The sequence below is a fragment of the Cellulosimicrobium sp. Marseille-Q8652 genome (assembly GCF_965112045.1).
In genome coordinates this window covers 1377443-1490730 of the sequence record NZ_CBCOPS010000002.1, presented here as the reverse complement: position 1 = coordinate 1490730, position 113288 = coordinate 1377443, and the positions used below count along the sequence as shown (strand labels likewise).

General features: G+C 74.9%; 106 protein-coding genes, 7 tRNA genes, 10 pseudogenes and 2 riboswitches (2 of these 125 running past the window's edge). Of the genes and pseudogenes, 92 read left to right on the top strand and 31 right to left on the bottom strand.

The features are described 5' to 3' along the window. Positions 1-1690, top strand: the 3' portion of a protein-coding gene (hrpB, locus tag ACWPWV_RS16655) for an ATP-dependent helicase HrpB (protein WP_454044031.1). Its footprint begins 857 nt before the window's first position; 1690 of the gene's 2547 nt are visible here — the last part of the coding sequence; its start codon lies beyond the left edge, outside the window; the stop codon is at positions 1688-1690. Between the two features lie 33 nt (positions 1691-1723). Here hrpB and ACWPWV_RS16650 read toward each other — a convergent pair whose 3' ends face one another. The 7 genes from ACWPWV_RS16650 to ACWPWV_RS16620 form a co-directional block, all read right to left on the bottom strand. Then, complete coding sequence (locus tag ACWPWV_RS16650) at positions 1724-2671, bottom strand: hypothetical protein (protein WP_454044030.1); 948 nt, start codon at positions 2669-2671, stop codon at positions 1724-1726. Positions 2672-2801: 130 nt separating this feature from the next. Next, positions 2802-2873 (bottom strand) — tRNA-Val (locus tag ACWPWV_RS16645). A gap of 41 nt (positions 2874-2914) precedes the next feature. Beyond that, positions 2915-2985: transfer RNA gene (locus ACWPWV_RS16640), tRNA-Cys, on the bottom strand. Positions 2986-3039: 54 nt separating this feature from the next. Then, positions 3040-3112: transfer RNA gene (locus ACWPWV_RS16635), tRNA-Gly, on the bottom strand. Positions 3113-3338: 226 nt separating this feature from the next. Next, positions 3339-3413, bottom strand: a tRNA-Val gene (locus tag ACWPWV_RS16630). A gap of 35 nt (positions 3414-3448) precedes the next feature. Then, a tRNA-Cys gene (locus tag ACWPWV_RS16625) sits at positions 3449-3519 on the bottom strand. Between the two features lie 48 nt (positions 3520-3567). Then, positions 3568-3640 (bottom strand) — tRNA-Gly (locus tag ACWPWV_RS16620). Positions 3641-3814: 174 nt separating this feature from the next. Here ACWPWV_RS16620 and ACWPWV_RS16615 point away from each other — a divergent pair. The 3 genes from ACWPWV_RS16615 (at position 3815) to ACWPWV_RS16605 (ending at position 5973) form a co-directional block, all read left to right on the top strand. Next, the gene (locus ACWPWV_RS16615; RefSeq protein WP_454044029.1) at positions 3815-4927 is read left to right on the top strand and encodes a chorismate-binding protein; all 1113 of its coding nucleotides are present in this window, start codon (positions 3815-3817) and stop codon (positions 4925-4927) included. Then, positions 4924-5844, top strand: coding sequence for an aminotransferase class IV (locus ACWPWV_RS16610; RefSeq protein ID WP_454044028.1), 921 nt, complete (start codon positions 4924-4926; stop codon positions 5842-5844). The genes ACWPWV_RS16615 and ACWPWV_RS16610 overlap by 4 nt, the downstream gene beginning before the upstream one ends. A gap of 57 nt (positions 5845-5901) precedes the next feature. Further along, positions 5902-5973: transfer RNA gene (locus ACWPWV_RS16605), tRNA-Val, on the top strand. A gap of 134 nt (positions 5974-6107) precedes the next feature. On the opposite strand, the gene ACWPWV_RS16600 is transcribed toward ACWPWV_RS16605, so the two are convergent. The 7 genes from ACWPWV_RS16600 to ACWPWV_RS16570 are packed head-to-tail and all read right to left on the bottom strand — an operon-like array spanning position 6108 to position 12720. Then, on the bottom strand, positions 6108-6971 hold the full coding sequence (locus ACWPWV_RS16600) for a DUF1684 domain-containing protein (protein ID WP_454044027.1): 864 nt from the start codon (positions 6969-6971) through the stop codon (positions 6108-6110). Next, positions 6968-8317 (bottom strand): acyl-CoA thioesterase/bile acid-CoA:amino acid N-acyltransferase family protein, encoded by a 1350-nt coding sequence (locus ACWPWV_RS16595; RefSeq protein ID WP_454044026.1) that lies wholly within the window; start codon positions 8315-8317, stop codon positions 6968-6970. The genes ACWPWV_RS16600 and ACWPWV_RS16595 overlap by 4 nt, the downstream gene beginning before the upstream one ends. After that, the gene (locus tag ACWPWV_RS16590) at positions 8314-9276 is read right to left on the bottom strand and encodes an Ldh family oxidoreductase (RefSeq protein WP_454044025.1); all 963 of its coding nucleotides are present in this window, start codon (positions 9274-9276) and stop codon (positions 8314-8316) included. Before ACWPWV_RS16590 ends, ACWPWV_RS16595 begins: the two co-directional genes overlap by 4 nt. Positions 9277-9297: 21 nt before the next feature. After that, positions 9298-9957 carry a GntR family transcriptional regulator gene (locus ACWPWV_RS16585; protein WP_454044024.1) on the bottom strand — a complete coding sequence of 220 codons (660 nt, stop codon included), beginning with the start codon at positions 9955-9957 and terminating at the stop codon, positions 9298-9300. 50 nt (positions 9958-10007) lie between these two features. Further along, a complete protein-coding gene (locus ACWPWV_RS16580; RefSeq protein WP_454044023.1) occupies positions 10008-10907 on the bottom strand; it encodes an ABC transporter permease in 900 nt (299 codons plus the stop codon). After that, on the bottom strand, positions 10904-11683 hold the full coding sequence (locus ACWPWV_RS16575; RefSeq protein ID WP_454044022.1) for an ABC transporter ATP-binding protein: 780 nt from the start codon (positions 11681-11683) through the stop codon (positions 10904-10906). Before ACWPWV_RS16575 ends, ACWPWV_RS16580 begins: the two co-directional genes overlap by 4 nt. Next, positions 11680-12720 (bottom strand): ABC transporter substrate-binding protein, encoded by a 1041-nt coding sequence (locus ACWPWV_RS16570; RefSeq protein WP_454044021.1) that lies wholly within the window; start codon positions 12718-12720, stop codon positions 11680-11682. The genes ACWPWV_RS16575 and ACWPWV_RS16570 overlap by 4 nt, the downstream gene beginning before the upstream one ends. Positions 12721-12942: 222 nt before the next feature. Here ACWPWV_RS16570 and ACWPWV_RS16565 point away from each other — a divergent pair, with 222 nt between their 5' ends. The 10 genes from ACWPWV_RS16565 to ACWPWV_RS16520 all read left to right on the top strand — a co-directional run bounded on the left by ACWPWV_RS16565 (position 12943) and on the right by ACWPWV_RS16520 (position 23146). Further along, on the top strand, positions 12943-14598 hold the full coding sequence (locus ACWPWV_RS16565) for a CYTH and CHAD domain-containing protein (protein WP_454044020.1): 1656 nt from the start codon (positions 12943-12945) through the stop codon (positions 14596-14598). Positions 14599-14724: 126 nt separating this feature from the next. Beyond that, positions 14725-14967 carry a hypothetical protein gene (locus ACWPWV_RS16560; protein ID WP_454044019.1) on the top strand — a complete coding sequence of 81 codons (243 nt, stop codon included), beginning with the start codon at positions 14725-14727 and terminating at the stop codon, positions 14965-14967. Positions 14968-15145: 178 nt separating this feature from the next. Beyond that, on the top strand, positions 15146-17173 hold the full coding sequence (gene thrS / locus ACWPWV_RS16555) for a threonine--tRNA ligase (protein WP_454044018.1): 2028 nt from the start codon (positions 15146-15148) through the stop codon (positions 17171-17173). A gap of 37 nt (positions 17174-17210) precedes the next feature. Then, complete coding sequence (locus ACWPWV_RS16550) at positions 17211-17813, top strand: HIT family protein (RefSeq protein WP_454044017.1); 603 nt, start codon at positions 17211-17213, stop codon at positions 17811-17813. After that, the gene (gene pgsA, locus ACWPWV_RS16545) at positions 17813-18496 is read left to right on the top strand and encodes a phosphatidylinositol phosphate synthase (RefSeq protein ID WP_454044016.1); all 684 of its coding nucleotides are present in this window, start codon (positions 17813-17815) and stop codon (positions 18494-18496) included. Before ACWPWV_RS16550 ends, pgsA begins: the two co-directional genes overlap by 1 nt. Before the next feature lie 2 nt (positions 18497-18498). Further along, positions 18499-19494, top strand: coding sequence for a phosphatidylinositol mannoside acyltransferase (locus ACWPWV_RS16540; RefSeq protein ID WP_454044015.1), 996 nt, complete (start codon positions 18499-18501; stop codon positions 19492-19494). A gap of 2 nt (positions 19495-19496) precedes the next feature. Beyond that, positions 19497-20708 carry a glycosyltransferase family 4 protein gene (locus tag ACWPWV_RS16535; RefSeq protein WP_454044571.1) on the top strand — a complete coding sequence of 404 codons (1212 nt, stop codon included), beginning with the start codon at positions 19497-19499 and terminating at the stop codon, positions 20706-20708. Then, complete coding sequence (locus tag ACWPWV_RS16530; protein ID WP_454044014.1) at positions 20705-21355, top strand: hypothetical protein; 651 nt, start codon at positions 20705-20707, stop codon at positions 21353-21355. Before ACWPWV_RS16535 ends, ACWPWV_RS16530 begins: the two co-directional genes overlap by 4 nt. A 221-nt stretch (positions 21356-21576) precedes the next feature. After that, entirely contained in the window at positions 21577-22518 is a 942-nt protein-coding gene (gene pdxS / locus ACWPWV_RS16525; protein WP_454044570.1) for a pyridoxal 5'-phosphate synthase lyase subunit PdxS, read from the top strand. Positions 22519-22579: 61 nt separating this feature from the next. Then, positions 22580-23146 carry an NUDIX hydrolase gene (locus ACWPWV_RS16520; RefSeq protein ID WP_454044013.1) on the top strand — a complete coding sequence of 189 codons (567 nt, stop codon included), beginning with the start codon at positions 22580-22582 and terminating at the stop codon, positions 23144-23146. A gap of 29 nt (positions 23147-23175) precedes the next feature. Here the strand turns inward: ACWPWV_RS16520 and ACWPWV_RS16515 are convergent, their stop codons facing one another. Further along, positions 23176-23850, bottom strand: a complete 675-nt coding sequence (locus ACWPWV_RS16515; RefSeq protein ID WP_454044012.1) for a hypothetical protein — start codon at positions 23848-23850, stop codon at positions 23176-23178. 37 nt (positions 23851-23887) lie between these two features. Here ACWPWV_RS16515 and pdxT point away from each other — a divergent pair. The 11 genes and pseudogenes from pdxT to ACWPWV_RS16460 all read left to right on the top strand — a co-directional run bounded on the left by pdxT (position 23888) and on the right by ACWPWV_RS16460 (position 36033). After that, a pseudogene (gene pdxT, locus ACWPWV_RS16510) lies at positions 23888-24510 on the top strand (pyridoxal 5'-phosphate synthase glutaminase subunit PdxT). A 6-nt stretch (positions 24511-24516) separates the two neighbouring features. After that, positions 24517-25274 (top strand): annotated as a pseudogene (locus ACWPWV_RS16505) (YebC/PmpR family DNA-binding transcriptional regulator); the annotation flags it as partial. Positions 25275-25509: 235 nt separating this feature from the next. After that, a complete protein-coding gene (ruvC, locus tag ACWPWV_RS16500) occupies positions 25510-26073 on the top strand; it encodes a crossover junction endodeoxyribonuclease RuvC (protein ID WP_454044011.1) in 564 nt (187 codons plus the stop codon). A 192-nt stretch (positions 26074-26265) separates the two neighbouring features. Further along, a complete protein-coding gene (ruvA, locus tag ACWPWV_RS16495) occupies positions 26266-26898 on the top strand; it encodes a Holliday junction branch migration protein RuvA (protein ID WP_454044010.1) in 633 nt (210 codons plus the stop codon). 2 nt (positions 26899-26900) lie between these two features. Continuing rightward, positions 26901-27974 carry a Holliday junction branch migration DNA helicase RuvB gene (ruvB, locus tag ACWPWV_RS16490; RefSeq protein WP_454044009.1) on the top strand — a complete coding sequence of 358 codons (1074 nt, stop codon included), beginning with the start codon at positions 26901-26903 and terminating at the stop codon, positions 27972-27974. Between the two features lie 192 nt (positions 27975-28166). Beyond that, the gene (gene yajC, locus ACWPWV_RS16485; protein WP_454044008.1) at positions 28167-28631 is read left to right on the top strand and encodes a preprotein translocase subunit YajC; all 465 of its coding nucleotides are present in this window, start codon (positions 28167-28169) and stop codon (positions 28629-28631) included. Between the two features lie 81 nt (positions 28632-28712). Then, complete coding sequence (secD, locus tag ACWPWV_RS16480) at positions 28713-30695, top strand: protein translocase subunit SecD (protein ID WP_454044007.1); 1983 nt, start codon at positions 28713-28715, stop codon at positions 30693-30695. Beyond that, positions 30695-31819 (top strand): protein translocase subunit SecF, encoded by a 1125-nt coding sequence (secF, locus tag ACWPWV_RS16475; protein WP_454044006.1) that lies wholly within the window; start codon positions 30695-30697, stop codon positions 31817-31819. The genes secD and secF overlap by 1 nt, the downstream gene beginning before the upstream one ends. Further along, positions 31816-32421 (top strand): adenine phosphoribosyltransferase, encoded by a 606-nt coding sequence (locus ACWPWV_RS16470; protein WP_454044005.1) that lies wholly within the window; start codon positions 31816-31818, stop codon positions 32419-32421. Before secF ends, ACWPWV_RS16470 begins: the two co-directional genes overlap by 4 nt. A 77-nt stretch (positions 32422-32498) precedes the next feature. Further along, a complete protein-coding gene (locus ACWPWV_RS16465; RefSeq protein WP_454044004.1) occupies positions 32499-34841 on the top strand; it encodes a RelA/SpoT family protein in 2343 nt (780 codons plus the stop codon). An 85-nt stretch (positions 34842-34926) separates the two neighbouring features. Further along, the gene (locus tag ACWPWV_RS16460) at positions 34927-36033 is read left to right on the top strand and encodes an ATP-dependent DNA ligase (RefSeq protein WP_454044003.1); all 1107 of its coding nucleotides are present in this window, start codon (positions 34927-34929) and stop codon (positions 36031-36033) included. A gap of 31 nt (positions 36034-36064) precedes the next feature. On the opposite strand, the gene ligD is transcribed toward ACWPWV_RS16460, so the two are convergent. From ligD to ACWPWV_RS16440, 4 genes are all read right to left on the bottom strand, one after another. Beyond that, positions 36065-37138 carry a non-homologous end-joining DNA ligase gene (gene ligD, locus ACWPWV_RS16455; RefSeq protein WP_454044002.1) on the bottom strand — a complete coding sequence of 358 codons (1074 nt, stop codon included), beginning with the start codon at positions 37136-37138 and terminating at the stop codon, positions 36065-36067. Positions 37139-37148: 10 nt separating this feature from the next. Continuing rightward, positions 37149-37814, bottom strand: coding sequence for a hypothetical protein (locus ACWPWV_RS16450; protein ID WP_454044001.1), 666 nt, complete (start codon positions 37812-37814; stop codon positions 37149-37151). A 95-nt stretch (positions 37815-37909) separates the two neighbouring features. Continuing rightward, the gene (locus ACWPWV_RS16445) at positions 37910-39121 is read right to left on the bottom strand and encodes a DUF349 domain-containing protein (RefSeq protein ID WP_454044000.1); all 1212 of its coding nucleotides are present in this window, start codon (positions 39119-39121) and stop codon (positions 37910-37912) included. Positions 39122-39989: 868 nt separating this feature from the next. Then, on the bottom strand, positions 39990-40757 hold the full coding sequence (locus tag ACWPWV_RS16440; protein ID WP_454043999.1) for a peptidylprolyl isomerase: 768 nt from the start codon (positions 40755-40757) through the stop codon (positions 39990-39992). 190 nt (positions 40758-40947) lie between these two features. Between ACWPWV_RS16440 and ACWPWV_RS16435 the strand changes: the two genes are divergently transcribed. Beyond that, positions 40948-41805 (top strand): MBL fold metallo-hydrolase, encoded by an 858-nt coding sequence (locus ACWPWV_RS16435; protein WP_454043998.1) that lies wholly within the window; start codon positions 40948-40950, stop codon positions 41803-41805. A gap of 97 nt (positions 41806-41902) precedes the next feature. After that, positions 41903-43303: a histidine--tRNA ligase gene (gene hisS, locus ACWPWV_RS16430; RefSeq protein ID WP_454043997.1), complete on the top strand. Its 1401-nt coding sequence runs from the start codon at positions 41903-41905 to the stop codon at positions 43301-43303. Between the two features lie 68 nt (positions 43304-43371). On the opposite strand, the gene ACWPWV_RS16425 is transcribed toward hisS, so the two are convergent. The 3 genes from ACWPWV_RS16425 to ACWPWV_RS16415 form a co-directional block, all read right to left on the bottom strand. Further along, positions 43372-44157, bottom strand: a complete 786-nt coding sequence (locus tag ACWPWV_RS16425; RefSeq protein WP_454043996.1) for an energy-coupling factor transporter transmembrane component T family protein — start codon at positions 44155-44157, stop codon at positions 43372-43374. Further along, complete coding sequence (locus ACWPWV_RS16420; RefSeq protein ID WP_454044569.1) at positions 44154-45869, bottom strand: ABC transporter ATP-binding protein; 1716 nt, start codon at positions 45867-45869, stop codon at positions 44154-44156. Before ACWPWV_RS16420 ends, ACWPWV_RS16425 begins: the two co-directional genes overlap by 4 nt. A gap of 82 nt (positions 45870-45951) precedes the next feature. Then, on the bottom strand, positions 45952-46596 hold the full coding sequence (locus ACWPWV_RS16415) for an ECF transporter S component (protein WP_454043995.1): 645 nt from the start codon (positions 46594-46596) through the stop codon (positions 45952-45954). A 110-nt stretch (positions 46597-46706) separates the two neighbouring features. Further along, positions 46707-46826, bottom strand: a riboswitch (TPP riboswitch). Positions 46827-46958: 132 nt separating this feature from the next. Here ACWPWV_RS16415 and ACWPWV_RS16410 point away from each other — a divergent pair. Further along, on the top strand, positions 46959-48629 hold the full coding sequence (locus tag ACWPWV_RS16410) for an Rv2578c family radical SAM protein (protein WP_454043994.1): 1671 nt from the start codon (positions 46959-46961) through the stop codon (positions 48627-48629). Positions 48630-48636: 7 nt separating this feature from the next. On the opposite strand, the gene ACWPWV_RS16405 is transcribed toward ACWPWV_RS16410, so the two are convergent. Both ACWPWV_RS16405 and ACWPWV_RS16400 read right to left on the bottom strand, forming a co-directional pair. Then, positions 48637-48942, bottom strand: a complete 306-nt coding sequence (locus ACWPWV_RS16405; protein WP_454043993.1) for a hypothetical protein — start codon at positions 48940-48942, stop codon at positions 48637-48639. A gap of 33 nt (positions 48943-48975) precedes the next feature. Next, the gene (locus ACWPWV_RS16400) at positions 48976-49443 is read right to left on the bottom strand and encodes a PPOX class F420-dependent oxidoreductase (RefSeq protein WP_454043992.1); all 468 of its coding nucleotides are present in this window, start codon (positions 49441-49443) and stop codon (positions 48976-48978) included. A 109-nt stretch (positions 49444-49552) separates the two neighbouring features. Between ACWPWV_RS16400 and aspS the strand changes: the two genes are divergently transcribed. The 4 genes from aspS to ACWPWV_RS16380 all read left to right on the top strand — a co-directional run bounded on the left by aspS (position 49553) and on the right by ACWPWV_RS16380 (position 53081). Then, positions 49553-51364 (top strand): aspartate--tRNA ligase, encoded by a 1812-nt coding sequence (gene aspS, locus ACWPWV_RS16395; RefSeq protein ID WP_454043991.1) that lies wholly within the window; start codon positions 49553-49555, stop codon positions 51362-51364. 110 nt (positions 51365-51474) lie between these two features. Continuing rightward, entirely contained in the window at positions 51475-52179 is a 705-nt protein-coding gene (locus tag ACWPWV_RS16390) for a GNAT family N-acetyltransferase (protein WP_454043990.1), read from the top strand. A gap of 222 nt (positions 52180-52401) precedes the next feature. After that, positions 52402-52677, top strand: a complete 276-nt coding sequence (locus ACWPWV_RS16385; RefSeq protein ID WP_454043989.1) for a hypothetical protein — start codon at positions 52402-52404, stop codon at positions 52675-52677. Then, entirely contained in the window at positions 52674-53081 is a 408-nt protein-coding gene (locus ACWPWV_RS16380) for a hypothetical protein (RefSeq protein WP_454043988.1), read from the top strand. Before ACWPWV_RS16385 ends, ACWPWV_RS16380 begins: the two co-directional genes overlap by 4 nt. Here the strand turns inward: ACWPWV_RS16380 and ACWPWV_RS16375 are convergent. Continuing rightward, positions 53057-53887 (bottom strand): response regulator, encoded by an 831-nt coding sequence (locus tag ACWPWV_RS16375; protein ID WP_454043987.1) that lies wholly within the window; start codon positions 53885-53887, stop codon positions 53057-53059. The genes ACWPWV_RS16380 and ACWPWV_RS16375 overlap by 25 nt on opposite strands. A 53-nt stretch (positions 53888-53940) precedes the next feature. Next, positions 53941-56199, bottom strand: a complete 2259-nt coding sequence (locus ACWPWV_RS16370; RefSeq protein ID WP_454043986.1) for an MMPL family transporter — start codon at positions 56197-56199, stop codon at positions 53941-53943. A gap of 108 nt (positions 56200-56307) precedes the next feature. Between ACWPWV_RS16370 and ACWPWV_RS16365 the strand changes: the two genes are divergently transcribed. The 8 genes from ACWPWV_RS16365 to ACWPWV_RS16330 all read left to right on the top strand — a co-directional run bounded on the left by ACWPWV_RS16365 (position 56308) and on the right by ACWPWV_RS16330 (position 64833). Further along, positions 56308-57732, top strand: coding sequence for a replication-associated recombination protein A (locus tag ACWPWV_RS16365; protein WP_454043985.1), 1425 nt, complete (start codon positions 56308-56310; stop codon positions 57730-57732). Between the two features lie 168 nt (positions 57733-57900). Next, positions 57901-58527, top strand: coding sequence for a 30S ribosomal protein S4 (rpsD, locus tag ACWPWV_RS16360; protein WP_454043984.1), 627 nt, complete (start codon positions 57901-57903; stop codon positions 58525-58527). A gap of 264 nt (positions 58528-58791) precedes the next feature. Then, entirely contained in the window at positions 58792-59187 is a 396-nt protein-coding gene (locus ACWPWV_RS16355; protein ID WP_454043983.1) for a DUF948 domain-containing protein, read from the top strand. Next, entirely contained in the window at positions 59187-59528 is a 342-nt protein-coding gene (locus ACWPWV_RS16350) for a hypothetical protein (RefSeq protein ID WP_454043982.1), read from the top strand. Before ACWPWV_RS16355 ends, ACWPWV_RS16350 begins: the two co-directional genes overlap by 1 nt. Positions 59529-59592: 64 nt before the next feature. Beyond that, on the top strand, positions 59593-62280 hold the full coding sequence (gene alaS / locus ACWPWV_RS16345) for an alanine--tRNA ligase (RefSeq protein ID WP_454043981.1): 2688 nt from the start codon (positions 59593-59595) through the stop codon (positions 62278-62280). Positions 62281-62282: 2 nt separating this feature from the next. Further along, a complete protein-coding gene (gene ruvX, locus ACWPWV_RS16340) occupies positions 62283-62810 on the top strand; it encodes a Holliday junction resolvase RuvX (protein ID WP_454044568.1) in 528 nt (175 codons plus the stop codon). Then, the gene (mltG, locus tag ACWPWV_RS16335) at positions 62807-63961 is read left to right on the top strand and encodes an endolytic transglycosylase MltG (protein ID WP_454043980.1); all 1155 of its coding nucleotides are present in this window, start codon (positions 62807-62809) and stop codon (positions 63959-63961) included. Before ruvX ends, mltG begins: the two co-directional genes overlap by 4 nt. Continuing rightward, a complete protein-coding gene (locus tag ACWPWV_RS16330; protein WP_454043979.1) occupies positions 63958-64833 on the top strand; it encodes a shikimate dehydrogenase in 876 nt (291 codons plus the stop codon). The genes mltG and ACWPWV_RS16330 overlap by 4 nt, the downstream gene beginning before the upstream one ends. Positions 64834-64878: 45 nt before the next feature. On the opposite strand, the gene ACWPWV_RS16325 is transcribed toward ACWPWV_RS16330, so the two are convergent. Then, positions 64879-65583 carry a prepilin peptidase gene (locus tag ACWPWV_RS16325; RefSeq protein ID WP_454043978.1) on the bottom strand — a complete coding sequence of 235 codons (705 nt, stop codon included), beginning with the start codon at positions 65581-65583 and terminating at the stop codon, positions 64879-64881. Between the two features lie 124 nt (positions 65584-65707). Between ACWPWV_RS16325 and aroC the strand changes: the two genes are divergently transcribed. From aroC to aroB, 3 genes are read left to right on the top strand one after another with little or no spacing between them, the layout of a single operon-like run. After that, positions 65708-66925: a chorismate synthase gene (aroC, locus tag ACWPWV_RS16320; protein ID WP_454043977.1), complete on the top strand. Its 1218-nt coding sequence runs from the start codon at positions 65708-65710 to the stop codon at positions 66923-66925. Beyond that, on the top strand, positions 66925-67527 hold the full coding sequence (locus ACWPWV_RS16315; protein ID WP_454043976.1) for a shikimate kinase: 603 nt from the start codon (positions 66925-66927) through the stop codon (positions 67525-67527). The genes aroC and ACWPWV_RS16315 overlap by 1 nt, the downstream gene beginning before the upstream one ends. After that, positions 67524-68690, top strand: a complete 1167-nt coding sequence (aroB, locus tag ACWPWV_RS16310; RefSeq protein WP_454043975.1) for a 3-dehydroquinate synthase — start codon at positions 67524-67526, stop codon at positions 68688-68690. The genes ACWPWV_RS16315 and aroB overlap by 4 nt, the downstream gene beginning before the upstream one ends. 6 nt (positions 68691-68696) lie before the next feature. Here the strand turns inward: aroB and ACWPWV_RS16305 are convergent. Beyond that, positions 68697-69490 (bottom strand): annotated as a pseudogene (locus tag ACWPWV_RS16305) (glycerophosphodiester phosphodiesterase family protein). 89 nt (positions 69491-69579) lie between these two features. Here ACWPWV_RS16305 and ACWPWV_RS16300 point away from each other — a divergent pair. The 27 genes and pseudogenes from ACWPWV_RS16300 to ACWPWV_RS16170 form a co-directional block, all read left to right on the top strand. Beyond that, on the top strand, positions 69580-70038 hold the full coding sequence (locus ACWPWV_RS16300) for a type II 3-dehydroquinate dehydratase (protein WP_454043974.1): 459 nt from the start codon (positions 69580-69582) through the stop codon (positions 70036-70038). Positions 70039-70204: 166 nt separating this feature from the next. After that, complete coding sequence (locus ACWPWV_RS16295; RefSeq protein WP_454043973.1) at positions 70205-70705, top strand: hypothetical protein; 501 nt, start codon at positions 70205-70207, stop codon at positions 70703-70705. Continuing rightward, positions 70702-71160 carry a hypothetical protein gene (locus ACWPWV_RS16290; RefSeq protein WP_454043972.1) on the top strand — a complete coding sequence of 153 codons (459 nt, stop codon included), beginning with the start codon at positions 70702-70704 and terminating at the stop codon, positions 71158-71160. The genes ACWPWV_RS16295 and ACWPWV_RS16290 overlap by 4 nt, the downstream gene beginning before the upstream one ends. A 149-nt stretch (positions 71161-71309) precedes the next feature. After that, positions 71310-71873, top strand: coding sequence for an elongation factor P (gene efp / locus ACWPWV_RS16285; RefSeq protein ID WP_454043971.1), 564 nt, complete (start codon positions 71310-71312; stop codon positions 71871-71873). Between the two features lie 17 nt (positions 71874-71890). Continuing rightward, positions 71891-72310 carry a transcription antitermination factor NusB gene (nusB, locus tag ACWPWV_RS16280; protein ID WP_454043970.1) on the top strand — a complete coding sequence of 140 codons (420 nt, stop codon included), beginning with the start codon at positions 71891-71893 and terminating at the stop codon, positions 72308-72310. A 121-nt stretch (positions 72311-72431) separates the two neighbouring features. Continuing rightward, the gene (gene pyrR, locus ACWPWV_RS16275) at positions 72432-73079 is read left to right on the top strand and encodes a bifunctional pyr operon transcriptional regulator/uracil phosphoribosyltransferase PyrR (protein ID WP_454043969.1); all 648 of its coding nucleotides are present in this window, start codon (positions 72432-72434) and stop codon (positions 73077-73079) included. Then, positions 73076-74179: an aspartate carbamoyltransferase catalytic subunit gene (locus ACWPWV_RS16270; RefSeq protein ID WP_454043968.1), complete on the top strand. Its 1104-nt coding sequence runs from the start codon at positions 73076-73078 to the stop codon at positions 74177-74179. The genes pyrR and ACWPWV_RS16270 overlap by 4 nt, the downstream gene beginning before the upstream one ends. Further along, positions 74176-75522 carry a dihydroorotase gene (locus ACWPWV_RS16265; RefSeq protein ID WP_454043967.1) on the top strand — a complete coding sequence of 449 codons (1347 nt, stop codon included), beginning with the start codon at positions 74176-74178 and terminating at the stop codon, positions 75520-75522. Before ACWPWV_RS16270 ends, ACWPWV_RS16265 begins: the two co-directional genes overlap by 4 nt. Next, positions 75519-76172 carry a PH-like domain-containing protein gene (locus ACWPWV_RS16260; RefSeq protein ID WP_454043966.1) on the top strand — a complete coding sequence of 218 codons (654 nt, stop codon included), beginning with the start codon at positions 75519-75521 and terminating at the stop codon, positions 76170-76172. Before ACWPWV_RS16265 ends, ACWPWV_RS16260 begins: the two co-directional genes overlap by 4 nt. Then, complete coding sequence (gene carA / locus ACWPWV_RS16255; RefSeq protein WP_454043965.1) at positions 76169-77413, top strand: glutamine-hydrolyzing carbamoyl-phosphate synthase small subunit; 1245 nt, start codon at positions 76169-76171, stop codon at positions 77411-77413. Before ACWPWV_RS16260 ends, carA begins: the two co-directional genes overlap by 4 nt. 2 nt (positions 77414-77415) lie before the next feature. Then, the gene (carB, locus tag ACWPWV_RS16250) at positions 77416-80802 is read left to right on the top strand and encodes a carbamoyl-phosphate synthase large subunit (protein WP_454043964.1); all 3387 of its coding nucleotides are present in this window, start codon (positions 77416-77418) and stop codon (positions 80800-80802) included. Further along, on the top strand, positions 80799-81668 hold the full coding sequence (gene pyrF, locus ACWPWV_RS16245) for an orotidine-5'-phosphate decarboxylase (RefSeq protein ID WP_454043963.1): 870 nt from the start codon (positions 80799-80801) through the stop codon (positions 81666-81668). Before carB ends, pyrF begins: the two co-directional genes overlap by 4 nt. Before the next feature lie 99 nt (positions 81669-81767). Continuing rightward, the gene (locus ACWPWV_RS16240) at positions 81768-82658 is read left to right on the top strand and encodes a tyrosine-protein phosphatase (RefSeq protein WP_454043962.1); all 891 of its coding nucleotides are present in this window, start codon (positions 81768-81770) and stop codon (positions 82656-82658) included. 166 nt (positions 82659-82824) lie between these two features. Beyond that, positions 82825-83136: an integration host factor, actinobacterial type gene (gene mihF / locus ACWPWV_RS16235; protein WP_454043961.1), complete on the top strand. Its 312-nt coding sequence runs from the start codon at positions 82825-82827 to the stop codon at positions 83134-83136. Beyond that, positions 83129-83794, top strand: a complete 666-nt coding sequence (gmk, locus tag ACWPWV_RS16230) for a guanylate kinase (protein WP_454043960.1) — start codon at positions 83129-83131, stop codon at positions 83792-83794. Before mihF ends, gmk begins: the two co-directional genes overlap by 8 nt. A 162-nt stretch (positions 83795-83956) precedes the next feature. Then, positions 83957-84238 (top strand): DNA-directed RNA polymerase subunit omega, encoded by a 282-nt coding sequence (gene rpoZ / locus ACWPWV_RS16225; protein ID WP_251150943.1) that lies wholly within the window; start codon positions 83957-83959, stop codon positions 84236-84238. A 60-nt stretch (positions 84239-84298) separates the two neighbouring features. After that, positions 84299-85603: a bifunctional phosphopantothenoylcysteine decarboxylase/phosphopantothenate--cysteine ligase CoaBC gene (gene coaBC, locus ACWPWV_RS16220; protein WP_454043959.1), complete on the top strand. Its 1305-nt coding sequence runs from the start codon at positions 84299-84301 to the stop codon at positions 85601-85603. A 54-nt stretch (positions 85604-85657) separates the two neighbouring features. Then, on the top strand, positions 85658-86857 hold the full coding sequence (gene metK / locus ACWPWV_RS16215; RefSeq protein WP_454043958.1) for a methionine adenosyltransferase: 1200 nt from the start codon (positions 85658-85660) through the stop codon (positions 86855-86857). Between the two features lie 75 nt (positions 86858-86932). Beyond that, positions 86933-89326 (top strand): primosomal protein N' family DNA-binding protein, encoded by a 2394-nt coding sequence (locus ACWPWV_RS16210; protein ID WP_454043957.1) that lies wholly within the window; start codon positions 86933-86935, stop codon positions 89324-89326. Continuing rightward, complete coding sequence (locus ACWPWV_RS16205; protein ID WP_454043956.1) at positions 89323-89979, top strand: HAD family hydrolase; 657 nt, start codon at positions 89323-89325, stop codon at positions 89977-89979. Before ACWPWV_RS16210 ends, ACWPWV_RS16205 begins: the two co-directional genes overlap by 4 nt. Then, on the top strand, positions 89976-90362 hold the full coding sequence (locus ACWPWV_RS16200) for a hypothetical protein (protein ID WP_454043955.1): 387 nt from the start codon (positions 89976-89978) through the stop codon (positions 90360-90362). Before ACWPWV_RS16205 ends, ACWPWV_RS16200 begins: the two co-directional genes overlap by 4 nt. 72 nt (positions 90363-90434) lie before the next feature. Next, positions 90435-91391 (top strand): methionyl-tRNA formyltransferase, encoded by a 957-nt coding sequence (gene fmt / locus ACWPWV_RS16195; protein ID WP_454043954.1) that lies wholly within the window; start codon positions 90435-90437, stop codon positions 91389-91391. Then, complete coding sequence (locus ACWPWV_RS16190; protein WP_454043953.1) at positions 91388-93136, top strand: transcription antitermination factor NusB; 1749 nt, start codon at positions 91388-91390, stop codon at positions 93134-93136. The genes fmt and ACWPWV_RS16190 overlap by 4 nt, the downstream gene beginning before the upstream one ends. A gap of 94 nt (positions 93137-93230) precedes the next feature. After that, positions 93231-93458 carry a helix-turn-helix domain-containing protein gene (locus tag ACWPWV_RS16185; RefSeq protein WP_454043952.1) on the top strand — a complete coding sequence of 76 codons (228 nt, stop codon included), beginning with the start codon at positions 93231-93233 and terminating at the stop codon, positions 93456-93458. Beyond that, a pseudogene (locus ACWPWV_RS16180) lies at positions 93455-93787 on the top strand (HipA N-terminal domain-containing protein); the annotation flags it as partial. The gene ACWPWV_RS16185 and the pseudogene ACWPWV_RS16180, both read left to right, overlap by 4 nt. Before the next feature lie 298 nt (positions 93788-94085). Next, a pseudogene (locus ACWPWV_RS16175) lies at positions 94086-94262 on the top strand (HipA domain-containing protein); the annotation flags it as partial. Positions 94263-94354: 92 nt separating this feature from the next. Then, positions 94355-94741 (top strand): annotated as a pseudogene (locus ACWPWV_RS16170) (HipA domain-containing protein); the annotation flags it as partial. A gap of 103 nt (positions 94742-94844) precedes the next feature. Here the strand turns inward: ACWPWV_RS16170 and ACWPWV_RS16165 are convergent. Next, entirely contained in the window at positions 94845-95198 is a 354-nt protein-coding gene (locus ACWPWV_RS16165; RefSeq protein WP_454043951.1) for an N-acetyltransferase family protein, read from the bottom strand. 155 nt (positions 95199-95353) lie between these two features. Between ACWPWV_RS16165 and rpe the strand changes: the two are divergent. The 12 genes and pseudogenes from rpe (at position 95354) to ACWPWV_RS16105 (ending at position 102117) form a co-directional block, all read left to right on the top strand. Continuing rightward, a pseudogene (gene rpe, locus ACWPWV_RS16160) lies at positions 95354-96018 on the top strand (ribulose-phosphate 3-epimerase). Positions 96019-96311: 293 nt separating this feature from the next. Continuing rightward, a riboswitch (FMN riboswitch) is annotated at positions 96312-96436 on the top strand. A 182-nt stretch (positions 96437-96618) separates the two neighbouring features. Continuing rightward, positions 96619-96909 carry a hypothetical protein gene (locus ACWPWV_RS16155; RefSeq protein ID WP_454043950.1) on the top strand — a complete coding sequence of 97 codons (291 nt, stop codon included), beginning with the start codon at positions 96619-96621 and terminating at the stop codon, positions 96907-96909. Next, the gene (locus tag ACWPWV_RS16150) at positions 96855-97148 is read left to right on the top strand and encodes a hypothetical protein (protein ID WP_454044567.1); all 294 of its coding nucleotides are present in this window, start codon (positions 96855-96857) and stop codon (positions 97146-97148) included. Before ACWPWV_RS16155 ends, ACWPWV_RS16150 begins: the two co-directional genes overlap by 55 nt. After that, a pseudogene (locus tag ACWPWV_RS16145) lies at positions 97103-97497 on the top strand (RibD family protein); the annotation flags it as partial. The gene ACWPWV_RS16150 and the pseudogene ACWPWV_RS16145, both read left to right, overlap by 46 nt. Before the next feature lie 234 nt (positions 97498-97731). Continuing rightward, entirely contained in the window at positions 97732-98343 is a 612-nt protein-coding gene (locus ACWPWV_RS16140) for a riboflavin synthase (RefSeq protein ID WP_454044566.1), read from the top strand. Next, positions 98252-98578: pseudogene (locus tag ACWPWV_RS16135) on the top strand (3,4-dihydroxy-2-butanone-4-phosphate synthase); the annotation flags it as partial. The gene ACWPWV_RS16140 and the pseudogene ACWPWV_RS16135, both read left to right, overlap by 92 nt. Before the next feature lie 70 nt (positions 98579-98648). After that, a complete protein-coding gene (locus tag ACWPWV_RS16130; RefSeq protein WP_454043949.1) occupies positions 98649-98948 on the top strand; it encodes a 3,4-dihydroxy-2-butanone-4-phosphate synthase in 300 nt (99 codons plus the stop codon). Beyond that, the gene (gene ribA, locus ACWPWV_RS16125) at positions 98945-99787 is read left to right on the top strand and encodes a GTP cyclohydrolase II RibA (RefSeq protein WP_454043948.1); all 843 of its coding nucleotides are present in this window, start codon (positions 98945-98947) and stop codon (positions 99785-99787) included. The genes ACWPWV_RS16130 and ribA overlap by 4 nt, the downstream gene beginning before the upstream one ends. Then, positions 99784-100250 (top strand): annotated as a pseudogene (ribH, locus tag ACWPWV_RS16120) (6,7-dimethyl-8-ribityllumazine synthase). The gene ribA and the pseudogene ribH overlap by 4 nt, the downstream one beginning before the upstream one ends. Positions 100251-100335: 85 nt before the next feature. Then, the gene (locus ACWPWV_RS16115) at positions 100336-100599 is read left to right on the top strand and encodes a phosphoribosyl-ATP diphosphatase (RefSeq protein WP_454043947.1); all 264 of its coding nucleotides are present in this window, start codon (positions 100336-100338) and stop codon (positions 100597-100599) included. A 109-nt stretch (positions 100600-100708) separates the two neighbouring features. Further along, a complete protein-coding gene (hisG, locus tag ACWPWV_RS16110; RefSeq protein ID WP_454043946.1) occupies positions 100709-101563 on the top strand; it encodes an ATP phosphoribosyltransferase in 855 nt (284 codons plus the stop codon). Positions 101564-101622: 59 nt separating this feature from the next. Beyond that, complete coding sequence (locus tag ACWPWV_RS16105) at positions 101623-102117, top strand: PH domain-containing protein (protein WP_454043945.1); 495 nt, start codon at positions 101623-101625, stop codon at positions 102115-102117. Positions 102118-102125: 8 nt separating this feature from the next. Here ACWPWV_RS16105 and ACWPWV_RS16100 read toward each other — a convergent pair whose 3' ends face one another. Next, entirely contained in the window at positions 102126-102728 is a 603-nt protein-coding gene (locus ACWPWV_RS16100; RefSeq protein WP_454043944.1) for a TetR/AcrR family transcriptional regulator, read from the bottom strand. A gap of 49 nt (positions 102729-102777) precedes the next feature. Here ACWPWV_RS16100 and ACWPWV_RS16095 point away from each other — a divergent pair, with 49 nt between their 5' ends. Further along, a complete protein-coding gene (locus ACWPWV_RS16095; RefSeq protein ID WP_454043943.1) occupies positions 102778-103323 on the top strand; it encodes a GNAT family N-acetyltransferase in 546 nt (181 codons plus the stop codon). A gap of 85 nt (positions 103324-103408) precedes the next feature. Here ACWPWV_RS16095 and ACWPWV_RS16090 read toward each other — a convergent pair whose 3' ends face one another. Further along, complete coding sequence (locus tag ACWPWV_RS16090; RefSeq protein ID WP_454043942.1) at positions 103409-105334, bottom strand: DEAD/DEAH box helicase; 1926 nt, start codon at positions 105332-105334, stop codon at positions 103409-103411. A gap of 413 nt (positions 105335-105747) precedes the next feature. Here ACWPWV_RS16090 and ACWPWV_RS16085 point away from each other — a divergent pair, with 413 nt between their 5' ends. The 9 genes from ACWPWV_RS16085 to ACWPWV_RS16045 form a co-directional block, all read left to right on the top strand. Continuing rightward, positions 105748-106365 carry a CDP-alcohol phosphatidyltransferase family protein gene (locus ACWPWV_RS16085; RefSeq protein WP_454043941.1) on the top strand — a complete coding sequence of 206 codons (618 nt, stop codon included), beginning with the start codon at positions 105748-105750 and terminating at the stop codon, positions 106363-106365. Beyond that, positions 106362-107315, top strand: coding sequence for a DUF881 domain-containing protein (locus tag ACWPWV_RS16080; protein ID WP_454043940.1), 954 nt, complete (start codon positions 106362-106364; stop codon positions 107313-107315). The genes ACWPWV_RS16085 and ACWPWV_RS16080 overlap by 4 nt, the downstream gene beginning before the upstream one ends. Continuing rightward, positions 107312-107644 carry a small basic family protein gene (locus ACWPWV_RS16075; RefSeq protein ID WP_251150960.1) on the top strand — a complete coding sequence of 111 codons (333 nt, stop codon included), beginning with the start codon at positions 107312-107314 and terminating at the stop codon, positions 107642-107644. Before ACWPWV_RS16080 ends, ACWPWV_RS16075 begins: the two co-directional genes overlap by 4 nt. A gap of 2 nt (positions 107645-107646) precedes the next feature. Then, positions 107647-109140, top strand: a complete 1494-nt coding sequence (locus tag ACWPWV_RS16070) for a DUF881 domain-containing protein (protein WP_454043939.1) — start codon at positions 107647-107649, stop codon at positions 109138-109140. A 188-nt stretch (positions 109141-109328) separates the two neighbouring features. Next, a complete protein-coding gene (locus ACWPWV_RS16065; protein ID WP_454043938.1) occupies positions 109329-109811 on the top strand; it encodes an FHA domain-containing protein in 483 nt (160 codons plus the stop codon). Further along, entirely contained in the window at positions 109808-110566 is a 759-nt protein-coding gene (gene ftsR / locus ACWPWV_RS16060; RefSeq protein WP_454043937.1) for a transcriptional regulator FtsR, read from the top strand. Before ACWPWV_RS16065 ends, ftsR begins: the two co-directional genes overlap by 4 nt. A 78-nt stretch (positions 110567-110644) precedes the next feature. After that, positions 110645-111118 (top strand): bifunctional nuclease family protein, encoded by a 474-nt coding sequence (locus ACWPWV_RS16055; protein WP_454044565.1) that lies wholly within the window; start codon positions 110645-110647, stop codon positions 111116-111118. A gap of 191 nt (positions 111119-111309) precedes the next feature. Then, entirely contained in the window at positions 111310-111900 is a 591-nt protein-coding gene (locus ACWPWV_RS16050; protein ID WP_454043936.1) for a MerR family transcriptional regulator, read from the top strand. Positions 111901-112058: 158 nt separating this feature from the next. Further along, positions 112059-113288 carry the start of a pyruvate carboxylase gene (locus ACWPWV_RS16045; RefSeq protein WP_454043935.1) on the top strand. The gene runs 2169 nt beyond the window's last position, so only the first 1230 of its 3399 coding nucleotides appear in the window; it begins with the start codon at positions 112059-112061; the stop codon falls past the right edge of the window.

The following is a 113288-nucleotide window of genomic DNA, read 5'->3' as shown; positions in this document are numbered from 1 at the left end:
GGTCGTCGTCTCCACCGCGGTCGCCGAGTCCTCGATCACCGTGCCCGGCGTGCGGGTGGTCGTCGACGCCGGGCTGGCGCGCGAGCCGCGCACCGACGTGCGTCGTGGCCTGCCCGGTCTGGTGACGGTCGCCGTGAGCCGTGCGGGCGCGGAACAGCGTGCGGGCCGCGCGGGTCGTGAGGCCCCGGGGGCGGTGTACCGGTGCTGGTCGGAGGGCGACCACGCGCGTCTGGCGCGGCACCCCGAGCCGGAGATCCGGACCGCGGACCTGACCGGGTTCGCGCTCGAGCTCGCGTGCTGGGGCAGCCCCGACGGCACCGGGCTGGCTCTCCTGGACCCGCCTCCCGCGGCCGCCTTCGCCGCGGCGCGCGAGGTGCTGCACGGGCTGGGCGCGGTGGGGCCGGACGGGGCGACCCCGCTCGGGCGCCGGATCGCCTCGGTCCCCGCCGACCCCCGCCGCGCGCGGGCGCTGCTCGACGCCGTGCCGGAGGTCGGCGCGCGTCGCGCGGCCGAGGTGGTCGCGCTGCTCTCGGAGGACGTCCGGGCGCCGGGTGCCGACCTGCCCGCCGCGCTGCGCGGTCTGCGTCGCGGTGGACCGGGGTCGGGCCCCTGGGCGGCGCAGCGGGACCGGCTCGAGCGCGTCGCGAGGGACGCCACCGGTGCCGCCACGGGCCACGCGGGTCACGGACGGGCCGACGGCCCCGGCGGCCCGCGCACGACCGACGACGCCGCCGTCGGGTACGTCGTGGCTCTCGCGCACCCGGACCGGGTCGCGCGCCTGCGCTCCGGCGGGGAGTCGTACCTCCTGGTGTCGGGCGCGGGGGCACGGCTGCCCGCGGGCTCACCGCTGCAGGGCACGCCCTGGCTCGCCGTCGCGGACGTGGACCGTGCGGCAGGTCGCGCGGACGCCGTCGTGCGGTCCGCGGCTCCCGTGGACGAGGCGACGGCGCGCGCCGCCGCCGCTGCCGAGCACCGGACGGCGGAGGTCGTGGAGTGGACCTCGGGACGCGTGCGCGCCGTCCGGGTGACGTCGCTGGGCGCCATCGAGCTCTCGCGCGACCCGTGGCGCGACCCGCCCGCCCGTGCGGTCGTCACGGCGGTGCGCGACGGGCTGCGGCGCGACGGCCTCGACTCCCTCCCGTGGAGCGGGGCGGCGGTGCGGCTGCGCGACAGGCTCCGCTTCCTGCACCGCGCCCTGGGGGAGCCGTGGCCCGACGTCGCGGACGACGCGCTCCTGGACCGTCTCGACGACTGGCTGGGCCCCGACCTGCCCGCGCTCGGCCGGGGCCGGGGCGTCGACCTCGCCCCGGCGCTGCGCCGGCTGCTGCCGTGGCCCGCGGCGTCGCGCCTCGACGAGCTCGCGCCCGAGCGGCTCGTCGTCCCGAGCGGCTCGTCCGTGGCCGTGGGCTACGCCGACGAGCAGCCGGTGCTCGCGGTGCGGCTCCAGGAGACCTTCGGCTGGACGCGCACCCCGCGCGTCGCGGGCGGTCGTGTCCCCGTGCTCCTGCACCTGCTCTCCCCGGCGGGTCGTCCGGCCGCGGTCACCGCGGACCTGGAGTCGTTCTGGGCCCAGGGCTACCCGCAGGTGCGCGCCGAGCTGCGCGGCCGCTACCCCAAGCACGCGTGGCCCGAGGACCCCACGACGGCGGCACCGCTGCGCGGCACGCCACGGCCACGGCGCCGGGACTGACCTCGTCGTCGGTCGTCGTGCCGGAGGACCCCGTCAGGCGAACCGGGCGGACACCGCGACCGACTCACCGACGTCGAGCCGGACGTCCGCGAGCCGGACGCCCGGCGGCAGCTCGGCCGCGAGGTCGACGGTCCGGCCCTGCGCGCGCTCGACGTGGGTGCGCGCCGCGAGCAGCGCGCCCGCGACCACCGGGTTGCGGCTCGTCAGGCTCAGCTCCCGCACGGTGAGGACCATCGCGGCGTCGACCTCGACGACGGCCCGCGCGTGGACGCTCGCCGACAGGATCCCCTTGCGGACCCGCGCGAACCCGGAGCCGCGGGCGGAGCGCGGTCCGGTCGACTCGACCTCGACCTCGAACGAGGAGAGGCTGAGGCCGCCCAGCGTGCGGAGCGACTCCTCGAGCAGGCGCCGCGCCGCCTCGACGAGCGCGTCCTGCGGTGCGGCGACGCGCACGTGCCCGCGGAGCGGCGCGTCGTCGCCCGGCTCCACCGGCTCGACGCCGAGCGACCCGTCCGCGCCCGCGACCCACCGGAACCGCACGTCCTGCGCCTCGAGCACGAGGTCGACGGGCACCCCCTCGACCGTGACGGGGTGCGCGTCGACGCGCAGGCGGCGCAGGACGCCGTCCTCGCGCGTGGCCGCGTCGGTGGACGCCGGGACCGCGGGGTCGGTGGGTGCTGGTGCGTCGGTGCGTGCGGCGCCGCCGTCCGTCGAGCGCGTCGGCCGGACGACCATGCCGCTGAGGTCGACGTCGAGGGTCGGGACGTCCGGGCCGTCCACGGTCGCGTCCACCCGCAGCCGGTCGAGGTGCTCCACCGCACCCTCCGCGAGGTCGCCCGCGACCATCTCGACGACCGCGGACCGCACGCGGGCGCCCAGCTCCGCGCCGGTCACCGGCCGGGGGGACCGGCCCAGCGGCAGCACGTCGACCCGGGGGCGGTCGTCGGTCCTGGTGTCCTCGGTGGTGCGGTCGTCGGCCATGGCGGTGAGCGTAGCGGGCGCGCGGAGGACGCGTGGGGTGGGTCGCTGCCCGGCTGCGGCCGGACCTCTGACCTCCGACGCGGGACGGGCCGCTCCGGAGTCCTCCGGAACGGCCCGTGCTGGTGCTCGGTGGGCGATACTGGGATCGAACCAGTGACCTCTTCCGTGTCAGGGAAGCGCGCTACCGCTGCGCCAATCGCCCGAGGGCACCCTCGACGTCCGTGCTGAGGGTTGCCGCTCGCGAGGTGGAGATGGGATTCGAACCCACGTAGACGGCTTTGCAGGCCGCTGCCTCGCCTCTCGGCCACTCCACCGTGAGACACGTCCTCACTCGCTCCCGAGAGAGACGGTCTGAGAGTGGGCCTCCGAGCGGATGACGGGATTCGAACCCGCGACCCTCACCTTGGCAAGGTGATGCTCTACCAACTGAGCCACATCCGCGCGGCCGGATGCTGAGAGGGCGTCGATCGAGAACTCAGGATCGAGATCTCGGGCGTCCCCGGCGTTCCGGCGCGTCCCACATACTAGCCGACTTTCGCCCGGTGTCCCGCATCCGCCCGGCACGCCGGCGCGAGGAGGGCCGTTGGAGGGGCATGTGCGGGGAGAGGCGCGTCGTGGCGCGCGAAAGGCCGCCCCGGTCGTGCCGGGACGGCCTCTCGCGTCGTGCTGGTGGGCGATACTGGGATCGAACCAGTGACCTCTTCCGTGTCAGGGAAGCGCGCTACCGCTGCGCCAATCGCCCAGGTGGTCGTGCAGGTGATGCTGGTACTGCGTGTGAGGTGGAGATGGGATTCGAACCCACGTATACGGCTTTGCAGGCCGCTGCCTCGCCTCTCGGCCACTCCACCGCGACCTGCTCCGACGCCCCCGAGGGGGTTGTCGAGAGTGGGCCTCCGAGCGGATGACGGGATTCGAACCCGCGACCCTCACCTTGGCAAGGTGATGCTCTACCAACTGAGCCACATCCGCGCGGCCGGTCCTTCGGGAGCCGTCCGATCTCTCGATCGGGCGTCCCCGGCGTTCCGGCGCGTCCCAGACATTAGTCGACTCGGGCGCCCGACGTCCAACCGGCCTTCGGTGCGCCGTCCTGGCGGCCCGGGCGCCCGGCCCGGAGGTCGCCGTGGTGGTCGGTAGCGTGGGCCCGTGCCAGGACCTGGGGAGACGCTCGTCGGCGCGGGTGCCGCGCGCTTCGCCGGCCGCGCCGCGCGCGGCGTGATCGAGTGCGTCGACGTGCGCCGCTCGCCCGAGCGGCTGCGGTCCGAGGGCCCCTGGTTCGTCGTCGCCGACTTCGACGGGCCCGCCGCGGGCGGGCGCGTGCGTGCGTGGCGCTTCGCCGAGCGCGTCGACCCCGACGACGCGACGTGGTCCGACGCCGACGGCGCCGCGGCACCGGCCTGGCGCGGCCCCGCGCCGACGTCGTGGACGAGCTCGCTGAGCCGTCCCGCGTACGAGGCCGCCGTCTCGCGCGTGCGCGACGAGGTGCGCGAGGGCGAGGTGTACCAGGCGAACGTGTGCCGCGTGCTCAGCGCCCCGCTCGCGCCCGACGGCTCCGGCGAGCCGGACGCGCGGGCCCTCGCGCTCCGGCTGGCACGGGGGAACCCCGCCCCCTACGGAGGGATGGTGCACGTCCCGGCGAGCAGCGGCGTCGACCCCGTGTGGGTCGTCAGCGCGTCCCCGGAGCTGTTCCTGGGGCTCTCCGGCGGGGTCCTGACGTCGGGACCGATCAAGGGCACCGCGCCCGCCGCGGACGGCCTCAGCGCCAAGGACCGGGCCGAGAACGTCATGATCACCGACCTCGTGCGCAACGACCTGCAGCGCGTGTGCGACCCCGGGACCGTCGAGGTCACGGACCTGCTCGCGGTGGAGGAGCACCCCGGTCTGGTCCACCTCGTGAGCCGCGTCGCCGGCCGGGTGCGCGACGACGTGCTCGCCGCGCCCGACCGCTGGGGGCGCGTGCTCGGGGCGACGTTCCCGCCGGCGTCGGTCTCCGGCGCGCCGAAGTCGTCCGCGCTGCGCGTCATCGCCGCGCTCGAGACGGCCCCGCGGGGCCCGTACTGCGGGGCCGTCGGGTGGGTGGACGGGGACGAGGCGGTGCTCGCCGTCGGGATCCGGACGTTCTGGTGGTCCGACGGCGTGCTGCGGTTCGGGACCGGTGCAGGTATCACGTGGGGGAGCGAGCCCGCGCGCGAGTGGGAGGAGACCGAGCTCAAGGCGCGCCGTCTCGTCGGGCTCGCCTCCGGCACACTGGAACCATGACGCAGCCGTTGCCCACGCCGGGAGCCCCCGCCGCACCGCCCGAGAACCTCGTCGTGTGGGCGGACGGCCGCCTCGTCGCCCCGGGCGACCGGGCGCTGAGCGCGGTCGACCACGGCATCACCGTCGGCGACGGCGTGTTCGAGACGTGCGCCGTGTTCGACGACAGGGCGTTCGCCCTCACGCGGCACCTGCGCCGCCTCGCCCGCTCGGCGCGCGGCCTCGGGCTCGACGCGCCCGACGACGCCCTCGTGCGCGACGCCGTCGCGCAGGTCCTCGACGAGGCGCGCACCCGGGCGTCGGGCGGCGCGGGCGCCGTCGGCCGGCTGCGCATCACCGTCACCGCGGGCCTCGGCCCGCTGGGGTCGGGCCGCACGCCCGGGGCGCAGACGGTGGTCGTCGCGGCGGGTCCGGCGACGATCGTCCCGCGCGGTCGCGCCGTGCGGTCGCCGTGGACGCGCAACGAGCGCTCGGCGGTCGTGGGTCTCAAGACGACGTCGTACGCGGAGAACGTCGTCGCGCTCGCCGACGCCGTGGCGAGGGGCGGCGACGAGGCCCTGCTCGCGAACACGCGCGGCGACCTGTGCGAGGGGACGGGCGCCAACGTCTTCGTCGAGCGGGGCGGGGAGCTCGTCACACCGCTGCTCTCGACGGGGTGCCTCGCGGGCATCACGCGCGAGCTGCTCCTCGAGTGGGCCGCCGAGGACGGCCTGCCCGTGCGCGAGGCGCTCCCGGGCGAGCTCCCGTTCGAGGTGCTCGACGAGGTGTCGGACGGCCGTGCCGGGCTGCTGCTGACCGGGTCGGTGCGCAACGTGCAGCCCGTGGCGTGGCTGGACGGTGTCGAGGTGGAGGCGGGGACCGTGTCGCTCGCGGCGCGCGAGCTGTTCGAGCGCCGGCGGCGCGAGCGTCTCGATCCGTGAGGGCTCGAGCCGGTTTTCCGTTCCGGTCCGGTTCAGGCTAGTATCGACCTCGCACTCGGGCGATTGGCGCAGTGGTAGCGCGCTTCGTTCACACCGAAGAGGTCACTGGTTCGAACCCAGTATCGCCCACGAGCAGCACCGGTCACGAGAGGCGCCTTTCCCACGGGGAGGCGCCTCTCGTGCGTTGCCACGTCCAAGGACCCGTGGCGGGCGGGCGCTGCGGCCCGCCCACCACCACGCTCCAGGGCGGAGCGCCGCCCGGCTCAGGACGCCCGGGCGTAGGTCTGGATGCGGTCGATCTGGAGCGGCGGCTTCTTCTCGCCGGCGGTGACCGCCACGTCGAGGCGGTTCTGCGGCGGCGCGAGCGGGCAGGTGACGAAGTTCGTGAACGCGCACGGGAAGGAGAACGCCCGGTTGAAGTCGACGACCGTGTCGCCGTCGGTCTCGATGTCCGGGACCCGCACGAGCCGTCCGTTGCCGTACGTCTCCCCGCCGCTCGTCGCGTCGGTGAAGTGGGCGTTGCCCCGCTCGATGCCGGTGTCGTCGTCGGGGCGGCCCGCGACCGCGAGGGTGTACTCCGTGCCGTCGAGCGTGAAGGCGACCGTGCCGATGACGCGCTGCTCCTCGAAGACGCCCCGCTCGACCGTCGGGTAGTCCGACGCCTGCTCGGGGGTCCGCGTGAAGCGCGCGGGGAGCACCCAGCGCTCGTCCAGCGGGTAGGTCTCGATGTCGTCGAGGTGCTTGCGCGCCGCCTCGCGCGGGTCGCGGACCCGGACGCCGAAGATGTGGCGACCGGTCGCGTCCGTGCGCTTGATCGTCTCGATCCGCAGGTCCCCGAAGTAGGCGGGGACCAAGGAGTACTTGTGGCCGGTGGAGATCGGCGTCGGCTCGGTGACGGGGGTGCCGTCGAGCGTGACCGTCCGCCCGCTGCCGTCCGGGGTGTGCACGACGTCGCCACCCTGCACGGACCACGTGCCGGGGATCCCGTCGATGCTCAGCGGCTCGCCCTCGACCAGCCAGTCCTGGCTGACCATGGCCATCCAGCCGTAGGGGCTCGTCAGCTCGTCGAGCCGGGCGCGGTGCCACCGCTCCCACTCCTGGCGGTACTCGTCGGTCACTGCGGTCATCTCGGGTCCTTTCGTCGGGGGGCGGGCCGTGAGGTCTCACGGCGAGGGCTCGGGGAGATGCTCGTCGCGCGCTCGACGAACGCGCGGACCTGCGCGAACGAGTCGGCGTCGGCGAACGCGTTGCCGGCGGGCGTCCCGCCGGTCGTGTACTCGATCCCGGACACCGGGTGGCGGGTCGGGCCGTGCGCGACGGGCAGGTGCGGCAGGGAGATCGCGTGACCGGCGTCGGGGTAGTCGAGCAGCAGGGTCTCGTGCGGGTGCGCCGCCTCGCGCAGCGTCTCGACGACCTGGCGCGAGTACATGCTCGACGGCCACAGCCGGTCGTCCGTCCCCGCGATGCACGCCACGGGTCCGGCGATGCGCTCGACGGGGATCCGTGACGCCGCGGCGAACGCCCGGTCCCGCAGGCCGTCGACGTAGACGTTCCGGTGCGGTCCGGGCGGCGGGCCACCGGTCCACGGCTGCCAGCCGACGCCGGGGTTGTGGTCCCACAGGTGTGCGAGCGGGCGGCCGCCGAGCGTCCATGTGGGCGAGTCCCAGCCCTCTGCGGGGTCGGCGGCGCCCTGGGCGCCGTGCACGTGGGCGCCGGGGACGTACGCGACGACGGCGCCCACGAGTGCCGGGTACGTCGCGCCCAGCAGCAGCGCGAGCTCGCCCCCGCGCGACTGGCCGCTCACGACGACGACGCCGGCACGCGGGGCCAGCTCGTCGTGCACGGTGAGCAGGGCGCGCTCGAAGTACTCCAGAGGCGTGCGCGTGATGTGGTCGGGGAGCCCGGGGACGCCGAAGTAGCCGAGGGCGAGGGCCTGGACCCCGCGCGACGCGTACAGCGCGCCGCGCTGCTCGTTGATGCCGCCGCCCGACCCGTTGAGCACCACGACCGTCGGGTGCGGCCCGTCGCCCGCCGGCGTGAAGAGGGTGCCCACCAGGCCGTGGTCCCGGACCTCCGTGCGCCGGACGCCGGGCCCGGTCCAGTGCTGCACGAGGGTCGCCTCGGCCCGCAGCGCGAGGTCGGACTCGTCCCAGGCCTCCAGCCGCGTGACGAGAGGTGCCGACACGTCGACGGCGGCGGAGCGACCGGACGCCGGCCCGTCCGGACGCTGCGACGTGAGGAGCGCCATCCCGTCGACGCGCCCGTAGTCGCCGAAGGCGGGAGGGTCCCGGTCCAGGCGGACCACGCCCGCGCGGTCCGCCCGGTAGGTCGCCCGCGCCGACCACGGGACGCCCCCGCGGACGGTCGTCCCGCACACCGTGACGAGCGCGCCGGGCTCGGCGCCCGTGACGGCGATGCGCCGTGGGACGTCGAGCAGGTCCTCGGCAGGGTCGACGGTGAGGTGGAGGGTCACGAGCCACCTCCGGCGAGCGCCTCCCAGACGTCGCGGTCGACGTCGAACGCGGCCGCCTCGGGCCGGGACCCCGGGACGTGGCCGCCGGCGCGGTGCCACTCCTGGCTCAGCAGCTCCGTCCGGTCCGCCAGGTCGTCGACACCGAACGCGAGGGGGTCCAGCGCGAGCACCCACAGCCCGCGCCCGACCGTGTCGCCGCGAGCGCCGGACAGCAGGCCCGCGAGCGTCTCGACCGTCAGCCCGAGCAGGGAGCCGAGCAGGCCGGCAGGCAGGAGGGTGCCGACGGACCGGGCGTCCCGGGTCGGTCGGCCGTCGGCGTCGAGAGCGGCGCCGTCGGGCAGGGGCGTCCCGTGCTCGGCATGACGGCGCGCCTCCGCGAGCGTGACCGTGCCCGTGGCGGCGTCCACGACCAGGGCGCGGGTCGTGCCGTCCCCTGCTCGGGGCACGGCGACGGCGAGAGGGTTCGTGCCTACCACAGGCGCGGTGCCCCCGTACGGCGCGACCGTCGGTCCCGACTGGGCCAGCGCGACGCCGACCAGCCCGTCCTCGGCGAGCGCGCGGACGTACGCCCCGACGCGGCCGGTCCCGCCCGCGTGGCGCACGGCCACGACGCCGACGCCGTGCGCGCGGGCGAGAACGCCCGCGCGGCGTACCGCCGTCGCCAGCGCGACGGGCCCGGGCAGGTGCCGCGCGTCGACCGTCGCGGTGGCGCGAGCGCTGGGGACGGTCGGGACGGTCGAGGAGGCGGGGAGGGCGGAGCGGTCCGCGTCGCCGGGAGGGGTGTCGCGGAGCTCGCGGACGAGCAGGGCGAGCCCGAACTCGGGCCACCCCGACGCGTCGCCGGCGACCAGCGCGCGAGCGGCGAGGTCGGCGTCGGCGGGGTCGTACGGGGCCAGCGCGGCGCGTGCCCTGGCGAGGGCGGCGGCCGCGTCGACGCGGACGGTGCGGTGCGTCGGCACGGAGGTCCTTTCGGGGAGAGGTCAGGCGTCGCCGAAGAACGCGCCGGAGTCGATGGCCAGGCCCATGACGACGGCGCGCCCGCGCCGGATGTGCTCGAGCTCGAGGCGCGCGGCGCCCTCGCCGTCGCCGGCGCGGAGCGCGGCGATGAGGTGGCGGTGGTCGTCGAGCGGCGGTCCCGGCTCGAGCGGCTGGCGCCCGCAGAGCCGGAAGGCGCGCTCCAGGTCCTCGAGCGCGAGCTCCGTGATCGAGTGCAGGCGCGGGTTGCGCGAGTACTTCGCGACGCGGCAGTGGAACAGGTGCGACGCCGACAGGATCGACTGCACGTCCTGGGCGCTCGGGTAGCTGCCCTCCGCGATCGCCTCGAGCTCGTCGATCTCGGCGGCCGTCGCGTGCGTCGCGGCGAGCCGCGTCGCCATCGGTCCGGTGGCCTCGCGGACGTCCAGGACGTCGACGAGCGTCTTGAGGGTGACCGGCGCGACCCGGCACAGGGCGCGGGGGCGGACGTCGACGAGCCCGTCGTGGTCGAGCCGGTGGAGCGCGTCGCGCACGGGGGTCCGGGACGTGCCGAACTCGGACGCGGTCTCCGTGACGTCGATCTCCTCGCCGGGGCGCAGCTCGGTGAAGATGATCCGCCGCCGGAGCTCGTGGTAGATCCGGTCGGCGACCGGGACGACGCTCATGCGACGGCTCCGCGACGCGTCGCGGCGGGGCGTGCGTTCATGTGCTCCTCCTACTGGCGGGACCAGGGCACGAGCCGGCGCTCGAGCAGCGTGACCAGGGTCGTGGAGACGTATCCGAGCACGGAGATGGTGACGATGCCCACGAACATCTTGGCGACCGCGAACGTCGTCCACGAGCTCCAGATGAGGTAGCCCAGGCCGTTGCGCGAGCCGACGAACTCCGACGCCGCGATGATGACGAACGCGCCGCCGACGGCCAGCTTGAGGCCGGTGAAGATGCTGGGCAGCGCGGCGGGCAGCGCGACGGTCCGCCACCTCTGCAGGCGGCCCGCGCCGTTGGCGGAGGCGACGTCGAAGTAGATCTGCGGTGTCTGCAGCACACCCCCCATCGCGTTGTAGAAGACGTAGAAGAAGACCCCGATCGCGACGATGACGTACTTGCTCGCCTCGCCGAGCCCGAAGACGAGCAGGAGCAGCGGGAAGATCGCGACCTTCGGGACCGGGAGCAGGCTCGCGAAGATCGGGCCGAGCAGCGTCCGGAGCGTCGCGACGGAGCCGAGCGCGATGCCGAGCACGAGACCGGGGACGGCACCGAGGACGAACCCGACGGCGATGCGCGTCAGGGTGATGCCCGCGTGCTCGAACAGCTCGCCGCTCGCGACGAGCTGCGCGAACGTCTCGGCGATGGACGACGGCGCGGGGAAGAACCGCGCGTCGAGGAGGTTCGTGCGGCTCGCGACCTCCCAGACCGCGAGCAGCAGGAGCGGCGTGAACGGGCCGACGACCCGGACGACGCGCCCCTTGCGCGACCGGCGAAGCCGCTGCGCGAGCTCGCGCGTCACGGCGTCCGTGCTCGCCGCCGAGGCGGCGTCCGGGGTCGCGTCGACGGAGGCCTGGCCCGCGGCGTCGGCGGTGTGCCCGGGCACGCGGGCGTCGGTCACGGACCTCATGCGACCGCCTCCTCGGCGGCTCGCGGCTCCTGCGCCTCGGCGTCGCGCAGCAGCCGCCACAGCTCGTACGTGATCTCCGCGTGCCGCGGGTCCCGCCGGAGCTCCAGGATGTCGCGGGGGCGCTCGAACGGGATGGGGACGTCCGCGAGGATCCGCCCCGGCCGCGCCGACATGACGACGACGCGGTCGGCGAGGACGAGCGCCTCGTCGACGCTGTGCGTGATGAACAGCACGGCCTTGGACGTGCTCGACCAGATCTTCAGCAGCTCCTGCTGGAGCACGACGCGCGTCTGCTCGTCGAGCGCGCCGAAGGGCTCGTCCATGAGGAGCGTCGACCCGTCGTCGGCCAGCGCACGGGCGACGGAGGTCCGCTGCCGCATGCCGCCCGAGAGCTGGTGCGGGTAGTAGCCGCGGAACTCCGTGAGGCCGACCATGTCGAGCAGCGGCGCGACGCGCTCGCGCCGCTCGGACCGCCGCACGCCTCGCAGGCGCAGCGGGTACTCGACGTTCTGCTCGACCGTCAGCCACGGCAGCACCCCGTGGTCCTGGAAGACCACGGACGGACGGGCGGCCATGGTCGTCGACCCGCGGTCCGCCTGCTCGAGACCGGCGAGGATGCGCAGGAGCGTGCTCTTCCCGCAGCCCGACGGCCCGAGGACGCAGACGAACTCGTGGTCCTCGATCGTCAGCGACACGTCCTGGAGCGCGACGAGGACGTCGTCGCGACGGCGGTCGTAGAACGCCTTCCACAGACCGTCGACGGCGACGGCCGTCACGAGCCCAGCTCCGCGGCCTGCTCCTGCGCCTGCTCGAGGATGTCCGAGCGGAAGATTCCCTCGACGTCCGCCTCGCCCTCGTACTCGAGCGTCCCGCGGTCCCGGAAGAACTGCTCCTGCTCGTGCACGTCCTCCCAGTCGATCTCGCCCGTGGGGTCCTGCTCGGTGAGTGCGAGGGACGTCAGCGTCTCGACCGGCAGCTCGGTGTACCGGGCGATGATCTCCTGGTTGGCCGCGTCGTCCCAGCCGCCGTCCTGCAGCTCGGCCGCGGCGCGCAGGTAGGCGGCCGTGAACGCGACCACCGCGTCGGGGTGCTCGTCGACGTACTCCGTGCTGAAGACGAGCGCGCCGAGCTCGGTGCCGGCGTGGTAGTCGATCGGCAGGATCTCCTGGGTGATGCCCTCGCTCTCGAGGGACGAGGATATGGGCTCGATGGACCAGGCGGCGTCGATGGAGCCGCCGACGAGCGCGGGGCCCGTCTCGGGCGGGCCGACGTTGACGAGCTCGACGTCGTCGAGGGTGAGACCGCCCGCCTCGAGCGCCTTGGCGACCGAGTAGACGCCGAAGCCGCCGTCGCCGGGGATGCCGACCCGCGTGCCGGCGACCTCCTCGATCGAGGTGATGCCGGACTCCGTGGAGACGACGAACGGCGCGGGGTTGGGGCCCGACTCCGGGACGCGCGACACGCTGGCGATGACCGAGAGCGAGGCACCCGCCTCGGTCGCGTTGAACAGCCCGGCTCCCCAGGTGGCCCCGCCGGCGGTGACGTTGTTCGTGCTGACGAGCTGGTACGTCTCGCCGGACGTGCCGCCCTTCGCGAGCAGCTCGACGTCGACGCCGGCGTCCTCGAAGTACCCCTTGTCCTCCGCGAGGAAGAACGGCGCGTAGTCGGCGTACGGGGAGTAGAGGAACGAGATCCGGGGGGCGGCGCTCTCGTCGCCCGGTCCGGCGGCGTCGCCCTCCGCGGCGCACCCGGCGAGAATCCCCGTCGCCGCGACGAGAGTGATGGTGACCGCCGAGCGGCGTGACATGGCCATGAGACTCCTCCAAGCGTCTGACACACGAGCGAGCGCTGCGTGATGCGCTTGCCACTATGCGCTAGTGCATCAGTTGCCACGAGCATGACACGGATCGTCTCGGATCATGGGACGACGTAACGCCGACCGCCGTGGTCGCGCGCGTCCGTCGCCCTGCGTGCGACGCCGTCCCGGTCCTCCTAGGGTCGTGGCACGACCGGGACGGACGAGGACGGGGAGCCGATGACCTATCGCGAGCACGAGCGCACGCTGAGCGCGCCGGACGACTGGGCGGTCCCCGACCTCGAGGTTCCGGGCACCACCGCCGGGCCGGCCGGGACCCTGGACCTCGACGCCCTCTACTACGACACGCCGGACCTGCGGCTCCTCGCACGCGGGGTGACGTTGCGACGGCGGACCGGCGGGGAGGACGCCGGATGGCACCTCAAGCTGCCGGCGCCCGGGGACGCGCGGGACGAGGTGCGTCGGCCGCTCGGTGCCGACGCGGCGCCCCTGCCCCCGGAGCTCGCCGCACCGGACGACGCGCCCGAGCCGCCTGCCGAGCTCGTCGGGCTCGTCCTCGGTCTGACGCACGGGACGCCCCTCGTGCCGGTCGGCCGCCTCCGGACCGAGCGCAGGGTCGTGGAGCTGCGCGAGGAGGCGGGTGCCGGCGCGGCACTCGTGGAGGTGGCAGAGGACCGGGTCACGACCGAGCGTCTCGTCCGGGCGGCGGGCTCGCACGATGCCGGCGACACCGAGCACACCGAAGGCGCCGAAGACGCCGAGGACGCTGCCGCGGCCGGCGCGGGGCACACGGACGCGTGGCGGGAGATCGAGGTCGAGCTGCTCCCCGCGGGACTGGCGACCGACGACCCGGGCGCCCTGCTGGACGCCGTCGTCGACGCGCTCGTCGCGGCCGGAGCCCGTGCGGAGCGCAAGGACCCGAAGCTCTCGCGCGCTCTCGGCGACGCGGTGCCCGCCGCGCGCGAGGCGGGGACGACCGACCGTGACGGGGACGGCTCGGCGGGCGCCGTCGTCGCGCGCTACCTGCGCGAGCAGGTCGACGCCCTGCTCGACCGCGACCCCGACGTGCGCCGCGACGCGCCGGACGCGGTGCACAAGGCCCGCGTCGCGGCCCGGCGGCTGCGGAGCGCGCTCGCGACGTTCCGCCCGCTCCTCGACCGGGAGGTCACCGATCCCGTCCGCGACGAGCTGCGCTGGTGGGGGCAGGTGCTGGGCGAGGCGCGCGACGCGGAGGTCGCCCGCGACCGGATCCGGGTCGTGCTCGACCGACTGCCGGACGAGCTGGTCGTCGGGCCCGTGCGGGCACGTGTCGTCGACGAGCTCGACGCCCGGTACCGCGAGGCGCTGCGCACCGCCGTCGCGCAGATGGGCGAGGACCGCTACCTCGACCTGCTGACGGCGCTCGAGGACCTCGCCGACGCGCCGCCGCTCACCGCGCGCGCCGCCGACCCCGCGTCCGAGGTCCTCCCCGCCCTCGCCCGCAGGACCTGGAAGCGCACGCGTCGTCGGGCCACGGCTGCGGCCGCGGCGGAGGGAGAGCGCCGGGACGAGCTGCTGCACGACGTCCGCAAGGCCGCGAAGCGTGCGCGGTACGCGGGGGAGTCGATGGAGCCGGCGATCGGCAAGGCCGCGGCGCGCTTCGCCCGCCGCCTCGAGGCGGTGCAGGACGCCCTCGGCGAGCACCACGACGCGGTCGCCCTCGCGCGCACGCTGCGCGAGCTGGGGATGCGCGCGAACCTCTCGGGCGAGAACGGGTTCAGCTACGGGCTGCTCGTCGGGATCGAGCGCGAGCGGGCCGACCGGGCGCTCGCGGACCTCGACGACGCGTGGGAGGAGGCACGGCGCAGGCGCCACCGCCGCTGGACCGCGGGCTGAGCCGTCGACCGCTGCGCAGCCGCCCGTCGTCGCCGCGCCGTGGCACGCGGTCCGGTCCGCGGCTAGCGTGCGAGGCGGGCGCGGGTCCACCGCGCCGACACCTCGCGCACAGCAGGGAGTTCTGCCATGACGGAACGGGAACCGAAGAAGCAGGGCGGTCTCGGCGACCTCCTGGGCCAGGCCAAGGAGCTCCTCACCGACGAGCGCATCGACCAGGTCGCGGGAGCCGTCAAGGGCGTCGCGCCGGACTCCGTGGACAAGCACGTCGACACGCTCGCCGACAAGGCGAAGGACGCCAACGGCGACGACACCGACCGCCGGACCGCCGACCGCCGGGACGTCCCCGGCCCGGGCGTCGCGGGCCGCTAGCCCCGGCGCTCCGCGCCCGGTCCGGAGGTATCCGGTTCGTCCGGCGTGCGCGGGTCGGTACGATCGAGGGGCGCCGTCGACGACGGCGCCCCTTCGAGCGCCCCGGCACCGGCCGGAGCCTGGAGACCGCTCTCACCGAGGACGCCGCGCGCGTCCTCCCACCCGCAAGGAGCAGCACGTGTCGGACGTCGTCCAGCCACCAGTCACCACCGCCCCCGAGTCCGGGACCTTCACGGTGGAGACGGCGACGACGGGCACGGAGCTCTTCGCCGACCGCCGCGACGTCGTCGTCGTGCGCGTGAACGGCGCGCTCAAGGACCTCGACACCGCGCTCGCCCCGGGCGACGAGGTCGAGGGCGTGACGATCGACTCCCCGGACGGGCTGTCCGTGCTGCGCCACTCCGCGGCGCACGTCCTCGCCCAGGCCGTCCAGCAGGTGAACCCGGACGCGAGGCTCGGCATCGGGCCGCCCATCACCGACGGGTTCTACTACGACTTCGACGTCGAGACGCCCTTCACGCCCGAGGACCTCAAGGCGCTCGACAAGGCGATGGCGCGCATCGTGCGCGAGGGCCAGACCTTCCGCCGCCGCGTGGTCACCGAGGACGAGGCGCGCGCCGAGCTCGCGCACGAGCCGTACAAGCTCGAGCTCATCGGGCTCAAGGGGTCGTCGGAGACGGCGGCCGAGGGCGCGAGCGTCGAGGTCGGCGGCGGCGAGCTGACGATCTACGACAACGTCCGCGGCGCCGGGCGCGAGAGCGAGACCGTGGTCTGGAAGGACCTGTGCCGCGGCCCGCACCTGCCGTCGACGAAGCTCATCGGCAACGGCTTCCAGCTCATGCGGTCGGCCGCCGCCTACTGGCGCGGCAGCGAGAAGAACCCGCAGCTCCAGCGGATCTACGGCACGGCGTGGCCCACCAAGGACGAGCTCAAGGCGTACCTCGAGCGGCTCGCCGAGGCGGAGCGCCGTGACCACCGCCGCCTCGGCAGCGAGATGGACCTCTTCTCGTTCCCGGACGAGATCGGCTCCGGCCTCGCGGTCTTCCACCCCAAGGGCGGCATCATCCGCTCGGAGATGGAGGAGTACTCGCGCAAGCGACACGTCGAGGCGGGCTACTCGTTCGTCAACAGCCCGCACATCACCAAGGCGAAGCTGTTCCAGGTGTCGGGCCACCTCGACTGGTACGCCGAGGGCATGTACCCGCCCATGCACCTCGACGAGGAGCTGGACGACGACGGCACCGTGCGCCGCGCCGGCCAGGACTACTACCTCAAGCCGATGAACTGCCCGATGCACAACCTCATCTTCGACGCGCGCGGCCGCTCGTACCGCGAGCTCCCGCTGCGCCTGTTCGAGTTCGGCACGGTGTACCGGTACGAGAAGTCGGGCGTCGTGCACGGCCTGACCCGTGCGCGCGGCTTCACGCAGGACGACGCCCACATCTACTGCACGCGCGAGCAGATGCGCGACGAGCTCACCTCGCTCCTGACCTTCGTGCTCGACCTCCTCAAGGACTACGGCCTCGACGACTTCTACCTCGAGCTCTCGACGCGCGACCCCGAGAAGTCGGTCGGCGACGACGCGACGTGGGAGGAGGCGACCCGCACGCTCGAGGAGGTCGCCACGGCGTCCGGCCTCGACCTCGTGCCCGACCCGGGCGGGGCCGCGTTCTACGGGCCGAAGATCTCCGTCCAGGCGAAGGACGCGATCGGGCGCACGTGGCAGATGTCGACGATCCAGCTCGACTTCAACCTCCCGGAGAAGTTCGAGCTCGAGTACACCGCGCCGGACGGGTCGCGCCAGCGCCCGGTGATGATCCACCGCGCGCTGTTCGGGTCGATCGAGCGCTTCTTCGCCGTGCTCCTCGAGCACTACGCGGGCGCGTTCCCGGCGTGGCTCGCCCCGGTCCAGGTCGTCGCGGTCCCCGTCGCGGAGCCGTTCAACGACTACCTGGCCGACGTCGTCGCGCAGCTGCGCGCGCAGGGCATCCGGGCGGAGGTCGACTACTCCGACGACCGGTTCGGCAAGAAGATCCGCAACGCGAGCACGCAGAAGGTCCCCTTCACGCTCATCGCCGGTGGCGAGGACGTCGAGGCGGGTGCCGTCTCGTTCCGCTACCGCGACGGACGCCAGGACAACGGCGTGCCGGTCGCAGAGGCGATCGAGCGGATCGTGACCGCCGTGCGCGACCGCGTCCAGGTCTGACGCCGCGGTGGGGGACGACGCGAGAGGAAGGTCGGGCGTGGACGGCGACGCGACGATCGAGCCGCCGGGGGACCACCCGAGGTTCGACGACGGTCTCGAGCGGCTCTGGACGCCGCACCGCATGGTGTACGTCGGCGGGCAGGACAAGCCCGCCGACGACACCGCGGGGCAGTGCCCGTTCTGCCGCGTCCCGTCCCGCTCCGACGAGGACGGGCTGGTCGTCGCGCGCGGCGAGGACGCGTACGTCGTGCTCAACCTCTACCCGTACAACCCGGGCCACCTCATGGTCGTGCCCTACCGCCACGTCTCGGACTACACCGGGCTCACCGAGGCCGAGACCTCCGAGGTGGCGCACCTCACGCAGACCGCGATGCGCGTGGTGCGCGCGGTGTCCGCGCCGGACGGGTTCAACCTGGGCATGAACCAGGGGACCGTCGCGGGCGCGGGCATCGCCGCGCATCTGCACCAGCACGTCGTGCCCCGCTGGACGGGCGACGCCAACTTCCTGCCCGTCGTCGCGCACACGAAGGCGGTGCCGGAGCTGCTCGCGGACACGCGCGCCAAGCTCGCCGCGGCCTGGAAGGCGCAGCCGCAGCAGTCGCAGCACGGGACGCCCGGCGCGCGGGAGGGGGACGCCTGATGTTCGGCCGCCTCCGCGCCCTCACGACCCGCCTGTTCACCCCGCTCGCCGCGCTCCTGCTGCGTCTCGGCGTGAGCCCGGACGCGGTGACGGTCGCCGGGACGCTCGGCGTCGTCGCGGGCTCCCTGTGGCTCTTCCCGACCGGCCACCTGTTCGCCGGGACCATGGTCGTCATGGTCTTCGCGTTCTCCGACGTGCTCGACGGCGTCATGGCCCGTCGCGCGGGGCGCTCGGGCCCGTGGGGGGCGTTCCTCGACTCCACGCTCGACCGGCTCGCCGACGGCGCCCTGTTCGTCGGGCTGACGCTGTACTTCGTCCGGGCCGACGACGCGCGCCTCACCCCCGACCTCGTGGCGTGGGGGACGTGCACGGCGCTCGCGTGCCTCGCGCTCGGCGCCGTCGTGCCGTACGCCCGCGCGCGGGCCGAGAGCGTCGGCATGACGGCACAGGTCGGCATCGCGGAGCGCGCGGACCGGCTCGTCGCGGCCCTCGTCGCCGCGGGCATCGTCGGGCTCGGCGTCCCGCCCGTCGTGCTCGTCGTCGTGCTGGGACTGCTCGCGGCCGCGAGCGGCGTGACGATCGTGCAGCGCGTGGCGACGGTGCGCCGGCAGGCGCTCGCCCTCGCGACGCCGGACGACGGGCGCCACGACGGACGGACCGACGAGACGGAAGGCGCACGCTGACGATGGGGATCGACACCGGCAAGGTCTTCACCCTCGCGTGGCGCAACGCCCACAAGGTGCCCGAGCCCATCCTGCGCGCCGTGTTCGCGGCCGTCGCGGACGTGACGTGGCTGCTGCACGGCGCCGGGGTGCGCCAGCTCGAGCAGAACCTCGCGCGCGTGCGGCCCGGGCTCTCCCCGCGTGCGCTCCGCCGGCTCTCCCGGGCCGGGATGCGGTCGTACATGCGGTACTACCGGGAGGCCTTCACCCTGCCCGCGTGGACGCCCGAGCAGGTCACGGCGCGCGTGCGCGTCGTCGGCGAGCAGAACTTGCGCGAGCACTTCGACGGCGACCGCAGCCCCGTGCTCGCGCTGTCCCACCAGGGCAACTGGGACCTCGCCGGGGCGTGGGCGACCCGTCACCTCACGACCGTCCTCACCGTCGCGGAGCACCTCGAGCCCGAGGAGGTGTTCCAGGAGTTCCTCGCGTTCCGGACCGGGCTCGGGCTCGAGATCCTCGCCCTCGGCGACGGCGACGTGTTCCGCGACCTCGTGCGCGGCGCGAGCCGGCCGGGACGGATCATCCCGCTCCTGGCCGACCGCGACCTGACCGCCCGCGGCATCGAGGTTGATCTCTTCGGCGAGCGCGCGCGCGTCGCCGCCGGGCCGGCGGCGCTCGCGGTGAGCACGGGGGCGCCCCTCGTGCCCGCGGGCATCCACTACGAGCGCCTGCGCGGTGCCCGACGCCGCGCGGCCGGGACACCGTGGGGCCTCGTCATCCGCTTCTTCCCGCGGGTCGAGGTGCCGGACGACGTGCCCCGGTCGCAGCGCGTCGCGGTGGCGACGCAGGCCTGGGTCGACGCCCTCTCCGTCGCGATCCGCGAGCACCCCGAGGACTGGCACATGCTGCAGAAGGTCTTCGTCGAGGACCTCGACCCCGAGCGGTACGCCCGCACGCGCGCCGCGGCGGGCGAGGACAGCGCCGCCCCGGCCCAGGCCGACCCGGAGCCGGCCGCATGAGCCTGCGCGTCGGGATCGTCTGCCCGTACTCGTTCGACGCGCCGGGCGGGGTCCAGTTCCACGTGCGCGACCTCGCCGAGGCGCTGATCGCCCAGGGGCACGAGGTCTCCGTGCTCGCGCCCGCGGACGACGACACCCCCGTGCCCGAGTACCTCACGCCCGTGGGTGGGGCCATCCCGGTGCGCTACAACGGGTCGGTCGCCCGCGTGACGTTCGGGCCCCGCACGGTCGGCCGGGTGCGGCGCTGGCTCGACGCCGGCCGGTTCGACGTGCTGCACCTGCACGAGCCGGTGAACCCGTCGCTGTCGATGAGCGCGCTCTGGATCGCGCAGGGACCCATCGTCGCGACGTTCCACACGTCGCTCGTGCGCTCGCGCGCCCTGCAGGTGGCGTACCCGCTCGTGCGGCAGAGCCTCGAGAAGATCGACGCGCGCATCGCCGTCTCGGAGGACGCGCGGCGCACGCTCGTCGAGCACCTGGGCGGGGACGCCGTCGTGATCCCCAACGGGGTCTACGTCGGCACCTTCGCCGACGCCGTGCCGCAGCCGCGCTGGCAGGGCACGCCCGACGCCCCGACCGTCGCGTTCCTCGGCCGCCTCGACGAGCCGCGCAAGGGGCTGCCCGTGCTCACCGACGCGATCCCGCGCATCCTCGCCGAGGTCCCGGGCGCGCGGTTCCTCGTCGCAGGCCGCGGCGACGCGGGACGCGACGAGGCCGTGGCCGCGCTCGGCGAGCACGCGGCGTCGGTCGAGTTCCTCGGCGGCGTGAGCGACGACGACAAGGCCGCCATGCTCGCGTCCGTCGACCTGTACGTCGCGCCCCAGACGGGCGGCGAGAGCTTCGGCATCGTGCTCGTCGAGGCGATGAGCGCCGGCGCGTGCGTCGTCGCGAGCGACCTCGGCGCGTTCCGCCGCGTGCTCGACGACGGCGCGGCCGGAGCGCTGTTCCCCGTCGGAGACGGCGCGGCGCTCGCGGCGACGGTCGTCGAGGTCCTCGCCGACACCGGCCGGCGCGAGGCGTACCGCGACCGGGCCCGGGAGTTCGTCCGCCGCTTCGACTGGTCCGCCGTCACCGCCGAGGTGCTCGCCGTGTACGAGATGGTGCTCGCCGCCTCCGAGGCGGTCATCCCGGTGCACGAGGACCCGCGGTCGCGCCGGGGCGGACGCCTGCTCGGACGGGCGCGCACGGACCGCGACGAGGAGGCCCGCGCATGACCTGGTCGGAGACCGCGATCCTCGTCGTGGCCGTCGCCGTGCTCGTCGGCTGGCTCCTCTGGGTCTCCGCGTCGCGGCTCGACCGCCTGCACCGCAAGGTCATGGCGTCACGCCTCGCCCTCGACGCGCAGCTCGTGCGCCGCGCTTCCGCCGCCGTCGACCTCGCGGCGTCGGCGGAGCTCGACCCGGCGACCTCGGTGCTGCTCGCCGAGGCGGCGCACGCCGTCCTCGACGACGACGCGGACTCCCGACGCCTCGTCGAGAGCGTCCCCGGTCTGGGCGAGCAGGACGTGCCGCGTCCGCGCCGCCTGCTCGGCGGCATGGCGCCGTCGCGCGCGCTCGCGGAGTCGGACCTGTCGGCGACGCTGCGGTCCGCCCTCGAGGACCCCGAGGACGTCGCCGAGCTGCGCGAGGCCCCGGCGGGCGACGAGCTCCTCGGCAACCTGGCGGCCGCGTGGTACCGGGCGCAGCTCGCGCGGCGCTTCCACAACGAGGCCGTCGCGCAGGCGCTGCGCGTGCGCGGCAAGGGGTGGGTGCGCCTGTTCCACCTCGCCGGCCACGCCCCGATGCCGGTGACCGTCGAGCTGGACGACGCCTGGCCACCCGGTCTGGGGCGCCCCGTCGAGCTCGCCGCCGGCGCGTCCTGAGCGCGGCGGGCGGCCGCCCGCCGCCCGCCCGCCGCCCGCTCGGGCGGGACGCGCCGCAGTACGATGGTCGTGGTGTGCGAGCATGTGCCCGCCACTGCGCACGCCCCGCCCCGGCACGCTCCGTCGCCGGGAACCGACGGCGCGACCGCGCGGAGGCACGGCCGTCCGCCTCGCGACGACCGTGCGCCCCTCGAACCGAACGTGAGGTACCGGTGACCAACGTGTCCGAGCAGAACGTCCCCGCCGAGAACGTCCCCGCAGGGTCGGCGCCCGCCCCGGCCGGTGCCGTCGGCACCGCGAAGGTCAAGCGGGGCATGGCGGAGATGCTCAAGGGCGGCGTCATCATGGACGTCGTCACCGCCGAGCAGGCGCGGATCGCCGAGGACGCCGGCGCCGTCGCGGTCATGGCCCTCGAGCGCGTCCCCGCGGACATCCGCGCCCAGGGCGGCGTCTCCCGCATGTCGGACCCCGACATGATCGACGGCATCATCGCGGCGGTCTCGATCCCCGTGATGGCGAAGGCCCGCATCGGTCACTTCGTCGAGGCGCAGGTGCTCCAGTCGCTCGGCGTGGACTACGTCGACGAGTCCGAGGTGCTCACGCCCGCCGACTACGCGAACCACATCGACAAGTGGCAGTTCACGGTGCCCTTCGTGTGCGGCGCGACCAACCTGGGGGAGGCGCTGCGCCGCATCACCGAGGGCGCCGCGATGATCCGGTCGAAGGGCGAGGCCGGCACGGGCGACGTGTCCAACGCGACGACGCACATGCGCACGATCCGCGGTGAGATCCGCCGCCTCACCTCCCTCCCCGAGGACGAGCTGTTCGTCGCGGCGAAGGAGCTCCAGGCGCCGTACGAGCTCGTCAAGGAGGTCGCGGCCACCGGGAAGCTCCCGGTCGTCACGTTCACGGCCGGCGGCATCGCGACCCCGGCGGACGCGGCGATGATGATGCAGCTCGGCGCCGAGGGCGTCTTCGTGGGCTCCGGCATCTTCAAGTCGGGCAACCCGGCGCAGCGTGCCGCCGCCATCGTCAAGGCGACGACGTTCTACGACGACCCGGACGTGATCGCGAAGGTGTCGCGGGGCCTCGGCGAGGCCATGGTGGGCATCAACGTCGACGACATCCCCGTGCCGCACCGGCTGGCCGAGCGCGGCTGGTGAACCGCACGGCACCACGCCCCTCGCCGCTGCCGTTGCCGAGGCCGAGCTGCCGGGTGGCGCGGTGACGGGCGGTGCGGACGCGCCGTCGTCCCTGGGCCCCGACTGGGTGCTCGGGGACGACGGCCTGTACTTCCGTCGCGGCGCCCGCGTCCTGCTGCTCGACGACGCGGACCGCGTTCTGCTCGTGCGCGGCCACGACGTCGACCAGCCCGAGCGCTCGTGGTGGTTCACGGTCGGCGGCGGGATCGACGAGGGCGAGGACGACGTCGCCGCGGCGCTGCGCGAGGTCCGCGAGGAGACGGGGATCGAACTCGATCCCGCGGCCCTCGTCGGGCCGGTGTACACGCGCAGCGCGATCTTCGACTTCTACCGGCAGCACTGCCGCCAGGACGAGGTGTTCTTCCTCGCCCGACTCCACGGCGACGTCCTGGCGGCCGAGGAGCTGAGCCGCGACGGGTGGACCGACGTCGAGCTCGACGTCGTGGACGAGGTCCGCTGGTGGGGGCTCGACGCGCTCGACGAGGTCGAGATCGAGGTGTTCCCCGAGGGGCTCGCCGGCCTCGTCCGACCGCTGCTGGGGGGCTGGGACGGCGTGACCCGGCACCTCGGTCTCGCGCGCGAGCACTGAGGCCCGCGCGAGGACGCGCGCGGGCGAGGTCAGGCGCGGCGCGCCACGACGCGCCACACGATGCCGCCGACCAGCAGGCCGAGGCCGAGCAGCCCGCCGCCGATCGCGAGCAGCCACAGCAGCACCGTGCCGCCCACGGTCGCGAAGAACTCGCCGAAGCGCCAGCCCTCCGTGACGAGGAACGACTCGGACGGTGCCCCCTGGGCGGTCGAGACCGCCACCGTGCACGTCCCGTCGGCCGGCGCGGTGAACTCGCCGACGGTCTCGGCGGACGTCGTGCCCGCGCCGGACGACCCGGTCACGGACGGGGCGGAGACGAGCACGACGGAGCCGTCGCACGTCACGCCGACGTCGTCCGCCGCGAAGGCGACCTCGCCGGGCGCGACGACGGCCCACACCGTGTAGGGCTCCCCGTCCGCGACGTCGACCTCCGCCTCACCGGGAACCGTCCCGGACGCGATCGCGGCCGGACCCGGTGCGCCCCCGCTCTGGACGACACCGGTCGGGATCGCGCGCAGGAAGAGGGTCACGCCGAGGACGCCGGCCACGAGCGCGCCCACGAGCACGACGGCGCCCGCGACGACCAGCACCGCCGCGCCGCGCGGCGCGCGGCGGGGCGCCGTCGGCACCGGAGGCGGGCCTCCCCGCCCCGGGGCGGGGGAGCCGTACGGGGGGCCGGGCTGCGGTGCGGGCGGGTACGTCACGTCGGCGACCCTACCGGCGCACGTATCATCACCCCTCGTGACGATCACGATCGGGGTCCTCGCCCAGGGCGACGTGCGCGAGCACCGCGCCGCGCTCGAGTCCGCCGGTGCCCGCACGGTCGGCGTGCGCCGTCCCGAGGAGCCTGGAGCAGGTCGACGGGCTGGTGCTGCCCGGCGGGGAGTCGACGACCATCGACAAGGCTCCTGCGGATCTTCGAGCTCGACGAGCCGCTGCGTGCGCGCATCGGCGAGGGCCTGCCCGTCTACGGCTCGTGCGCCGGCATGATCCTGCTCGCCGACCGCATCCTCGGGGGCACGGCGGACCAGCGGACGATCGATCGGGCTCGACGTGACGGTGCGGCGCAACGCGTTCGGCCGCCAGGTGGACTCGTTCGAGACCGACCTCGCCTTCACCGGACTGCGGGGGACGACCCCGCGGTCCACGCGGTGTTCATCCGCGCGCCGTGGGTCGAGGACGTCGGACCGGGCGTCGAGGTCCTCGCCCGCATCCCCGACGCGAGCACGCCGGGGATCCCGGACGCGGCCGCCGGTAGGATCGTCGCAGTACAGCAGGGATCGCTGCTCGCCACGTCGTTCCACCCCGAGATCTCGGGCGACGCGCGCGTGCACGAGCGGTTCGTCCAGATCGCGAAGGGGTAGGAACGCATGTCAGGGCACTCCAAGTGGGCCACCACCAAGCACAAGAAGGCGGCCATCGACGCCAAGCGCGGCAAGGCTCTTCGCGAAGGCTCATCAAGAACATCGAGGTCGCGGCCCGCACGGGCGGCGGTGACCTGGCCGGCAACCCGACGCTCTTCGACGCCGTCCAGAAGGCGAAGAAGTCCTCGGTGCCGAACGACAACATCGACCGCGCCGTGAAGCGCGGGTCCGGCGAGGGCGCCGACGCCGTCGACTACCAGACGATCATGTACGAGGGGTACGGCACCAACGGCATCGCCGTCCTCGTCGAGTGCCTCACCGACAACAAGAACCGCGCCGCGGCCGAGGTGCGCACCGCGTTCTCCCGCAACGGCGGCAGCCTCGCCGACCCGGGGTCGGTCTCCTACCTGTTCTCGCGCAAGGGGCTCGTCGTCGTGCCCAAGGCCGACGGCGTGACCGAGGACGACGTCATGCTCGCCGCGCTCGACGCGGGCGCCGAGGACGTCACCGACTCCGGCGACGTCATCGAGGTGCTGTGCGAGGCCAGCGACCTCGTCGCGGTGCGCACCGCGATCCAGGAGGCCGGGATCGAGTACGACTCCGCGGACTCCGTGTGGCACCCGTCCATGGAGGTCGAGGTCGACGCCGAGGGTGCGCGCAAGATCCTGCGCCTCATCGACGCGCTCGAGGACAGCGACGACGTGCAGAACGTCTACGCGAACTTCGACGCGTCGGACGAGGTCATGGCGGAGCTCGAGAACGACGACTGCTCTCGCTCGACCAGCGGCGTCGTGGTCGGGGAGCCGGGCGGGCGGGGTGCGCGCGGTCTACCATCCGCGCCCTCGTCCCTCGGGCGCTCCCGCCAGGCCCGCCACGACCGCGCGCACCCCGCCCGCCCTGCCAGGTCCGACCAGCCGCCGTGCGAACCGGCGCCGTCAGCTCGGCGCTCCCGCTGCGCGCCTCGGTGGATGTCGCAGCAGGTCATGAAAGGGTGAGGCCGTGCGCGTGCTCGGAGTGGACCCTGGACTGACCCGGTGCGGCGTGGGGGTCGTGGACTCGCTGCCCGGTCGCAAGGCCGAGATGGTGGCCGTCGGGGTGCTGCGGTCCGACCCCGAGCTCAGCGTGGACCTGCGGCTGCTGCGGATCTCGGAGCGGCTGGACGCCTGGCTCGACGAGCACGTCCCCGACGTCGTCGCGGTCGAGCGGGTGTTCGCGCAGCACAACGTCGGGACGGTCATGGGGACGGCGCAGGTCGCCGGGCTCGCGATGGTCGCCGCCGCGCGGCGCCGGGTGCCCGTCGCGCTGCACACGCCGTCCGAGGTCAAGGCCGCCGTGACGGGGAGCGGCCGGGCCGGCAAGGAGCAGGTCCAGCGCATGGTCGCGGGCATCCTCGGGCTCGCCGAGCTGCCGCGGCCGGCCGACGCCGCCGACGCGCTGGCCCTCGCGATCTGCCACCTGTGGCGGCCCGCCGGGGCGTTGCAGGGCGGGGAGCGGCACGAGCTGACCCCGGCCCAGCGCGCGTGGGCGGCCGCGGAGCGCACGGCGCGCCGCGCACCGAGATAGCGACCGCGCCTCGGGGTCGGCCCGTCCGGCCGGAGGCGGGCGCCTCGGGGGTCGCGAGGCTCCGTGTCGTTCGGCAGCGGCGTGGGCGGGCCTTGCTACAGTGACCGCGGTCGTACGGGTGTTCGACGACCGTCCCTCATCAGTTCTTGACCCGACCGACGGCTCGAGCGAGCCGCAGCGAGAGGAGCCCGGGTGATCGCGTCGCTGAGCGGGACGGTGGCGAGCGTGCAGCTCGACCGGGCGGTGCTCGAGGTCGGGGGAGTCGGGTACCTCGTGCACGCGACCCCCGCGACGCTCGCCGCCCTGCGCGTGGGCGAGACCGCGCGGCTCGCCACGAGCCTCGTCGTGCGCGAGGACTCCTTCACGCTCTTCGGCTTCGCCGACGACGACGAGCGGACGGTCTTCGAGACGGTGCAGACCGTGAGCGGGGTCGGCCCGCGCCTCGCGCTGGCGATGCTCGCGGTGCACACTCCCGACGCCCTGCGGCGTGCCGTCGCGGGTGCCGACATCGCCGCGCTGGTCCGCGTCCCGGGCATCGGGAACAAGGGAGCCCAGCGCATCGCGCTCGAGCTCGGGGACAAGCTCGGCGCGCCCACCGGGGCCGACGCCCCCGCCACGGGCGGTGGGGCGGGCGGGACCCCGGTCGCCGAGGACCGCCGGGACCAGGTCGTCGAGGCCCTGGTCGGGCTCGGGTGGAACGTCAAGGCCGCGGACGACGCGGTCGCCACGGTCCTCGCGCAGGCCGGCGTCGACGCCGTCGAGGCCGCGGACGTCGCGGGCGCGCTGCGTGCCGCGCTGCGCGTGCTCGGCGGGCAGAGGGGCTGACGATGGCGGACTTCGACCGGGTCGGGGCGGGCGCGTACCCCGAGGACGGCTTCACCTCGGAGCGCATCGTCGCGGCAGGCGCCGACGACCTAGAGCGCGCCGCCGAGGCGGCGCTGCGCCCGCGCCGGCTCGAGGAGTTCGTCGGGCAGCGCGTCGTGCGCGACCAGCTCTCGCTGGTGCTGCAGGCGGCGCTCGCCCGGGGGAGCGCACCCGACCACGTCCTCCTGTCGGGGCCGCCGGGACTCGGGAAGACGACCCTGGCGATGATCATCGCCGCCGAGCTCGGCGCCTCCCTGCGCGTCACCTCGGGCCCCGCGATCCAGCACGCGGGCGACCTCGCCGCCGTGCTGTCCTCTCTCGAGGAGGGCGAGGTGCTCTTCATCGACGAGATCCACCGCCTCGCGCGCCCCGCCGAGGAGCTGCTCTACATGGCGATGGAGGACTTCCGTGTCGACGTGGTGGTCGGCAAGGGCGCCGGCGCAAGCGCGATCCCGCTGAGCCTGCCGCCGTTCACGGCGGTGGGGGCCACGACGCGTGCGGGCCTGCTGCCCGCCCCGTTGCGCGACCGGTTCGGCTTCACGGGACACCTCGACTTCTACTCGGGCGAGGAGCTCGAGCGCGTCCTGACCCGCTCTGCGGGACTGCTCGGCGTCGCGCTCCACCCGGACGCGGCCCACGAGATCGCGGGCCGCTCGCGCGGGACGCCCCGCATCGCGAACCGCCTCCTGCGGCGCGTCCGGGACTGGGCGCAGGTCCGGGGGGACGGCAGCCTCGACCTGCGCGCAGCACGCGCCGCGCTCGAGGTCTACGAGGTCGACCCCATCGGTCTGGACCGGCTCGACCGCGCCGTGCTCACGGCGCTGTGCACCCGGTTCAACGGCGGGCCCGTGGGCCTGACGACGCTCGCGGTCACGGTCGGCGAGGAGGCCGAGACCGTCGAGACCGTCGCCGAGCCGTACCTCGTGCGGGAAGGGCTGATCGGACGCACCCCGCGGGGTCGCGTCGCGACGCCGGCCGCCTGGGCCCACCTCGGACTGACCCCGCCGCGCGAGGGCAGCACGCTCTTCGACGCCTGACGGCACCGCGGCGGAGGAGCGCGCGCGCCGCGAGGCCCCCGTGACGGCGGTCACAGGGTGCGCGCGAAGGGCCTAGACTGGACCGGACCTGCGGGGAACTCCACGGCCGGACGGCTCGTTGGGGAACCGTGCGCGCGCGCCTAGACTGCCGCGCAGACCCCCGCCGACGAACAGGACACGTGAGACCCCGTCATGGATATCAGCTTCATCCTCATCCTCGCCCTTGCGGCCGGTGCGATGTTCCTCATGACCAGCCGCACCCGCAAGCAGCAGCGCGAGGCCCAGAACTTCCGCTCCGAGCTCGCGCCGGGCCAGGAGGTCATGACGGGTTCGGGGATGTTCGGCACGATCGTCGAGGTCGACGACGAGGCGGACATCATCACGATCGAGTCCACGCCCGGGGCGCAGACCCGGTGGTTGCGCGCGGCGATCGCCAAGCGCGTCGACGTGCCGGTGGAGGAGGAGACCGAGGAGCTCGTCGACGGCGAGGAGCCGGCTGCTCCCGCCGCGGCCTACGGCAGCGCGGCCACCGTCTCCTCCGGCTCGCCGGCCGAGCGCTCCGACGACCTGGTCGTCCCCGACGACCTGTCCGGCCTCACCGACGAGAAGGCGGACAAGGACCGCGACCGTCGCGACGAGGGCACGGACGGCAAGTGACCACCCGCCGGCCGCACGCGCGGCCGGACTGACGCGATGGGCCTCCGGGCCCGTCGCACTCGCACGAGAAGAGACGGACAGTTGGCCACCAGCAGCACACGAGCGAGGCCCGTACGGACCCTCGTCTTCCTGGGCGTCCTCGTGGTCGCCCTCTTCGGGAGCCTCTTCGCGGGGACGAAGCTCGACCCGCAGACCGCCGACGACCCGGGCGGGGCCAGCCTCACCCCGGGGCTCGCGCTGGACCTCGAGGGCGGCACGCAGATCATCCTCGAACCGGTCACGACCGACGGTTCCGAGGTGACGCCGGAGGCGATCAACGAGGCGATCAACGTCATCCGCCAGCGCATCGACGCGCAGGGGGTGTCGGAGTCGGAGATCACCCGGCAGGGATCGGGCAACATCGTCGTGGGCATCCCCGGCGAGCCGAGCCAGGAGACGATCGACCTCGTCAGCCAGTCGGCGCAGATGCGCTTCCGTCCCGTCCTCACGGTCGGCGCCCCGACGGCGACCCCCGCCGAGGACGCGGCCGCGGACGACGCGGCGACCGACGACGCCGCCACCGACGAGGCCGCGCCCGACGCGACCGAGTCGGCCGACGCCCCCGTGGACGGGGCGGCCGACGGCGCGACCGAGGAGCCGGGCGACGAGGCGACGGACGGCGCGACGCCGGGCACCGAGGACGGGGAGGCCGTCCGGCCGGAGAACCCGAGCGACCTGGCCCAGATCACGCCCGAGATCCAGGAGCAGTTCGACGCTCTCGACTGCACGGTCCCCGAGAACCTCGTGGGCGGCGACAGCGGCCCGACGGACAGCGCCTTCGTCGCGTGCTCCGCGGACGGCCTGGCCAAGTACGTCCTCGGGCCCGTGGAGGTCGAGGGCACGGACATCGCGAACGCGAGCTCCGGGCTCCGCGTCGGCCAGACCGGCGCCGTGACCAACGAGTGGGTCGTCAACCTCGAGTTCGACGGCGAGGGGACCACCGAGTTCCGCGACGTCACCACGCGGCTGACCTCGCTCCCGGCGCCGCAGAACCAGTTCGCGATGGTCCTCGACGGCCTCGTCATCTCGGCGCCCGTCTCGCAGGTCGCGATCAACGACGGCAAGGCGGAGATCTCCGGCAGCTTCACCCGGGACACCGCCGCGACCCTCGCGAACCAGCTGAACTTCGGCTCCCTGCCCCTGACCTTCGAGGTCCAGAGCCAGCAGCAGATCTCGGCGACCCTCGGGTCCGAGCAGCTCCAGAAGGGCCTGCTCGCCGGCGCGATCGGCATGCTGCTCGTGGTGATCTACTCGCTCTTCCAGTACCGCGTGCTGGGGCTCGTGACCGTGGCGTCGCTGGGCGTCGCCGGGCTCCTGGCGTACGGGATCATCACGCTCCTGTCGTGGACGATCGGCTACCGCCTCTCGCTCGCGGGCGTCGCGGGGCTCATCGTCGCGATCGGTATCACCGCCGACTCGTTCATCGTCTACTTCGAGCGCATCCGTGACGAGCTGCGCGACGGGCGCACGCTGAACTCCGCGGTCGAGAAGGGCTGGGAGCGTGCTCGCCGCACCATCCTCGCCTCGGACGCGGTGAACTTCGTCGCGGCGATCGTCCTGTACTTCCTCGCGGTGGGTGGCGTGCGAGGCTTCGCCTTCACGCTCGGGCTGACGACGCTCATCGACATCGTCGTCGTCTTCCTCTTCACCCACCCGCTGATGCAGCTCCTCGCGCGGACGAAGTTCTTCGCGACCGGCCACCCGTGGTCGGGGCTTGACCCCCGCCGGCTCGGGGCACGCAGCGTCCGGTACGCGGGACGCGGTCGTGTCGTCACCGCAGCGGCGTCGGACGACGTCGTCGAGGACGCGCCGTCGGCGCCGGATCCCCGTTCCGAGCCGGTGCGCACCGCGTCCGAGGCGCCCGCGCGCGAGACCGTCACGGCCGGCGTCGGCGGTGGCGACGGGCCCCGCACGACGATCGCCGAACGGCGCGCCGCGCAGCGGCGGGCCGCCGCCGCGGGGACCGTCGAGGACCAGCCTTCCGACGCTCCGGCGTCCGCGGGCGAGAACGAGGAGAAGCACTGATGGCCAGCGGATTCGCCCAGTGGGGCAACGACCTCTACACCGGTCGCCGGTCCTACGCCATCGTCGCGCGGCGCAAGCGGTACTTCGTCGCCGCGATCGTCGCGGTCGTGCTGTCGCTCGGCGTCGTCGGCGTGCGCATCGCCGGTGAGGGGCTCAACCTCGGCATCGAGTTCCGCGGTGGGTCGGAGTTCACCGTCTCCGGTGTGGCGGACACGTCGCAGCAGCCCGGGGTCGAGGCCGTGCAGTCGGTCGCGCCCGAGGAGGAGCCCCGGATCTCGACGGTCGGCGCGGAGAGCGTCCGCGTCCAGACGGCGCAGCTGAGCAACGAGGAGGTCGAGGACGTCCGGTCCGCGCTCGCCGACGCCTACGAGGTCGAGGTCGGGGACGTGACCAGCGCGTTCATCGGCCCCACGTGGGGACAGGACGTCTCGCAGAAGGCGATCGTCGGTCTCGTCGTCTTCCTCCTGCTCGTGAGCCTCGTCATGACGGTCTACTTCCGGAACTGGCGCATGGCCCTCGCCGCCGTCATCGCGCTGTTCCACGACCTGGTCGTCACGGTGGGCATCTACGCGCTCATCGGCTGGGAGATCACCCCGGCGACGGTCATCGGACTCCTGACGATCCTCGCGTACTCGATCTACGACACCGTCGTGGTCTTCGACAAGGTGCGCGAGAACACCGCCGGCATCCTGAACCAGACCCGGAGCACCTACGCGGAGCGCGCCAACCTGGCGATCAACCAGACCATGGTGCGGTCGATCAACACGTCCGTCGTCGCGCTCCTCCCGGTCGCCGCGATCCTCTTCATCGGAGCCTTCCTGCTCGGGGCCGGCACGCTGCGCGACATCGCGCTCGCGCTGTTCGTCGGCATGGCGGTGGGCGCGTACTCCTCGATCTTCCTCGCGACGCCCCTCGAGGTCGCGTTCCGCGAGCGCGAGACGGCGATCGCCGCGCACACGCGCAAGGTCCTCGACCTGCGGGCGGACCGGGCCGCGGAGCTCGGCGACGAGGGAGCCGAGGACGCGGTGCTCGCCGCGGCGGGCGTCGACGGCACGCGTCAGCTCCAGCCGGGTGCGCACCAGGGGAACAGGGCGCAGCCGCGGAAGCGGCGCGCCGCGCGATGACCGCCGAGCACGTCCCGGCGGCCGGGACCGACGGCCTGCGGGCCGTCGGTCTCGGCGGCCTCGGCCCCGAGCGGTCGGCGCGGGTCCTCGAGCTCGTGCGGTCGGTGCCCGACTACCCGGGGCCGGGGATCACGTTCCGCGACATCACGGGCCTGCTCGCCGACGGCGACGCGTTCCGTCACGTCATCGAGGCGCTGGGTCACGTGGTCGACGCCGTCGACGGGGGCATCGACCTCGTCGTCGGGCTGGAGGCCCGGGGCTTCCTGCTCGGCGCGCCGCTCGCGACGCACCTCGGGGTCGGGTTCGTGCCCCTCCGCAAGGCGGGCAAGCTCCCGCCGCCGATCGAGGCGGTGACGTACGACCTCGAGTACGGGACCGCCACGATCGAGCTGCGGACGGGAACACTGCGACCCGGTGCACGCGTTCTGGTGGTGGACGACGTGCTCGCGACGGGCGGGACGGCAGCCGCCGGTGCCGAGCTGGTCGAGCGGGCCGGAGGCGTCGTGGTGGGCCTGGCGTTCCTCATGGAGCTCGACGGACTGGGTGGTCGTGACCGCCTCGCGGGACGTGGGGTGACCACGCTCCTGCACGTGGAGTCGTAGGATTGCCACTCCGGTCGGTGCGGCAGGTCGTCGCACGAACGTCGGCCCACGTCGGCCGCACACGGAGGGAGGCGCACATGAGCGAGGACACCAGGACGTCGTCCGCGCCCGCCGGGCAGCCTCCGGCCACCTCGGGTGGCGGCGGCGCAGCGGGACGCGGCGTGCGGTCGCGCCTCGTGCGGTTCGGCACGCGGACCGGTGGCGGCAGCCCGGCGCTCGAGCCGCTGCTCCAGGCGGTGCGCACGAACCACCCCAAGTCCGACCTCTCCGTCATCGAGCGTGCCTACGCCACGGCCGAGCGCGCGCACCGCGGCCAGCTGCGCAAGAGCGGCGACCCGTACATCACCCACCCGGTGGCCGTGGCGACGATCCTCGCGGACCTCGGGTTCGACGGCTCGACGCTCGCCGCGGCACTCCTGCACGACACGGTCGAGGACACCGAGTACTCCCTCGACCAGCTCCGCGGGGAGTACGGCGACGAGATCGCGATGCTCGTCGACGGCGTCACGAAGCTCGACAAGGTGACCTACGGCGACGCCGCGCAGGCCGAGACGGTGCGCAAGATGGTCGTCGCCATGGCGCGCGACATCCGGGTCCTCGTCATCAAGCTGGCGGACCGCCTGCACAACGCACGCACGTGGAAGTACGTCTCGTCGTCGTCGGCGGAGCGCAAGGCGCGCGAGACGCTGGAGATCTACGCCCCGCTGGCGCACCGGCTCGGCATGAACACCATCAAGTGGGAGCTCGAGGACCTGTCGTTCCAGGCCCTGTACCCCAAGGTGTACGACGAGATCGTCCACCTCGTCGCCGAGCGCGCACCGGCGCGCGAGGAGTACCTCGCCGTCGTGCGGGAGCAGGTCACGGCCGACCTGCGGAGCGCGAAGATCCGCGCGACCGTGACCGGTCGGCCGAAGCACTACTACTCGATCTACCAGAAGATGATCGTGCGCGGTCACGACTTCGCGGAGATCTACGACCTCGTCGGCGCGCGCGTCCTCGTGGACAGCGTCCGGGACTGCTACGCGGCGCTCGGTGCGCTGCACGCCCGGTGGAACCCGGTGCCGGGGCGGTTCAAGGACTACATCGCGATGCCGAAGTTCAACATGTACCAGTCGTTGCACACGACGGTCATCGGCCCGGGCGGCAAGCCCGTCGAGATCCAGATCCGCACGCACGAGATGCACCGGCGCGCGGAGTACGGCGTCGCGGCGCACTGGAAGTACAAGGAGACCGCGAAGACGGCGGGGCGGACCGAGAAGGGCGACCCCGCGGCCAACGACATGCGCTGGCTGCGCCAGCTCGTGGACTGGCAGCGTGAGACCGCGGACCCCGCGGAGTTCCTCGACTCGTTGCGGTTCGAGATCGGCGGCGCCGAGGTCTACGTCTTCACGCCGAAGGGTGACGTCCTGGCGCTGCCCGCGGGGTCCACGCCGGTCGACTTCGCGTACGCCGTCCACACCGAGGTCGGTCACCGCACGATGGGGGCGCGGGTCAACGGCCGCCTCGTCCCGCTCGACTCCACGCTGGAGAACGGGGACGCCGTCGACGTCCTGACGTCCAAGTCGGAGAACGCCGGCCCGAGCCGCGACTGGCTCGCGTTCGTCAAGAGCCCTCGGGCGCGCAACAAGATCCGCCAGTGGTTCTCCAAGGAGCGCCGCGAGGAGGCGGTCGAGCACGGCAAGGACGCGCTGGCCAAGGCGATGCGCAAGCAGAACCTGCCGATCCAGCGCCTCCTGTCGCACGAGACGCTCGTCGCCCTCGCGAACGAGATGCGCTTCGCCGACGTCACGGCGCTGTACGCCGCGATCGGGGAGGCTCAGGTCTCCGCCGCCAACGTCGTGTCGAAGCTCGTCCAGTCGATGGGCGGCGACGAGGGCACGGTCGAGGACGTCGCCGAGACGGCTCGCCCGGGCCAGACGGCGCGGCGCGTGCGCACGGGCGACCCCGGCGTCGTGGTCAAGGGCGTCGAGGACATCTGGGTGAAGCTCGCCAAGTGCTGCACGCCGGTGCCCGGGGACGACATCATCGGGTTCATCACGCGCGGGCAGGGCGTGAGCGTCCACCGTGCGGACTGCGCGAACGTGGTCGGCCTGCGGAACCAGCCCGAGCGCATCGTGGACGTCGGCTGGACGACGGGCAGCAACGCGATGTTCCTCGTCCAGATCCAGGTCGAGGCGCTGGACCGGGCACGGCTGCTCTCGGACGTGACGCGTGTCCTGTCGGACCACCACGTGAACATCCTGTCGGCGACCGTCTCGACCTCGAACGACCGCGTCGCGATGTCACGCTTCGTCTTCGAGATGGCCGAGCCCGCTCACCTCGCCCAGGTGCTGAGCGCCGTGCGCAAGGTCGACGGCGTGTTCGACGTCTACCGCATGACGGGGTCCCGCGCCGAGCCGGCACCGCAGCTCCCCGCCTGAGGCGGCCCCGGGCGGGCGGAGCGCTCCGGCGGCGGTCCGGCACGTCGTCGGGCGGCGTCGGCACGCCGGTGGCAGCATCGGGCGCATGGACCTGCCCGTGATGCCGCCCGTCCTGCCCATGCTCGCGAAGTCGGTCCCGGACGTGCCCGAGCCGGACGCCACACCGGGCGGCTACGTCTACGAGCCGAAGTGGGACGGCTTCCGCGCGATCGTGTACCGCGACGGCGACGAGGTACGGCTCGACAGCCGGAACGCGCGGCCCATGGAGCGGTACTTCCCGGAGGTCGTGGACGCGGTGCGGGAGGCGCTGCCGGAGCGGTGCGTCGTGGACGGCGAGATCGTGGTCGCGCAGGGTGGCCGGCTCGAGTTCGAGGTGCTGCAGCAGCGCATCCACCCCGCAGCGTCGCGCGTGCGCCTCCTCGCGGAGCAGACGCCCGCGAGCCTCGTGGTGTTCGACGTCCTCGCCCTCGGCGACGACGACCTCACGGACGCGCCCCTCGCGCGCCGCCAGGAGGTGCTCGACGGGATCGGGCTCCGCGGGCCCCGCGTCCACGCCACCCCGCGGACGCGCGACGTGGCCGTCGCGCGCGAGTGGTTCGACACGTTCGAGGGTGCAGGCCTCGACGGTGTGGTGGCGAAGCCGCTCGACGGCTCCTACCAGCCGAACAAGCGCGCGATGCTCAAGATCAAGCACGGCCGTGAGGCGGACGTCGTGCTGGCGGGATACCGGCTGCACAAGACGTCGACCCCCTCCGAGCCGCTGCTCGGGTCCCTGCTGCTCGGTCTGTTCGACGGCGAGGGGCAGCTGCAGTTCGTCGGTGTCGCCGCCTCCTTCCCTGCGGCGCGTCGCGCGGCGCTCGTCGCGGAGCTCGCGCCGCTCGTCGTCGAGCCGGGCACCCCCGAGGCGGACGCGCACCCGTGGTCGGGCTGGGAGAACCCGGCGGGGGAGCGCATGCCGGGTGCGGTGTCGCGGTGGAGCTCCGGCAAGGACCTGTCGTTCACGCCCCTGCGACCGGAGCGGGTGCTCGAGGTCGCGTACGACCACATGGAAGGGACCCGTTTCCGTCACACCGCCCAGTTCCGGCGCTGGCGCGACGACCGCGAGCCGTCGTCGTGCACGTACGACCAGCTCGACGAGCCCGTGCGCTACGACCTCACGGAGATCCTCCCCGGAGCACCGGGGGTCGGGTGACCGTCGTCCGGCCGGATGCCGGCGCGCGACGTCAGCCGTGCGGGCGGTCGCGGTCCTTGCTCGGCTGGACCCGCTTGGGCTCGCCCGGCATCTTCGGGTACTCCGGGGGATAGGGCAGGTCGCCCAGGCCGTGCTCGGCCTCGTCGCGACGCGAGAGCTCGAGCGCGGCCTCGAGCGACGCCCCGGGGTCCTCCCGGTCGGCCCGGAGCGGTGCGAAGAGGTCGCCGACCTCCGCGAAACGAGCGGGCATCGACGCCACGTCGAAGTCGTCGGGGTGGACGTCGCCGAGCTCGTCCCACCGCACGGGGGCGGAGACCGTCGCGCGATGGTTCGAGCGGATGGAGTACGCCGACGCGATGGTGCGGTCGCGCGCCATCTGGTTGTAGTCCACGAAGATCTTGGCGCCGCGCTCCTCCTTCCACCACTTCGTCGTCACCTGCTGGGGGAGCCGGCGCTCGAGCTCGCGACCGATCGCGATCGTCGCACGCCGCGCGGCCACGAAGTCCCACTCGGGCGCGATCGGCACGAACACGTGGATGCCGCGGCCTCCGGAGGTCTTAGGATAACCGGTCATGCCGAGCTCGTCGAGGACCTCGCGCAGGTGCGGGGCGACGCGGACGGCGTCGTCGAAGTCTGTCCCGGGCTGCGGGTCGAGGTCGATCCGGAGCTGGTCGACGGCCTCGACGTCCTCGCCGCGGACCGGCCACGGGTGGAACGTCAGCGTGCCGAGGTTCGCCGCCCAGGCCACGACGGCGAGCTCCGTGGGGCACACCTCGTCGGCGGTGCGACCGCTCGGGAACGCGATGCGGGCGGTGCGCACGTAGTCGGGCGCGCCCTTCGGCACGCGCTTCTGGTAGAACGCGTCGCCGCTGTTGTCGGTCCGCGTGCTCATGCGGGCGCCCTCGAACACCCCCTTTGGCCAGCGTTCGAGGGTCGTCGGGCGGTCGAGGAGCGCCCCGAGGATGCCGTCGCCGACGGAGAGGAAGTACTGCACGACGTCGAGCTTGGTGACGTCCCGACGGGGGAACACGACCCGGTCCGGGCTCGTCACGCGGACCGTGCGTCCTCGGACGTCGAGCTCCACCGGTGTCGTCGCAGCGGCCATGGCGCCCAACCTAGTCGGCCGGGGCGACCTCGGCGAGCAGGACGGCGAAGACCTCCCGGGCCCGCTCTCGTCCGGGCCAGCGGAACCGGAGCTCGAGCGAGCGTGCCGCCGCGGCGACGTCGAGGTCCCGCACCGCGCGGAGCCGTCGCAGGACGTCGAGCGCCGCGGCGCGGTCGCACCGGGTCGCGACGTCCAGCGCCGTGCGTCGCGGGTCGGTCACGAGGACCCCGGCGACGAGCTCCGTCTCCGAGCGCAGCACCGCGGCCTGCCGGGGGACGCGGCCGGGCAGCGGGGTGGGGCGGTGGGTGCCGGGCGGGTAGACGACGTCGAGCCGGTCGGGGCGGCGAGCGCCGCACAGGACCCAGGCGGCGGCCGCCCCGGCGAGCACGGTGGGGGCCGGTACGAGGGCACGGACGGCCAGAGCGCGCAGGGTCGGGGTGTGCGGGACGCGTGCCGGTGCGGCGACTCCGTCCCAGACCTCGACGAGCGCGCCGCGCCGCACGAGGTCCTGGTACGCGACCTCGCCGCCGACCTCGGACGGCCGCACGAGCAGGCCGACCTCCGGCACGCACGGCAGGAGCAGCCGCGCGAGGGGCGGGTAGGACGCTCCGGCAGGTTCGGTGGGCGTGTCGTCGGGAGGCCCCGCGGCGGGCCCGCGACTCGTGGCGGTGCGCATCCCCTCACGGTGCACCACCCGGGAGGGACGCGGAAGGGGCCGGCCTCGTCCTGTGGACGAGACCGGCCCCTGCGCACGCACCGGAGCGTCGGGCGTCAGCCGCGCGAGTCCTCGGCCGCGCGGACGACCTGCTCGAGCCAGGCGCGACGCGCGGTGAGGGCCGTCTCGAGGTCGGCGACGGCCCGCGCGTCCCCGCGCTCCTGTGCCGCGGCCAGGTCGGCCTCGAGGGCGTCGATCGCGGCCTCGAGCTGGGCTGCGGCGCCCTCGGCGCGCGCCCGCGTCTCCGGGTTCGTGCGCGTCCACTGCGCCTGCTCCGCGTCACGGACGGCGTTCTCGACGGCGCGCAGCCGCCCCTCGACACGCTGCAGGTCCCCGCGCGGGACGCGACCGGCCTGCTCCCACCGCTCCTGGATGTCCCGCAGGGCCGCCTTCGCGGCGGCGAGGTCCCGCACCGGGACGAGGGCCTCGGCCTCGGTGAGGATCGCCTCCTTCACCTCGAGGTTCGCCGCGTACTCGGCGTCGGTGGCCGAGCTCGCCGCGTCACGGGCCTGGAAGAACGTGTCCTGCGCCGCGCGGAAGCGCGCCCAGAGGGCGTCGTCGTCGCGACGGCTGGCCCGGCCGGCCGCCTTCCAACGAGCCATGAGGTCGCGGTACGCACCCGCCGTGGGGCCCCAGTCGGTGCTCGACGCGAGGGACTCGGCCTCCTCGACGAGCTTCTCCTTCTCCGCCTTGGCCGACGTGTTGCGCTGCTCCAGCTCCGCGAAGTAGTGACGCCGCTCGCGGTCGAACGCGGTGCGCGCGTGGCTGAACCGCTTCCACAGGGACTCCTCGCTCGCCCGGTCGATGCGGGGACCGGAGCGCTGCGCCTCCTTCCAGCGCTCGAGCAGGCCGCGGAGCTCCTCGCCCGCCGGACGCCACTGCATCCGGCTCGGGTCGGTCGCCGCGATCTTCTCGGCGGCCTCGATGATCTCCGTGCGGGCGGCGAGCGCGGCCGACTTCGCGGCCGCGCGCTCCGCCTCGAGCTGCTGGCGACGCTCGCCCGCGACCGTGCGCAGGGCCGCGACCTGGGCGCGCAGCGCGTCGAGGTCTCCGACGGCCGACGGCTCGGCCGTCTCCTCGGAGAGCCGCGCGAGCGTCTGGTCGATCTCCTTCACGGACAGGTCCGTCCCGGTGAGCCGGGCCTCGAAGAGCGCGACCTTCGCCTGGAGGTCGAGGTAGCGGCGCACGTAGAGCGTGAGCGCCTCGTCCGCGCCGACGCCGGGGAACTGCCCGACGACGCGCTCTCCCGCCTCCTCGCGGACGTGCACGGTGCCGTCGTCGTCGACCCGGCCGAACTCCCTGGCGGGGCGGGCGGGGCGGGCGGGAGCGCCCCCCCGGGCCGGCGTCGGGCGGCCCCCGGCGGGGCGCCGGCCGCCGCGCCCGGCCCCGCGCCCCAGGCCCCCGGCCCCCCCGCCCCCGCCGCGCCGGCCCGCTCCGTCCGGCGCGGCGGGTGCGGGAGGGCCGAGGGCTTGGGACGCGGTGCCGGTCGCGGCGTCGGGCGCTCGGCAGGAGCCGGCTCGACGTCGGCCGGAGAGGGCTCTCCGGCCGGCTCGGCCGGCTCGGCCGAGTCGGCCGGGGAGGCCTCCACCGGCGCGGCGGAGTCGCCCTCGACGGGCGTCGTGCCGGACGCCTCGTCTGCGACGACGCCCTGCGCCACCGCCTCGGGCTCGACGGCCGCCTCGGGCTCACCGGCGGCCACCGGTGTCTCGTCCGGTGCCGACTCGACAGCCGCGCCTGCTGCGGCCTCCGCGGAGTCGTCCTCGGGGGCGGAGCCCTCCGCGGAGTCGTCCTCGGGTGCGGAGCCCTCCGCGGAGTCGTCCTCGGGGGCGGAGCCCCCCTCGGCTGCGGCCTCGGGCTGGTCCGCGGCGGGCGTCTCGTCGGCAGCCTGCGGCGCCTCGGTGGGCGCGGGGGCCCCCGTCGGCTCCTCCGTCGGCTCCTGCTCCGCGGCCGGCGCCTCGGGGGCTTCCGCAGCCTGCGCCTCGGCCGCCCGCGCCTCGGGCACCTCCGCGCCGGTCGGCTCGGCCTCCGCAGCCGGCGTCTCGGCAGCCTGCGTCTCGGTCGCCTCGACCCGTCCGGTCGCGCCCGCCTCTGCGGACTCCGTCACCGGCGTGCTCGCCTCGTTGTTCGCGGGATCGCTCACTGGGTCTCAACTCCTTCGATGGTGACCGGGGTCGCGGGGGAGCCGTCGCCGGCCCCGTCCACGGTCCCCGCGTCAGCGACTGCCTGGACGACGTCCAGACCGGATGTGATGGTGCCGAACACTGTGTAACCACCCGCCGCGTCGGCCGGGATGGTCGAGTCCTCGTAGACGAGGAAGAACTGGGAGCCCATCGACTCGCCGTCCCCGCCCTGGCGGGCCATGGCGACGGTCCCGGCGGGGTAGACGTCGTCGGTCGGGGCGTTCTCGACGGGGCCGAACTTGTACCCCGGGTCGCCGGTGCCGGTGCCCGTCGGGTCGCCACACTGCAGGACGTAGATGCCCGAGGTCGTCAGCCGGTGGCACGAGGTCCCGTCGAAGTACCCCGAGTCGGCGAGCGAGACGAAGCTCGCCACCGCCTGCGGCGCCGCGGCGCCGTCGAGGGAGAGGGTGATGTCGCCGACGCTCGTGGTGAGCTCCGAGGTCCACTCGCGACCCTCGGCCGCGGAGGCCGGCGGCAGGGTGTGCTCGCCGGTGCTGCCCGACGTGCTGCCGGTGGCGGGGTCCGGCTCGGCGGCGGGGTCGGTGCCCGAGTCCTGGGCCGCGGACAGCGCCCACCAGACCACGACGCCGATGACGAGGAGGGCGAGGACCACGCCGACGATGGACCACCTGCGCTGGCGCCGTGCCCGCAGCTGCTCCTGGCGCCGCTCCCACTTCTCCTGGCGGCGGCGCGCCTGCTCGCGCTCCCTGCTCTTCGTCGACACCCCAGCTCCTTCGTCGTCGGCCGTGACGGCGCGCGCGGTCGACCACGGTGCGCCCGTGGTCGGTACGGGACAGTCTAGGCACCGCGGGCCGCGGAGCCCCGTGGTTTGCCGCGCACCAGGTCACGGTCCGGTATCGACCTCGCCGGTCCGTCGCCGCGGCGGCGTCCCGCCGGCGCGCTAGCCTCGGGCCGTGGACGGGCTCACGGGGCACGACGGTCGGACGGGGCCGGACGGGCCGACGGGACAGGACGCGACGTCGGTGGGTGGCGACGACGCGAGCGAGGTCGCGGCCGACGGCAGGGTCGAGGTCGAGGTGGTCGTCGCCCCGGTCTTCGGCACCAACTGCTCGATCGTGAGCCGTGGAGGGGACTGCGTCGTGGTCGACGCGGGCGCCGGGGTCGCGGCCGCGGTCACCGCGTCGGTCGAACGCCGCGGCCTCACCGTGCGCGCCGTCCTCGCGACCCACGGGCACGTCGACCACACGTGGGACGCCGCGACGCTGAGCGAGCGGTTCGGCGTGCCGGTCGCCCTGCACACCGCCGACGCCTACCGGCTCGCGGACCCGTTCGGCACGCTCGACCGAGGGCCGGCGTCGTCCGCGGGACCACGGGCGTCGGGACCCGGGGCCGCGGGAGCGTCCCTCGTCTCCGGACCGCTCGGCGAGTCGCTGCGCGCCGCCGGGGCACGTCCGGGCGACTACCGGGAGCCGGCCGACGTGCAGGGGTTCGACGTCGGCGCGGGTGACGGGCACGCGCTGCGATGGGGCGCCGTGCAGGTCCTCGCGGTCGGCGCGCCCGGCCACACCGAGGGCTCGACGCTCTACCTGTTCGGCCGCCCGGGGTCCGGGCTGCTGCTCAGCGGCGACGTACTCTTCGCCGGGTCGGTGGGGCGTACGGACCTGCCCGGCGGTGACGGCGGGACGATGGAGCGGACGCTGCACGACGTCGTCGGCCGCCTGGACCCCCGCTGGGACGTGCTGCCCGGTCACGGTCCCGCGACGACCGTCGGCCGCGAGCTCGCGACCAACCCGTTCCTCGCCCGCGCCTGACCTCCGTCCCGCAGGCCCGGCCCGGCCCGGCCCGACCCGCGCCGCGCGATCGGGACGATTGCCGGTCGGGCGCCGCCGTCTGGAAGGATCAGGTCCCATGGCCAGGCCCACACCCCTCTCCGGATTCCCCGAATGGCTGCCCGACGGGCGGATCGTCGAGCAGCACGTCCTCGACGTGCTGCGCCGCACGTTCGAGCTGCACGGCTTCGCGGGGGTCGAGACGCGTGCGGTGGAGCCGCTGGACCAGCTGCTGCGCAAGGGCGAGACGTCCAAGGAGGTGTACGTCCTGCGCCGCCTCCAGGAGGAGCCGGGGGAGGGCGACGAGCCCCGGACCGGGAGGCCCGAGAAGCAGCTCGGCCTGCACTTCGACCTCACCGTGCCGTTCGCGCGCTACGTGCTGGAGAACGCCGGTCACCTCGCGTTCCCGTTCAAGCGCTACCAGATCCAGAAGGTCTGGCGGGGGGAGCGCCCCCAGGACGGGCGCTTCCGCGAGTTCACGCAGGCCGACGTCGACGTCGTCGGTGCGGGCGAGCTGCCGTACCACTTCGAGGTCGAGCTCCCGCTCGTCATGGCCGAGGCCCTCGGCGCCCTGCGGGAGATCGGCGTCCCCGAGGTGCGCGTGCTCGTGAACAACCGGCGCGTCGCCGAGGGCTTCTACCGCGGGCTCGGGATCGACGCCGTCGACGACGTGCTGCGCCAGATCGACAAGCTCGACAAGGTCGGCCCCGAGAAGGTCGCCTCGCTCCTCGTCTCCGAGGCGGGCACGACGCCCGAGCAGGCCGACGCCTGCCTTGCGCTCGCGGCGATCAGCGGCAGCGACTCCGGGGTCGTGGACCGCGTGCGGGCGCTCGCGGCGCAGCACGACGTCGTCAGCGACCTGCTCGACACCGGGCTGGACGAGCTGGGTGCGCTGATCGACGCGGCGAGCGTGCGCGCCCCGGGCGTCGTGGTCGCCGACCTCAAGATCGCGCGGGGGCTCGACTACTACACGGGCTCGGTCTACGAGACCGTGCTCGTCGGGCACGAGCAGCTCGGGTCCATCTGCTCGGGCGGGCGGTACGACACGCTCGCGTCCGACGGCTCGACCACCTATCCGGGCGTCGGCCTCTCGATCGGCGTGTCACGGCTCGTGTCGCGCCTGCTGTCCGCGGGTCTCGTGCGCGCCACGCGCTCGGTCCCCAGCGCCGTCGTGGTCGCGGTGACGAGCGAGGAGTCGCGCGAGGCGTCCGACGCGGTCGCGACCGCGCTGCGGGCGCGCGGCGTGCCCGTCGAGGTCGCGCCCGCCGCGGCGAAGTTCGGCAAGCAGATCCGCTACGCGGACCGGCGCGGCATCCCGTTCGTGTGGTTCCCCGCCGCCGGGCAGGTGGACGAGGCCGGTGTCGCCCGTCCGGACCAGGTCAAGGACATCCGCTCGGGCGAGCAGGTCGACGCCGACGCCGCGTCGTGGACGCCGCCCGCCGAGGACCTGTGGCCCCGGGTGGTCCCCGCGACGGACTGACCACCGGCAACGGCCCGACGACGGCGTCCGGCCCGTGGCCGGCGGGACGGCGGGCTGTCGGCGGACCGTCAGGCGGTGAGCGCGCCGAGACCCGTGACCCACCCGCCGACGACGCCCGCGACGACCACGGCCGCGGCCACGAGCAGGACTGTGCCCGCCGCGACGACGTCGGACGGGCGGAGCGGCACCGGGCGCGAGGTCGTGCGCGGACCGGACCCGAGTCCGCGCGACTCGAGCGCGATCGTCAGGCGCTCCGCGCGCCGGACGGCCCCGACGAGGAGCGCGAAGGCCGCCGCCCCGAGCGCTCGCGGCGAGCGGGGCAGGCGGCCGGGCGTGCGACGCGGGTCGCGCGCGGCCTGGGCGCAGCGGATCGTGTGCCACGCGCCGGGCAGCTCCACCAGCAGGCGGTGCGCGGCCAGGACCGCGAACGTCCACGTCACCGGCAGCCGTGCGTGCTGGTGCAGGCTCGTCATGAGGCGCACCGGGCCCGTCGTGAGGACGAGAGTGAGCGAGAGCGCCCCGACGAAGAGCGTGCGCAGGGCGAGCGCGGTGCCGACCGTCACGCCGTCCGCACCGACCGTGAGCGGGCCCAGCGCGACCGGCGCCCCGCCCGGTCGGGTCAGGACGTTGACGACGAGCAGGCTCGCGGCGAACACCACGAAGGGCACGTGCGCGAGCGCGAGCGTGCGCACCGGGACGCGACCGAGCGCGACCAGCGCCGTGAGCGCCAGCACCCACCCGACCGCCGGCGTCACCGGGTCCGTGACGAGCAGCACCGCGGTGGACAGGGTGAGCACGGTCGCGAGCTTGACCGTCGGGTTCCACCGTCCGAGCGGGGTGGGCCGCGCGGTCACGAGGGCGCCGCCCCGGCGACCACGCGGTCGGGGTCCGCGAGCGCTGCTCGGCCGAGCGCGCGCACGAGAGCGCCGGGGTCGACGCCGAGGCCGCGTCCCGTGCGCGCCCACCACTCGAGCAGCGGGGGCCTGCGGAGCCCGGCGCGCGCGCAGAGCGCGTCGTCGCCGAGCACCGCGGCCGGCGTGCCGAGCGCCACGAGCTCGCCGTCCACGACGACCGCCACGCGGTCGGCGATCTCGGCGACGAGGGCGAGGTCGTGCGTGACGACGGCCACGCCACCGCCGGCGTCCGCCCGGCCACGCAGCACGCGCGCGGTCGCCGCCGCCTGGGCACGGTCGAGACCGAACGTCGGCTCGTCCGCGAGCAGGACGGCCGGGTCGAGGACGGTCGCGGTGGCGAGGGAGAGGCGACGCTGCTCGCCGCCCGAGAGCCGGTAGGGGTTCGCGTCGGCGAGCGCTGTGAGGGAGAACGTCTCGAGGGACCGTGCGACGCGGACGTCGAGGTCGGTCAGGCCCGCGCAGCGGGCCGACCAGGCGACCTCGTCGCGCACGGTGCGGGCGAGGAGCTGGTGCTCGGGGTCCTGGAAGACCATGGCGACGGGTTCGCTCGCCGTGGTCGTGACCTCGCCGGTGGTGCGCTCGAGCCCCGCGAGGCCGCGCAGGAGCGTCGACTTCCCGCCACCGTTCGGCCCCACGACGGCGAGCACCTCGCCCGCACGGAGGTCGAGGTCGACGTCGCGCACCACCGGCACGCCGTCGCGTCCCGCACGTGCCGCACGGCCCGCACGGCCCGCACGGCCCGGACGCGGGCCGCGGTGGACCGCGAGGCGGCGGGCGCGGAGCGCCACCGGGTCGCCGGCCCCCGGAGCCGCCCGGTGCCGGGGCGCCTCGGCGGGCGCCGCCCCGGCGAGGTCGGCGAGCCAGGCGTCGGTCTCGGGCGTGCCGAGCGGGCCCGGCGCGCCCGCGGCCTCGAGCCGGACCGCGAGCGGCAACCAGCACCCGAGGGCGGCGAGCTCGTCGGCGTGCTCGCGCAGGACCCGGTCGGTGGGCCCGTGCGCGAGGACGCGGCCGTTCCTCCCGAGCACGAGCGTCGCGCCGGGCAGGGTGCCGAGCTCGTCGAGCCGGTGCTCCACGAGGACGACGGCCCGGGGCACCGGCCGCGCGCGCGACAGGTCGTCGATGGGCGCCGACGGAGCGCCGGTGAGGGCCGCGACGAGGGCGCCGACGTCGTGCGCCGCCGCGGGGTCGAGGAGGGCCGTCGGCTCGTCGAGCACGACGAGGTCGGGGTCGGCGACGAGCGCCGCGGCGAGCGCGACGCGCTGCGCCTCGCCGCCCGAGAGCGCGGAGGTCGCGCGCTCGTGCAGGTGGGCCGCGCCGACGGCGTCGAGCGCGGCCCACGCGCGGGCGTCCAAGGCGTCGGGGTCCACGCCGCGGTTCTCGAGCGCGAACCGCAGCTCGTCGTCGACGCGCGCGAGGCACAGCTGGTCGCCCGGGCGCTGCTGGACGAGGCCGACGTGCGCCGCGAGCCGGGCCGGGGTGACGTCGCGCGGGTCGTGCCCGACGACGTGCAGGTCGCCGGACACGGTCCCGGGCAGCGTGTGCGGGACCACCCCGACGAAGGCGCGCAGGAGCGTCGACTTGCCGCAGCCGGACGGGCCGAGCACGAGCAGGCCGGTGCCGGCGGGCACGGTGACGTGGACGTCGTCGAGCACGCGCGCGTCGAGACGGCCCAGGGTGACGGACAGGCCGGCTGCGCGGACCGCGTCGGGCGCGGTGGCCCCGAGGCCCACGGGCTCAGCCACGGGGCTCCGCCCCGATCGCGAACGCGTCGAGGGCCCCCGTGCGGGCGAGCGCGTCCCCGAGGAGCCGTGCCGCGACGCCGCACAGCACGACGCACGAGACGACCTGGATCCCGAGGCGGAGCATCGCGTAGTCCTGCCCGAGCCAGCCGAACCGCACGGCGTTGAAGGCGTAGCTGACGAGCGCCGCGCTCACGCCGGAAGCGACGAACACGCCCCAGCCGAAGCGGCGGTAGCGCGTGAGCGCGAACGCGAGCTCGGCCCCGGCGCCCTGGACGAGCCCCACGACGAGCAGGAGCGGGCCCGCGGGCGAGGCGAGGAAGACCACCTCGACGAGGGCGGCGAGCGTCTCGGCGAGGATGCCGACGCCCGGCTTGCGCACGACGTACGTCGCGAGCGGACCGACGACGATCCACGCCCCGGCCAGCACGTTCGACGCGAGGTCCGCGAACGGTCCCATGGCGAGCTGCAGCGGCGCCCACAGCTGCACGACGGCCCAGTAGACGAACCCGAAGACGACGCCGAGGACGGCGACGAGGACCGTCTCGTGCAGGGTGAGGCCGCGCCGTGCGGGGCGCGGGCCGTTCGCACCCGGGCGGGGACTGCTCGTGGTCGGCTGCGTGGTGCGGGACTCGGTCATGCGGGCTCCCTCCGTCGGGCCCCCGCACCGAGGGGTGCACGACGGCGCACCACCGCTCGCCCGCGCACCCGGCCCGGCGCACGGGGCGCGCGGGTGCGAGCGCGCAGGGGACGGTGACGTCGGCCCTGCTCCCTTCGCTGGTACGAACCAGATCAGGTTCCACGGGTCTGCAGGGGGGACGGGTGTCCGGCCTGCACTCTCAGCGCTCGTGCGCTCCCCGGGGGCGTTCGGGCCCGACCCTAGGGCCTGCGCCGCGGGAGGACAATCCCGGCGTCTCACCCCGCGGGACGGTGTGGGGGGAGCCCCGCCCGGCGGCGCAGGCGTGTCTTGACACTCGATCGAACACCTGTTCGAATATGCGGGTGCGGTGGGACGGACAGGCGATCGGCGCGGACGACGGCGCGCTCCCGGGGCTGGAGCGCGTGGGCCTCGTGCGCAGCGTGCGCACGCCCGAGTTCGCGGGGATCACGTTCCACGAGGTGACGGCGAAGAGCGCGCTGTCGAAGGTGCCCGCGATGTCGCGCATGCCGTTCCGCTGGACGGTCAACCCGTACCGCGGCTGCAGCCACGCCTGCTCGTACTGCCTGAGCCCGCACACCCCCGTGCTCCTCGCCGACGGGACCCAGCGGCCGGTCGGCGAGCTCCGGGTCGGCGACGAGATCGTCGGCACCCAGGCGCACGGCGCCTACCGCCGGTACGTCCGCACGCGCGTCCTCGACCGCTGGACCACGCGCAAGCGCGCCTACCGGGTGACGCTCGCCGACGGCACGCGGCTCGTCGCGAGCGGCGACCACCGGTTCCTCACCGAGCGGGGCTGGCGCCACGTCGTGGCAGGCGCGGGCCACCGCGCCCACCTGGCGCTCGGGGACGTCCTCGTCGGCCCGGGACGGAGCGGGTTGCGGGACCTCGCCGCCACGGCGACGGAGGAGGGCTCCGGCGCCTCGCCCCTCCTCGGGCAGGACGTCACCGGCGACGACGCCCTGCGCGTCGAGTCGCTCGAGGCGCTCGGCGGCGCGGACGACCTCGTCGAGCTCGTCGACATCACCACGGGGACGCGCGACTTCGTCGCGGCCGGGGTCGTGAGCCACAACTGCTTCGCGCGGCCGACGCACCAGTACCTCGACCTCGACGCCGGCGAGGACTTCGACCGCGAGGTCGTCGTCAAGGTCAACGTCGACGACGTGCTGCGCGCCGAGCTCACGAAGAGGTCCTGGACGCACGAGCCGGTCGCCCTCGGCACGAACACCGACCCGTACCAGCGCGCCGAGGGACGCTACCGGCTCATGCCCGGGATCATCACGGCGCTCGCGGACTCCGGCGCGCCGCTGTCGATCCTCACCAAGGGGACGCTCCTGCGCCGCGACCTGCCGCTCCTCGCCGACGCGGCCTCCCGCGTCGAGGTCGGGATCGGCGTGTCGCTCGCGCTGCTCGACCCGGAGCTGCAGGCGTCCGTCGAGCCAGGCACGCCCAGCCCTCGCGCACGCCTCGACCTGATCCGCACGATCCGCGAGGCCGGGCTCCCGTGCGGTGTCATGATCGCCCCCGTGCTGCCGTGGCTCACGGACTCCACGCGGTCGCTCACCGACCTCCTCGACGCGGTCAAGGACGCGGGCGCCACCGGCGTCACCGTGCTCCCGCTGCACCTCAAGCCCGGGACTCGCGAGTGGTTCATGACGTGGCTCGCGCGCGAGCACCCCCGCCTCGTGCCCGGGTACGAACGGGTCTACGACCGCGGCACGTACGCCTCCAAGGCCTACCGCTCCTGGCTGTGGGACCGTGTGCGCCCGATGCTCGAGACGCGGGGATTCGCCGTCTCGGGCCACCGGGGCCCGTCGGGCGTCGACGGCCGCTTCCGGCGCGGGGAGCTCGGCGGGACCGGTGTCACCGAACCGCCCGTCGACGGCGCGTACCCCGCCGGCAGCCTCGCCCGCCCGGTCACCCCGTCGGTGGCCGGCGGGGCGCTCGCCGGCATGCCGGTCGACGGCGGAGCGCTGGACCTCGCGGGCGGCGGCGTGGAGCAGGTGCTGTTCTGAGGCCTGCTCAGGCGGTGCCGCTCGGCACCGGGGCGACGCGCACGACCTCCGTCCGTGCCACGACGCGGTCGCGCACGTCGGCCAGCGCCACGCGCGCCGGGTCGGTCATGTACGCGGTCAGCGCCGCGTCGTCGGGCATCTCGACGACCTGCACCTCGCACGGCGCGGACGGGTCCTGGCCGGGCAGCGCGCGCACGCGCTGCACCACGCGCCCGCCGTGCGCGGGGACGAGCGCCAGGACCTCGTCCTCGTACCGCGCGAGGGAGTCGGCGTCGTCGGTCGGCCACAGCAGGACGCACAGCGTGATCGGCACGGTCGGCACGCTACGCCCGGCAGACGGGACGCGTCACCCGTCCGCGAGCCGCGGGGGGAACCCGCCCGTCGCGACCGGTCCCCAGCAGGTGATCGTTACGCGCACGAGGCACTTGCCCTGCGCGACCATCGCGGCGCGGTACTCGTCCCAGTCCGGGTGCTCGCCCGAGATCGCGCGGTAGTAGTCGACGAGCGGCTCGACCGCGTCGGGCAGCTCGATCACCTCGGCGGTCCCGTCCACCTGCACCCACGGGTCGGAGAAGCCCGGACCGAGCGACAGGAGCGACGCCTGCGGCCGGCGGCGCAGGTTCGCGGCCTTCGCCCGCTCCGGGTACGTCGACACCACGACGCGCCCCTCGCCGTCGACCCCGTACGTCACCGGGCTCATCTGCGGCGAACCGTCGGAGCGGGTCGTGACGAGCACGCCGTCGTGGCGCGAGCGGAGCAGCTCCACGAGCTCGTCGAGCTCGACCCGTCGGGCGGTGGCGATCGTGCGCGGCATGGGGATCCTCCTGGTGGGGCGGGGTGCGTCAGCGACTAGACTCGCACGGGCGCTCGTCGCGCCCCCACTCCTCACGCGACCTCTCGTACGACATGGAAGGACGAACTCCGTGCTCCGCACCCACACGGCCGGCTCACTGCGGGCCGAGCACACCGGTCAGACCGTCACCCTCACGGGCTGGGTCGACCGTCGGCGCGATCACGGGGGAGTGGCCTTCATCGACCTGCGCGACGCGTCGGGCATCGCCCAGGTCGTCATCCGGGACGAGTCCGTGGCCCACCCGCTGCGCAACGAGTTCGTGCTCCAGGTGACGGGCGAGGTGTCCCGGCGCCCCGACGGGAACGAGAACCCGAACCTGCCGACGGGCCAGATCGAGGTCCTCGCGCACGACGTCGTCGTGCTCAACACGTCCGAGGCGCTGCCGTTCCAGGTGTCGACGGCGCTCGCGGACACCGAGACGATCGGCGAGGAGGCGCGCCTCAAGCACCGCTACCTCGACCTGCGTCGTCCCGCGCCGGCTCATGCGCTGCGCCTTCGCTCCAAGGTCAACCAGGCGGCGCGCCGCGTGCTCGACGCCGAGGACTTCGTCGAGATCGAGACGCCGACGCTCACGCGTTCCACGCCCGAGGGCGCGCGCGACTTCCTCGTGCCCGCGCGCCTGTCGCCCGGCTCCTGGTACGCGCTGCCGCAGTCGCCGCAGCTGTTCAAGCAGCTGCTCATGGTCGCGGGCATGGAACGGTACTACCAGATCGCGCGCTGCTACCGCGACGAGGACTTCCGCGCCGACCGCCAGCCCGAGTTCACGCAGCTGGACGTCGAGATGAGCTTCGTCGAGCAGGACGACGTCATCGCGCTCGCGGAGAAGATCCTCGTCGCGCTGTGGGAGCTCGTGGGCTACACGATCCCCACGCCGATCCCGCGCATGACGTTCCACGACGCGATGCGCCTGTACGGCAGCGACAAGCCGGACCTGCGCTTCGGCAACCCGCTCGTCGAGCTCACGGACTACTTCAAGGACACCCCGTTCCGCGTCTTCCAGGCGGAGTACGTGGGCGCCGTGGTCATGGCCGGCGGGGCCTCGCAGCCGCGCCGCCAGTTCGACGCGTGGCAGGAGTGGGCCAAGCAGCGCGGCGCCCGCGGCCTGGCCTACGTGACCTTCCAGGAGGACGGGACGCTCGCGGGCCCCGTCGCGAAGAACCTGTCCGACGCCGAGCGCGAGGGGCTGCAGGCCGCGACGGGTGCGCAGCCCGGAGACGCGGTGTTCTTCGCCGCCGGGAAGACCTCCGAGTCGCGCGCGCTGCTCGGCGCCGCGCGCCAGGAGATCGCCAAGCGCACCGGCCAGATCGACGAGGACGCCTGGGCGTTCGTGTGGGTCGTCGACGCGCCGCTGTTCAAGCCGACCGGTGAGGCCGCCGACGAGGGTGACGTGGTGCTCGGGAGCTCCGCCTGGACGGCGGTGCACCACGCGTTCACGTCCCCGACGCCGGACTGGGTCGACACGTTCGAGTCCTCCCCGGGCGACGCGCTCGCGTACGCCTACGACATCGTCTGCAACGGCAACGAGATCGGCGGCGGCTCGATCCGTATCCACCGCCGCGACGTGCAGGAGCGCGTGTTCGACGTCATGGGCATCGGGCCCGAGGAGGCGCAGGAGAAGTTCGGCTTCCTGCTCGACGCGTTCAAGTTCGGCGCCCCGCCGCACGGCGGCATCGCGTTCGGCTGGGACCGCATCGTCGCGCTGCTCACGCAGTCGGACTCGATCCGCGACGTCATCGCGTTCCCCAAGTCCGGCGGGGGCTACGACCCGCTCACCCAGGCGCCCGCGCCCATCACGCCCGAGCAGCGCAAGGAGGCGGGCGTCGACGCCAAGCCCGCTGCGAAGGGGGAGCCCGGGAACCTCCCGGCGGCCGCCGCGGAGTGACGACCAGCACGTCGCGCCAGGGCGCGCCGGCCCGGGACGACCGGGTCGGCGCGCCCTCGCGCGTCTCGCGCGCTGCGCGGGTGCTGGAGGGGTGGGCCGATCATCCCGTCGTGCGTGCCGAGGGGCACGCCTGGGAGGTCCTGGACGTCGGCGCGCGGGACGACGCGCTCGTCGTGCGGCGCGCCCTCGAGGACGGCGGAGTCGGGCTGTGGGGGCTCGGGACGCCCGACGGCGTCGCGCACCTCCTGCTCGACGAGCCGGCTCTCACGGCGGGCGTGGTGCGCTCGTCGCTGCCGCGCGGCACGAGCGTCGTGGCGTCCGCCCTCGCGGAGGCCTCCGACAGCGGGCTGCCGGCGCACCTCCGGACGGACCCCGTCTCACGATGGGACTGGTTCACCGCCACGACCCAGCCGCCGGCCCAGCCGGGCGAGAGCCGCGTCGTCGCGCTCGACGGGCCCCGTGGGCGGGCCGTGGCGCGCGCGCTGCTCGACCGGGCGAACCCCGCGGCGGAGCTCGACCCGCGCGACCCGGGCACGCGGTGGTGGGGCTGGCAGGACGACGCAGGGGACGTCCGCGGGGTCGCGGGAGCGCGGTGTGCGCGACGGGGAGCCCCGTGGGTGCTCGGAGGGATCGCCACGGACCCCGCGGCGCGCGGCCGGGGCGTCGCGCGCGCGGTGACGGCGGCTGCCACCAGGTCAGGCCTCCGGCAGGAGCCGATGATCGTGCTCGGGATGTACGCGGACAACGGTGCGGCCCGGCGGGTGTACGAGCACGTGGGCTACCGCGTCACGCAGGCGTTCGAGTCCCGCCGCTGATCGCTGACCCGCCGGTCCGCCGCTGGTCCGCCGGGCGGCGTTCGTGCTGGTCCTCGGCGTCTCGCGCGCCGGACGGCGGCGCCATCGGCATCACGGCGTCGTCCCAGCGCCGGTCGATCTTGAGCCGATCCTGAGTCCGCGCTGCGCCCCGGGCGGGGCGACGCCGAGGTGGGATCGTCAGGATCTCGGGAGGTGAACCAGCAACGACTACCGAGGTGCCGCATGACCGCAGTGCTGACCGCGCCGACCACGGCCACGGTGACGGACGACGTCCTCCCCTTCAAGGCCGAGCTCGACGGCTACGGGCTCACCCCCGACGAGACCGCCGTCCACGAGGTGTCGCGGCCCGCCACCATCGGGGCGGCCGTCCCCGCGAACGACGGGGCCGCGACCCTCCGCTCGGTCCTCGAGGCCGTCCTGCGCCAGGCGCGCCTGCCCGACGTCGCCCACGTCGTCGTGAGCACCACGACCGACGCGTCGCTCTGCCTGCGCGCGTGACGGGCTCCCTCCACGGACGACGCGCCCGGATGCAGCGCGCCTGGGCGGCGCTCGCGGACGAGCTCGACGGCGACCACGACGCCGTCGAACGGTTCGCGCTGTCGTACGCGGAACGGCTCGAGGCCCGCGTCGAGCGGGTGGGACGCGCGGCGGTCGTCGGGGACACGACGGAGGCACGGGCGGCGCTGCTCTCCGTGGGCTGCACGTCGGCGATGCTCGGCGCGGACCTGCTCGACGCGGTCGCGGCCCGTGCGCTCGACGCCCTGCACGCCGACGGGACCGTGGCGCTCGCCCGCGAGCAGCCGTCGCTCTCGGCTGCGGCCGCGCAGACCCTGGCCGACGTGGCGGCGGTGCTCCTCGCGTGGCGTGACGGCGGCCGTCAGCCGACGAGGTCGAACCGGTAGCCGACCCCACGGACGGTGCGGATCCAGCGAGGGCTGGCCGCGTCGTCCCCGAGCTTTCGCCGCAGGTTCGCGAGGTGCACCTCGACGCCGCGGCGGTCGGCGTCCGCGACGGGCGTCCCGACGTCGTACTCGTCCCCCCAGAGGACCCGGACCAGCGCGTCCTTCGCGAGGACCCGGCCCGGCGCCCCGGCGAGCGCCGCGAGCAGGTCGAACTCGCTGCGGGTCAGGTGGACCTCGGTGCCGTCGACGTGGGTCGTGCGGGCGTCCACGTCCACCACGAGGCCGTCGGCGACGAGCCGGGCGGGGGCGGAGGCTCCCGGTCCGACGTCGCCCCCGTCCGGTCCGGCGGCCGTGGGATCGGCGGCACCGGTGACCGGCCCGGGAGCGGGCGCGGCACGCCGTGGACGGCGCAGGAGCGCCTCGATGCGCGCGCGCAGCTCGCGGGGGCGGAACGGCTTGGTCTGGTAGTCGTCGGCACCGGCATCGAGGCCCATGAGGGCGTCGATCTCGTCGGTGCGGGCGGTGAGCATGACGACGTACGTGTCCGACACCGCGCGGATGCGACGGCAGGCCTCGAACCCGTCGATGTCCGGAAGGCTGACGTCGAGGGTCGTCACGAGCGGGTCGATCTCCTGCACGAGCGCGACGCCCTCGCGGCCCGTCGCCGCCGTGCGCGTCACGAACCCCGCCTGCCGGAGGACCGTGTCGAGGAGGTCGCGGATGTCCGCGTCGTCCTCGACGATCACGGCCGAACGGGTCTCGTCCCCACCGGTCGGCGCGTCTCGGGGGTGCTGTGCTGCCGGCATGGCGCCACGCTAGCCGGGGTCCCCGCGCGTCGCAGCCCGTCGGTGCGGCGTGGTCAGTGCGAGATCGACAGCCGGCGGTGGACGCGGCGGAGCGGGCCCGGTGCCCACCAGTTGAACCGGCCGAGGAGCGTCATGGTGGCCGGGACGAGCAGCAGCCGGACGATCGTCGCGTCGATGAGGACCGCGACCGCGAGGGCGAAGCCCACCTCCTTGATGACGAGGAGCTCGCCGAACACGAAGCCGGTGAACACGACGACGATGATCGCGGCCGCCGACGTGATGATCCGCCCGGACCGCTGGAGCCCGAGCCGCACGGCCTCGTCGTTCGGGTGGCCCGCGTCGTGCAGCTCCTTGACGCGCGCGAGGAGGAAGACCTCGTAGTCCATCGCGAGGCCGAACGCGAAGGCGACGACCAGCGCGACGACGTACGTCTCGATGCCGCCGACCGACGTGAAGCCCAGCAGCCCCTCGAGGTGGCCGTCCTGGAACACCCAGACGAGCACGCCGAGCGACGCCGCGAGCGAGAGCACGTTCGTGAGCAGCGCCTTGACCGGGATCACGACGGAGCCCGTCATGAGGAACAGCAGGACCAGGGTCGCGCCGACGACGATCCCCACCGCCCACCACACGCGCTCTCCGAGAGCGTCGAGGAAGTCGACCTGCCCGGCCGCCTGGCCCGTGACCCAGACGTCCGCGCCCGCGTCGAGGGCGCGCACGTCGCGCACGACCGAGACGGCCTCCGGGCTGCCGGCGTCGCCGCCCTCGACGTGGATCCCCACGACCGCGTACCCGTCCAGCGGCGCCGCCGGGTCGACGCGCGCGACGCCGTCGACGCCCTCGACCTCGTCCGCCCAGGCCTGCGCCTCGTCGACCCCGCCGGCGACGACGGCGACGACCTGCGGGCCCGCGCTCGACGGGTACTCCGCGGCGAGCTCGTCGACGAACTCGCGCTGCGGCGAGCTGGGCGGCAGCAGCTCGATCCCCGAGTTGCGGACGTGGACACCGAGCAGGGGGAGCGCCAGGACGACGAGCACGACGACGGTCCCGACCAGCACCCACAGGGGGTGCCGCTGGACGCGACCGGCGAGCCGCGAGAAGACGCCCTCGTCGGACTGCACGTCGGCGGTGCGCTCGAGGACCCGCCGGAGGCCCGGGATCCTGCCGAGGAGTCCCGGCCTGGCGAGCCGCCGGCCCGTGAAGGCCAGCAGCGCGGGCACGAGCGTGAGCGCGGTGGCGACGGCGATCAGCACCACCGCCAGCCCGCCAGCGCCCACCGACCGCAGGATGTCGGGTCGGAAGACCATGAGGCCGGCGATCGAGATCGCGACCGTGAGCGCGGAGAACGCGACGGTGCGCCCCGCCGTCGCCATCGTCCGGACGAGGGCCTCGTGCACCACGCCGTCGCCGCGTCGGCGGCGCAGCGACGGGTCGTCGCCGCCGTCGATCAGCCGGTGCAGCTCCTCGCGGAACCGTGAGACGACGAGGAGCCCGTAGTCGATGGACAGCCCGAGACCCAGGACGGTGACGACGTTGACGACCGACGCGTCGACGTCGAGCAGGTACGTGAGGCCGAAGAGCGCGCCGAGCCCGCTGCCGATCGAGGCGACGGCACCGGCCATGGGCATCGCGGCGGCGAGGAACCCGCCGAAGACGAGGACCATGATGAGCAGCGCGACCGGGAGGGCCACCTTCTCGCCCGTCGTCAGGTCCTCCTGCACCTGCGTCGTGATCGCGTCGACGATGAGGTCGTTGGACCCGACGAGCCCCGTCGCGTCCCCCGCGGCGTCGGGAGCCGCGTCGGCGAGCTCCGCCGGGACCGCCTCGAGGTCCTCCACGACCTGGGCCGCCACGACGTCCGACCGCTCCGGCTCCAGGTCCGTGCGCAGGGTGACCACCGTGAGGAAGCCGTCCCCGCTCTCCGCGACGAGCGGCTGGGCCGCCTCGTCCTCGACGCCACCGGGCAGGACGTAGGGGTTGATGACCGTCTCGACGCCCTCGGTCGCGACGAGGCCCGCGTTCACGTCCGTCATGGTGTCGGCGACCCCGGGGTCGGCCGGGTCGACGCCGCGGACCAGGAGCGTGATCTCGTCCCCGCTGTCGTCGTTCTCGGCGAGGATCCGGTCCGCCCGCTCGCTCGGCGCCCCGGCCACCGCGGGCGCACCCGTGGTCACACGGTCGAAGAGGCCCTCGCCCTGGACCCCGAACAGGGCGAGCGCGAACCCCAGGGCCGTGAGCACGACCCACACGAGGACCGTGAGACGGGGATGGCGGGCGATGCGGCGACCGAGGCTGGAGAACACGAGCGTCAGCATCCCACCCGGCGTCGCGGGCTGTCAGATCGCACCGTGCGCTGTGGACGACCTTCACCCGACCTCCCCGAGCGACCGTCGCCGTCGGTGGCGGTGCGTAGGCTCGTGCCCATGCCCACCGCGCCCTCCGCCGACCTCTTCGGCGGCGACCTGTTCGGTGCCGCGACGTCCGGCACCCAGGGGACGCCGCGCCCCGGCCCCGGCGCTCCGCTCGCCGTCCGCATGCGTCCCGCGACCCTCGACGAGGTCGCCGGGCAGTCGCACCTCCTCGTGCCGGGATCGCCGCTGCGTCGGCTCATCGAGGCGGGCGCGCCCGGCGCGTCGCGCGCCGCTCCCGGGTCCGTGATCCTCTGGGGCCCTCCCGGGACCGGCAAGACGACGCTCGCGTACCTCATCGCGACGGCGTCCGGCCGCCGGTTCGTCGAGCTGTCCGCCGTGACCGCCGGCGTCAAGGACGTGCGCGCCGTCGTCGAGGACGCGCGCCGCCGTCTCGCGACCGGGGGCGAGGAGACCGTCCTCTTCATCGACGAGGTGCACCGCTTCTCCAAGTCCCAGCAGGACGCGCTGCTGCCGAGCGTGGAGAACCGCTGGGTCACGCTCGTCGCCGCGACCACGGAGAACCCCAGCTTCTCCGTGAACTCGCCGCTGCTCTCCCGCTCGCTGCTGCTCACGCTCCAGCCCCTCGACGACGCCGACGTGCGGGGGCTGGTGCGGCGCGCCGTCGCGGACGAGCGCGGCCTCGACGGCCTGGTCGAGCTCACGGACGAGGCGGAGGACCACCTCGTCCGCCTCGCCGGCGGCGACGCCCGCAAGGCCCTCACGGTCCTCGAGGCCGCCGCGGGTGCCGCGCTCTCCGACCCGGCGGACGCCGCGACGTCGTCACGTGCCGACGTCGCCACCGTCGACCTCGACGCCGTCGAGCGCGCCGTCGACGTCGCGGCCGTCCGGTACGACCGGGACGGCGACCAGCACTACGACGTGGTGTCGGCGTTCATCAAGTCGATGCGGGGCTCCGACGTCGACGCGTCGCTGCACTACCTCGCCCGCATGATCGCGGCGGGGGAGGACCCGCGCTTCATCGCGCGCCGCATCGTCATCGCGGCCGCCGAGGACGTCGGCCTGGCCGACCCGTCGGCGCTCCAGACCGCCGTCGCCGCCGCGCAGGCCGTGCAGCTCATCGGCATGCCGGAGGGGCGCATCGTCCTCGCCGAGGCCGTCGTGCACCTCGCGACGGCCCCGAAGTCGAACGCGGCGTACCTCGGCATCGACGCCGCGCTGGCGGACGTGCGCGCCGGTCGCGCCGGGTCCGTCCCGCCGCACCTGCGCGACGCGCACTACCCCGGCGCGAAGCAGCTCGGTCACGGCGACGGGTACCGGTACGCGCACGACGCCCCGCACGCCGTCGCCCCGCAGCAGTACCTGCCGGACTCGCTCGACGGCGCGCGCTACTACACGCCGAGCGACCGCGGCTACGAGCGCCAGGTCGCGGAGCGTCTCGCCCGCGTGCGGGAGATCCTCGGCTCGCGGGTGCGGTAGACTGCTCAGGTTGCCTTCCGGCGACCACCTGGGACCTCGGCCCCGACCCGTCCCCTCTCCTCCGGAGAGGCTCGTGGTCCATCGGCTGGTCCCGCACCCGGGTCTCGACGCTCGTCGAGGACGTCGGGTGTGACGTCATCACCCACACGACAGGAATGAGACACCGCTGTGACGTCTGTCAAGCGCTCGCGCCGCCAGGTCCGCCTGAGCCGCGCCCTGGGCATCGCCCTCACCCCGAAGGCCGTCAAGCACTTCGAGAAGCGCCCGTACCCCCCGGGCGAGCACGGCCGTGCGCGCCGCCGCACCGAGTCGGACTACGCGGTCCGTCTGCGCGAGAAGCAGCGTCTGCGCGCGCAGTACATGCTGCGCGAGAAGCAGCTCGCCCGCGCGTACGAGGACGCCCGCAAGGACAAGGGCCTGACCGGTGAAGCGCTCGTCGAGAACCTCGAGACCCGTCTCGACGCGCTCGTCCTGCGTGCCGGCTTCGCCCGCACGATCCTCCAGGCTCGTCAGCACGTGACGCACCGCCACATCCTCGTGGACGGCAAGATCGTGGACCGCCCCTCGTACCGCGTGAAGCCCGGCCAGACCCTCCAGGTCAAGCCGAAGAGCCAGGCGACCACGCCGTTCCAGGTCGCGGCCGCGGGTGCGCACCGCGACGTGCTGCCCGCCGTGCCGGCGTACCTCGACGTCCAGCTCGAGAAGCTCAGCGCGGTCCTCGTGCGCCGCCCGAAGCGTGCCGAGGTCCCCGTGACCTGCGAGGTCCAGCTCGTCGTCGAGTACTACGCTCGCTGAGTCCCGCTCCGGACGCCTCGCTCACCGCTTCGTCGGCGAGCGAGGCGTTCGTGCGTCCGGGTGCACCCGGCCGGAAGGTCGGACCGGCGTCCCCGCCCCGCCGGGCGGCCCCGGCGGCCCGGCAGGGCCGGGGGCGGGTAGTGTTTCGCGGAGCCCGTGCGTACGGGCGTGACCAGCACGTGACCCGCGGGTGACCAGCACCGTCACCCGGCGGGCGCGCACCCCGACCGTGATCAGACGACGTGATCAGGCACAGGAGGAAGAATGTCCCTGGGAGATGTGGCCGGCCTCATCGCGGCGGTCGCTTTCGTGCTGCTCGTGGGTCTGCTCGCGGTGCCCCTGCTCAAGCTCGGCCGGGTCCTCGACGAGGCGCGCGCGAGCATCAAGGAGGTCACGGACCACTCCGTGCCGATCCTCGACGAGGCGGCGACGACCGTGGCCACGACCAACAGCCAGCTCGTCAAGGTCGACACGATCACGACGTCGGCCGCGCAGGTGAGCGAGAACGTGTCCGCCCTCACGGGCCTGTACGCGGCGACGTTCGGTGCCCCGCTCGTCAAGGTCGCGGCGTTCACGTACGGCGTGCGGCAGGCGTTCGCGCGCTCGTTCGGCCGCTCGTCCGCGGGCGACACCTCGTCCGGCACGAAGGGCTCGCGCTGATGCGCCGCGTCTTCTGGGTGGGCGTCGGGGTCGTGATCACCGTCGTCGTGGTGGTGAAGGGCCGCCAGGTCCTCGCGCGCTACGCCCCGGCGTCGCTCGTCGACCAGGCGACCGACCGGGTGAACGGCCTGGGGGAGCGGGCCGTGCACGTCGTCCGCGACTTCCGCACCGAGTTCACGACGGCGCGCGACGCGCGCGAGCGCGAGCTCCTGGCGGCACTCCTCGCCGAGGGCCAGGAGGACCCGGCCGCCGTCCGCGCGCGCCGGGCCGCCACCGGCCGGCACGCGATGCCGGACGCCCGCGCCGACGACGACGAGGACCTCCTCGGCTACTCCTTCTGACGCGACCGCCAGCCCGAACCCTGCGGCCCTGACGGGCCCGACCTCACGACGACCGAAGGACATCATGCGCACCGCCGAGATCCGCAAGCGCTGGCTCGACTACTTCGCCGACCGCGATCACACGGTGGTCCCCTCGGCGTCCCTCGTCTCGCCCGACCCGTCGACCCTCTTCACCATCGCCGGCATGGTGCCGTTCATCCCGTACATGACGGGCGAGCAGACGCCGCCGTGGGACCGCGCGACGAGCGTGCAGAAGTGCGTGCGGACCCTCGACATCGACGAGGTCGGCAAGACGACGCGCCACGGCACGTTCTTCCAGATGAACGGGAACTTCTCCTTCGGGGACTACTTCAAGGAGGGCGCGATCACCTACGCCTGGGACCTCATCACGAGGCCGCAGGCCGAGGGCGGGTACGGGTTCGACCCCGAGACGATCTGGGTGACCGTCTACCACGACGACGACGAGGCGCGGCAGCTGTGGAAGCGCATCGCGGGGCTCCCCGACGAGCGCATCCAGGCGCGCGGCAAGAAGGACAACTACTGGTCCACGGGCCAGCCGGGACCGGCCGGGCCGTGCTCGGAGATCTACGTCGACCGGGGCCCCGCGTACGGCAAGGAGGGCGGGCCCGTCGTCGACGAGGACCGCTACCTCGAGATCTGGAACCTCGTGTTCATGCAGTACGCGATCGACGACGTGCGCTCCAAGGAGGAGTTCCGCATCGTCTCGGAGCTCGCGCGCAAGAACATCGACACGGGCATGGGCCTCGAGCGCGTCGCGTACCTGCTCCAGGGCAAGGACAACCTCTACGAGATCGACGAGGTCTTCCCCGTCATCACGGCCGCGCAGGAGCTGTCCGGTAAGCGGTACGGCGCCGACCGCGACGACGACGTGCGCATGCGCGTCGTCGCCGACCACGTGCGCTCCGCGCTCATGATCATCAGCGACGGCGTGCGTCCCTCGAACGAGGGCCGTGGCTACGTGCTGCGTCGCCTGCTGCGCCGCTCGGTGCGCGCGATGCGCCTGCTGGGCGTCGAGGACCAGGCGCTGCCCGCGCTGTTCCCCGTGAGCCGGGACGCCATGGCCGCCTCCTACCCGGAGGTCGCGACCGACTTCGAGCGCATCTCCTCGATCGCGTACGCCGAGGAGGACGCGTTCCGGCGCACCCTGACCTCCGGGACGACGATCCTCGACACGGCGGTCTCGAGGGCCAAGGCGACGGCCGGCCCGGGCGGGGTGCCCGTGCTCGGCGGCGACCAGGCGTTCGCGCTGCACGACACGTACGGGTTCCCCATCGACCTCACGCTCGAGATGGCGGCCGAGCAGGGCGTCCAGGTCGACGAGAAGGCGTTCCGCTCCCTCATGGCCGAGCAGCGCACGCGTGCCCGCGCGGACGCGCTCGCCAAGCGCTCGGGCGGCGTGGACACCGCGGCCTACGAGTCGCTCGCGTCGGAGCTCGCGGCGCCCGTGGAGTTCCTCGGGTACACGGACTCGACCGCGGCGGTGAGGGTCGCCGGGCTGCTCGTCGACGGCGTGCCCGCTCCCGCGGCGACCGCGCCGGCGGACGTCGAGGTCGTGCTCGACCGCACACCGTTCTACGCCGAGGCCGGCGGCCAGCTCGCCGACCACGGCACGATCGTGCTGGACGGCGGCGCGACCATCGAGGTCGACGACGTGCAGCGCCCGGTCAAGGGCCTGTCCGTGCACCGGGGTCGGCTCGTCGAGGGCACCGCGGCGCTGGGCGACCCGGGCACCGCGACGATCGACACGGCGCGCCGCAAGGCGATCAGCCGCGCCCACTCGGCGACCCACATGATCCACAAGGCGCTGCAGGAGTCGCTCGGCAAGGACGCGACGCAGGCGGGGGCGGAGAACGCGCCGAGCCGCATCCGCTTCGACTTCCGCCGTTCGTCCGCCGTGCCGGGCGGCGCGCTGTCGGAGATCGAGGAGCGGGTCAACACCCAGCTCGCCGAGAACCTCGACGTCACGGACCAGCTCATGCCGATCGCCGAGGCGCGCGCGATGGGCGCCATGGCGCTGTTCGGCGAGAAGTACGGCGACACCGTGCGCGTCGTGTCGATCGGCGGGGACTGGTCGCGCGAGCTGTGCGCGGGCACGCACGTGCAGCGCACGGGCCAGCTCGGCCTCGTCACGCTGCTCGGGGAGTCGTCGATCGGTTCCGGCGTGCGCCGCGTCGACGCGCTCGTGGGCGACGGCGCGTACGGCTTCCAGGCCAAGGAGCACGCGCTCGTCGGACAGCTCACGGGCCTGCTCAACGTGCGCAGCGACGAGCTGCCCGACCGGGTGGGCTCGCTCGTCTCGCGCCTGCGCGACGCGGAGAAGGAGCTCGCCCAGCTGCGTCAGGCGCAGCTGCTCGCGGTCGCCGGCTCGCTCGCGGCCGGCGCGGAGCGCGCGGGCGGCGTGCGCGTCGTCGTGCACGACGCCGGCGAAGTCTCCTCGGCGGACGACCTGCGCGCGCTGGCGCTCGACGTGCGGGGTCGGCTCGGGGAGTCGGAGCCGGGCGTCGTCGCCGTCGGGGGCGTCGCGAAGGGCCGCCCGCAGGTGGTCGTCGTGACGAACGCGTCGGCGCGCGCCGTCGGGCTGCGTGCCGGCTCGCTCGCGAAGGCCGCGGCCCAGACCCTCGGTGGCGGCGGAGGCGGCAAGGACGACATGGCCCAGGGCGGCGGCACCGACGTCTCGGCGCTGCCCGCCGCGCTCCAGGGCGTGCGCGACGGCGTCTCCGCGGCCGCGTGACGGTGCCCGCCGGTCCTGCGCCCGACGCCGGGCGCGCCCTCACTCGGGGGGCGCGCCTGGGCGTCGACGTGGGCAGCGTGCGTGTCGGCCTGGCCGCGAGCGATCCCGACGGCCTCGTCGCGACCCCGGTGGAGACGCTGGCCCGCGACGCCGCCGCAGGTCAGGGCGTCCCGCGGGACGTCGCCCGGGTCGCGCAGGAGGTCGAGGAGCGGGGCGCGGCCGTCGTGTACGTCGGCCTGCCGCGACACCTCTCCGGCGCCGAGGGCAGCGCCGCGCAGGACGCCCGGGCGTACGCTGAGTCGGTGGCTCGTGCCGTCGCACCCGTCCCGGTCCACCTCGTCGACGAGCGGATGACGACGGTCAGCGCCCACCAGGCGCTGCACGCCGCCGGGCGCTCGGGCCGCAAGCACCGCGCGGTCGTCGACCAGGCGGCGGCCGTTATCATCCTGCAGACCGCTCTCGACGCCGAGCGGGGCGCGGGGGCGCGCGCCGGAGAGCCTGTAGACCCGACAGGAGACCACCGACAGTGACCGACCTGTTCGAACGTCCCGCCGTCCAGGGGGACCAGCAGCCGTCGCGCTCGTCGCGCTCGGCGGAGCGCGCGCGCCGCGCGGCGAAGAAGCGCAAGGCGCGCCGTCGTCGTCGCGCCGCGATCGTGGTGCTCGTCTCGCTGCTCGTCGTGGGCGGGGCCGGGTACGTCATCTCGCAGAACGTCACGAGCCTGTTCGGGTTCGACAACCCGCTCGAGGCGAAGGACTTCGAGGGTCCGGGGACCGAGCCCGTGGACGTCACCATCGAGCCCGGCTCGACGGGACGCGACATGGGGGCGGCGCTCGTGGACGCGGGCGTGGTCGCGAGCACCGCGGCCTTCGTCGACGCGTTCGAGGCGAACGGGAGCGCGGGGACGATCCAGCCCGGGACGCACACGCTGCTCGAGGGCATGTCGGCCAGGGACGCCGTCGCACGTCTCGTGGCGAACGACAGCCGGGTCGAGACCAAGATCACCATCCCGGAGGGGTGGACGGTCGACCAGGTGCTCGAGCGCTCGTCGTCCGTGACGGGCGTCCCCGTCGAGGAGCTCGAGGCCGCGATGGCGGACACCGCGGCGACCGGGCTGCCCGCCGAGGCGAACGGCAACTACGAGGGTTGGCTGTACCCCACGACCTACGTGCTCGAACCGGACGAGGTCTCGGCGACCGGCATCATCCAGCGCATGGTGAGCCAGACGGTGGCCGAGCTCGACGCGTTCGGTGTGGCGCCGGAGGACCGGCAGAGAGTCCTCACCATCGCCTCGATCGTCGAGCGCGAGGGGCAGAGTCCGGAGCAGTTCGGGCAGGTCGCGCGTGTGGTGTACAACCGCCTGGACGACGGCATGCCGCTCGGGATGGACGCCATCGACTCCTACGGCCTCGACAAGCCCGCCTCGGAGATCACGCGTGACGAGTTCCGCGACCCGAACCTGCCCTACGCGTCCCGGGTTCACAAGGGCCTGCCCCCGACGCCCATCGGCAACCCCGGTCGGGCGACGGTCGAGGCCGTGCTCAACGCGCCCGAAGGTCCGTGGCTCTGGTACGTCACCGTCAACCTGGACACCGGCGAGACGAAGTTCACGGACAACTACGCCGAGTTCGAGCAGTTCAAGCAGGAGTACAAGCAGTGGGAAGCGGCGAACGCCGGGTGAGCACGTCGTCCGCGCCACGGCGGGCGGCCGTCCTCGGTCACCCGGTCGCGCACTCGCTCTCGCCCGTCCTGCACCGCGCCGCGTACGACGCGCTCGGCCTCGACGGCTGGCGCTACGAGGCGATCGACACGACCGAGGAGCAGCTTCCTGCGCTCGTCGCGTCGCTCGACGCGTCGTGGGCCGGGCTCAGCCTGACGATGCCGCTCAAGCACGCCGTGATCCCGCTGCTCGACCACGTCGACCCGCTGGCGAACGTGGTCGGTGCGGTGAACACGCTCGTGGTGCAGCCGACAGGTGGCCGGCGTCCGACGTTCGTCGGGACGAACACCGACGTGCACGGCCTCGTCGCGGCGCTCCGCGAGGGGCTCGGAGAGCGCTCTGTGACCTCTGCCGTCGTGCTCGGCGCGGGTGCGACGGCCGCGTCCACCCTCGCGGCCCTCGCCGAGCTGGGCTGCATCTCACCGACCGTGCTCGTCCGCTCGCTCGGCCGCACCGGCGGTCTTCAGCGTGCCGCGCACCGCATGGGGGTCGAGCCTCGCTTCGAGGTCCTCGACCCGTCGGGCGCGTCGGTGCTCGGTCGCTTCGCCGCTGCCGACGTCGTCGTCGCGACGTTGCCCGCCCGCGCCGCGGACCCGGTCGCGGACGCGCTCGCGACGTCCGGGACCACGCCCGGCGGGGTCCTCCTCGACGTGGTCTACGACCCCCGGCCGACGGCGCTCTCCGCAGCCTGGTCCGCGGCGGGCGGGACCGTCGTGGGGGGCGAGCGCATGCTCCTGCACCAGGCCGCCGAGCAGGTGCGCCTCATGACGGGGCGCGTAGCGCCGATCGCGGCGATGGACGCGGCCCTCGAGTCGGCCCTCGTCGGGGCCTGACCGACCGCTCCCGACCCGCCCGGGCGACGGTACCGGCCACGGAGCTCAGCCCAGGCCGTACGCCCGGACGACGCCGTCGCCGAGAACGGCGGCCAGGGCGGCGCCGAGCACCATGAAGGGTCCGAACGGCACGGCGGTCGACCGCGTCGCGCGGTGCAGCACGACCAGCGCCACCGCCCAGACGCCCCCGAGGACGAAGGGCGCGACGAGGCCGACGACGACCTCGGGCCAGCCGAGCCCGGCGAGCGCGGTCCCGAGCAGTCCGGCGAGCTTGACGTCGCCGAACCCGAGCCCGGGCGGGTGCGCGAGCCGCAGCGCGGCGTAGGTGGCGAAGCCGAGCAGGCCACCGCACAGCGCGCGCACGAGCGCCGGGCCGTCGCCCGTCAGGAGCGCCGCCACGCCGAGGAGGAGCGCGCCCACGGCCCACGCCGGCAGCAGGATGGCGTCGGGCAGGCGGTGTGTCCGCGCGTCGACGACGGCCAGCAGCGTGCCCGCCGCGGCCACGAGGGCGAGGGCGGGAGTCTGCCCGGCGAGGCCCGACCACCACGTCGTGAGCGCCGCGGCGCCCAGCGCCGCGAGACGCGCGCCACGGCCCGCGAGGGCGAGCTCCGTGCGGGCGCGCCGGGACCAGGGCGTCCCCGCCGCGGGTGTCGTCCCCGCTCCGGTGCCGTCTGCGGGCGCCTCGTGCCGCCCTGGTTCACGGCCACGGCCCCGCGGGGCCGGGACCGGCGCTGCCCCCTGCTGCGTCATGCGCGGCACCGTAGCGCCTGCGCGGGGCCGTTCGGGCCCGTCGTCCACAGGTCCGTCCGGCGCGGTCGGTCCGCACTGCGGGCGCCCGCCGGACCCCCCAGGCGCGCGTGGGAGGATGGCGATCATGCTGCGTTGGTTGACATCGGGTGAGTCGCACGGTCAGGCGCTGGTCGGGATCCTGGACGGGCTCCCCGCGGGCGTCGAGCTCACGACGGCTGACGTGCAGGCCGCGCTCGCGCGCCGCCGCCTCGGCTACGGGCGCGGGTCGCGCCAGAAGTTCGAGCAGGACGAGCTGCGGATCCTCGGCGGGCTGAGGCACGGCAGGACGCAGGGCGGGCCGCTCGCGCTGGAGATCGCCAACTCGGAGTGGCCGAAGTGGGTGGACGTCATGTCGTCCGACCCGGTGCCGCCGGAGGCCCTGCTCGTCGACGCCGGCACGGGCGACGTGCGCGAGATCGCGCGCAACCGCCCGCTCACGCGGCCCCGCCCGGGGCACGCCGACCTCGTCGGCATGCGCAAGTACGGGTTCGAGGACGCGCGCCCCGTGCTGGAGCGCGCGTCGGCGCGGGAGACCGCGACGCGGGTGGCGCTCGGGGCCGCGGCCGCGAGGTTCCTCGAGCAGGCGCTCGGCGTCCGCCTCGTGTCGCACGTCGTGGCCATCGGTCCGGTCGAGGTCCCCGACGACGCGCCGGTCCCCGGCCCGGACGACGTCGCCGCGCTCGACGCCGACCCGGTGCGCTGCTTCGACGCGGCGACGTCCGCCGCGATGGTCGCGGAGATCGACGACTGCCAGAAGGCCGGGGACACGCTCGGGGGCGTCGTCGAGGTGCTCGCCTACGGGGTCCCGTCCGGGATCGGGACGTACGCGCAGAGCGACCGCCGGCTCGACGCGCGTCTCGCCGCGGCGCTCATGGGCATCCAGGCCATCAAGGGCGTCGAGGTGGGCGACGGGTTCCGCACCGCGCGCCGCCGCGGCTCGGCCGCGCACGACGAGATCGAGCGCGGCGACGACGGGCGCATCCGGCGTCTGAGCAACCGCGCCGGCGGCGTCGAGGGCGGCATGAGCAACGGCGAGGTGGTGCGCGTGCGCGCCGCGATGAAGCCGATCTCGACGGTGCCGCGCGCGCTCGCGACCGTCGACGTGGCCACGGGGGAGACCGCGACCGCGCAGCACCAGCGCTCCGACGTGTGCGCCGTCCCGCCCGCGGCCGTCGTCGCCGAGGCCATGGTCGCGCTCGTGCTCGCCGAGCAGGCGCTCGAGAAGTTCGGCGGCGACTCGGTCGCCGAGGTCCGGCGCAACGCCGGGTCCTACCTCGCCGCGATCCCGGAGCTCCAGCGCTGATGACCCCCGTCGCCCCCGGGACCCGCCCGGTCGTCGTCCTCCTCGGACCGCCCGGCAGCGGCAAGTCCACCGTCGCACGTCATCTCGCGGACCAGCTGGGTCTCGCACAGCGCGACACCGACACGGACGTCGAGGCGGTCGCCGGCATGTCCGTGGCCGACATCTTCGTCGAGCACGGCGAGCCGCGGTTCCGCGAGCTCGAGCGCGAGGCCGTCACGACCGCACTCGCGACCCACGACGGCGTGCTCGCCCTGGGTGGCGGCGCCGTCCTCGACGAGCACGCCCAGGCCGCGCTCGAGGCCTATGCCGCCGGTGGCGGCGTCGTGGTGTTCCTCGACGTGAGCCTCGCGCACGCCGCCCCGCGCGTCGGCTTCAACCAGGCCCGGCCCCTGCTCCTCGGAAACCCGCGGGCCCGCTGGGCCGCTCTCATGGAGGCCCGCCGCCCCGTCTACGAGCGCCTGGCCACCGTGCGCGTCCTCACCGACGCGCGCACGCCCGCCCAGGTCGCCGACGAGGTCCGGGCGCACCTCGGGGAGCACCCGACCGGCCCCGACCACCTCGCGCCCGCCGCAGGACGCACGACCACGGAGGACCCCGCGTGACCGACAGCACCCCGGCCGGCACCCCCGCACCGGCCCCCGCCCGGGTGCGCGTGCCCGGCGACCAGCCCTACGACGTCGTCATCGGGCACCACCTGCTCGGCGAGCTCCCCGCGCTGCTCGGCGACGGCGTGCGCCGCGTCCTCGTCGTGCACCCCGCGGCCCTCGCGGCGACCGCGGAGGTCGTCCACGAGGACCTCAGGGCGTCGGGCTACGAGGCGTTCGTCGCCGAGGTGCCGGACGCCGAGGAGGCGAAGACCGCCCAGGTGGCGGCGTTCCTGTGGGGCGTGCTGGGCCAGGCCGACTTCACGCGCTCCGACGCGATCGTCACGGTCGGCGGCGGCGCGACCACGGACCTCGGCGGCTTCGTCGCCGCGACGTGGCTGCGCGGCATCCGCGTGGTGCACGTCCCCACCACGCTCCTCGCGATGGTCGACGCGGCGGTGGGCGGCAAGACGGGCATCAACACGGCCGAGGGCAAGAACCTCGTCGGGTCCTTCCACCCGCCGGCGGGCGTGCTGTGCGACCTCGCGTCTCTCGAGTCGCTCGGCCGCTGGGACTTCGTCGCGGGCCTCGCCGAGGTCGTCAAGACGGGCTTCATCGCCGACGAGCGCATCCTCGAGCTCGTCGAGGAGCACGCCGAGGCGCTGCGCGAGTGGGGCGTGCGGGAGACGACGCCCGAGACGTGGGCGGTCGTCGCCGAGCTCGTCGAGCGGTCCGTCGCGGTCAAGGCGAGGGTCGTGGGGGAGGACCTCAAGGAGTCGGGCCTGCGCGAGATCCTCAACTACGGGCACACGCTGGGCCACGCGGTCGAGCTCACCGAGCGGTACCAGTGGCGCCACGGTGCGGCGGTGTCCGTCGGGATGGTGTTCGCCGCCGAGCTGGCACGCCTCGCGGGCAAGCTGGACGACGACGTCGTCGAGCGTCACCGGACGATCCTCGGCACGCTCGGCCTACCCCTCACGTACCGCGGCGACCGGTGGGAGCAGCTGCTCTCGGCGATGCGCCGCGACAAGAAGTCGCGGGGCGACCTCCTGCGGTTCGTCGTGCTCGACGACGTCGCACGCCCCACGCGGCTCGAGGGCCCCGACCCGACGCTGCTCGCCGCGGCGTACGCCGAGATCAGCGCCGACGCGCCCGTCGGTCGCGGTCCCGTCGCTCTCTGACGGGGCTCACGCCGCGGGCGACGGACGCCACCGCCCGCGGCGCGCGAGGACGTCGCGGAGCAGGTCGGCGCGGTCGGTGACGATCCCGTCCACGCCGAGGTCGATCAGGCGCTCCATGTCCGCGACCGCGTTGACCGTCCACACGTGCACCGCGAGGCCCGCGGCGTGGGCGGTGCGCACGAACCGGCGGTCGACCACCCGCACGCGGCCCACGCGCTCGGGCACCTGCAGGCAGTCCACCCCGACGCGGCGACGCCGCAGCGGCGCCCCGGTCCGGGCGGCGAGCACCACCGAGGCGACCTCGGGCTGCGCGGCGGACGTGGCGACGGGCCGGGACAGGCGTGCGACCGTGGCGCGGCGCCGTGCCGCGGAGAACGACGCCACGCAGACCCGGTCGTGCGCGCGCGTGCGCTCGATGACCTCGGCGACGGGCGCGACGGCGGCCGACGACTTGACGTCCACGTTGACGCGCAGGTCCGGCCACGCGCCGAGCAGGTCCTCCAGGGCCGGGACCGGCTCGCGCCCGCCGATGCGCGCACGTCGCACACGGTGCGCCACGGCTGGCGGGCGACGAGGCCGTGCCCGTCCGTCGTCCGGTCGAGGGACGCGTCGTGCAACGCCACCGCCACACCGTCGCTCGTCGCGTGCGCGTCCGTCTCGACGTAGCGGTAGCCGAGGTCGCGGGCTGCCTCGAACGCGGCGAGCGAGTTCTCCAGACCGGTCGGCGCGAAGCCCCGGTGCGCGAGCGCGACGAAGCCTGCGTGCAGGTACGGGGTGCTCCGGAGGGCGTCGGTCGTCACCGTGCCAGCGTGCCCGACGGCGCGTCCCCCGCCCGTCGGGCCGGTGGACGGCGCGACGACCCGGGCGCGCCCGGCGCTAGGGTCGGGGCATGGATCGCGTGCTCGTCCTCAACGGACCCAACCTCGGCCGGCTCGGTGTGCGGGAGCCCGAGATCTACGGGTCGGCGACGCTCGCCGACCTGCGCGAGGCCGCGGTGCGCTGGGGCGCGGCGCTGGGTCTCGACGTCGAGGTGCGCCAGAACGACGAGGCGCAGATGCTCGCCTGGCTCCACGAGGCCGTCGACGCCCGCGCGCACGTGGTGCTCAACCCCGCCGCGTTCACGCACTACTCCTACGCGGTGCGCGACGCCGCGGCGCAGGTCACCACCTCGGGCCTGCTCCTCGTGGAGGTCCACCTCAGCAACCCCGCCGCGCGCGAGGCGTTCCGCAGCCACTCGGTCGTCGGGGCGGTCGCGACGGGGACCGTGGCGGGCTTCGGGTTCGACTCGTACCGGCTCGCCCTCGAGGCCCTGGGTGCGCGCCTCAGGAACGACGACGCGCAGGCTTGATGGGCCTCGATCAAGCCTGCAATATTGATCCCTCAGGATCAAGGGCGTAGCCTGGAGAGCATGTTCGTCCTCACGGTGGACCAGCGGGGGAGCACCGGGCACGCCGACCGCGTGCCGGGGCTCCTGCGCCACCTGCGCGAGGCTCCTCGACGGCCGCCCCGGCGTCGTGCTGGGATTCGAGCGCACCGTCGGCGACGAGGTGCAGGGCGTGCTCGACGACCCCGAGACCGTCCTCGACGTCGTCCTCGACCTCCTGCGCGACGGGGGCTGGAGCGTCGGCCTGGGCGTCGGGCCCGTCGACGAGCCGCTCCCGGCCGTGTCGCGCGAGGCGTCGGGCGAGGCGTTCGTCCGGGCGCGCGAGGCCGTCGACCAGGCGAAGTCCCGCACGGCCACGGCGCCCGTGGCCGTGCGCGGTGGTCGGCCCGGTCGGGCCGAGGAGGTCGAGGCGCTCGTCCGGCTCCTCGCGGCCGTCGCCGCACGACGGACCTCGCACGGGTGGGAGGCCGTCGACACGCTCGCGGATGTCGGTGGCACCCAGAAGGATGTGGCCCGCCGGCTCGCGATCAGCGAGCAGGCGGTGAGCCAGAGGCTGCGCTCCGCGCTCTGGCCCGAGGAGGCGGCGGCCCGGCCCGTCGTCGTGAGACTGCTGGGGGAGACCGACGCATGACGGATCCGGTGACGATCGTGTGGACCGTCGTGGTGTGGCTGGTGGCGCTCGCGGCGAGCGTGCTCGGCGGCGCGCCCGTGACGCAGGGCGTCCTGCGGGCGGCGGCGCGCCCGGGCCGGTCCGGGCGGCTCGCTCGCCGGCGCGGGGTCGATCCCGCGTCGGTGCCCGTCCCGCCGCCGCCGACCACGGGGACGATCGGGACGGAAGCCGTCAAGGCGCTGCGGGGCGGCACGTGGATCGGCTTCCTGGAGCGCTTCGCGATCACGGGCTGCCTCCTCGCGGGGTATCCCTCGGGCATCGCGTTCGTCGTCGCGATCAAGGGCCTCGGGCGGTACCCCGAGCTGCGCGAGCACCCCGTGGCGTCCGAGCGCTTCGTCGTCGGCACGCTGGCCTCGATGTCGTGGGCGGCCGTCGTCGGCGTCGTCGCCGACGCCGTGCTCGGCGCGCTCCGGTAGAATCGACGAGGCCCATCTGCCGCTCCGCCCTCGTCCGGACCTGACCGTCCGCACGAGCCGCGCGATCATCGCGCGCCCTGCGCCTCGTGCCGGGCCCGGTGGGACGGCCACGTGCAGCCCTCAGAAGACCCTGCGACAGGAAGACGAACGTGGCGACGACCAACGACATCAAGAACGGCACCGTGCTCCGGATCGACGGCCAGCTGTGGAGCGTCATCGAGTTCCAGCACGTCAAGCCCGGCAAGGGTGGCGCGTTCGTCCGGACGAAGATCAAGAACGTCCTCACGGGCAAGACGGTCGACAAGACCTTCAACGCCGGCCTGAAGATCGAGACGGCCAACGTGGACCGCCGCGACTTCCAGTACCTGTACATGGACGGCGAGGACTACGTGTTCATGGACACCTCGACGTACGACCAGATCACCGTCTCCGCGGCGACCGTGGGCGACGCCAAGGACTACCTCCTCGAGAGCCAGAACGTGCTCATCGCGTCGAACGACGGGCAGCCGCTGTACGTCGAGCTCCCGGCGTCCGTCGTGCTCGAGATCACCTACACCGAGCCGGGCCTGCAGGGCGACCGCTCGACCGGTGGCACCAAGCCGGCGACGCTCGAGACGGGCGCGCAGATCCAGGTCCCGCTGTTCCTCGAGCAGGGCACGAAGGTCAAGGTCGACACGCGCGACGGGTCGTACCTCGGCCGCGTGAACGACTGACGGGCCGGCGCACGCACATGGCCGCACGCACCAAGGCGCGCAAGCGCGCGCTCGACGTCCTCTTCGAGGCGGAGCAGCGCGCGGTCGACCCCGCGACGCTGCTCGCGGACCGCATCGTCGACCCGGGCGCGGCGCAGTCCGCCGTGCCGCAGTACACGGTGGACATCGTCGAGGGCGTCCTCGCGCACCGCGACCGCATCGACGAGCTGCTCGAGACGTACTCCCACGGGTGGACCCTGGAGCGCATGCCCGCGGTCGACCGTGCGCTGCTGCGCATCGGCGGGTGGGAGATCCTCTTCAACGACGACGTCCCCGACGTCGTCGCGATCGACGAGGCCGTCGACCTCGCGCGCTCGCTCTCCACGGACGACTCGCCGTCGTTCGTCAACGGGCTCCTCGCCCGCATCGTCGAGATGAAGCCGACGATCACGGCCTGAGCCGCACCGCGTCCCACCCGGCGGACGCGCCCCGGGTCCGCCCCCTGCCGGCCGGTAGGGTGGGGACCGTCAGACATCCTTTAAGGCCCGTCCTGTGAGGCGGGGAAGGAGGTCGCCGGACATGAGCTCTGGCGCTGCTGTGCCCACACCGCCCCCTGCACCGACCCCCCCGCCCGACGGCACCGTCGTCATGACGGCCGCGGACATCTCCCGCGCGCTGACGCGCATCGCCCACGAGATCGTGGAGCGCAACAAGGGGACGCGCGACCTGGTCCTCCTCGGCATCCCGACGCGTGGCGTCCCCCTCGCGGACCGGCTCGCCGAGCGTCTGGCGGCGATCGACGGGGAGCCCCTGACCGCCCAGGACGCGCACGGGCTCGTCGGCGAGCTCGACGTGACGATGTACCGCGACGACCTGCACCGGCACCCGACGCGCCCGATCGGCGCGACGCGGCTGCCCGCGACCGGCATCGACGGCAAGGTCGTCGTCCTCGTCGACGACGTGCTGTACTCCGGCCGCACGATCCGGGCCGCGCTCGACGCGATCAGCGACCTCGGTCGCCCCCGTGCCGTGCAGCTCGCCGCGCTCGTCGACCGCGGGCACCGCGAGCTGCCCATCCGCCCGGACTTCGTCGGCAAGAACCTGCCCACCTCGACGAGCGAGCGCGTCGGCGTCCGGCTGCACGAGGTGGACGGTGCCGGGACGCAGGACGCGGTCGTCATCCGCTCCGCCCCGCAGCCCGACGGGCGCGAGGGGGCCGGCGCATGAGGCACCTGCTCTCGACCCAGGAGCTCTCGCGCGAGGACGCGATCCGGGTCCTCGACACCGCGGCGCAGATGGCCGCCACGCAGTCGCGCGAGATCAAGAAGCTGCCCACGCTGCGCGGACGCACCGTGGTCAACCTCTTCTACGAGGACTCCACGCGCACGCGCATCTCGTTCGAGACGGCGGCCAAGCGGCTGTCGGCGGACGTCATCAACTTCTCGGCCAAGGGCTCGAGCGTGTCCAAGGGGGAGTCGCTCAAGGACACGGCCCTGACCCTGCAGGCGATGGGCGCCGACGCGGTGGTCGTGCGGCACCAGGCGTCCGGCGCGCCCCACCTGCTCGCGCACGCGGGCTGGCTCGACGCCGCGGTGGTCAACGCCGGCGACGGCACCCACCAGCACCCGACGCAGGCCCTGCTCGACGCCTACACGCTGCGGAGGCACCTGTCGGGCAGCGCCCTGGACGCGCCGGGGGCGTCGGGCCCGGACGACCGCGCCGCGCTGGGGGCCGACCTCGCGGGACGGCACGTCGCGATCGTCGGCGACGTGCTGCACTCGCGCGTCGCGCGCTCCAACGTGCACCTGCTGCACACGCTCGGCGCGCGCGTGACCCTCGTGGCCCCGCCGACGCTCCTGCCCGTGGGGGTCGAGACGTGGCCGTGCGACGTCTCGTACGACCTCGACGGGACGCTCGCGGGCTCCGCGCCGCACGGCTCCGCCGACGCGGTGATGATGCTGCGCGTCCAGCGCGAGCGCATGAGCGGCTCGGGTGCCGGCGGAGGGGCCTTCTTCCCCAACCCGTCGGAGTACTCGCGCAAGTACGGCCTCGACGCCCGCCGTCTCGCCCTGCTGCCGGAGCACGCGGTGGTCATGCACCCGGGTCCGATGAACCGCGGCCTGGAGATCTCGGCGCAGGCGGCGGACTCGCCCCGTGCCGTCATCGTGGAGCAGGTCGCGAACGGCGTCGCGGTCCGCATGGCCGTGCTGTACCTCCTCCTCGCGGGCACGGACGCCCCCGGCGCGGTCGGGGAACCGACCGCCTCGGCAGCCGGCTCGGTCCTCGCCCCGCCCGCCACCTCCACCGAAAGGGTCGCCACCTCGTGAGCAGCGCCGCAACCAGCACCACGTACGTCCTGCGCGGGGCGCGCCCCCTCGGCGGCGAGCCCGTCGACCTCGTCCTCGCCGACGGCCTGGTCGCCGAGCTCGCCCCCGTCGGCGCCGCGTCCGCGGGCGGCCGGGAGGACGTCGTCGTGGTCGACGCGACCGGCCTCGTCGCCCTCCCGGGCCTCGTCGACCTGCACACGCACCTGCGCGAGCCGGGTCGTGAGGACGCCGAGACGATCGAGTCCGGGACGCGCGCCGCCGCGGCGGGCGGGTTCACCGCCGTCCACGCGATGGCCAACACGACGCCGGTGGCCGACACGGCGGGCGTCGTCGAGCAGGTGTGGCGCATCGGCCGCGACGCCGGCTGGGCCGACGTCCACCCCGTCGGCGCGGTCTCGGTCGGTCTCGCGGGCGAGCAGCTCGCCGAGCTCGGCGCGATGGCCGACTCCGCCGCGCGCGTGCGGGTGTTCTCCGACGACGGCAAGTGCGTCGCGGACCCCATCCTCATGCGCCGGGCGCTCGAGTACGTCAAGGCCTTCGACGGCGTCGTCGCCCAGCACGCGCAGGAGCCGCGGCTCACCGAGGGCGCGCAGATGAACGAGGGCGTCGTGTCCGCCGAGCTCGGGCTCGCGGGCTGGCCCGCGGTCGCGGAGGAGGCGATCATCGCGCGCGACGTGCTGCTCGCCGAGCACGTCGGCTCGCGCCTGCACGTGTGCCACCTGTCCACCGCGGGGTCGGTCGAGATCGTGCGCTGGGCGAAGGGCCGGGGGATCGACGTCACCGCCGAGGTCACGCCGCACCACCTCGTGCTCACGGACGACCTCGCGCGGGGGTACGACCCGACGTTCAAGGTCAACCCGCCGCTGCGCACCGCCGCGGACGTCGAGGCGGTGCGCGCCGGGCTGGCCGACGGGACGATCGACATCGTCGCGACGGACCACGCGCCGCACCCCGTCGAGGACAAGGACTGCGAGTGGGCCGCGGCCGCGTTCGGCATGACAGGGCTCGAGACCGCGCTGAGCGTCGTGCAGGAGACGATGGTCGACACCGGGCGCCTCACGTGGGCCGACGTCGCGCGCGTGCTGTCCGCGAACCCCGCCAGGATCGGGCGCATCGATGCCGGGCCGACCGCCCAGGGGCGTCCGCTCGAGGTCGGCGAGCCGGCGAACGTCACGCTCGTCGACCCCGCGGCGCGACGGGTCGTGGACGGCTCGGCCCAGGTGACGGCGAGCGTCAACACGCCGTTCCAGGGCCGCGAGCTGCCCGGGCGCGTCGTCGCGACGTTCCTGCGCGGTCGCGCGACAGTGCTGGACGGCGCTCCCGTCGAGGGGGTGCGCGCGTGAACCTGCCCCAGCCCGTCGCGGTCGGCATCTGGGTCGTCCTCGGCGTCGTGCTGCTGACCCTCGTGCTCGTCGGCCGCCGCCGCCTCGCCGGCCGCTCGGCCGGCGTCGTCCCGACGCCGCCCGCCGTCCCCGCCGAGGCGGCTCGCGGCGCCGTGGTGCTCGGGCCGCTCGACGCGCTCTACGTCTCCAGCACGCTCGCCGGCGACTGGCTCGCCCGCGTGGGCGCGCACGGCCTCGGGGACCGGTCGCGCGCCGTCGTCACCGTGCACGAGGCCGGGCTGCACGTCGCCCGGTCGGGCGCGCCCGACCTGTGGGTCCCCGCGGGCGCGGTCTCCGGCGCCGCGCTCACGCCCGGGATGGCCGGCAAGTTCGTCGGCAAGGACGCGATCGTCGTCGTCTCCTGGGCTGTGCCCGCCGAGCCCGTGCCCGCCACGGACGGCGCCGCCCCGGTCACCGGCGGCGACGCGTCACCGCCGGGACCCGTGCTCCTGGACACCGGCCTCATGCCCCGCCACGACGACGACGTGCCGCGCCTGCTCGACGCGGTGCTCGCCCTCGTCCCCGCCGACCCGAACGACGACCGGAACGACGCCGACCAGCACGACGTCGACCGGGACGCCGCCGACCAGAACGACAAGGAAGCACCGTGACCAGCTCAGCGACCCTCCCGGCCTCAGACCGGGCCCTGCTCGTCCTCGAGGACGGCACCGTGCAGGCCGGCCGCGCCTACGGCGCGCGCGGCACGACCGTCGGGGAGATCGTCTTCAACACCGGCATGACCGGCTACCAGGAGACGCTCACCGACCCCTCCTACCACCGCCAGATCGTCGTCATGACCGCCCCGCACATCGGGAACACGGGCGTCAACGACGAGGACCCGGAGTCGCGGCAGATCTGGGTCGCCGGGTACGTCGTGCGCGACGCGGCACGCCGGCCGTCGAGCTGGCGCTCCGTGCGCACGCTCGAGGACGAGCTCGCCGAGCAGGGCGTCGTCGGCATCAGCGACGTCGACACGCGCGCCCTGACGCGCCACCTGCGCGAGCTGGGCGTCATGCGCGCCGGCATCTTCTCGGGGGACGCGCTCGTGCGCGACGGCTACCCGCGCACGACGGAGGACCTCGTCGCCGAGGTGAAGGCCGCCCCGGCGATGGCCGGCTCCGACCTCGCGCGCGAGGTCAGCACGCCCGAGGCGTACGTCGTGGAGCCCGTCGCGGGCTCGACGCCGGACGGCGAGCCCGTCGCGACGGTCGTCGCGGTCGACCTCGGGATCAAGTCCATGACGCCGCAGCGCCTCGCCGAGCGCGGGGTGCGCGTGCACGTCGTGCCGGCCGCGACGACCACGGAGCAGATCGAGGAGCTCGCCCCCGACGGCGTCTTCTTCTCCAACGGCCCCGGCGACCCGGGCGCCGCGACGCACGAGGTCGAGCTCCTGCGCGGCGTCCTCGACCGCGGGACGCCGTTCTTCGGCATCTGCTTCGGCAACCAGATCCTCGGCCGCGCGCTCGGCTACGGCACCTACAAGCTGGCCTACGGGCACCGGGGCATCAACCAGCCGGTCATGGACCGGCGCACGGGCAAGGTCGAGGTCACCGCGCACAACCACGGGTTCGCGGTCGACGCGCCCGTCGAGGCCGAGTCCGTGGCGCCGCACGACGGCGGCCGCTACGGGCGCGTCGTCGTCTCCCACGTCGGGCTCAACGACCAGGTGGTCGAGGGCCTCGAGTGCCTCGACCTGCCCGCCTTCTCCGTCCAGTACCACCCCGAGGCCGCGGCCGGCCCCCACGACGCCGCGTACCTCTTCGACCGCTTCGTCGAGCTCATGGCCTCCCGCCGCGACGGCGGGGCGCAGGGCTCCGTGGCCGCCGAGCCGCAGACCATCAAGGAGAGCTGACCGTGCCTCGCAGAACCGACATCTCCAGCGTCCTGGTCATCGGGTCCGGCCCGATCGTCATCGGCCAGGCCTGCGAGTTCGACTACTCCGGCACCCAGGCGTGCCGCGTGCTCAAGGAGGAGGGCCTGCGGGTCGTCCTCGTGAACTCGAACCCCGCGACGATCATGACGGACCCCGAGTTCGCCGACGCGACCTACGTCGAGCCGATCACGACCGAGGTCCTGACGTCGATCATCGCCAAGGAGCGCCCCGACGCGCTCCTGCCGACGCTCGGCGGCCAGACCGCCCTCAACGCGGCGATCGCGCTCGACGCGGCGGGCGTCCTCGAGGAGTACGGCGTCGAGCTCATCGGGGCGAACATCGCCGCGATCGAGAAGGGCGAGGACCGCCAGCAGTTCAAGGACGTCGTCGAGAAGTGCGGCGGGGAGTCCGCGCGCTCGGCGATCATCCACACCGTCGACGAGGCGCTGGCCGCGGCCGACGACCTCGGCTACCCGATGGTCGTGCGCCCGTCCTTCACGATGGGCGGCCTCGGCTCGGGCATCGCGTACGACGAGACGGACCTGCGCCGCATCGTCGGCCAGGGACTGCACTACTCGCCGACCACCGAGGTGCTCCTCGAGGAGTCCATCCTCGGCTGGAAGGAGTACGAGCTCGAGCTCATGCGCGACAAGAACGACAACGTCGTCGTCGTGTGCTCGATCGAGAACGTCGACCCGGTCGGCGTGCACACGGGCGACTCGATCACCGTCGCGCCGGCGCTCACGCTCACGGACCGCGAGTACCAGCGCCTGCGCGACATCGGCATCGCGGTGATCCGCGAGGTCGGCGTCGACACGGGCGGCTGCAACATCCAGTACGCGGTGCACCCCGAGACGGGGCGCGTCATCGTCATCGAGATGAACCCGCGCGTGTCGCGCTCGTCCGCGCTGGCCTCGAAGGCGACGGGCTTCCCCATCGCGAAGATCGCCGCGAAGCTCGCCGTCGGCTACACGCTCGACGAGATCCCCAACGACATCACCCAGGTCACCCCCGCGTCCTTCGAGCCGACGCTCGACTACGTCGTCGTCAAGGTGCCGCGGTTCGCGTTCGAGAAGTTCCCCGCCGCCGACGACACCCTCTCGACGACCATGAAGTCGGTCGGCGAGGCCATGGCGCTCGGGCGCAACTTCACGGAGGCGCTCGGCAAGGCGCTGCGCTCGATCGACAAGGGCGGGTCGGTGTTCCACTGGGACGGCGAGCCCGTGGCGGGCGCGGAGCTCGACGCGCTCCTCGCGCAGGTCGCGCGCCCGACGGAGAACCGCATCATCGGCGTCCAGCAGGCGCTGCGCGCCGGGGCGAGCGTGGAGCAGGTGTTCGACGCCACGAAGATCGACCCGTGGTACCTGGACCAGATCCAGCTCGTCAACGAGGTGGCCGCCGCGGTGGCGCAGGCTCCGGCCCTCACGCAGGACGTGCTGCGCGAGGCGAAGAAGCACGGCCTGTCCGACGTCCAGGTCGCGCGGCTGCGCGGCATGGGCCCGGCGGGGGAGGCGACGGTCCGTGAGGTCCGCCGCGCGCTGGGCGTGCGCCCCGTCTACAAGACGGTCGACACGTGCGCGGCGGAGTTCGCGGCGCGCACGCCGTACCACTACTCGTCGTACGACCTCGAGACGGAGGTCGCGCCGCGCGAGCGCGAGGCGGTCATCATCCTCGGCTCCGGTCCGAACCGGATCGGCCAGGGCATCGAGTTCGACTACTCGTGCGTGCACGCCGCCCTGACGCTGCGCGAGACGTACGAGACGGTCATGGTGAACTGCAACCCGGAGACCGTCTCGACGGACTACGACACGTCCGACCGCCTGTACTTCGAGCCGCTCACGTTCGAGGACGTCCTCGAGGTCTACGAGGCCGAGCTCGCGGCGGGGCCCGTGAAGGGCGTCATCGTCCAGCTGGGCGGCCAGACCCCGCTCGCGCTCGCGCAGCGCCTCGCCGACGCGGGCGTGCCGATCCTCGGCACGAGCCCGGAGGCGATCGACGCCGCGGAGGACCGGGGCGAGTTCGGTCGCGTGCTCACCGAGGCCGGGCTGCCCGCGCCGGCGTTCGGCACCGCGCGCACGCTCGAGGTGGCCACCGAGGTCGCCGCGCGCATCGGCTACCCGGTGCTCGTGCGCCCGTCCTACGTGCTCGGCGGTCGCGGCATGGAGATCGTCTACTCCGTCGACCAGCTCACGGAGTACGTCGAGCGCGCGCTCGCGGCCGCGGCCGCCGACGAGCGCACCGCGGGAGGCCTGCTGCCCGCGCCCCTGCTCATCGACCGGTTCCTCGACGACGCGATGGAGATCGACGTCGACGCGCTGTACGACGGCACCGAGCTGTTCCTCGGCGGCGTGATGGAGCACATCGAGGAGGCGGGCATCCACTCGGGCGACTCGGCGTGCGTGCTGCCGCCGGTCTCGCTGTCCGAGCAGGAGATCGAGCGCATCCGCCGCTCGACGGAGGCGATCGCGCGGGGCGTCGGCGTGCGCGGCCTGCTCAACGTGCAGTACGCGCTCGTGTCCGACGTGCTCTACGTGCTCGAGGCCAACCCCCGTGCGTCGCGGACCGTGCCCTTCGTGTCCAAGGCGACGGGCACCTCGCTCGCCAAGGCCGCGGCCCGTGTCATGGCGGGCGAGTCGATCGCGGAGCTGCGCGCCGAGGGACTCCTGCCGGCGGAGGGCGACGGGGGGAACCTGCCGCTCGACGCGCCGATCGCCGTGAAGGAGGCGGTGCTGCCCTTCAAGCGGTTCCGCACCGCGGACGGCACCGTCGTCGACACCGTCCTCGGCCCGGAGATGCGCTCGACGGGGGAGGTCATGGGGTTCGACCGCAACTTCCCGCTGGCCTTCGCGAAGTCGCAGGCGGCGGCGTTCGGCGGCCTGCCGACGTCGGGGCGCGTGTTCGTCTCGGTCGCCGACCGCGACAAGCGCTCGATGGTGTTCCCGGTCAAGCGCCTCGCGGAGCTCGGCTTCGAGATCCTCGCCACGACCGGCACGGCGAGCGTGCTGCGCCGCAACGGCATCGCGTCGACCGTGGTGCGCAAGTTCTCCTCCGGCCGCGGCGCCGACGGGGAGCCCACGATCGTGGACCTCATCACCGCGGGCGACGTCGACATGGTCATCAACACGCCGTCCGGGCAGGGCGCGCGCGCCGACGGGTACGAGATCCGGGCTGCCACGACGGCCGCGGACAAGCCCATCGCGACGACGGTCGACCAGCTCGCCGCGGCGGTGCAGGGCATCGAGGCGGTCCTCGCCGGACCGTTCGAGGTCGCGAGCCTCCAGGAGCACATGTCCGGGCACGGGCTCGCGGCGGCGACGACACGCGCGGCGGTCCCGGCGGCGGTCGTCGGGCAGCGGGTCGGCGCGTGAGCGCGGCGTTCGGCGCCCGCCTCGCGGCGGCCATGGACGACCACGGCCCGCTGTGCGTGGGCATCGACCCGCACGCCGATCTGCTCGCGGACTGGGGCCTGCCCGACGACGCGACCGGGCTGCGCGACCTCGGCCTGCGCGTCGTCGAGGCCGTCGGCGGCCGCGTCGCGGTCGTGAAGCCGCAGTCGGCGTTCTTCGAGCGGCACGGGTCGCGCGGCGTCGCCGCCCTGGAGGACGTCGTCGCGGCAGCCCGGGCGGCGGGCACGCTCGTCGTCATGGACGCCAAGCGGGGCGACATCGGCTCGACGATGGCCGCCTACGCCGACGCGTACCTGCGGGACGGCTCGCCGCTCGCGGCCGACGCGCTCACCGTGTCGCCCTACCTCGGGTTCGGCTCGCTGCAGCCCGCGGTCGACCTCGCGCTCGGCTCGGGACGTGGACTGTTCGTGCTGTGCCTGACCTCCAACAAGGAGGGCCACGAGGTGCAGCACGCGCGCCGCGGTGCGGGGGCGGACGTCGAGACCGTGGCGGCGCAGATCGCGCGCGAGGCGGCGCTGCTCAACGCGCCGGCCGTGGCGGCGGGTGACGCGCTCGGGTCGGTCGGCCTCGTCGTCGGGGCCACGGTCGGTGACGCGGCGGCCCGGACGGGGACCGACCTCACCGCGGTCCGCGGCCCGCTGCTCGCGCCGGGCGTGGGCGCGCAGGGCGCGGGCGCGGCCGAGCTCGCGGCCGTCTTCGGGGCCGCGCGCGGCCAGGTCCTCGCCTCGAGCTCGCGCGGTGTGCTGCGCGCCGGGCCCGACGTCGCGGCCCTGCGCGCGTCGGCGCGCGCCGCGTCCGACGAGGCGACGGCCGCGCTGCGCGGCTGATCCGGGGGCCCGCCGGTACCGAACGCCTCCGGCGCACGCCCGGTCGGGGACCGGGCGCGTGCGGGGGTGGTCGCCGCCACGACCTGCGACACTGCCCGCATGAGCACCGACGACGCCTCGACGCGCGCCACCGCCCCGACCGCCGCGATCCCGCCCCTCGGCGCGCCGACGGCCGCTCCGGGCCCCGCGGTGCCCGGGGCGCTGGAGATCGAGGGCACCTGGAACGCGCGCGACGTCGGCGGGCGCGCCGTGCCCGTGGGCGGCACCGGACCGCTGCGCACGGGGGTCCTGCTGCGCACGGCGAGCCTGTCGCGCCTCACCGCGAGCGGCCAGGCGGCGCTCGCCGACCTCGGCGTCACCACCGTGCTGGACCTGCGCGGCGACGACGAGCTCGAGCGGGACGGGGCCGACGCCGTGCCCGGCGGGGTGACGGTGCTGCGCCGGGGCATGGACCCCGCGCGCGGCCTCGGGTCCGCGTCGGACGAGGCCGACGGGACCCGGTCGGCGGACCCCGCGGCGCTCGTCGCGAGCCTCGTCACGGCGCCCGACCCGGCGGTGGTCGCGCGGAGGATGATGCTGGGCGTGTACGAGACGTTCGTGCGCGACCCGGGGATCCGCGCGACGGTCGGCCGGGTCCTCGCCGACCTCGCGGCCGCGCCGGGAGCCGTGGTGGTGCACTGCTCGGCCGGGAAGGACCGCACGGGGTGGGTGGTCGCCCTCGCCCAGCACGTCGCGGGCGTCGGCGAGGAGGACCGCATGGCGGAGTACCTCGCGAGCGCGGCCGCGGCCGACGGGCTGGCGGCGGTGGTCCCGCCGATCCCCGGGCTCGACGCCGCCGCGCTCGGTCCTCTGCTGACGGTCGAGCCCGACTACCTGGGCAGCGCCTGGGAGCTCGCGGAGCGCGATCACGGCGGCATCGACGGGTACCTGGCGGCGTGCGGGGTCACGGACGACGTGCGCCGTGCGCTCGTGGCGCGGCTCGTCGCCTGACGGCCCGCACGACGCGCGGGCACCGGGTCGTTGCCTGCCGTGCCCGGGGTCGCTACGTTCGAAGGACCGGCGTCCGCGCAGGTGAGCCGGGCCCCACCCGGCGTGCGGTACCCGCGCGGATCCGGCAGAGTGGGCCCATCCGCCTGACGACGAGTAGGTGACTTGAGTGGCACTTCCACCCCTGACCCCAGAACAGCGCGCCGCCGCGCTCGAGAAGGCCGCGGAGGCCCGACGGGTCCGCGCCGAGGTGAAGAACCGCCTGAAGTACTCCCAGGGCTCGTTGAAGGAGGTCATCGAGCGTGGGCAGACGGACGACATGATCGGCAAGCTCAAGGTCGTCGCGCTGCTGGAGTCGCTCCCCGGCGTGGGTAAGGTGAAGGCTCGCGCGATCATGGAGGAGATCGGGATCGCCGAGACACGTCGTGTCCGCGGCCTCGGCCCTCACCAGTCCGCGGCCCTCATCGAGAGGTTTGGCTGACATTTCCGCGCACCCGCCCGAGACCCGTCCTGCCCGTCTGACCGTCCTGGCGGGACCGACCGCCGTCGGGAAGGGCACGGTGTCCGCGGACATCCGTGCCCGCTACCCGGAGGTGTGGCTGTCCGTGTCGGCGACGACGCGCGCGCCGCGCCCGGGCGAGGAGGACGGCGTGCACTACCTGTTCGTCGGCACGGACGAGTTCGCCCGCATGGTCTCGGAGCACGAGCTGCTCGAGTGGGCCGTCGTCCACGGCCGCAACAGCTACGGCACCCCGAGGCGCGCGGTCGAGGAGCGGCTCGCCGCGGGGGTGCCCGCGCTCCTCGAGATCGACCTGCAGGGGGCGCGCCAGGTGCGGGCGTCGATGCCCGAGGCCCGGTTCGTGTTCCTCGCGCCGCCGAGCTGGGAGGAGCTGGTCCGCCGCCTCGTGGGCCGCGGCACCGAGGACGCGGAGGAGCGCGAGCGGCGGTTGACGACGGCCCGCGTGGAGCTCGCGGCGGAGTCGGAGTTCGACCACGTCATCGTCAACGACGACGTGCACCGCGCGACCGACGAGCTGGTCCGCGTGATGGGGCTCGAGCCGCGTCCCGTGGACGCGGGACCCGGCGCCGTCCCGGCGTCGGGGGCCGGTGCGCCGCGGGCCGCGGCCGGCACGGAGTAGACTGGGGGGTCGGTGCGTGCGGCGAGCCGCCGCCGCTGACCTCCCGGGACGTCCGTCGCGGGCGTCGTCGTCGTCCGCGGCACCTCGTCCCGCACGCCGCACCACCGCACGAATCCGCTGCAGCGACCGGCTGCAGGACCCGAGAACCCCACGGAGCGAACTGTGTCCGGAACCGTCGCCGCCCCCGAGGGCATCACCGACCCGCCGATCGACGACCTGCTCGAGCACGTCGACTCGAAGTACGCGCTCGTCATCTACTCCGCGCAGCGCGCGCGCCAGATCAACGCGTACTACTCGCAGCTGAGCGAGGGCCTGCTGGAGAACGTCGGCCCGCTGCTCGAGACGCGCAACCAGGAGAAGCCGCTGTCGATCGCGATGCGCGAGATCAGCGCCGGTCTTCTGACGATCGAGAGCTCCGAGCCCGCCGAGGGCTCCGAGGACTGAGTCACCGACCGCCCCGCCCGGCTCCTGCCGGGCGGGGCGGTCGCCTGCGCGAGGAGCCCCATGAGGATCGTGCTCGGCGTCAGCGGCGGAGTCGCGGCGTACAAGGCCGTGCTGCTGCTGCGCCTGCTGCGCGAGCAGGGCCACCGCGTGCGGGTCGTGCCCACCGCGTCCGCCCTGCGGTTCGTGGGCGCGCCGACGTGGGAGGCGCTGTCGGGCGAGCCGGCGACCGACCAGGTGTTCGAGGACGTCGAGCACGTGCCGCACGTCGCGCTCGGCCAGGGCGCGGACCTGGTCGTCGTCGCCCCCGCGACGGCGGACCTGCTGTCGCGCGCGGCGACGGGTCGCGCGGACGACCTGCTCACGTCCACCCTCCTCACGGCGCGCTGCCCCGTGGTGATGGCCCCCGCGATGCACACCGAGATGTGGGAGCACCCCGCCACGGTGGCGAACGTCGCGACGCTGCGGGCCCGGGGCGTGCACGTGGTCGAGCCCGCCTCCGGTCGGCTGACCGGCGCGGACACCGGACCGGGCCGGCTGCCGGAGCCCGAGGAGATCGCGCGCGTGGCGCTCGGGATCGCGGGCGCGACCGGCACCGACGACGAGGACCCCGCCCGCGCCACGCGTCAGGAGCGCGCCCGGGACCTCGCCGGGCTGCGCGTCGTGGTGTCGGCGGGCGGCACGCGGGAGCCGATCGACCCCGTGCGGTTCATCGGCAACAGGTCGAGCGGCCGCCAGGGCGCGGCGCTCGCCCGCGCCGCGCAGGCGCGCGGTGCGCACGTGACGCTCGTCGCCGCGAACCTCGACGCGCGGGTGCTGGAGGAGGGTGCGCCGTCCCCGCGCACGGCGGTGCCGGTGGCCGCCGGGATGGACGTCGTGCCGGTCGAGACGACCGCGCAGCTGCGCGAGGCGGTGCGGACCGCCGCGGCGGCGTCGGACGTGGTCGTCATGGCGGCCGCGGTCGCCGACTTCCGCCCGGCGAGCGTGCCGGGCGCGAAGATCAAGAAGGTCGCGGGGCAGGGCCCCGCGCCGATCACGCTCGTGGAGAACCCCGACGTGCTGGCCGAGCTCGCGCACGAGCGGCTGCGGGCCGGGCAGGTCGTCGTCGGGTTCGCGGCCGAGACGGGGGACGGGTCCGGATCGGTGCTGGACCACGGACGCTCCAAGGCCCGGCGCAAGGGCGCGGACCTGCTCGTCGTCAACGCCGTGGGCGAGGGCCGGGGCTTCGGTGTGGACGTGAACGACGTGACGGTCGTCGACGGTTCCGGCGAGGTCGTCGCCACGGCGTCGGGCACGAAGCGGGAGGTCGCGGACGCGGTCTGGGACGCCGTCGTGGCCCGGGTCGGGGGCGTCGCCGGCGGACCGTGACGTCTCACCCAGCGGATGCTTGCGCCCACCCTGCGGGACGGTACGCTGTGCGCCATGGCTGATCTCCGTCTCTTCACGTCCGAGTCCGTCACCGAGGGTCACCCGGACAAGGTCTGCGACCAGATCTCGGACGCGATCCTCGACGCGATGCTCGCGCAGGACCCGACGTCGCGCGTCGCGGTCGAGTCCATGGTCACCACCGGGCTCGTGCACGTCGCGGGGGAGGTCACGACCGACGCGTACGTCGAGATCCCGCAGGTGGTGCGCGACGTCGTGCGGCGGATCGGCTACACGTCGTCCGCGATCGGGTTCGACGCGGACTCGTGCGGCGTGTCGGTGTCGATCGGCCAGCAGTCGCCGGACATCGCCCAGGGCGTGGACAAGAGCCTCGAGGAGCGCGACGACGCGGCCTCCGGTCACGACCCGCTCGACGCCCAGGGCGCGGGCGACCAGGGCCTGATGTTCGGGTACGCGAGCGACGACACGCCGAGCCTCATGCCGCTGCCGGTCTGGCTCGCCCACCGGCTCGCCGAACGTCTCGCCGAGGTGCGCCGGGACGGCACGGTCCCGGGCCTGCGCCCCGACGGCAAGACGCAGGTGACCATCGGCTACGACGGCGACCGGGCCGTGTCCCTGGACACCGTGGTCCTGTCCACCCAGCACGACCCGGACGTCGTGCAGGAGAAGCTGCACCGGCTGATCGCCGAGGACGTCGTCGCCCCGGTGCTGGAGGCCGCGGGGGTCGACCTGGACACGCGCGAGACGCGGCTGTTCGTCAACCCGACGGGGACGTTCGTCATCGGGGGGCCGCGCGGTGACGCGGGCCTGACGGGCCGCAAGATCATCGTCGACACGTACGGCGGCATGGCCCGCCACGGCGGCGGCGCGTTCTCCGGCAAGGACCCGTCGAAGGTGGACCGCTCGGCCGCGTACGCGACCCGCTGGGTGGCGAAGAACGTGGTCGCGGCCGGTCTGGCGCGCCGCTGCGAGGTGCAGGTCGCGTACGCGATCGGCAAGGCGCACCCCGTGGGGATGTACGTCGAGACCTTCGGCACCGAGACGGTGCCGGTCGAGCGCATCGTGGCCGCGATCCGGGAGGTCTTCGACCTGCGCCCGGCGGCGATCATCCGCGACCTGGACCTGCTGCGCCCGGTCTACGCGGCGACCGCGGCCTACGGCCACTTCGGCCGCGAGGTGCCGGACTTCACGTGGGAGCGCACGGACCGCGTGGCGGCGCTGCAGTCCCTCGTCTGACCCGGGGCTCGGCCGTCACGTCCTGGCGTCGCGACGCGGGTCGGCGGTGCGGGTGGGCCGTGGTGGGATGAGGTCGTGAACAGCGAGGACGGGACGGCCCAGGACGTCGACGGCGTCCCCCGCACGGTCCAGGACGCCCTCCCGGGGACCGAGGTGCCCGCGACCCCGCCGCCGCGACGCTCGGCGCCCGCGGGGCCGCTCGAGATCGCCGCGGAGCTGCCCGTCGCCCAGCTGGTGCTCGACCTCGCGCCCGTGCACCTGGACCGCCCCTACGACTACCTGGTGCCGGCGACGATGGCCGACGCCGCCCGGCCCGGGGTGCGGGTCAAGGTGCGGTTCGCCGGGCGCGACGTCGACGGGTACGTCGTGGCGCGGCTCGACCGTTCGGAGCACGCCGGCCGCCTCCAGCCGCTGCGGCGCGTCGTGTCGCCCGAGACGGTGCTGGCGCCGCAGGTGCTGCGCCTCGCGCGGTCCGTCGCCGACCTGTACGCGGGCACGTTGCCGGACGTCCTGCGCCTCGCCGTCCCGCCGCGGCACGCGCGCGCCGAGCAGGGGCTCGTGCCGGGCCCGGGCCCGGCCCCGACCGCGGGCGCCGTCGACGCCGTCGACGCCGTCGACGCCGTCGACGTCGACGACGCTGTCGGGACCACCGGGACCACCGGGGCGGACGGCGCGACGACCGTGGTGCCGACCACCACGTCGGGATCGCTGCCCGGGACGCCCGCGGCGCCCGGGGCGGTCCCCGGCGGCCAGGGTGCGGTCTCGGTGTGGGGCGCCTACCGCGCCGGTCCTGCGTTCCTCGCCCACCTCGCGCGCGGCGGCGCGCCGCGGGCCGTGTGGACCGCCCTGCCGGGCCTCGCCCCGGTGCCGGACCTGCCCGACGGCGGCCAGGGTGCGGCGTCGACGGATCGCGGTCCACGGCGCCGGGGCTCGCGCACCGCGCTGCCCGTCACGCACTGGGCCGCGGCGGTCGCGGAGGCCGTGCGCGTGGTGCGCGACGTCGGCCGGGGTGCGCTCGTCGTCGTGCCGGACGCGCGCGACGTCGACCAGGTGTGCGCCGCGCTCGCGGCGGCGGGCCTGCGCCCCTGGGACGCCGCGACCGGGGGCGACGTCGTCCGGCTGACCGCCGACGAGGGGCCGGCGCCGCGGTACCGCGGCTTTCTCGCGGTCCGGCGCGGGCTCGCCCAGGTCGTCGTCGGCACGCGCGCCGCCGCGTTCGCCCCCGTCGCGGACCTGGGCCTCGTCGTGTGCTGGAACGACGGCGAGGACACCCTGGCCGAGCCGCGCTCCCCCTACCCGCACGCGCGCGAGGTGCTCGCGCTGCGCAGCGAGCAGGAGGGCGCCGCCTACCTGCTCGGCGGCCACGGCCGCACGGTCGCGGCGCACGCCCTGGTCGGGCGCGGGTGGGCGCACGAGCTGGCCGCGACGCGCGACGTCGTGCGGGCGCGTGCGCCGCGCGTGCGTGCCCTGACGTCGGTGGAGCTGGCCGCGGAGGGACCGGGCGCGGCGGCGCGCATCCCCACGGCGGCCTGGCGCGCCGCGCGGGCCGCGCTCGAGCAGGGACCGGTCCTCGTCCAGGTGCCGCGGTCGGGGTACCTGCCCGTCGTCGCGTGCGCGCGCTGCCGCACGCCCGCGCGCTGCACGGTCTGCCACGGCCCCCTGGCCCTGCCCGGGCCGGGCGCGGCTCCCCAGTGCGCGTGGTGCGGGGCGCTCGCGGGCGGCTGGTCCTGCGCCGAGTGCCACTGGACGGGGCTGCGCTCGGTCCGCGTGGGGTCGCAGCGCACGGCGGAGGAGCTCGGTCGCGCGTTCCCGGGGGTGCCCGTGCGGATGTCCGGTGCGGGGGCGTCCGGGGGAGTCCTCGCGGCCGTGGGCGACGAGCCGGCGCTCGTCGTCGCGACACCGGGCGCCGAGCCGGTCGCCGCGGGCGGGTTCGCCGCGGCCCTGCTGCTCGACGCCGCGGTGAGCACCGCGCACGTGGGACTCGACGTCGCGCAGGACGCGCTCGCCCGCTGGCTCGCCGCGGCGTCGCTCGTGCGACCCGCGACGGCAGGCGGCCAGGTGCTCCTCGTCGGGGACGCCGCCCCCGCACCGACCAACGCGCTCGTGCGGTGGGACCCGGCGGGGCTCGCCGACCGGGAGCTCGACGAGCGCGTCGAGCTCGCGCTGCCCCCGGCCGTGCGGGTCGCCGCCGTCACGGGTGACCGGGCCGCGGTGGCGTCCGTGCTCGACCGGGTCGACCTCGCGGGGCCCGAGACGGTGCTCGGACCGGTCGAGGTCGCCCCCTCGCGGCGCGACGACGCCCCGGACCTCGCGGGGGCCGCGGGCCGCCCCGTCCGGGCCGTCGTGCGCGTCCCGCACCGGGACGGGCGCGACCTGGCCCGCCAGCTCGCCGCGTCGCTCGCGGTGCGCTCGGCGCGGCGCGAGGCCGGCTCCGTCCGTGTGCAGCTCGACCCGAAGGAGATCCTGTGACCGGCCCTCACCCCGACACGGACGCCGCCGCGCGCGCCGTCGACGCCGTCCTCTACGACTTCGGCAACGTCCTCGTCGGCTGGGACCCCTACCGCGCGTTCGACGGGCACGACGCGGCTGTCGTCGAGACGTTCTTCGCCGACGTCGACTTCCCCGCGCTCAACCACGGGCGCGACGCGGGGGCGACGTGGGCCGAGGCGCGCGAGACGGTCTCCCGCAGCCACCCGCACCACGTCGGTCTCCTCGACCGGTACCTCACGCACTTCACGGCCACGCTCTCCGGGCCGGTGGAGGGCTCGGCAGAGCTCGTGGACGAGCTGCGCGGGCTGGGGGTGCGCCTGTACGGGCTGACGAACTGGTCCGCCGAGCTCTTCCACCACGCCGCGACGGCCGCGCCCGCGACCACGCGCCTGGACGACGTCCTCGTCTCCGGCCGGGAGGGCCTCGCGAAGCCCGACCCCGCGATCTTCCGGCTCGCGGTCGAGCGCTTCGCCCTGGACCCGCGCCGCACGCTGTTCACCGACGACAGCCCGGCGAACGTCCGTGCGGCGGCGGCGCTCGGCCTGCGCACCCATCTGTTCCGGGGCACGGCGGGACTCCGTAGCGCTCTGCGCGAGCTCGGCGTCGACGTCGGGTCCGGCGCCCCGGCATGACGACCGAGGACGTCGGCGCCGCCGGTCCGCGTCACCTCACCGTGCGCGAGCGCGAGGTGCTCGTCCGGATGATCCGCGAGGGGTCCAGGGACGGGACGGTCCCCGCAGGGCAAGACGCCGAGGACCGTCGTCGCTGGCTCGCCCAGGTCGACACCGCGCGTGTGCACGGCAGGTGCGCGTGCCGTGCGTGCCCGACGGTCGACCTCGGTGACGACGACGCACCTGCTCCGTCGTCAGGTTCCCGCGTCGTCCTCGGGGCTTGCCTCGACCACGCCGCCGTGCTGCTCTTCGTGGTCGGCGACCGTCTCAGCCTCCTTGAGCTCGCACCGTTCGACGACACACGGTTCCCCGAGTTCCCTCCAGCGAGCGACCTCACGTCGTGAGGGTCGCGCGCAGGCCTGCACCGCGACCTCGGTGCACCGGCGGTGGCGACGCGGCCACCTAGACTCGGGCCCATGCGCCTGCTGTTCGCCGGGACCCCGGACACCGCGGTCCCCTCGCTCGACGCCCTCCTCGACTCGCGGCACGAGGTGGTGGCCGTGCTCACGCGCGCCGACGCGCCCGCGGGGCGCGGGCGGCGCCTCACCCCGAGCCCGGTGCGCGTCCGCGCCGAGGAGGCGGGTGTGCCCGTCCTGACGGCCCGACCGCGCGGCGAGGAGTTCCTCACGACCCTGCGCGACCTCGAGGTCGACGCGGCGCCCGTCGTGGCGTACGGCGAGATCCTGCGCCCCGAGGTCCTCGCCGTGCCGCGGCACGGCTGGGTGAACCTGCACTTCTCCGTCCTGCCGGCCTGGCGCGGCGCGGCCCCCGTGCAGCGCGCGATCATCGCCGGTGACGAGGTGAGCGGCGCGAGCACGTTCGTCATCGAGGAGGGTCTCGACACCGGGCCCGTCCTCGGGACCACCACCGAGACGATCCGCCCCCGCGACACCGCCGGCGACCTCCTCGGCCGCCTCGCCGTCTCGGGCGCCGGCCTGCTCGTCGCGACCCTCGACGCGCTCGAGGACGGGACCCTGCGCCCGCAGCCCCAGCCCGCCGACGGCGTGTCCCACGCCGCGAAGCTCACGACCGCGGACGCCCTCGTGCGCTGGGACCGACCGGCGCTCGCGGTCGACCGCCTCGTGCGCGGCTGCACGCCCGCGCCGGGGGCGTGGACCACCCTCGCCGACGCGTCCGGTGCGCCCGTGCGGCTGGGCCTCGGCCCCGTGGTGCCCCGCCCCGACGTCACGGACCTCGCGCCGGGGGCGGTGCGCGCGGGCAAGAAGGAGGTGCTCGTCGGGACGGCGACGCACGCGGTGGCGCTCGGAGACGTCTCGCCGGTCGGCAAGAAGCTGATGGCCGCCGCGGACTGGGCCCGCGGCGCCCGGCTCCCCGAGGGCCTCGTGCTCGGCACGGCGCAGGTGGCGGCATGACGCCGGCCGACGGGGGACGCGGGTCCGACGACCGTCGCGGAGGCCGACCGGACGACCGTTCGAACGATCGTTCGAACGATCCCGGGCGCGGGGGCGCGCGGCGCGCGGGCGGTTCGAACGCACGTTCGAGCACGAGCGGCGCTCGCGGCGGCGGGCTGTCGAACGTGCGTTCGACCGGGTCCGGCGGCGGCGACCGGACGGGCCGCGACGACCCGGACGACGGCGCGCGTCGGGACGCCCGTGGCCGCCAGCGAGGCGCCGCCCGCGCCCGCGGCGAGGCCACCCGGTCGACCGTCGCCCCCTCGCAGCGCCGCAAGGGCACCGACCCTGCCCGCACCGCCGCGTTCGACGTCCTGCGGGAGGTCGACGGCTCCGACGCCTACGCCAACCTCGTGCTGCCCCCGCTGCTGCGCCAGCGCGAGATCCGCGGCCGCGACGCCGGGTTCGCCACCGAGCTCGCCTACGGCACCCTGCGCCTGCGCGGACGCTACGACGCGATCCTGGCGCGGTGCCTCGACCGGCCGCTCGACCGCCTGGACCCGCCCGTCCTCGACATCCTGCGCCTCGGCACCCACCAGCTCCTCGGCATGAGGGTCCCGCAGCACGCCGCCGTGTCCGAGACCGTCGGCCTCGCCCGCGCGTGCACCGGCGCGGGCAGCGCCCAGCTCGTCAACGCCGTCCTGCGCCGCGTCGCTCGCACCCCGCTCGACGACTGGCTGGCCCAGATCGCCGCCGACGCCCCGGACGAGCTGACGGCGCTCGCGGCCACCGGCTCGCACCCCGTCTGGGTCGCCCGTGCCCTGCGCGACGCCCTCGCCGGCACGGGTCGAGACCCGGGAGAGCTCGCCGACCTCCTCTCCGCCGACAACGACGCGCCCCGGGTCACGCTCGTCGCGCGTCCCGGCCTCGCCGACCCCGACGAGCTCGCCGACGACCGCACGACCCCCGGCCGCTGGGCACCCACCGCGCTCGTCCTCGACGGCGGCGACCCCGCGGCGTTCGGCGCCGTGCGCGACGGGCGCGCCGGGGTGCAGGACGAGGGGAGCCAGCTCGTTGCCCTCGCCCTGGCCGCCGCACCGCTCGCCCCGGACGGCCGCGCCCCCAGCTCCTCGGGAGGCCCGGACAGCCCGGACGCCCGCTGGCTCGACCTGTGCGCCGGACCCGGCGGCAAGGCCGCGCTCCTCGGCGCCCTCGCCGCCCGGCGCGGTGCCCGGCTCGTCGCCAACGAGGTCCAGCCGCACCGCGCCCGCCTCGTCGAGAAGGCGCTCGCGGCCGTGCCGCCCGACGCCGTCGAGGCCGTGCGGACCGGGGACGGGCGCGACGTCGGGCGGGACGAGCCCGCGGCCTACGACCGCGTCCTGCTCGACGCCCCCTGCACCGGCCTCGGCGCGCTGCGCCGGCGGCCCGAGTCGCGGTGGCGACGCATGCCCGGCGACCTCGCCGTCCTCACCGGGCTCCAGCGCGCCCTGCTCGCGTCCGCCCTCGACGCGGTGCGACCCGGGGGAGTCGTCGCCTACGTGACGTGCTCTCCGCACCTCGCGGAGACCCAGGTGGTCGTCACGGACGTGCTGCGCCGCCGCGACGACGTCGAGCTCCTCGACGCGCCGGCGGTGGTCCGTGGTGTCGTCCGGCCGGAGTCCCGTGACGCCGTGGACCTGGGCGCGCGCCAGGACGTCCAGCTGTGGCCGCACGTCCACGGCACCGACGCGATGCACCTCACGCTCCTGCGACGCACGAACGGCTGACCGCATCAGACGTCGGGATATCACGGCGTGATGACGGTGTCGTGTTAACCTGACCTCACGGTCGCGTCAGCACATCACGACACCGGAGGGTCTCATGGCCGACACCTGGACCACGCCGCGCAACCCGCGCGACCTCGGCACCTACCTCAGCCACGTCCGCAAGGCCCGAGGCCTCACCCAGGCGCAGGTCGCCGACGACCTCGGCATCACCCGCCAGTACCTCTCCGAGCTCGAGAACGGCGTCGAGAACCTCTGGGTCCAGCGCCTCTTCGAGCTCCTCGACGTCCTCGAGGTCGACCTGCGCCTCCAGGAGCGCCCGTGACCCTCACGCCCACGGTCACGGCCTGGCTCTACGACACCCCCGTCGCGACCCTCGCACCCACCGACGCCCGCAGCGCCGACGGCACCCACCGCGTCACGCTCACCTGGACCCCCGAGGCGCTCGACCGCTGGGGACGCAACGCCCGCGTCCTGTCCCACCTCCTGCCCCTCACCGCGCCGGACGACCCACCACCCCACCCCGCCCGCGTCGCCGCCTGGCTCGACGGGCTCCTGCCCGAGGGACGCACCCGCGACGCCCTCGCCATCGACGCCGGCATCGACCCCGACGACACGCTCGCCTTCCTCGCCCGCTACGGCCACGACACCGCCGGCGCCGTCCTCCTCACCGCCGCCGGGCACACCCCCGCCCCACCCGCACCACCCGAACCCCTCGACGACGCCGCCGTGGCACGCCTCCTGCGCGCCGCCGCCGCCCGCGCCGGCGGCACCGAACGGCACGAGCACCTCACCGGCTCCCTGCCCGGCATGGAACCCAAGATCACGCTCCTGCGCGACCACCACGGCTGGGCACGGCCCCACGGCACCAGCCCCACCACCCACATCCTCGCTCGCCCGCCCCTCCGACTCGCCCACCGCCGACCTCGTCAACACCGAGGCCGCCAGCCTCGACCTCGCCCGCCGCACCGGCCTCACCACCGTCGACGCCCACGTCACCGAGATCGAGGGCGAACGCTGCATCGTCGTCACCCGCTACGACCGCGTCCCGCACCCCACCGGCATCCGCCGCGTCCACCAGGAGGACACCGCCCAAGCGCTCGGGATCAACACCCGGGACCCCGAACGCAAGTTCCAGCACGGCCGCGCCCTGCCCTCCCTCGCCCGCATCGCCCGCGTCCTGCGCGACGACGGCACCCGGCCGGACCCCTCCTCGCCCTCACCGCCTTCAACCTCGCCATCGGCAACACCGACGCCCACGCCAAGAACATCTCGCTCCTGCGCCACGACGACGGCACCGTCCGCCTCGCCCCCGCCTACGACGTCTCCATGCACCTCCACCACCCCCACGCCTCCCGCACCTTCGCCATGGACGTCGCCGGCACCCGCGACATGGACGCCCTCACCGCCGAGCACCTCGTCACCGAAGGCACCACCTGGGGGCTGCCCCGACGCCGCGCCCACCGCGTCGTCACCCGCACCCTCGACGACCTCGCCGGGGCGCTCGCGGACGTCGACCGGGACGCCCACCCCGGCGTCGGGCGGCGCGCGTGGCGAACGGTCGAGGACCGCACGGCCACCCTGCGGCGCCAGGCGGCGAGCCTCTAGCCAGGAGCCGTCCCGGCGGTCGCGGCGTCGTCCGCCGGTGTCGTCAGGGTGCGCTGCAGGAGGACCGTGTCGACCCAGCGCCCGTGCTTGAAGCCCACCGCCGTCAGCCGTCCCGCCTCCACGAACCCGAACCGCCGGTGCAGGGGACGGAGCCGGCGGCGGCGGGGACGTCGGCGACGACGGACACCACCTGGCGCACGCCCGCGGCCGGCAGGGCGTCGAGCAGGGCTCCGAGGAGCGCCGTGCCGACGCCCCGGCCCGCGTAGCGCGGGTCGAGGTAGATCGTGTCCTCCACGGTGTGCCGGTACGCGGGCTTCGGCCGCCAGGGGCTCGCGTAGGCGTACCCGGCGACGACGCCCGCGACGTCGGCCACGAGGAACGGCAGGCCCGCGTCCGCGAGGTCGCGGTGCTTGGCCGCCCAGCGACTGACGTCCCAGGGCTCCTCGTCGAACGTCACCTGCGTGTCGCGGACGAAGGGGTGAAGATCTCCGCGACGCGCGGCAGGTCGGCGACCACGAGCGGGCGGACGGTGGCGCCCGGCGGGGGAGGGGAGGGGTCACGAGCAGAGCCTAGGACGCGTCCCGCCGGTGGCGGCACCCTAGGCTGGGGCCCATGGCAGCCCTCATCGCCCCGAGCATCCTGTCCGCCGACTTCGCGAACCTCGAGCGGGACCTCCGCGCGATCGGGACGGCGGACTACGCGCACGTCGACGTCATGGACAACCACTTCGTCCCGAACCTCACGCTGGGGCTCCCGGTGTTCGAGCGGCTCGCCCAGGTCTCACCGGTGCCCGTCGACGCGCACCTCATGATCGACGACCCGGACCGCTGGGCGCCCGCGTACGCCGAGGCGGGCGCGGCGTCCGTCACGTTCCACGCGGAGGCGGCGACGGCGCCCGTGCGGCTCGCGCGCGAGCTGCGCCGCCTCGGTGCGCGGGCCGGCGTGGCGCTGCGGCCTGCGACACCCGTCGAGCCGTACCTCGACCTGCTCTCCGAGGTCGACATGATCCTCGTCATGACAGTCGAGCCGGGCTTCGGCGGCCAGTCGTTCATCGACGGCACGCTGCCCAAGATCCGGCGCGCGCGGCGCGCCGTGAGCGAGGCAGGGCTCGACGTGTGGATCCAGGTCGACGGGGAGTGTCCCGCGACACGATCGAGCGGGCGGCCGACGCCGGCGCGAACGTCTTCGTGGCGGGATCGGCGGTCTACGGTGCCGAGAGCATCCCGGGGAGATCCAGGCGCTGCGGGAGGCTGGCCGAAGGGGCCCACGCACACTGACGGGCAACGGCAGGCCCTGAGCACGGGCGGTCGCCGAGATCGTGGTCCACCGCACCACCGTGGACATCGCTCGATCCTCGATAAATAGTGTGCCAAGCGCATATCAACCACCACCACCCCCAGCAACACCCACCACGAGCACGGAAACCGGGAGCCGCCCGCGGTTCCTCGGTGCCGTACGCGTCGAGCTCGCACGCGTCGGCGTCCACGCTCCCGTTCACGTCCGTCCGCGCACCGGACCGTGGGGGAGCGCCCGCGCCGGTGTGGCATCCTGGACGGCAGCAGTACGCACGAACGTGCTCCGGGGTCGGTGCAATTCCGAGCCGGCGGTGACAGTCCGCGACCCGCGCCCTACGCGCGGTTGACCTGGTGGAACTCCGGGACCGACGGTGACAGTCCGGATGGGAGGAAGCACGTGCGGCGCGGCCGACCCCTCGGGGGACCCGGCCACGTGTGACCCGGACGGTCGTCCGGCTCCGCGTGAGCCGTCGACCCCGGCGAGCCGACCCGCCGTGGTGAGCGTCGGCGTCGGGTCCTCCGGGCTCTGGCGACGCGCCCGCCCTCGCCCCGGAGTGCCCGTGCCCGGCAGGACGAGGACCGATGGGCTCGCAGCACCTGACGATCGACGCGGCGATGACGCACGCGCTCGAGCTCGCCGCTCGCGGTCCGGCGTACGGCCTCAACCCTCGCGTCGGGTGCGTCCTGCTCGCCCCACCCCCGGGCGCTGGCCTCGCGCAGGTCGCCGCGGCCCCTGACGCCGTCGACGCCCGGGCGCGACTCGTGCTCGCCGAGGGGTACCACCGGGGGCCGGCACGCCGCACGCCGAGGCGGCAGCCCTGGCGGACGCCCGCCGGCGCGGGGTCGACGTCCGTGGCGCGACGGCGGTCGTGACCCTCGAGCCGTGCGCGCACGTCGGGCGCACCCCGCCCTGCGCCGACGCGCTCCTCGCGGCCGGTGTGGCCGAGGTCGTCCACGCGGTCGACGACCCGAGCCCCGCCGCGGCAGGCGGTGGCGCGCGCCTGCGCGCCGCCGGCGTCGGTGTCGTGAAGGGCGTGCGCGCGGCCGAGGGAGGGCCCTGCTGCACGTGTGGCTCACCGCGGCCGGGCGGGGCACCCCGTACGTCACGCTGAAGACCGCGACGTCGCTCGACGGGTTCGTCGCGGCGCAGGACGGCACGAGCCGCTGGATCACGGGGCCGGAGGCGCGCGCGCACGCCCACCGCGTCCGGGCGACCGTCGACGCGATCGCCGTCGGCTCGGGCACCGTGCACGCCGACGACCCGGCGCTCACCGCGCGCGTGCCCGGTCCCGACGGCGTCGACCGGCTCGCCGACCACCAGCCGCTGCGCGTCGTCGTCGGGCGCTCCGGGATCCCTCCGCGCGCACGGCTCCGCGGCGCGGAGGTGCACTCCACCACGTGCGCACGCACGACGTGGCCGAGGTGCTCGCGGAGCTCTCCGCGCACGAGGTGCGGCACGTGCTGGTCGAGGGCGGGCCGACGCTCGCGACGGCGTTCCTCGCGGCCGACGCGGTCGACGAGCCTGCACGCCTACGTCGCCCCGGTGCTGCTGGGCTCGGGGCAGCGGGTCGTGGGCGACCTGGGCGTGACGACGATCGGGGCCGCGCGGCGGTTCCGCACGGTCGAGGTACGGCGCGTCGGGGACGACGCGCTGACGGTGTCGAGACGGATCGGCTGAGAGGCAGGAGAGACCGGATGTTCACGGGGATCGTCGAGGAGATCGGCCGGGTGCGGGAGATCGCGTTCCCCGGCGGCGCGGGCACGGACGCGGTGCTGACCGTCGAGGGGCCGCTGGCGACGTCGGACGCGGCGCTCGGCGACTCGATCGCGGTGGACGGCGTGTGTCTCACCGTCTCGACGCTGGGGGGCGACGGCACGTTCGGTGCCGACGTCATGCCGGAGTCGCTGCGTCGCACGACGCTCGGAGACCTGGGGCCGGGGTCGCGGGTCAACCTCGAGCGCGCGGTGCGCGCCGACGCGCGGCTGGGCGGGCACGTGGTGCAGGGACACGTCGACGGCGTCGCGACGCTCGCGAGCCGCGACCCGGGCGACCGCTGGGACGACCTGGTCTTCTCGGCCCCGGGACCGCTCCTGCGGTACGTCGCGGAGAAGGGCTCGATCGCCGTGAGCGGCGTCTCGCTCACGGTCACCCACGTCGACGACACGACGTTCGGCGTCTCCCTCATCCCGACGACGCTCGAGGCGACGGTCCTCGGTGCGCTGGCTCCTGGCGACCGCGTCAACCTCGAGGTCGACGTCCTCGCGAAGTACGTGGAGCGGCTCCTCGCCGCAGGAGCGACGTCGTGACGGGGCGGGAGGGCACGGCGGACCCTCAGGTGCCGGCCGGGGCGGTGGAGAGCGAGGCCGCGAGCGCCGTGGCGGCGTCCGTGGGGGTGTGCGCCTCGGCACGGTCGAGGAGGCGCTGGCGGCGATCCGTGCGGGGCGGCCCGTGCTGGTGGCGGACTCCCCGGACCGGGAGAACGAGGCGGACGTGGTGTTCGCGGCGCGGGACGTGTCGGCGCAGTGGGTGGCGTGGACGATCCGTCACTCGTCGGGGTATCTGTGCGCGCCGATGCCGGCGGCGCGGGCGGACGCGCTGGAGCCTGCCGTTGATGGTGCCGCGCAGCGAGGACCCGCGGCGGACGGCGTACACGGTGACGGTGGACGCGGCGTCGGGTGTGACGACGGGGATCTCGGCCCAGGACCGGGCGCGGACGTTGCGGGTGCTGGCGGACCCGGGGTCGGGGGCGGGTGACCTGATCCGGCCGGGGCACGTGCTGCCGCTGCGTGCGGTGCCGGGCGGGGTGCTGCACCGTGCGGGGCACACGGAGGCGGCGGTGGACCTGGTGCGCCTGGCGGGTGCGGGTGAGGTGGGGGTATCGCGGAGCTGGTGCACGACGACGGGTCGATGATGCGTCTGGACGACGCGGCGGCGCTGGCGGCGCGGGACGGGCTGGTGCTGCTGACGATCGCGGACCTCGTGGCGTGGCGCCGGCTGCACGACCCGGCGCCTGCGGCACCGGAGGAGGTCGACCGGGGGCTCTCGTCGCGGCGGGTGCACCGGACGGCGGAGGCGGCGCTGCCGACGGAGCACGGCGTGTTCCGGGTGCGGGGGTACCGGGACCTGCGGACGGGGGCGGAGCACGTGGCGCTGGTCCCGGCGGAGCCCGGGCCGCGAGCGTCGGTCCCGGCCGTGCCGTCCGCGAGCGCCTCCGGGGCGGCGCCGGTGGTGCGGGTGCACTCGGAGTGCTTGACGGGGGACGCGTTCGGCTCGGCGCGGTGCGACTGCGGTCCGCAGCGCGCGCGGCGATGGCGCGGGTCGCGGCGGAGGGTGGTGCGGTGGTGTACCTGCGGGGTCACGAGGGCCGGGGGATCGGGCTGCTGGCGAAGGCTGGGGGCGTACGAGGCGCAGGACGCGGGTCTGGACACGGTGCAGGCGAACCTGGAGCTGGGGTGGCCGGCGGACCGTCGGGAGTACGGCGCGGCGGCGGCGATCCTGGCGGATCTCGGGCTGTCGCGGGTGACGTTGCTGACGAACAACCCGGCGAAGGTGACGGGTCTGGTGGCGCACGGGATCGACGTGGTGGGGACGGAGCGGATCGAGGTGGGTCACGGGGAGCACAACCGGGCGTACCTGGTGACGAAGAAGGTGGCGATGGGTCATCTGCTGGAGACGGTCGAGGCTCCGGGTGGTCCGGGGTCGGGTGGTGTCGGGTCAGTGGTGTCGGACGAGTCGGAGGAGGAGCGATGAGTGGTGCGGGTGCGCCGTCGATCGAGGTGGACGGGTCGGGGCTGCGGGTGACGGTGGTCGCGGCGAGCCGGCACACGGAGGTGATGGACGGTCTGGTGGCGGGTGCGCGTCGTGCGCTGGCGGCGGCGCGCGTGTCGCACGTGACGGAGGTGCGGGTGCCGGGGTCGTTCGAGCTGCCGGTGGCGGCGGCGCGGGCGGTGGAGCGTGGCGCGGACGCCGTGGTGGCGCTGGGTGTGGTGATCCGTGGGGGACGCCGCACTTCGAGTACGTGTGCCAGGCGGCGACGACGGGGCTGACGGACGTGAGCGTGCGGTCGGGGGTGCCGGTGGGGTTCGGCGTCCTCACGTGCGACGACGAGCAGCAGGCCCTGGACCGTGCGGGGCTGCCGGGATCGCGTGAGGACAAGGGGGCGGAGGCGGCCGAGGCGGCGGTGGCGACGGTCGTGGCGCTGCGGTCGCTGTGATCGTCCGTGGCGGGTGGTCCGTCCTGGTGCCCGCTGGGCGGACCCCGGGTCGGGTGCGGCGGGTGCGGCGGATACCCTGGGACGCGTGAAGACGTTCGAGTCCCTGTTCGCCGAGGCTCTCGGAGAAGGCCACGCGCGACCCGCCGGTTCCGGCACGGTCGCGGAGCTGGACGCCGGGGTGCATGCGATCGGGAAGAAGGTCGTCGAGGAGGCGGCCGAGGTGTGGATGGCCGCCGAGTACGAGGGCGACGTGAAGACGGCGGAGGAGATCTCCCAGCTGCTGTACCACCTGCAGGTGCTCATGCTCGCGAAGGGTCTGAGCCTGCAGGACGTGTACGAGCATCTGTGAGCGGTCCCGGCCGGTGGCGTGACCCTGCCGCCGTCTGCCGCGAGCGCCGCTCGTCTCCTGCCCGTCTCGTCCCTCCGTGCCCCTGCCTCCCCTGAACGAAGGTCCCACCATGCTGCGCATCGCCGTCCCCAACAAGGGGTCCCTGTCCGAGCCCGCCGTCGAGATGCTGCGCGAGGCGGGGTACCGCCAGCGTCGTGACTCGCGCGAGCTGGTGCTCGCGGACCCGGACAACGACGTCGAGTTCTTCTTCCTGCGACCGCGGGACATCGCGGTGTACGTGGGGTCGGGGACGGTGGACGTCGGCATCACGGGCCGGGACCTGCTGCTGGACTCGGGGGCGGACGCGGTCGAGCACATGCAGCTCGGGTTCGGCGGGTCGACGTTCCGGTACGCGGCCCCGGCGGGGGCGGTCACGTCGCTGGACCAGGTGCAGGGCCTGCGGGTCGCGACGTCGTACGAGGTGCTGGTCGAGGGGCACCTGCGCTCGCACGGCGTGGAGGCGCGGGTGGTGCACCTGGACGGTGCCGTGGAGTCGGCGGTGCAGCTCGGGGTGGCGGACGTCGTGGCGGACGTTGTGTCGACGGGCACGACGCTGCGCGGGGCGGGGCTGGAGGTGTTCGGCGACCCGATCCTCGTGTCGGAGGCGGTGCTGATCCGGCCGCGCGCGGTCGCCGAGGCGGACGTCCCCGCGGGCGTGGAGGTGCTGAGCCGTCGTCTGCAGGGTGTGCTCACGGCCCGGCAGTACGTCCTCATGGACTACGACGTGCCGGTGTCGCTGGTGGAGCGTGCGGTGGCGATCACGCCGGGCCTGGAGTCGCCGACGGTGTCGCCGCTGCACGACCGGGACTGGGCGGCCGTGCGCGCGATGGTGCGGCGCGACCGGACGAACCAGGTGATGGACGCGCTGTACGACGTGGGGGCGCGCGCGATCCTCGTGACGAGGATCCACGCGTCGCGCCTTTGACCCCGTCCCGGGTGGGCTGCGCGCGGTCGCGCGGGACGGGTGTGTGAGACGGTGGCGCCATGAGTGGTGCGTCGTTCCCGGAGGCGGGGCTGCCGGGTGATCGTCGTGACGACCCGTACCGGGTGTTCCGGCCGCGGTTCGGCCTGGTGTCGGCGTGGGTGACGGGCGTCGTCGTGGTCGGTGGGTGCGTCGTCGTCGGTCTGCTCGCGACCGGTCCGCTCGGGACGGCGTGGGTCAACCGGCTGTCCCTCGCGGCCTTCGCCCTGTTCGCGGCGTGGCTGCTGTGGCGCCTCGGCGGGGTGCACGCCACGCCGAGCCGCACGGGGCTGCGGGTGCGGAACGTGATCTACGCGCGCGAGCTCGAGTGGGCGCAGGTGGTGTCCGTGCGGTTCGGCAGCGGTGACCCCTGGGTGCGGCTGGACCTCGCGGACGGGTCCACGCTCGCGGTCATGGGGATCCAGCGCGCCGACGGCGCCCGCGGAGACCTCGAGGCGCGTCGCCTGGCCGCGCTCGTGCAGGCGCACGGCGAGGCGCGCGAGGGACGGGACCACTAGGGGTCGGGTCAGGTCGGGGGGCCCAGGCGGGCGGCAAGACCGGCCAGGTAGACGTCCAGGAGCTCGACCTGCCTCGCGGGCGGGAACGCCTCCGGGTCGAGCACGGCCTGGACCACCAGCCCGAGGGTGAACGCCTGCGCCCCTGCCGCGAGGTCGGCGGGCTCGCCCGGGGGCAGCTCGCCCGCCTCCTGGGCGGCGGACACCCGCTGGAGCAGCCGTTCCCTGCCCTGGCCGTACCTGCGGGCGTGGTCGGCGCGGAGGGCCGGGTCCGCGAGAGCGTCGTCCCAGGACGAGACCCAGACGCGGTTGCTCTCCGTGGCCTCGGCGGTGAGCGGCAGCATGTCCAGCAGGGCGTCCCTGAGTGCGGCCAGGCCCTCACCCGCCTGGCGGCGGGGGCGGGAGAGCGTGCGCTCCTCGAGCAGGTCGAGCGCGTACGCCACCAGGTCCCGCTTGGTCGGGAAGTAGTGCGTGAGCAGGCCGGTCGTCGCGCCGAGCTCCGCGGCGACGGCGCGCAGCGTCAGGCCGGCGAACCCGCGCGCGGCCATGACGCGCCACACGGCTGCGGAGACGTCGTGCCGACGGGCCTCGTGATCTCCCTGGGGCCGTGCCATGCGGCCACGGTACATTGACGTAACACCCGTTGTGTGAAGGAGGCCGCCGATGTTCTCCCTGCCCCTGCGTGACGATGCCCGGCTCGCTCCCCTGGAGGTCTGGCACGCCGACGAGCTCGCCGACCATCTCGACCGCGCGCGCGAGCACATCCGCCCCTGGGTGGGGCCCGGGTTCGTCACCGACGACGCCGACGGCGCACGGGCCACGCTCACGCGGTACGCCGAGCGGGCGGCCGCCGACGGCGCGCGCCTGTACGGCATCTGGCGGGACGGGACGTTGGTCGGCGGTGTCATGTTCACCGCGTTCGACGTCGCCTCCGGCGCGTGCGAGATCGGCTGCTGGTTGGAGCCCTCGGCCCAGGGCCACGGGCTCGTGACCGCGGCGTCCGGCGTGCTGCTCGACTGGGCCCTGACCACCCGGGGCCTGCACCGCGCCGAATGGCACTGCCGGGCCGACAACGACCGCAGCGCAGCAGTGGCCCGGCGGCTCGGGATGACGCTCGAGGGGGTCCGCCGCGAGGCGTGGCCGTACCAGGGCGTGCGCTACGACAAGCAGGTCTGGTCGCTCCTCGCGTCCGAGCGGGTACGCCGCTGACCGTTCCCGCCGTCGCGCTGAGCGAGGCGAGGCCCCCACCCGGTCCGGGTGAGGGCCTCGCGTCGTGCCGCCGACGGTGCGGTGGTCAGAACGACGTGCGGTGGCGCGGCTTGCGGTCGCCCCGGTCGTCGTGACGGTCCGTGCGCTCGCGACGCTCGTCGCTGCGGCCCGAGGGGCCGTGGGCGCCGCGCGGGCGGTCACCGGTGGGGCGCGGCGCGCGGCCGCGGGCCTGCGGCGCGCCCTCGTCGACGCGGATGCGCAGGAACTTGCCCGCCACGCGGGCGCGCGAGATGCGGTCGAGCGTCGCGTCGTCGAGAGGCGCCGAGATGTCGACGAGGGAGAACGACGGGAAGATGTCGATCTTGCCGACGTCGGACCCGTTGAGCCCCGCCTCGTTCGTCAGCGCACCGACGATGCCACCCGGCTGGGCGCCGTGCGTGTGACCCACCGACAGGCGGTACCGCGTCCCGACGGCGTCGCGACGGATGCCGCGCGTCCCGTCACCGTCGCGGCGGCCCGACGCGCGGTCCCCGCGCGACGCGCCACGGTCGCCCGAGCGCTCGGTCCGGGCCGAGCGCGACTGCTCGCGCGCCTGCGCCCGCTCCGCCTCGAACCGCTCCTGCTCCTCACGAGCACGCGGGCCGTCGTCCCCGACGGCGAGCGCCACGAGCGCGGCGGCGAGGTCGATCGGGTCGACGTCCTGCTCGGTGACGAACGTGCGCACCATGTCGGCGTACATCGCGAGGCGGCCCGCCTCGCGACGCTCGGGGACCTGCTCGAGCAGGCGGCGCGCCTTGTGCGCGGACACGTCCGCGGGGGAGGGGATCTCCACCTCCTCGAGCGGCGTGCGCGTCGTGCGCTCGATCGCGCGCAGGCGTCCGCGCTCGTGCGGGGTGACGAAGCTCAGCGCCTCGCCCGTGCGGCCCGCGCGACCGGTGCGGCCGATGCGGTGCACGTACGCCTCGGGCTCGCCCGGCAGGTCGAAGTTCACGACGAGGCCGATGCGGTCCACGTCGAGGCCGCGGGCCGCGACGTCGGTCGCGACGAGCACGTCGAGGGCGCCGGAGCGCAGCCGCTCGACGATCTTCTCGCGGTCCTTCTGCGCGACGTCGCCCGAGATCGTCGCGGCGGAGATGCCGCGCTCGACGAGGGCGGAGCCGACCTCCTCGGCCGCGCCGCGCGTGCGGGTGAAGACGATCGCGGCGTCGGCGTCCGACGTCGCGAGGACGCGGGCGAGCGACCCGGTCTTGTGGCGGAACGGCACGACCGCGTACGTCTGGCGGACGCTCGTCACGGTGGAGGACTGGCGCGAGACCGCGATCTCGACCGGGTCGGTGAGGTGCTCGGCCGCCACCCGGCGGATCGGGGCCGGCATGGTCGCGGAGAAGAGGGCGACCTGACGCTCGCGCGGCGCGCGGGAGAAGATCGTGTCGACGTCCTCCGCGAAGCCCATGCGGAGCATCTCGTCGGCCTCGTCGAGCACGAGGAAGCGCACGTCGTCGAGCACGAGCGTGCCGCGCTCGATGTGGTCGATGACGCGGCCCGGGGTGCCGACGACGACCTGCGCACCGGCCGCGAGCGCCCGCTGCTGGGGCTGGTACGGCGAGCCGCCGTACACGGCGAGGACGTCGACCCTGGGCAGCTGTGCGGCGAAGGTCTCGATCGCGTCGGCGACCTGCATCGCGAGCTCGCGCGTCGGGGTCAGCACGACCGCCTGGACGCGGCGCAGCGCGGGGTCGATCGCGGCGAGCAGGGGCAGGCCGAACGCGGCCGTCTTGCCGGTGCCGGTCTGCGCGACGCCGGTGATGTCGCGGCCGGCGAGCAGCGCGGGGATGGCCTGAGCCTGGATGGCCGACGGCGTGACGAAGCCGAGGTCGGCAACGGCGCGCTCGAGCGTCGCGGGGAGGCCGAGGGACGCGAACGACGCGTCGTCGGCGGGGGCAGCGGCGGGGGTGGAGTCGGTGGAGGAGTGGTCGAGGGCGCGCGAGGGCGCGACGACGTCAGCAGTCATGGGGCGGTGAGGACCGTTTCGTGTCGGGGTGGGGAGTGGCGTGCGGTCGCCAGGTCGGCTCTCGCAGGTCGCACTCCCGAACACACCTGGCCGGGCGCCGACCGCGGCCGATGACGGCCGTGCGGGCGGGGGATCCGGCCACTCTCACAGAACACGCGGGACGAGCGACGAACTCCACAGGTGACCACCATCCTACCGGAGCGGGCGACCAGGGGCTGCGGCACCACCGGCGACGTCGCTCACCAGGGGTCGGGCGGGGCTCGTGCACGGGGCCCGCGCTGGGCGCGACGGGGTGATTTCGGGCGCGGTGTCCCGCGCGCCCGGAAAAGCGCACCCCGGGCGGCGTGCGCCGTACGTAGGATGGTCGCGCGGCGCGAGCCGCGATCCTCAGGCGAGCGGGACGAGCAGGGGCGGTGAGCGTGGCATCAGGGCAGCGGGTCAGCTCCCGCGTCGTGACCGTCCCGAACGTCATCAGCTTCCTGCGCCTGCTGCTCGTGCCGGTGTTCGCGGTCCTCATCGTCGAGGGCTACGACGTCTGGGCGCTCGTCGTGCTCGCCGTCTCGGGCGCGTCCGACTGGCTGGACGGGGTGCTGGCCCGCCGTCTCGACCAGGTGAGCAGGCTCGGGCAGATGCTCGACCCCGCCGCCGACCGGCTCTTCATCCTCGTCACGCTCCTCGGCCTCGCGTGGCGCGACGTCGTCCCGCTGTGGCTCGTCGTCGTCATCGTCGCGCGCGACCTGCTGCTCGTCAGCCTCATGCCGTGGCTCGCGCGCCACGGGTACGGGCCGCTGCCCGTGAGCTTCGCGGGCAAGGCCGGGACGTTCGCCCTGCTGTACGCGTTCCCCCTGCTCCTGCTCGCGGAGATGCCGGGCTGGCTCGGCGACGCGGCCGCGGTCGTCGGGTGGGCGTTCACCTGGTGGGGCATCGGCCTGTACTGGCTCGCCGGGGTGCAGTACGTCGCGCAGACCCGCTCGCTCGCCGCGGCCGGCGACCGCGACGCCGGCGAGCCGCGGACGGGGAGGGCGCCGTGAGCCAGGACCCGCAGACACCGCGGCGCGGCCCCGTCGACGCGTCCATGACGCTGCTCAACGAGGTGATGCACCGCCCCCTCGACCCCGGGTACGCGGCCGCCGCCGCCCGGCGTGCCGCGCAGGGGCAGGAGCCGCGCCGGGGAGGGCGCACCGTCCTGCTCGTCGGGCTCGCCGTCGTGCTCGGCCTCGTGACGACCGCGGCGACCCTGGACCTGCGAGCGCCGCAGCCCGCGGTGATCGAGGCGCGCGCGACGCTCGAGCAGGAGATCACGGACCGGCAGGCGGACGCCGACGCGCTGGCGACCCGCTCCAACGAGGTCTCGGCGGAGATCGAGGCGCTGCAGGACGAGGCGCTGGGCGGGCTCAGCGACGACGTGCTCGCCGCGCTGCAGCGCGAGGGTGCGACGACCGGGTCGCAGACGGTCGAGGGACCCGGCGTCGTCGTCACGCTCGACGACGCGAGCGGCGGGCTGGGCGCGGACGACTCCACGTCCGCGAACCTGGTCCAGGACAGGGACCTGCAGCGCGTCGTGAACGCCCTGTGGTCCGGGGGTGCGGAGGCGGTCGCGATCAACGGCCAGCGCCTGACGGGGCTGTCCGCGATCCGCAGCGCGGGCGACGCGATCCTCGTCGACCTGCAGCCCCTCGTCCCGCCGTACCACGTGGAGGCCGTCGGCGACGCCGACACCATGCGCACCGCCCTCGTGCGGACCGGGGCGTCGGACTACCTGCGGCTGCTCAGCACCGAGTTCGGCATCCAGTCCGGCGTGACCGCGCAGAGCAGGCTCGAGATCCCCGGCCGGCCCAACCCCACGCTGTACTTCGCGCGCGTCCCGGGCGCGCCCGTAGACTCCGTCCCGGACCCCGCCGGTGACGGGTCCTCGCCCGAGGCGCCGGCCTCCGGGGACGTGACCGGCACCCCCGAGGAACCGCAGGAGAGCGTCGAATGATCGCAGTCGTCGGACTGGTCGTGGGCATCGTCGCCGGGCTCGTCCTGCAGCCCACCGTGCCCGTCTACCTCCAGCCGTACCTGCCCATCGCCGTGGTCGCCGCGCTCGACGCGCTCTTCGGCGGGCTCCGGGCGATGCTCGACGGGATGTTCGACGACAAGGTCTTCCTCGTGTCGTTCCTGTCGAACGTCGTCGTCGCAGCCCTCATCGTGTTCCTCGGCGACCAGCTCGGCGTCGGGAGCCAGCTCTCCACCGCCGTCGTCGTGGTCCTCGGCATCCGCATCTTCTCCAACGCGGCCGCGATCCGCCGGCACGTCTTCAAGGCCTGACCATGGCTGCCGCACCCACCGGGCCCTCGCACCCCGAGCCGGACGACGCCTCCCTCGACGGCACCGTGCCGAGGGGCCCGAGCGCGCCCGGGGACGACTCCCGCGCTGCCGACGAGCCGGTACGGGAGGCCGCGAGCGCCCCGCGCACCGACGCCACGGAGCCCGACGAGGACACCGCCGTCGACGTCGCGCCCCCGGCGAGCACGCCGACCGACGAGCCGGAGGACGACGAGCCGGAGGACGACGAGGGCGACACGGGCGAGGACGCGGGGACGGACACGGGCACGGGCGACGGACCGGCTGCCGTGCGCGAGGCCCCCGGCGCGCCGGGCACGGCCGGCAGCGGCGCCGTCGACGGTCTCGCCGAGGCCCCCGGCGACGGACACGGCCGCGACGTCGAGCAGAGCACGGGCCACGACGATCCGGGCACCCTCGACGAAGGCCCCTCGGACGACGGCGGCGGGTCGGAGCCGCAGCCCGACGACGGCGCGAACCTCCCGGAGCGCCCGGCCGACCCGGCCGGCCCGGCGGACGATGACGGGGAGAGCACGTCGGACGGACCCGACGGGGGACCGGTCGAGCCGGTCGCGGCCTCTCCCGGGGGTATGGCGCCCGGCACCGGCGCGCCCGGGGACGAGGCCGAGGCCGAGCCCGCCGACGATGCTGCGTCCCCCGACGAGGCCGCGTCCCCCGACGAGGCCGCGTCCCCCGACGAGGCCGCTGCGACGCCGCGGCCCGCGGCGGTCGGTCGGCACGGTGCCGGTGAGCTCCCCGAGCCGCAGGGTCTGCGGGGCCTCGGCAGGGTGCTGCGCCCGCGGGCCAGCCGGTCCCAGATCATCGTGGGCGTGCTGTGCGCGCTCGTCGGGTTCGCGCTCGTCGCCCAGGTGAGCCAGACCCAGGAGGACCAGCTGTCCTCGCTGCGGCAGAGCGACCTCGTCCGCCTGCTCGACGACGTCACGCAGCGGTCCGGAGAGCTCGAGGACCAGGTCGCCTCGCTCGAGGCCACGCGCGACGAGCTGCAGTCGGGCTCCGGCCGGGCGCGTGCCGCGCTCGAGGTCGCGCAGCAGCAGGAGCAGACCCAGGGCATCCTCTCCGGGCGCCTGCCCGCGCAGGGGCCGGGCGTCGAGATCGAGGTCGTCGAGGGCGGCTCCGCCCTGGACGCGTTCTCCCTGTTCAACGTCCTCGAGGAGCTGCGCAACGCCGGCGCCGAGGCCATGGAGGTCAACGGCGTGCGGCTCGTGGCGAGCAGCTACTTCGAGGACACCGCGGACGGGGTCGTGGTGGACGGTCAGCCGATCTCGTCGCCGTACCGGTGGACGGCCGTCGGCGACCCGTCGACGCTCGAGACGGCGCTCGAGATCCCGGGTGGCGCGATGGCGACACTGCGCACCGACGGTGCGCGCACCACCGTCCGACAGCAGGACCAGGTCGAGGTCACGTCCACGCGCGAGCCCGCCGAGCCGCAGTACGCGACGCCGGTCCCTGCTGACGGCTGACGGGTCGCGGGCGCGGCGGATCCTGCGAGGCGCTTCCGGCAGTCCCCGAGGCCGGGTAGGTTGGGGAGTGTCGCGCCGGATGCACCGCATGACCTGCGGGTGTAGTAGTTTTCCCGCAGAAGGAGCGAAGCTCCGACGCGTGACGAACCAGGCCGCGCGGAGGGCGCCGTGAGTCCCGAGGAGGCGAGATGACTGTCCCAGGTGGTGCCGGCGTGCCGAACCGGGCGGGGAGCGACACGACGATCAGCTTCGGCCGGATCGAGGCCCCGGTCGAGGAGGGCGTCCAGCCCGGTGGGCTGAGCCCCGAGGAGGTCGCCGCCGTCGCGGCGCTGCCACGGCACTCCGCCCTCCTCATCATGCAGCGGGGCCCGGGGCAGGGTTCGCGCTTCCTGCTCGACGCCGAGCGCACGGTCGCCGGGCGCTCCGAGCACGCCGACATCTTCCTCGACGACGTGACCGTCTCCCGCAAGCACGCCGAGTTCGTCCGCGAGGACGACCGGTTCGTCGTGCGGGACGTCGGCTCCCTCAACGGCACCTACGTCAACCGGAGCCGGATCGACGCCGCCGTGCTCGGCACGGGCGACGAGGTGCAGATCGGCAAGTACCGGCTCACGTTCCACGCCAGCCCGCACGCAGGCGGCCCGGCCGACGGGTCGGCGCCGCAGTCGTGACCGCGTCGACGAGCGTCGCACGCGTCCCGGAGCCGGAGGGACCCGGCCAGGAGCCGTGGCCGCACGGCATCTCCCGCCGCGCGACGATGCGCATCTCGGACGTGCTGCGCGCGCTGCGCACCGAGTTCCCGAACGTGAGCCACTCCAAGCTGCGGTTCCTCGAGGAGCAGGGTCTCATCGACCCCGTGCGGACGGCGTCGGGCTACCGCCAGTACAGCCCGGCCGACGTCGAGCGGTTGCGGTACGTCCTCGTGGAGCAGCGTGACCGGTACCTGCCGCTGAAGGTCATCAAGGAGAACCTCGCGGCGCTCGACGCCGGCACGGCCGCCGAGGGCATCGTGCCGCGCCTCGCGACCGCCGACGGCGACCCGGGCTCCGCGGCGGTCCGCCAGCGGTACACCGTCGACGCGCTCGTCTCCGCCGCTGGTGTCGACCGGGGCCTCGTCGACGGCCTGATCCAGGCCGGGGTGCTCGTCCAGGCGCCCGGCGGCCAGCTCGACGCGCACGCCCTGGACGTCGTCGTGCTCGCGGCGGGTCTCGCCGAGTACGGCATCGAGCCGCGGCACCTGAGGTCGTTGCGCACGGCCGCCGACCGGCACGTGAGCCTCGTGCACCAGGTCGTCGCCCCGTGGCGCAGCCAGCAGACGGCGTCGGCGCGTGCGCACGCGGGCACCGTCGCGGGCGAGGTCGGCGAGATGTGCGCGCGGCTGCACACGGTGTTCCTGCGCCAGGGCATCGACGACCTGACGCGCTGACCGCCGCGACAGGGGTCCTCCAGACCTGCCGGATACCCGCGACCGTCGTACCGTGGACGGGTGAGCGACGACGTGCCGATGGTCCCCGTGGAGGTCCTCGGCGTCCGTCAGCAGCAGCGGGACCAGGAGATCGTGGTGCTGCTGCTCGACGGTGCGTCCGACCTCGTCGTGCCCATCGTCATCGGACCGCGCGAGGCGAGCGCCATCGCGATGGCGCAGGCCGGCCTGCCCACGCCGCGACCGATGACCCACGACCTGCTGCGCGACCTGCTCGAGGCCGTCGGCGTCCGGCTCGAGCGTGCCGAGATCGTGGCGCTCGACGGCGGGATCTTCTTCGCCGAGCTCGTCCTCAGCAACGGGGTGCGGCTCGACTCCCGGGCGTCGGACGCCATCGCCGTCGCGGTCCGCACCGGCAGCCCCGTGCTGTGCTCGGCCGAGGTGGTCGCGACCGCCGGCGTCGAGGTGGTCGACGTCACCCAGCAGGAGGAGGTCGCGCGGTTCCGCGACTTCCTGGAGCACGTCACACCGGAGGACTTCTCGAGCGAGGAGTGACGTGCGCTCGCTCCGCACCACCGTGTCACCGGATGTTCTGGACAGAACGGACCTTCGACCTCAGGTCGAGGGTGAAGGACCGCCGTGCAGGGGGTGAGGACGGCGACACGCCCGACGCGTGGGCTCGTCGGTCGTTGACGGCCCCCTACGGCGCCCATAGCGTGGACGAGACATCACCCCAGGAGGCGACAGTGAAGAGCAGCGGTGAGGCGAGCGTCGGTGCCGGCGCGACGATTCCGCACGGTGCGCAAGGTCTCCTCTTCGGGGAGGACATCACCGAGCAGGACACCACCACCGGCTACCGCGGCCCCACCGCGTGCCGGGCCGCGGGCATCACCTACCGACAGCTCGACTACTGGGCGCGCACCGGCCTGGTCGAGCCCACCGTGCGGCCCGCCGCCGGGTCGGGCTCGCACCGCCTGTACAGCTTCCGCGACATCCTCGTCCTCAAGGTCGTCAAGCGCCTGCTCGACACCGGCGTCTCGCTCCAGCAGATCCGCACCGCCGTCGAGCACCTGCGCGAGCGCGGCGTGGACGACCTCGCGCAGATCACCCTCATGAGCGACGGCGCGAGCGTGTACGAGTGCACGTCGCCCGACGAGGTCGTCGACCTCGTCCAGGGCGGCCAGGGGGTGTTCGGCATCGCCGTCGGACGGGTGTGGCGCGAGGTCGAGGGGACGCTCTCCGAGCTGCCGACCGAGTCGCTCGAGGACGTCGCGGACCCCGAGGTCAGCGAGCAGGACGAGCTCGCCGCCCGCCGTCGGGCACGCTCCGCCGGCTGAGCCGCGCCGCCCGCCGTCGGGTCCGACGTCGGGCCCTGCCCTGTGGAGCACGTCACACGGGCGACGGGACCGCCGCCTCGGGGCGCGTGGGAGGATCGGCCCGAAGCCGGTCGGGTCGCCAGCACCGAGCCGCCGGACGGTCCGTCGGATGGAGCGCCGTGTTCTCGAAGGTCCTTGTCGCCAACCGCGCCGAGATCGCCGTCCGCGCGTTCCGCGCCGCCTACGAGCTCGGCGCCCGGACGGTGGCCGTCTTCCCGCAGGAGGACCGCAACTCCGAGCACCGTCTCAAGGCGGACGAGGCCTACGCGATCGGGGAGCCGGGCCACCCGGTGCGGGCGTACCTCGACGTCGACGAGATCGTGCGCGTCGCGCGCGAGTCGGGAGCCGACGCGGTCTACCCCGGTTATGGCTTCCTCTCCGAGAACCCGGACCTGGCGCGGGCGTGCGCCGACGCAGGCCTGACGTTCGTCGGCCCGCCCCCCGAGGTCCTCGAGCTCGCCGGCAACAAGGTCCGTGCGCTCAAGGCCGCGCGCGAGGCGGGGCTGCCCGTCCTCGCGTCGTCGGAGCCGTCCGCCGACGTCGACGTGCTCCTCGCCTCCGCCGACGCCGTGGGCTTCCCGGTGTTCGTCAAGGCCGTCGCGGGCGGCGGCGGGCGTGGCATGCGGCGCGTCGACACGCGCGAAGACCTGCCCGAGGCCCTCGCCGCCGCGATGCGCGAGGCCGACGGCGCGTTCGGCGACCCGACGGTGTTCCTCGAGCGGGCCGTCCTGCGCCCGCGCCACATCGAGGTGCAGATCCTCGCCGACGGCGCCGGGAACGTCGTGCACCTCTACGAGCGCGACTGCTCGCTGCAGCGCCGCCACCAGAAGGTCGTCGAGATCGCCCCCGCACCGAACCTCGACCCCGCGATCCGCGACGCCCTGTGCGCGGACGCCGTGCGGTTCGCGCGCCACATCGGCTACCAGAACGCCGGCACGGTCGAGTTCCTCGTCGACACCGTCGGCGAGCGCGCCGGTCAGCACGTGTTCATCGAGATGAACCCGCGCATCCAGGTCGAGCACACGGTGACCGAGGAGGTCACGGACGTCGACCTCGTCTCCGCGCAGATGCGCATCGCGGCGGGGGAGACGCTCGAGGACCTCGGGATCCGCCAGGAGGAGGTCCGTGTCAACGGCGCCGCCCTGCAGACCCGCATCACCACGGAGGACCCCGCGAACGGGTTCCGCCCCGACACGGGCCGCATCATCGCCTACCGCTCGCCGGGCGGCGCGGGCGTGCGGCTCGACGGCGCGACGGCCACCGCGGGGTCGGAGGTCTCCGGCCACTTCGACTCCATGCTCGTCAAGCTCACGTGCCGCGGTCGCGACTTCCCGACCGCCGTCCGCCGC

Coding starts and splice junctions, on each gene's coding strand:
- ACWPWV_RS16560 (WP_454044019.1), top strand. CDS start 14,725: ATGACGGAACGGGAACCGAAGAAGCAGGGCGGTCTCGGCGACCTCCTG.
- alaS (WP_454043981.1), top strand. CDS start 59,593: ATGCGCACCGCCGAGATCCGCAAGCGCTGGCTCGACTACTTCGCCGAC.
- ACWPWV_RS16350 (WP_454043982.1), top strand. CDS start 59,187: ATGCGCCGCGTCTTCTGGGTGGGCGTCGGGGTCGTGATCACCGTCGTC.
- ACWPWV_RS16090 (WP_454043942.1), bottom strand. CDS start 105,334: ATGACTGCTGACGTCGTCGCGCCCTCGCGCGCCCTCGACCACTCCTCC.
- ruvB (WP_454044009.1), top strand. CDS start 26,901: ATGGCGGACTTCGACCGGGTCGGGGCGGGCGCGTACCCCGAGGACGGC.
- secF (WP_454044006.1), top strand. CDS start 30,695: ATGGCCAGCGGATTCGCCCAGTGGGGCAACGACCTCTACACCGGTCGC.
- ACWPWV_RS16325 (WP_454043978.1), bottom strand. CDS start 65,583: ATGACGCAGCAGGGGGCAGCGCCGGTCCCGGCCCCGCGGGGCCGTGGC.
- pyrR (WP_454043969.1), top strand. CDS start 72,432: ATGAGCTCTGGCGCTGCTGTGCCCACACCGCCCCCTGCACCGACCCCC.
- ACWPWV_RS16365 (WP_454043985.1), top strand. CDS start 56,308: ATGCCCACCGCGCCCTCCGCCGACCTCTTCGGCGGCGACCTGTTCGGT.
- ACWPWV_RS16155 (WP_454043950.1), top strand. CDS start 96,619: ATGGGCTCGCAGCACCTGACGATCGACGCGGCGATGACGCACGCGCTC.
- ACWPWV_RS16240 (WP_454043962.1), top strand. CDS start 81,768: ATGAGCACCGACGACGCCTCGACGCGCGCCACCGCCCCGACCGCCGCG.
- ACWPWV_RS16315 (WP_454043976.1), top strand. CDS start 66,925: ATGACCCCCGTCGCCCCCGGGACCCGCCCGGTCGTCGTCCTCCTCGGA.
- ACWPWV_RS16270 (WP_454043968.1), top strand. CDS start 73,076: ATGAGGCACCTGCTCTCGACCCAGGAGCTCTCGCGCGAGGACGCGATC.
- ribA (WP_454043948.1), top strand. CDS start 98,945: ATGATGCGTCTGGACGACGCGGCGGCGCTGGCGGCGCGGGACGGGCTG.
- ACWPWV_RS16465 (WP_454044004.1), top strand. CDS start 32,499: ATGAGCGAGGACACCAGGACGTCGTCCGCGCCCGCCGGGCAGCCTCCG.
- ACWPWV_RS16300 (WP_454043974.1), top strand. CDS start 69,580: ATGGATCGCGTGCTCGTCCTCAACGGACCCAACCTCGGCCGGCTCGGT.
- ACWPWV_RS16355 (WP_454043983.1), top strand. CDS start 58,792: ATGTCCCTGGGAGATGTGGCCGGCCTCATCGCGGCGGTCGCTTTCGTG.
- ACWPWV_RS16565 (WP_454044020.1), top strand. CDS start 12,943: ATGACCTATCGCGAGCACGAGCGCACGCTGAGCGCGCCGGACGACTGG.
- ACWPWV_RS16200 (WP_454043955.1), top strand. CDS start 89,976: ATGACGACCGAGGACGTCGGCGCCGCCGGTCCGCGTCACCTCACCGTG.
- ACWPWV_RS16385 (WP_454043989.1), top strand. CDS start 52,402: ATGACCGCAGTGCTGACCGCGCCGACCACGGCCACGGTGACGGACGAC.
- ACWPWV_RS16370 (WP_454043986.1), bottom strand. CDS start 56,199: ATGCTGACGCTCGTGTTCTCCAGCCTCGGTCGCCGCATCGCCCGCCAT.
- ACWPWV_RS16375 (WP_454043987.1), bottom strand. CDS start 53,887: ATGCCGGCAGCACAGCACCCCCGAGACGCGCCGACCGGTGGGGACGAG.
- aroC (WP_454043977.1), top strand. CDS start 65,708: ATGCTGCGTTGGTTGACATCGGGTGAGTCGCACGGTCAGGCGCTGGTC.
- ACWPWV_RS16055 (WP_454044565.1), top strand. CDS start 110,645: ATGGTCCCCGTGGAGGTCCTCGGCGTCCGTCAGCAGCAGCGGGACCAG.
- ligD (WP_454044002.1), bottom strand. CDS start 37,138: ATGGCCGCTGCGACGACACCGGTGGAGCTCGACGTCCGAGGACGCACG.
- ACWPWV_RS16290 (WP_454043972.1), top strand. CDS start 70,702: ATGACGGATCCGGTGACGATCGTGTGGACCGTCGTGGTGTGGCTGGTG.
- ACWPWV_RS16105 (WP_454043945.1), top strand. CDS start 101,623: ATGAGTGGTGCGTCGTTCCCGGAGGCGGGGCTGCCGGGTGATCGTCGT.
- ACWPWV_RS16130 (WP_454043949.1), top strand. CDS start 98,649: ATGGTGCCGCGCAGCGAGGACCCGCGGCGGACGGCGTACACGGTGACG.
- ACWPWV_RS16185 (WP_454043952.1), top strand. CDS start 93,231: ATGGCCGACACCTGGACCACGCCGCGCAACCCGCGCGACCTCGGCACC.
- ACWPWV_RS16065 (WP_454043938.1), top strand. CDS start 109,329: ATGACTGTCCCAGGTGGTGCCGGCGTGCCGAACCGGGCGGGGAGCGAC.
- ACWPWV_RS16470 (WP_454044005.1), top strand. CDS start 31,816: ATGACCGCCGAGCACGTCCCGGCGGCCGGGACCGACGGCCTGCGGGCC.
- ACWPWV_RS16580 (WP_454044023.1), bottom strand. CDS start 10,907: ATGAGGTCCGTGACCGACGCCCGCGTGCCCGGGCACACCGCCGACGCC.
- hisG (WP_454043946.1), top strand. CDS start 100,709: ATGCTGCGCATCGCCGTCCCCAACAAGGGGTCCCTGTCCGAGCCCGCC.
- pgsA (WP_454044016.1), top strand. CDS start 17,813: ATGTTCGGCCGCCTCCGCGCCCTCACGACCCGCCTGTTCACCCCGCTC.
- ACWPWV_RS16400 (WP_454043992.1), bottom strand. CDS start 49,443: ATGCCGCGCACGATCGCCACCGCCCGACGGGTCGAGCTCGACGAGCTC.
- ACWPWV_RS16190 (WP_454043953.1), top strand. CDS start 91,388: ATGACGCCGGCCGACGGGGGACGCGGGTCCGACGACCGTCGCGGAGGC.
- ACWPWV_RS16540 (WP_454044015.1), top strand. CDS start 18,499: ATGGGGATCGACACCGGCAAGGTCTTCACCCTCGCGTGGCGCAACGCC.
- ACWPWV_RS16585 (WP_454044024.1), bottom strand. CDS start 9,957: ATGAGCGTCGTCCCGGTCGCCGACCGGATCTACCACGAGCTCCGGCGG.
- ACWPWV_RS16610 (WP_454044028.1), top strand. CDS start 4,924: ATGACGCAGCCGTTGCCCACGCCGGGAGCCCCCGCCGCACCGCCCGAG.
- metK (WP_454043958.1), top strand. CDS start 85,658: ATGGCTGATCTCCGTCTCTTCACGTCCGAGTCCGTCACCGAGGGTCAC.
- ACWPWV_RS16415 (WP_454043995.1), bottom strand. CDS start 46,596: ATGACCGAGTCCCGCACCACGCAGCCGACCACGAGCAGTCCCCGCCCG.
- ACWPWV_RS16100 (WP_454043944.1), bottom strand. CDS start 102,728: ATGGCACGGCCCCAGGGAGATCACGAGGCCCGTCGGCACGACGTCTCC.
- ACWPWV_RS16095 (WP_454043943.1), top strand. CDS start 102,778: ATGTTCTCCCTGCCCCTGCGTGACGATGCCCGGCTCGCTCCCCTGGAG.
- coaBC (WP_454043959.1), top strand. CDS start 84,299: ATGAGGATCGTGCTCGGCGTCAGCGGCGGAGTCGCGGCGTACAAGGCC.
- ACWPWV_RS16600 (WP_454044027.1), bottom strand. CDS start 6,971: ATGACCGCAGTGACCGACGAGTACCGCCAGGAGTGGGAGCGGTGGCAC.
- ACWPWV_RS16075 (WP_251150960.1), top strand. CDS start 107,312: ATGATCGCAGTCGTCGGACTGGTCGTGGGCATCGTCGCCGGGCTCGTC.
- ACWPWV_RS16140 (WP_454044566.1), top strand. CDS start 97,732: ATGTTCACGGGGATCGTCGAGGAGATCGGCCGGGTGCGGGAGATCGCG.
- fmt (WP_454043954.1), top strand. CDS start 90,435: ATGCGCCTGCTGTTCGCCGGGACCCCGGACACCGCGGTCCCCTCGCTC.
- yajC (WP_454044008.1), top strand. CDS start 28,167: ATGGATATCAGCTTCATCCTCATCCTCGCCCTTGCGGCCGGTGCGATG.
- ACWPWV_RS16530 (WP_454044014.1), top strand. CDS start 20,705: ATGACCTGGTCGGAGACCGCGATCCTCGTCGTGGCCGTCGCCGTGCTC.
- ACWPWV_RS16070 (WP_454043939.1), top strand. CDS start 107,647: ATGGCTGCCGCACCCACCGGGCCCTCGCACCCCGAGCCGGACGACGCC.
- ACWPWV_RS16450 (WP_454044001.1), bottom strand. CDS start 37,814: ATGCGCACCGCCACGAGTCGCGGGCCCGCCGCGGGGCCTCCCGACGAC.
- ACWPWV_RS16460 (WP_454044003.1), top strand. CDS start 34,927: ATGGACCTGCCCGTGATGCCGCCCGTCCTGCCCATGCTCGCGAAGTCG.
- nusB (WP_454043970.1), top strand. CDS start 71,891: ATGGCCGCACGCACCAAGGCGCGCAAGCGCGCGCTCGACGTCCTCTTC.
- ACWPWV_RS16570 (WP_454044021.1), bottom strand. CDS start 12,720: ATGGCCATGTCACGCCGCTCGGCGGTCACCATCACTCTCGTCGCGGCG.
- hisS (WP_454043997.1), top strand. CDS start 41,903: ATGGCCAGGCCCACACCCCTCTCCGGATTCCCCGAATGGCTGCCCGAC.
- ACWPWV_RS16650 (WP_454044030.1), bottom strand. CDS start 2,671: ATGGCCGACGACCGCACCACCGAGGACACCAGGACCGACGACCGCCCC.